The organism is Robiginitomaculum antarcticum DSM 21748 (assembly GCF_000365025.1).
Lineage (GTDB): Bacteria > Pseudomonadota > Alphaproteobacteria > Caulobacterales > Maricaulaceae > Robiginitomaculum > Robiginitomaculum antarcticum.
This window is the reverse complement of sequence record NZ_KB823013.1, coordinates 288358-401680: the sequence shown is the minus strand read 5'-3', so window position 1 is coordinate 401680 and position 113323 is coordinate 288358. Positions and strand designations below refer to the sequence as shown.

118 protein-coding genes and 1 tRNA gene (1 of these 119 cut by a window edge) are annotated in these 113323 nt (G+C 54.4%); 61 read left to right on the top strand and 58 right to left on the bottom strand.

Features of this window, described 5'->3' with window-relative positions:
• On the bottom strand, positions 1-202 hold the 5' end (the start) of the coding sequence (folE, locus tag H142_RS0111395; protein WP_017932268.1) for a GTP cyclohydrolase I FolE. It extends 416 nt beyond the left edge of the window; 202 of the gene's 618 nt are visible here — the first part of the coding sequence; it begins with the start codon at positions 200-202; the stop codon falls past the left edge of the window.
• Positions 203-358: 156 nt separating this feature from the next.
• Here folE and cysS point away from each other — a divergent pair, with 156 nt between their 5' ends.
• Together cysS and H142_RS16880 are read left to right on the top strand one after the other, a co-directional pair.
• Positions 359-1945, top strand: a complete 1587-nt coding sequence (gene cysS, locus H142_RS0111390) for a cysteine--tRNA ligase (protein ID WP_017932267.1) — start codon at positions 359-361, stop codon at positions 1943-1945.
• Positions 1946-2111: 166 nt separating this feature from the next.
• A complete protein-coding gene (locus H142_RS16880; RefSeq protein WP_017932266.1) occupies positions 2112-2258 on the top strand; it encodes a hypothetical protein in 147 nt (48 codons plus the stop codon).
• A 6-nt stretch (positions 2259-2264) separates the two neighbouring features.
• Here H142_RS16880 and H142_RS15570 read toward each other — a convergent pair whose 3' ends face one another.
• On the bottom strand, positions 2265-3698 hold the full coding sequence (locus H142_RS15570) for a sodium/proline symporter (RefSeq protein WP_017932265.1): 1434 nt from the start codon (positions 3696-3698) through the stop codon (positions 2265-2267).
• Positions 3699-3896: 198 nt separating this feature from the next.
• Between H142_RS15570 and H142_RS0111375 the strand changes: the two genes are divergently transcribed.
• Positions 3897-4607, top strand: coding sequence for a DUF4386 domain-containing protein (locus H142_RS0111375; protein WP_017932264.1), 711 nt, complete (start codon positions 3897-3899; stop codon positions 4605-4607).
• A gap of 80 nt (positions 4608-4687) precedes the next feature.
• On the opposite strand, the gene H142_RS15565 is transcribed toward H142_RS0111375, so the two are convergent.
• Positions 4688-5056 (bottom strand): hypothetical protein, encoded by a 369-nt coding sequence (locus H142_RS15565; protein ID WP_017932263.1) that lies wholly within the window; start codon positions 5054-5056, stop codon positions 4688-4690.
• A 268-nt stretch (positions 5057-5324) separates the two neighbouring features.
• Between H142_RS15565 and ctrA the strand changes: the two genes are divergently transcribed.
• On the top strand, positions 5325-6020 hold the full coding sequence (gene ctrA, locus H142_RS0111365; protein ID WP_017932262.1) for a response regulator transcription factor CtrA: 696 nt from the start codon (positions 5325-5327) through the stop codon (positions 6018-6020).
• 98 nt (positions 6021-6118) lie between these two features.
• Here ctrA and H142_RS0111360 read toward each other — a convergent pair whose 3' ends face one another.
• The gene (locus H142_RS0111360; protein ID WP_026148008.1) at positions 6119-7156 is read right to left on the bottom strand and encodes a glycosyltransferase; all 1038 of its coding nucleotides are present in this window, start codon (positions 7154-7156) and stop codon (positions 6119-6121) included.
• Positions 7157-7241: 85 nt separating this feature from the next.
• On the opposite strand from H142_RS0111360, the gene H142_RS0111355 reads away from it, so the two are divergent.
• Together H142_RS0111355 and H142_RS0111350 are read left to right on the top strand one after the other, a co-directional pair.
• A complete protein-coding gene (locus H142_RS0111355; RefSeq protein ID WP_026148007.1) occupies positions 7242-7628 on the top strand; it encodes a GFA family protein in 387 nt (128 codons plus the stop codon).
• A gap of 66 nt (positions 7629-7694) precedes the next feature.
• Positions 7695-8780, top strand: a complete 1086-nt coding sequence (locus tag H142_RS0111350; RefSeq protein WP_017932258.1) for an Mrp/NBP35 family ATP-binding protein — start codon at positions 7695-7697, stop codon at positions 8778-8780.
• Here H142_RS0111350 and H142_RS0111345 read toward each other — a convergent pair.
• The 6 genes from H142_RS0111345 to H142_RS0111320 all read right to left on the bottom strand — a co-directional run bounded on the left by H142_RS0111345 (position 8763) and on the right by H142_RS0111320 (position 14770).
• On the bottom strand, positions 8763-10580 hold the full coding sequence (locus H142_RS0111345; RefSeq protein ID WP_156812005.1) for an AsmA family protein: 1818 nt from the start codon (positions 10578-10580) through the stop codon (positions 8763-8765). The genes H142_RS0111350 and H142_RS0111345 overlap by 18 nt on opposite strands.
• Before the next feature lie 98 nt (positions 10581-10678).
• The gene (locus H142_RS0111340) at positions 10679-11062 is read right to left on the bottom strand and encodes a hypothetical protein (protein WP_017932256.1); all 384 of its coding nucleotides are present in this window, start codon (positions 11060-11062) and stop codon (positions 10679-10681) included.
• A 12-nt stretch (positions 11063-11074) separates the two neighbouring features.
• Positions 11075-11911: a WecB/TagA/CpsF family glycosyltransferase gene (locus H142_RS0111335; RefSeq protein ID WP_017932255.1), complete on the bottom strand. Its 837-nt coding sequence runs from the start codon at positions 11909-11911 to the stop codon at positions 11075-11077.
• Positions 11912-11970: 59 nt separating this feature from the next.
• Positions 11971-13362 (bottom strand): FAD-binding oxidoreductase, encoded by a 1392-nt coding sequence (locus H142_RS0111330; protein ID WP_017932254.1) that lies wholly within the window; start codon positions 13360-13362, stop codon positions 11971-11973.
• Complete coding sequence (locus H142_RS15560; RefSeq protein WP_017932253.1) at positions 13359-13997, bottom strand: L-threonylcarbamoyladenylate synthase; 639 nt, start codon at positions 13995-13997, stop codon at positions 13359-13361. The genes H142_RS0111330 and H142_RS15560 overlap by 4 nt, the downstream gene beginning before the upstream one ends.
• A gap of 29 nt (positions 13998-14026) precedes the next feature.
• The gene (locus tag H142_RS0111320; protein ID WP_017932252.1) at positions 14027-14770 is read right to left on the bottom strand and encodes a YceI family protein; all 744 of its coding nucleotides are present in this window, start codon (positions 14768-14770) and stop codon (positions 14027-14029) included.
• Between H142_RS0111320 and lepB the strand changes: the two genes are divergently transcribed.
• From lepB to H142_RS0111285, 7 genes are all read left to right on the top strand, one after another.
• The gene (gene lepB / locus H142_RS15555) at positions 14763-15548 is read left to right on the top strand and encodes a signal peptidase I (RefSeq protein ID WP_017932251.1); all 786 of its coding nucleotides are present in this window, start codon (positions 14763-14765) and stop codon (positions 15546-15548) included. The genes H142_RS0111320 and lepB overlap by 8 nt on opposite strands.
• A gap of 94 nt (positions 15549-15642) precedes the next feature.
• Positions 15643-16197 (top strand): tetratricopeptide repeat protein, encoded by a 555-nt coding sequence (locus H142_RS16420; protein WP_169331856.1) that lies wholly within the window; start codon positions 15643-15645, stop codon positions 16195-16197.
• 60 nt (positions 16198-16257) lie between these two features.
• Positions 16258-16872, top strand: a complete 615-nt coding sequence (locus tag H142_RS0111305) for a histidine phosphatase family protein (RefSeq protein WP_017932249.1) — start codon at positions 16258-16260, stop codon at positions 16870-16872.
• A gap of 15 nt (positions 16873-16887) precedes the next feature.
• Complete coding sequence (locus H142_RS0111300) at positions 16888-17124, top strand: exodeoxyribonuclease VII small subunit (protein WP_017932248.1); 237 nt, start codon at positions 16888-16890, stop codon at positions 17122-17124.
• A 24-nt stretch (positions 17125-17148) separates the two neighbouring features.
• Positions 17149-18036: a polyprenyl synthetase family protein gene (locus H142_RS0111295; RefSeq protein WP_017932247.1), complete on the top strand. Its 888-nt coding sequence runs from the start codon at positions 17149-17151 to the stop codon at positions 18034-18036.
• Positions 18037-18071: 35 nt separating this feature from the next.
• Positions 18072-20003 carry a 1-deoxy-D-xylulose-5-phosphate synthase gene (gene dxs, locus H142_RS0111290; RefSeq protein WP_017932246.1) on the top strand — a complete coding sequence of 644 codons (1932 nt, stop codon included), beginning with the start codon at positions 18072-18074 and terminating at the stop codon, positions 20001-20003.
• A complete protein-coding gene (locus tag H142_RS0111285) occupies positions 19996-20721 on the top strand; it encodes a TlyA family RNA methyltransferase (protein WP_017932245.1) in 726 nt (241 codons plus the stop codon). Before dxs ends, H142_RS0111285 begins: the two co-directional genes overlap by 8 nt.
• Here H142_RS0111285 and H142_RS16415 read toward each other — a convergent pair.
• The 3 genes from H142_RS16415 to H142_RS0111270 all read right to left on the bottom strand — a co-directional run bounded on the left by H142_RS16415 (position 20718) and on the right by H142_RS0111270 (position 23365).
• Positions 20718-21320 carry a glycine zipper 2TM domain-containing protein gene (locus H142_RS16415; protein WP_017932244.1) on the bottom strand — a complete coding sequence of 201 codons (603 nt, stop codon included), beginning with the start codon at positions 21318-21320 and terminating at the stop codon, positions 20718-20720. The genes H142_RS0111285 and H142_RS16415 overlap by 4 nt on opposite strands.
• A gap of 204 nt (positions 21321-21524) precedes the next feature.
• The gene (locus H142_RS0111275; RefSeq protein ID WP_017932243.1) at positions 21525-22421 is read right to left on the bottom strand and encodes a glycine zipper 2TM domain-containing protein; all 897 of its coding nucleotides are present in this window, start codon (positions 22419-22421) and stop codon (positions 21525-21527) included.
• Between the two features lie 233 nt (positions 22422-22654).
• Complete coding sequence (locus H142_RS0111270) at positions 22655-23365, bottom strand: glycine zipper 2TM domain-containing protein (protein WP_169331855.1); 711 nt, start codon at positions 23363-23365, stop codon at positions 22655-22657.
• Between the two features lie 211 nt (positions 23366-23576).
• Here H142_RS0111270 and H142_RS0111265 point away from each other — a divergent pair, with 211 nt between their 5' ends.
• Genes H142_RS0111265 through H142_RS0111250 form a run of 4 tightly spaced genes read left to right on the top strand, consistent with a single transcriptional unit; the run spans position 23577 to position 27012 of the window.
• The gene (locus tag H142_RS0111265) at positions 23577-24443 is read left to right on the top strand and encodes a phosphate ABC transporter substrate-binding protein (protein ID WP_169331854.1); all 867 of its coding nucleotides are present in this window, start codon (positions 23577-23579) and stop codon (positions 24441-24443) included.
• Positions 24440-25354: a phosphate ABC transporter permease subunit PstC gene (gene pstC, locus H142_RS0111260; protein WP_017932240.1), complete on the top strand. Its 915-nt coding sequence runs from the start codon at positions 24440-24442 to the stop codon at positions 25352-25354. Before H142_RS0111265 ends, pstC begins: the two co-directional genes overlap by 4 nt.
• Positions 25347-26198 (top strand): phosphate ABC transporter permease PstA, encoded by an 852-nt coding sequence (pstA, locus tag H142_RS0111255; protein WP_017932239.1) that lies wholly within the window; start codon positions 25347-25349, stop codon positions 26196-26198. Before pstC ends, pstA begins: the two co-directional genes overlap by 8 nt.
• 13 nt (positions 26199-26211) lie before the next feature.
• Positions 26212-27012, top strand: a complete 801-nt coding sequence (locus H142_RS0111250) for a phosphate ABC transporter ATP-binding protein (RefSeq protein WP_017932238.1) — start codon at positions 26212-26214, stop codon at positions 27010-27012.
• Between the two features lie 62 nt (positions 27013-27074).
• Here the strand turns inward: H142_RS0111250 and H142_RS0111245 are convergent, their stop codons facing one another.
• The 5 genes from H142_RS0111245 to radA form a co-directional block, all read right to left on the bottom strand.
• On the bottom strand, positions 27075-27395 hold the full coding sequence (locus H142_RS0111245) for a GIY-YIG nuclease family protein (protein WP_017932237.1): 321 nt from the start codon (positions 27393-27395) through the stop codon (positions 27075-27077).
• A gap of 126 nt (positions 27396-27521) precedes the next feature.
• Positions 27522-28235 carry an SDR family NAD(P)-dependent oxidoreductase gene (locus tag H142_RS0111240; protein WP_017932236.1) on the bottom strand — a complete coding sequence of 238 codons (714 nt, stop codon included), beginning with the start codon at positions 28233-28235 and terminating at the stop codon, positions 27522-27524.
• A 1-nt stretch (position 28236) separates the two neighbouring features.
• A complete protein-coding gene (gene purF / locus H142_RS0111235; protein WP_017932235.1) occupies positions 28237-29751 on the bottom strand; it encodes an amidophosphoribosyltransferase in 1515 nt (504 codons plus the stop codon).
• On the bottom strand, positions 29748-30320 hold the full coding sequence (locus H142_RS0111230) for a CvpA family protein (RefSeq protein WP_017932234.1): 573 nt from the start codon (positions 30318-30320) through the stop codon (positions 29748-29750). Before H142_RS0111230 ends, purF begins: the two co-directional genes overlap by 4 nt.
• Positions 30321-30387: 67 nt before the next feature.
• The gene (radA, locus tag H142_RS0111225; RefSeq protein WP_017932233.1) at positions 30388-31794 is read right to left on the bottom strand and encodes a DNA repair protein RadA; all 1407 of its coding nucleotides are present in this window, start codon (positions 31792-31794) and stop codon (positions 30388-30390) included.
• Positions 31795-32247: 453 nt separating this feature from the next.
• Here radA and arfB point away from each other — a divergent pair, with 453 nt between their 5' ends.
• Complete coding sequence (arfB, locus tag H142_RS0111220; RefSeq protein WP_017932232.1) at positions 32248-32661, top strand: alternative ribosome rescue aminoacyl-tRNA hydrolase ArfB; 414 nt, start codon at positions 32248-32250, stop codon at positions 32659-32661.
• Between the two features lie 24 nt (positions 32662-32685).
• Here arfB and H142_RS15535 read toward each other — a convergent pair whose 3' ends face one another.
• Positions 32686-34422: an alkaline phosphatase D family protein gene (locus tag H142_RS15535; protein ID WP_017932231.1), complete on the bottom strand. Its 1737-nt coding sequence runs from the start codon at positions 34420-34422 to the stop codon at positions 32686-32688.
• Positions 34415-34969, bottom strand: coding sequence for a ribosome maturation factor RimM (rimM, locus tag H142_RS0111210; protein WP_017932230.1), 555 nt, complete (start codon positions 34967-34969; stop codon positions 34415-34417). The genes H142_RS15535 and rimM overlap by 8 nt, the downstream gene beginning before the upstream one ends.
• A 109-nt stretch (positions 34970-35078) precedes the next feature.
• Here rimM and H142_RS0111205 point away from each other — a divergent pair, with 109 nt between their 5' ends.
• Positions 35079-35534 (top strand): hypothetical protein, encoded by a 456-nt coding sequence (locus H142_RS0111205; protein WP_017932229.1) that lies wholly within the window; start codon positions 35079-35081, stop codon positions 35532-35534.
• A gap of 7 nt (positions 35535-35541) precedes the next feature.
• On the opposite strand, the gene H142_RS0111200 is transcribed toward H142_RS0111205, so the two are convergent.
• Positions 35542-37062: a phosphomannomutase/phosphoglucomutase gene (locus H142_RS0111200; RefSeq protein WP_017932228.1), complete on the bottom strand. Its 1521-nt coding sequence runs from the start codon at positions 37060-37062 to the stop codon at positions 35542-35544.
• Positions 37063-37142: 80 nt separating this feature from the next.
• Positions 37143-37637 carry a CreA family protein gene (locus H142_RS0111195; RefSeq protein ID WP_017932227.1) on the bottom strand — a complete coding sequence of 165 codons (495 nt, stop codon included), beginning with the start codon at positions 37635-37637 and terminating at the stop codon, positions 37143-37145.
• A gap of 223 nt (positions 37638-37860) precedes the next feature.
• On the opposite strand from H142_RS0111195, the gene H142_RS0111190 reads away from it, so the two are divergent.
• Positions 37861-38907: a ribonucleotide-diphosphate reductase subunit beta gene (locus tag H142_RS0111190; RefSeq protein WP_033315275.1), complete on the top strand. Its 1047-nt coding sequence runs from the start codon at positions 37861-37863 to the stop codon at positions 38905-38907.
• A gap of 85 nt (positions 38908-38992) precedes the next feature.
• Positions 38993-39775 (top strand): tyrosine-protein phosphatase, encoded by a 783-nt coding sequence (locus H142_RS0111185; protein WP_017932225.1) that lies wholly within the window; start codon positions 38993-38995, stop codon positions 39773-39775.
• Positions 39776-39819: 44 nt separating this feature from the next.
• On the opposite strand, the gene H142_RS16410 is transcribed toward H142_RS0111185, so the two are convergent.
• The 3 genes from H142_RS16410 to H142_RS16400 all read right to left on the bottom strand — a co-directional run bounded on the left by H142_RS16410 (position 39820) and on the right by H142_RS16400 (position 41776).
• Entirely contained in the window at positions 39820-40524 is a 705-nt protein-coding gene (locus H142_RS16410) for a TadE/TadG family type IV pilus assembly protein (RefSeq protein ID WP_017932224.1), read from the bottom strand.
• A complete protein-coding gene (locus H142_RS16405; RefSeq protein ID WP_017932223.1) occupies positions 40515-41117 on the bottom strand; it encodes a TadE/TadG family type IV pilus assembly protein in 603 nt (200 codons plus the stop codon). The genes H142_RS16410 and H142_RS16405 overlap by 10 nt, the downstream gene beginning before the upstream one ends.
• Before the next feature lie 104 nt (positions 41118-41221).
• Entirely contained in the window at positions 41222-41776 is a 555-nt protein-coding gene (locus H142_RS16400; protein WP_017932222.1) for a pilus assembly protein N-terminal domain-containing protein, read from the bottom strand.
• A gap of 325 nt (positions 41777-42101) precedes the next feature.
• On the opposite strand from H142_RS16400, the gene H142_RS0111160 reads away from it, so the two are divergent.
• From H142_RS0111160 to H142_RS0111100, 13 genes are all read left to right on the top strand, one after another.
• Positions 42102-42293 carry a Flp family type IVb pilin gene (locus H142_RS0111160; RefSeq protein ID WP_017932220.1) on the top strand — a complete coding sequence of 64 codons (192 nt, stop codon included), beginning with the start codon at positions 42102-42104 and terminating at the stop codon, positions 42291-42293.
• A 161-nt stretch (positions 42294-42454) separates the two neighbouring features.
• A complete protein-coding gene (locus H142_RS0111155) occupies positions 42455-42958 on the top strand; it encodes an A24 family peptidase (protein ID WP_017932219.1) in 504 nt (167 codons plus the stop codon).
• A 151-nt stretch (positions 42959-43109) separates the two neighbouring features.
• Positions 43110-43937 carry a Flp pilus assembly protein CpaB gene (cpaB, locus tag H142_RS15515; RefSeq protein ID WP_017932218.1) on the top strand — a complete coding sequence of 276 codons (828 nt, stop codon included), beginning with the start codon at positions 43110-43112 and terminating at the stop codon, positions 43935-43937.
• Position 43938: 1 nt separating this feature from the next.
• Positions 43939-45393, top strand: a complete 1455-nt coding sequence (locus tag H142_RS0111145; protein WP_017932217.1) for a type II and III secretion system protein family protein — start codon at positions 43939-43941, stop codon at positions 45391-45393.
• Between the two features lie 15 nt (positions 45394-45408).
• A complete protein-coding gene (locus H142_RS0111140) occupies positions 45409-46071 on the top strand; it encodes a CpaD family pilus assembly lipoprotein (protein ID WP_017932216.1) in 663 nt (220 codons plus the stop codon).
• A 23-nt stretch (positions 46072-46094) separates the two neighbouring features.
• The gene (locus H142_RS15510; RefSeq protein ID WP_017932215.1) at positions 46095-47807 is read left to right on the top strand and encodes an AAA family ATPase; all 1713 of its coding nucleotides are present in this window, start codon (positions 46095-46097) and stop codon (positions 47805-47807) included.
• A 6-nt stretch (positions 47808-47813) separates the two neighbouring features.
• Positions 47814-49223, top strand: a complete 1410-nt coding sequence (locus H142_RS0111130; protein ID WP_017932214.1) for a CpaF family protein — start codon at positions 47814-47816, stop codon at positions 49221-49223.
• Between the two features lie 20 nt (positions 49224-49243).
• The gene (locus H142_RS0111125) at positions 49244-50224 is read left to right on the top strand and encodes a type II secretion system F family protein (RefSeq protein WP_169331853.1); all 981 of its coding nucleotides are present in this window, start codon (positions 49244-49246) and stop codon (positions 50222-50224) included.
• Positions 50225-50237: 13 nt separating this feature from the next.
• Complete coding sequence (locus H142_RS0111120) at positions 50238-51200, top strand: type II secretion system F family protein (RefSeq protein ID WP_017932212.1); 963 nt, start codon at positions 50238-50240, stop codon at positions 51198-51200.
• 66 nt (positions 51201-51266) lie between these two features.
• Positions 51267-52001 (top strand): tRNA (guanosine(37)-N1)-methyltransferase TrmD, encoded by a 735-nt coding sequence (gene trmD, locus H142_RS0111115; protein WP_017932211.1) that lies wholly within the window; start codon positions 51267-51269, stop codon positions 51999-52001.
• Positions 51998-52396: a 50S ribosomal protein L19 gene (gene rplS, locus H142_RS0111110; protein ID WP_017932210.1), complete on the top strand. Its 399-nt coding sequence runs from the start codon at positions 51998-52000 to the stop codon at positions 52394-52396. The genes trmD and rplS overlap by 4 nt, the downstream gene beginning before the upstream one ends.
• Positions 52397-52524: 128 nt before the next feature.
• Positions 52525-54018 carry a flavin-containing monooxygenase gene (locus tag H142_RS0111105; RefSeq protein WP_017932209.1) on the top strand — a complete coding sequence of 498 codons (1494 nt, stop codon included), beginning with the start codon at positions 52525-52527 and terminating at the stop codon, positions 54016-54018.
• Positions 54019-54056: 38 nt separating this feature from the next.
• Positions 54057-54761 (top strand): LON peptidase substrate-binding domain-containing protein, encoded by a 705-nt coding sequence (locus tag H142_RS0111100; RefSeq protein ID WP_026147998.1) that lies wholly within the window; start codon positions 54057-54059, stop codon positions 54759-54761.
• An 11-nt stretch (positions 54762-54772) separates the two neighbouring features.
• On the opposite strand, the gene H142_RS0111095 is transcribed toward H142_RS0111100, so the two are convergent.
• The 4 genes from H142_RS0111095 to H142_RS0111080 are packed head-to-tail and all read right to left on the bottom strand — an operon-like array spanning position 54773 to position 58343.
• Complete coding sequence (locus H142_RS0111095; protein WP_017932207.1) at positions 54773-55132, bottom strand: cupredoxin domain-containing protein; 360 nt, start codon at positions 55130-55132, stop codon at positions 54773-54775.
• The gene (locus H142_RS0111090; protein ID WP_026147997.1) at positions 55129-57003 is read right to left on the bottom strand and encodes a sensor histidine kinase; all 1875 of its coding nucleotides are present in this window, start codon (positions 57001-57003) and stop codon (positions 55129-55131) included. Before H142_RS0111090 ends, H142_RS0111095 begins: the two co-directional genes overlap by 4 nt.
• A gap of 18 nt (positions 57004-57021) precedes the next feature.
• Positions 57022-57468, bottom strand: a complete 447-nt coding sequence (locus H142_RS0111085) for a group I truncated hemoglobin (RefSeq protein ID WP_017932205.1) — start codon at positions 57466-57468, stop codon at positions 57022-57024.
• A complete protein-coding gene (locus tag H142_RS0111080; RefSeq protein ID WP_026147996.1) occupies positions 57468-58343 on the bottom strand; it encodes a DUF3034 family protein in 876 nt (291 codons plus the stop codon). Before H142_RS0111080 ends, H142_RS0111085 begins: the two co-directional genes overlap by 1 nt.
• A 110-nt stretch (positions 58344-58453) precedes the next feature.
• On the opposite strand from H142_RS0111080, the gene H142_RS15505 reads away from it, so the two are divergent.
• Positions 58454-60730, top strand: a complete 2277-nt coding sequence (locus H142_RS15505) for an exonuclease domain-containing protein (RefSeq protein WP_017932203.1) — start codon at positions 58454-58456, stop codon at positions 60728-60730.
• A gap of 17 nt (positions 60731-60747) precedes the next feature.
• Here the strand turns inward: H142_RS15505 and rpmE are convergent, their stop codons facing one another.
• The 6 genes from rpmE to H142_RS0111045 all read right to left on the bottom strand — a co-directional run bounded on the left by rpmE (position 60748) and on the right by H142_RS0111045 (position 67382).
• Complete coding sequence (gene rpmE / locus H142_RS0111070) at positions 60748-60969, bottom strand: 50S ribosomal protein L31 (RefSeq protein WP_026147995.1); 222 nt, start codon at positions 60967-60969, stop codon at positions 60748-60750.
• Between the two features lie 111 nt (positions 60970-61080).
• Entirely contained in the window at positions 61081-62049 is a 969-nt protein-coding gene (locus tag H142_RS0111065; protein WP_017932201.1) for a LysR family transcriptional regulator, read from the bottom strand.
• 76 nt (positions 62050-62125) lie between these two features.
• Positions 62126-64426: a CHASE2 domain-containing protein gene (locus H142_RS15500; RefSeq protein WP_083899021.1), complete on the bottom strand. Its 2301-nt coding sequence runs from the start codon at positions 64424-64426 to the stop codon at positions 62126-62128.
• 79 nt (positions 64427-64505) lie between these two features.
• Entirely contained in the window at positions 64506-65312 is an 807-nt protein-coding gene (locus H142_RS0111055) for a thioesterase family protein (protein ID WP_017932199.1), read from the bottom strand.
• Positions 65313-65386: 74 nt separating this feature from the next.
• Positions 65387-66400 carry a type I glyceraldehyde-3-phosphate dehydrogenase gene (gene gap / locus H142_RS0111050; protein ID WP_017932198.1) on the bottom strand — a complete coding sequence of 338 codons (1014 nt, stop codon included), beginning with the start codon at positions 66398-66400 and terminating at the stop codon, positions 65387-65389.
• Positions 66401-66410: 10 nt separating this feature from the next.
• On the bottom strand, positions 66411-67382 hold the full coding sequence (locus tag H142_RS0111045; RefSeq protein ID WP_017932197.1) for a glucokinase: 972 nt from the start codon (positions 67380-67382) through the stop codon (positions 66411-66413).
• A gap of 258 nt (positions 67383-67640) precedes the next feature.
• Here H142_RS0111045 and H142_RS0111040 point away from each other — a divergent pair, with 258 nt between their 5' ends.
• The 5 genes from H142_RS0111040 to H142_RS0111020 all read left to right on the top strand — a co-directional run bounded on the left by H142_RS0111040 (position 67641) and on the right by H142_RS0111020 (position 73893).
• Positions 67641-68660, top strand: a complete 1020-nt coding sequence (locus H142_RS0111040; protein ID WP_017932196.1) for a LacI family DNA-binding transcriptional regulator — start codon at positions 67641-67643, stop codon at positions 68658-68660.
• A gap of 75 nt (positions 68661-68735) precedes the next feature.
• Positions 68736-70325 carry a glucose-6-phosphate dehydrogenase gene (gene zwf, locus H142_RS0111035; protein WP_017932195.1) on the top strand — a complete coding sequence of 530 codons (1590 nt, stop codon included), beginning with the start codon at positions 68736-68738 and terminating at the stop codon, positions 70323-70325.
• A complete protein-coding gene (gene pgl / locus H142_RS0111030) occupies positions 70318-71043 on the top strand; it encodes a 6-phosphogluconolactonase (RefSeq protein WP_017932194.1) in 726 nt (241 codons plus the stop codon). The genes zwf and pgl overlap by 8 nt, the downstream gene beginning before the upstream one ends.
• Before the next feature lie 7 nt (positions 71044-71050).
• On the top strand, positions 71051-72919 hold the full coding sequence (gene edd, locus H142_RS0111025; RefSeq protein ID WP_017932193.1) for a phosphogluconate dehydratase: 1869 nt from the start codon (positions 71051-71053) through the stop codon (positions 72917-72919).
• Positions 72919-73893: a glucokinase gene (locus H142_RS0111020; RefSeq protein WP_017932192.1), complete on the top strand. Its 975-nt coding sequence runs from the start codon at positions 72919-72921 to the stop codon at positions 73891-73893. Before edd ends, H142_RS0111020 begins: the two co-directional genes overlap by 1 nt.
• Here H142_RS0111020 and H142_RS0111015 read toward each other — a convergent pair.
• The 7 genes from H142_RS0111015 to H142_RS0110985 all read right to left on the bottom strand — a co-directional run bounded on the left by H142_RS0111015 (position 73890) and on the right by H142_RS0110985 (position 78467).
• On the bottom strand, positions 73890-74177 hold the full coding sequence (locus H142_RS0111015; protein ID WP_017932191.1) for a type II toxin-antitoxin system RelE/ParE family toxin: 288 nt from the start codon (positions 74175-74177) through the stop codon (positions 73890-73892). The genes H142_RS0111020 and H142_RS0111015 overlap by 4 nt on opposite strands.
• Positions 74164-74427, bottom strand: coding sequence for a ribbon-helix-helix domain-containing protein (locus tag H142_RS0111010; protein ID WP_017932190.1), 264 nt, complete (start codon positions 74425-74427; stop codon positions 74164-74166). Before H142_RS0111010 ends, H142_RS0111015 begins: the two co-directional genes overlap by 14 nt.
• 76 nt (positions 74428-74503) lie before the next feature.
• Positions 74504-75379 (bottom strand): 5-oxoprolinase subunit C family protein, encoded by an 876-nt coding sequence (locus H142_RS0111005; protein ID WP_017932189.1) that lies wholly within the window; start codon positions 75377-75379, stop codon positions 74504-74506.
• Positions 75376-76032, bottom strand: coding sequence for a 5-oxoprolinase subunit B family protein (locus H142_RS0111000; RefSeq protein WP_017932188.1), 657 nt, complete (start codon positions 76030-76032; stop codon positions 75376-75378). Before H142_RS0111000 ends, H142_RS0111005 begins: the two co-directional genes overlap by 4 nt.
• On the bottom strand, positions 76029-76802 hold the full coding sequence (locus H142_RS0110995; protein ID WP_017932187.1) for a 5-oxoprolinase subunit PxpA: 774 nt from the start codon (positions 76800-76802) through the stop codon (positions 76029-76031). The genes H142_RS0111000 and H142_RS0110995 overlap by 4 nt, the downstream gene beginning before the upstream one ends.
• A 46-nt stretch (positions 76803-76848) precedes the next feature.
• On the bottom strand, positions 76849-78033 hold the full coding sequence (locus tag H142_RS0110990) for a BaiN/RdsA family NAD(P)/FAD-dependent oxidoreductase (RefSeq protein ID WP_017932186.1): 1185 nt from the start codon (positions 78031-78033) through the stop codon (positions 76849-76851).
• 86 nt (positions 78034-78119) lie between these two features.
• Positions 78120-78467: a glycine zipper domain-containing protein gene (locus tag H142_RS0110985; RefSeq protein WP_017932185.1), complete on the bottom strand. Its 348-nt coding sequence runs from the start codon at positions 78465-78467 to the stop codon at positions 78120-78122.
• Between the two features lie 232 nt (positions 78468-78699).
• Between H142_RS0110985 and H142_RS0110980 the strand changes: the two genes are divergently transcribed.
• The 9 genes from H142_RS0110980 to ispG all read left to right on the top strand — a co-directional run bounded on the left by H142_RS0110980 (position 78700) and on the right by ispG (position 87242).
• The gene (locus H142_RS0110980) at positions 78700-79791 is read left to right on the top strand and encodes a GumC domain-containing protein (RefSeq protein WP_017932184.1); all 1092 of its coding nucleotides are present in this window, start codon (positions 78700-78702) and stop codon (positions 79789-79791) included.
• A gap of 9 nt (positions 79792-79800) precedes the next feature.
• Positions 79801-80925 carry a hypothetical protein gene (locus H142_RS0110975; protein WP_017932183.1) on the top strand — a complete coding sequence of 375 codons (1125 nt, stop codon included), beginning with the start codon at positions 79801-79803 and terminating at the stop codon, positions 80923-80925.
• A gap of 21 nt (positions 80926-80946) precedes the next feature.
• Positions 80947-82893: an ATP-binding protein gene (locus H142_RS0110970; protein WP_026147990.1), complete on the top strand. Its 1947-nt coding sequence runs from the start codon at positions 80947-80949 to the stop codon at positions 82891-82893.
• 39 nt (positions 82894-82932) lie between these two features.
• Positions 82933-83334, top strand: a complete 402-nt coding sequence (locus H142_RS0110965; protein ID WP_017932181.1) for a hypothetical protein — start codon at positions 82933-82935, stop codon at positions 83332-83334.
• Positions 83331-84824, top strand: coding sequence for a DUF6638 family protein (locus H142_RS0110960; RefSeq protein WP_017932180.1), 1494 nt, complete (start codon positions 83331-83333; stop codon positions 84822-84824). The genes H142_RS0110965 and H142_RS0110960 overlap by 4 nt, the downstream gene beginning before the upstream one ends.
• 2 nt (positions 84825-84826) lie before the next feature.
• Positions 84827-85093 carry a hypothetical protein gene (locus H142_RS0110955; RefSeq protein ID WP_017932179.1) on the top strand — a complete coding sequence of 89 codons (267 nt, stop codon included), beginning with the start codon at positions 84827-84829 and terminating at the stop codon, positions 85091-85093.
• Between the two features lie 9 nt (positions 85094-85102).
• The gene (locus H142_RS0110950; protein WP_017932178.1) at positions 85103-85774 is read left to right on the top strand and encodes a DUF1523 family protein; all 672 of its coding nucleotides are present in this window, start codon (positions 85103-85105) and stop codon (positions 85772-85774) included.
• A gap of 203 nt (positions 85775-85977) precedes the next feature.
• A tRNA-Ser gene (locus H142_RS0110945) sits at positions 85978-86068 on the top strand.
• Positions 86069-86129: 61 nt separating this feature from the next.
• Complete coding sequence (gene ispG / locus H142_RS0110940) at positions 86130-87242, top strand: flavodoxin-dependent (E)-4-hydroxy-3-methylbut-2-enyl-diphosphate synthase (protein ID WP_017932177.1); 1113 nt, start codon at positions 86130-86132, stop codon at positions 87240-87242.
• Between the two features lie 16 nt (positions 87243-87258).
• Here the strand turns inward: ispG and H142_RS0110935 are convergent, their stop codons facing one another.
• The gene (locus H142_RS0110935; protein WP_033315207.1) at positions 87259-88899 is read right to left on the bottom strand and encodes a DUF6119 family protein; all 1641 of its coding nucleotides are present in this window, start codon (positions 88897-88899) and stop codon (positions 87259-87261) included.
• Between the two features lie 694 nt (positions 88900-89593).
• The gene (locus H142_RS16875; protein WP_156812003.1) at positions 89594-89932 is read right to left on the bottom strand and encodes a hypothetical protein; all 339 of its coding nucleotides are present in this window, start codon (positions 89930-89932) and stop codon (positions 89594-89596) included.
• 325 nt (positions 89933-90257) lie between these two features.
• Between H142_RS16875 and H142_RS0110930 the strand changes: the two genes are divergently transcribed.
• Positions 90258-90563 (top strand): hypothetical protein, encoded by a 306-nt coding sequence (locus tag H142_RS0110930; protein WP_017932175.1) that lies wholly within the window; start codon positions 90258-90260, stop codon positions 90561-90563.
• Entirely contained in the window at positions 90550-90870 is a 321-nt protein-coding gene (locus tag H142_RS0110925; RefSeq protein WP_017932174.1) for a hypothetical protein, read from the top strand. The genes H142_RS0110930 and H142_RS0110925 overlap by 14 nt, the downstream gene beginning before the upstream one ends.
• Positions 90871-90998: 128 nt before the next feature.
• Here H142_RS0110925 and H142_RS0110920 read toward each other — a convergent pair whose 3' ends face one another.
• The 3 genes from H142_RS0110920 to H142_RS0110910 are packed head-to-tail and all read right to left on the bottom strand — an operon-like array spanning position 90999 to position 94839.
• Positions 90999-91379: a YdbL family protein gene (locus H142_RS0110920; protein WP_017932173.1), complete on the bottom strand. Its 381-nt coding sequence runs from the start codon at positions 91377-91379 to the stop codon at positions 90999-91001.
• Positions 91380-91388: 9 nt separating this feature from the next.
• Positions 91389-91598 carry a YnbE family lipoprotein gene (locus H142_RS16695; protein WP_233341672.1) on the bottom strand — a complete coding sequence of 70 codons (210 nt, stop codon included), beginning with the start codon at positions 91596-91598 and terminating at the stop codon, positions 91389-91391.
• A 34-nt stretch (positions 91599-91632) separates the two neighbouring features.
• Entirely contained in the window at positions 91633-94839 is a 3207-nt protein-coding gene (locus H142_RS0110910; protein WP_017932171.1) for an intermembrane phospholipid transport protein YdbH family protein, read from the bottom strand.
• A 185-nt stretch (positions 94840-95024) separates the two neighbouring features.
• On the opposite strand from H142_RS0110910, the gene H142_RS15495 reads away from it, so the two are divergent.
• Together H142_RS15495 and H142_RS16395 are read left to right on the top strand one after the other, a co-directional pair.
• On the top strand, positions 95025-96410 hold the full coding sequence (locus H142_RS15495) for a M23 family metallopeptidase (RefSeq protein WP_156812002.1): 1386 nt from the start codon (positions 95025-95027) through the stop codon (positions 96408-96410).
• A 79-nt stretch (positions 96411-96489) separates the two neighbouring features.
• The gene (locus H142_RS16395) at positions 96490-97224 is read left to right on the top strand and encodes a DUF4282 domain-containing protein (RefSeq protein ID WP_017932169.1); all 735 of its coding nucleotides are present in this window, start codon (positions 96490-96492) and stop codon (positions 97222-97224) included.
• 68 nt (positions 97225-97292) lie between these two features.
• Here H142_RS16395 and H142_RS15485 read toward each other — a convergent pair whose 3' ends face one another.
• The 3 genes from H142_RS15485 to prfA all read right to left on the bottom strand — a co-directional run bounded on the left by H142_RS15485 (position 97293) and on the right by prfA (position 100044).
• On the bottom strand, positions 97293-97961 hold the full coding sequence (locus H142_RS15485; RefSeq protein ID WP_017932168.1) for a DUF4167 domain-containing protein: 669 nt from the start codon (positions 97959-97961) through the stop codon (positions 97293-97295).
• A gap of 158 nt (positions 97962-98119) precedes the next feature.
• Complete coding sequence (gene prmC / locus H142_RS0110890) at positions 98120-98980, bottom strand: peptide chain release factor N(5)-glutamine methyltransferase (protein WP_017932167.1); 861 nt, start codon at positions 98978-98980, stop codon at positions 98120-98122.
• Complete coding sequence (gene prfA / locus H142_RS0110885; RefSeq protein WP_017932166.1) at positions 98980-100044, bottom strand: peptide chain release factor 1; 1065 nt, start codon at positions 100042-100044, stop codon at positions 98980-98982. The genes prmC and prfA overlap by 1 nt, the downstream gene beginning before the upstream one ends.
• A gap of 142 nt (positions 100045-100186) precedes the next feature.
• Here prfA and H142_RS0110880 point away from each other — a divergent pair, with 142 nt between their 5' ends.
• Complete coding sequence (locus H142_RS0110880; protein ID WP_017932165.1) at positions 100187-100435, top strand: GIY-YIG nuclease family protein; 249 nt, start codon at positions 100187-100189, stop codon at positions 100433-100435.
• 1 nt (position 100436) lies between these two features.
• Here H142_RS0110880 and H142_RS16390 read toward each other — a convergent pair whose 3' ends face one another.
• The 5 genes from H142_RS16390 to sciP all read right to left on the bottom strand — a co-directional run bounded on the left by H142_RS16390 (position 100437) and on the right by sciP (position 103361).
• The gene (locus tag H142_RS16390) at positions 100437-100919 is read right to left on the bottom strand and encodes a hypothetical protein (protein WP_017932164.1); all 483 of its coding nucleotides are present in this window, start codon (positions 100917-100919) and stop codon (positions 100437-100439) included.
• Positions 100916-101500, bottom strand: a complete 585-nt coding sequence (locus H142_RS0110870) for a sigma-70 family RNA polymerase sigma factor (protein ID WP_017932163.1) — start codon at positions 101498-101500, stop codon at positions 100916-100918. Before H142_RS0110870 ends, H142_RS16390 begins: the two co-directional genes overlap by 4 nt.
• Before the next feature lie 5 nt (positions 101501-101505).
• Complete coding sequence (locus tag H142_RS15475) at positions 101506-102147, bottom strand: EF-hand domain-containing protein (RefSeq protein ID WP_017932162.1); 642 nt, start codon at positions 102145-102147, stop codon at positions 101506-101508.
• An 85-nt stretch (positions 102148-102232) separates the two neighbouring features.
• Positions 102233-102904 (bottom strand): MinD/ParA family ATP-binding protein, encoded by a 672-nt coding sequence (locus H142_RS0110860; protein WP_017932161.1) that lies wholly within the window; start codon positions 102902-102904, stop codon positions 102233-102235.
• A 187-nt stretch (positions 102905-103091) separates the two neighbouring features.
• Entirely contained in the window at positions 103092-103361 is a 270-nt protein-coding gene (gene sciP, locus H142_RS0110850; protein ID WP_017932159.1) for a CtrA inhibitor SciP, read from the bottom strand.
• Positions 103362-103635: 274 nt separating this feature from the next.
• Between sciP and mnmA the strand changes: the two genes are divergently transcribed.
• The 5 genes from mnmA to H142_RS0110825 all read left to right on the top strand — a co-directional run bounded on the left by mnmA (position 103636) and on the right by H142_RS0110825 (position 107037).
• A complete protein-coding gene (gene mnmA / locus H142_RS0110845) occupies positions 103636-104784 on the top strand; it encodes a tRNA 2-thiouridine(34) synthase MnmA (protein WP_017932158.1) in 1149 nt (382 codons plus the stop codon).
• Between the two features lie 89 nt (positions 104785-104873).
• Positions 104874-105077 (top strand): dodecin family protein, encoded by a 204-nt coding sequence (locus H142_RS0110840; protein WP_017932157.1) that lies wholly within the window; start codon positions 104874-104876, stop codon positions 105075-105077.
• Positions 105078-105170: 93 nt separating this feature from the next.
• The gene (locus tag H142_RS0110835) at positions 105171-105353 is read left to right on the top strand and encodes a hypothetical protein (protein ID WP_017932156.1); all 183 of its coding nucleotides are present in this window, start codon (positions 105171-105173) and stop codon (positions 105351-105353) included.
• Positions 105354-105372: 19 nt separating this feature from the next.
• Positions 105373-106566 (top strand): thiolase family protein, encoded by a 1194-nt coding sequence (locus tag H142_RS0110830; protein ID WP_017932155.1) that lies wholly within the window; start codon positions 105373-105375, stop codon positions 106564-106566.
• 3 nt (positions 106567-106569) lie between these two features.
• Positions 106570-107037 carry a hypothetical protein gene (locus tag H142_RS0110825; RefSeq protein ID WP_017932154.1) on the top strand — a complete coding sequence of 156 codons (468 nt, stop codon included), beginning with the start codon at positions 106570-106572 and terminating at the stop codon, positions 107035-107037.
• On the opposite strand, the gene H142_RS15470 is transcribed toward H142_RS0110825, so the two are convergent.
• The 3 genes from H142_RS15470 to H142_RS0110810 form a co-directional block, all read right to left on the bottom strand.
• Positions 107034-107840, bottom strand: a complete 807-nt coding sequence (locus H142_RS15470) for a class D beta-lactamase (RefSeq protein WP_169331851.1) — start codon at positions 107838-107840, stop codon at positions 107034-107036. The genes H142_RS0110825 and H142_RS15470 overlap by 4 nt on opposite strands.
• A 29-nt stretch (positions 107841-107869) precedes the next feature.
• On the bottom strand, positions 107870-108751 hold the full coding sequence (locus H142_RS0110815) for a dienelactone hydrolase family protein (protein WP_017932152.1): 882 nt from the start codon (positions 108749-108751) through the stop codon (positions 107870-107872).
• A 63-nt stretch (positions 108752-108814) separates the two neighbouring features.
• Positions 108815-110446 carry a SulP family inorganic anion transporter gene (locus H142_RS0110810; protein ID WP_017932151.1) on the bottom strand — a complete coding sequence of 544 codons (1632 nt, stop codon included), beginning with the start codon at positions 110444-110446 and terminating at the stop codon, positions 108815-108817.
• A 138-nt stretch (positions 110447-110584) separates the two neighbouring features.
• On the opposite strand from H142_RS0110810, the gene H142_RS0110805 reads away from it, so the two are divergent.
• Together H142_RS0110805 and H142_RS0110800 are read left to right on the top strand one after the other, a co-directional pair.
• On the top strand, positions 110585-112378 hold the full coding sequence (locus tag H142_RS0110805; RefSeq protein WP_017932150.1) for a L,D-transpeptidase family protein: 1794 nt from the start codon (positions 110585-110587) through the stop codon (positions 112376-112378).
• Positions 112379-112396: 18 nt separating this feature from the next.
• A complete protein-coding gene (locus H142_RS0110800) occupies positions 112397-113302 on the top strand; it encodes a D-Ala-D-Ala carboxypeptidase family metallohydrolase (protein WP_017932149.1) in 906 nt (301 codons plus the stop codon).
• Positions 113303-113323 lie beyond the last annotated feature (21 nt).

Genomic DNA, 113323 nt, shown 5'->3' with positions numbered 1-113323 from the left:
CCGGATCGGCGTCATATCCGGCAAACCATTCGGCGTAAGCATCAATTACGCGGCGCGGCGTATCGCGTAGGCCGACCCGCGACGGGTCTTCACCGATAAAGGAGAGCAGCGTCTGCACGGCCTCCATGGCCTGCGCGTGGCTCGGGCGGGCGGCATCGTTGACGGCTTTAAGCAGCGGCTTTGCGGCGGGATCTTGGCTCATAGGGGTCTCATTATCTTTCACGCGCCTTATATGGGAGGCGATAGGTAAAAAGCCAGTCCCAAAAACGCCTCGTCATTATGCACATCTTCGCGCGAACAGCTCGGATGCCGTAATACGGGCTTTTAAAACCGCGCAGTTCTGATTAATGCAGGACGCATGACCGATACGCCCACTTTAAAATTATATGATTCAATGACACGCGAGAAACGGGAGTTCGTCCCGATCGACCCTAATCGTGTGACGATGTATAATTGCGGGCCGACGGTTTATAGCTACGCCCATATCGGGAACGCCCGTGCCGCCGTGGTCGCCGATGTTCTGTTCCGCGTGCTGCGCCATGTTTATGGCGAAGATCACGTTTTTTATGCGCGCAATATTACCGATGTGGATGACAAGATTATCGCGGCCGCCAAAGAGCAAGGCGTCCCGATCTCCAAGATTACTGAAAAATACACGCGGATTTATCAGGACAATTTGCGGGCCTTAAATTGCCTCCCGCCTACCTATCAGCCCAAAGCGACGGATGCTATTGATGAAATGCAAGATATTATCGTTGAGCTATTAGAGCTGGATTTTGCATACATATCTGGAAATAACGTTTTGTTTGATGTTACGAAGATGGAAGATTATGGGAAGCTTTCGGGAAGAAAATTAGAAGATAACTTATCAGGGGCTAGAGTCGAAGTTGCTAGCTACAAACGCAATGCCGCTGACTTCTTACTTTGGAAATATGTCGAAGGGGAAAACGAAGAATACTCTTACGCCGTCCCAAAAATTCAAGCTTATGCAGACCTTAATTGGCGCAAATACTTCAATGCCCCTAAACAGCTTTCCCCTGGCAGACCAGGCTGGCATATCGAGTGTTCCGCCATGATCCGCCAGAAGCTTGGGGAGACAATTGATATTCATTGCGGCGGAATTGATCTGAAATTCCCGCATCATGAAAATGAAATTGCGCAAAGCGAATGTGCGAATAAGAAGCCATTGGCCAATTATTGGGTGCATAATGAGTTTTTAAACATGGGCAGTACGAAGATGTCCAAATCGCTCGGCAATGTCACACTGATCGACGACCTGCTCAAAGACTGGGACGGCGAGGTTATTCGCTTGGCACTGTTGAAGGCCCATTATCGCAGTGAACTGTCATGGTCTGAAGATTTGCTCAAGGAGAGTAAGGCGCAGTTGGATGGTTGGTATCGCGATAAAGAAATTATTTGGAAGGCGGCTCAAAAAGATGGCTTCAATCTATCTGAAATGAGCAAATCATTTGAAATCACAGTAAAAACTAAAATCCTTACTGATGACGATGGGAATGTTTTGAACCCTGACAATGTAGACGAAGTATATAAGCTGAATACTAGTACCTACATGTCTGACGATTTAAATACTATTCGAGCATTCGTTTTTATAGGAGAAAAAATTAATAGTTATAAGTTGTTTCATTCTAAAGTTCACAATTGGGTTTCAGCTAAGGAGGCTGATAATTTCTACACAACAGCTCAAGCTCAATTTAATTATATAAATGATCTCCTCGGCCTGCTCCAAAAAGACCCTGAAGAGTGGTTCAAAGGCGGGGCGAGTGAGGATGAGAGCGCTGGTTTTGACGCTATCACGAACAAACGCGCTGCGGCCCGTAAAGCCAAAGACTGGGCCGCTGCGGATGCCGCGCGCGACGAGGCCACGGCGCGCGGTATTGTTCTGGAAGATCAGCCCGACGGCACGACAACATGGCGTAAGACTTAAGTCTTCAAGCCCGTCATCCTCTGGCTTGACCAGAGGATCCACCTATCACAATAAATCTATGTCGCCTGTGTCGAGATGGATAGTCGGGTCAAGCCCGACTATGACGGTGTTTTCACGGAACTGCCCCTTCTCTCGCGCATTTAACTTCTAACCACAGGAGAACCACATGGCCGACCCGAAAAAAGAGATGGAAAAAGAAGCGAAGAAAACCCGCGATCACGCCAATAAGGCGGATATGTCCAGCAGCAAAGCGCTGCAGGATGACGCGCTGACCGGAAAGACTTCCGTAAAAGAAAAAAACGAAGAGGAATAGCGCCCGCTAGGCCGCGTCCTGTTTCAATCTCGCCATGCTTAGAATAAACAGGCCGATAAGCCAGCTGCCCCATTTTTCGATGAGGCTGAGCGCGGGCCGCATTTCGGTCGGCGCGATTTGCGCGGCATTATAAGCTATAACGGCGGTGAAAAACCCGGCGAGTATGGCCGCGAAAATTGCGCCGCCGCTAATCCGCCAGCCCAGACATTTGGTCAGGATGGACGGCCCGAAGGCGGCGCCCAGCGCGACCCAGCTAAATAAAACCCGCTTAAAAATATCCTGCGGCGCATAAAGCGTCAGCAAGACGGCTGTCACCGCGACGCCGATCATGGCGATACGGCCATACAGCACCGCTTTATCTGCGGGCACGGCATCGCCGCCCATATCATGGCTGACCGACGCGGCGGCGGAGAGCAGCAGGCTATCCACCGTCGACATTACCGCAGACAGCACGGCGGCAATGACAATGCCGGCAAAAACCGTCGGCAGGAACATTTGCGCGAGGGTGAAGAACAGCTCTTCTTTGGGCGTCTCGATGGACATAGACCGCGCCGCCATAGCCATCAGGATAAGTCCGGTATAGACGACAATGCCCCACCCGATTGTAATCGCCGCGCCCTGTTTGCGCATTTTCGGATCGCGCACAGCCATGATCCAGTTGAGCAGCTGCGGCTGCCCCAGTGCGCCCAGCCCTGTTCCAAGCAGGCCGAGTGCCAGCCCCGCGCCCGCAAACCCTGCGGCGCTCCCCGTAATGCTGAAATAGCGCGCGGCCTGCGTCTCACGTAACGCTTCTATCATCGGGCCGATACCACCCGCCGCCTGCACGGTAAGATATGGCACGATGATACAGGCCGCCATCATGACCAGCGCCTGCACGGCATTAGTGATACTGGCCGCGATGAACCCGCCGAGCAGGCAGTAGAGCAATATCGCTCCCGCCCCAATCAGGATTGCCCCTGCGCGCGACATGCCGAAAGTATTGATCAGAGCCTTGCCCGCAGCGTCGATCTGGCTGCTCATATAAAAGACAAAGCAAAACAGGATCATCAGCGCGCCGGCAATGGCGATGCGCCGTGCCCAGAGCGGGGCGATGTCTTGGCCTAAAAAATCCAAAATGGTGATATGGCTGTGTTTCGCGGCGTCCAGATTAAGACGCGGCCCGATGACCAGCCATGTCAGGACATATCCGGAAAAGACGCCCGGCACGAGCCATAGCGCCACCATGCCTTGGCTGTAGACCATGCCGGTAAAGCCCAGCAGCACCCAGGCTGAGCTGGTTGAGGCGGCATAGGACAGGCCCGCGCTGACCGCGCCCAGACCGCGTCCGGCCAAAAAGAAATCGCTCTCGCCTTTAATACGGCGTGAGCTCCATATCCCGATGCCGGCCAGGGCCGCCATATAGGCCAGCAATGTCATCAAAATGGCTGTGCTTTGCGTCATGACGTCCCCCGGATGAATTGCGCGGGTATAACCTGACTTTACGCGGCGGGGCAAAATTATAAAATTATCTTAGCGGCAAGACGGGCCGCAGCATGGCGCGCCGACCGCCCGTCGGGCCTCTTGACTTTCATCACGTCCCGACCTTAATTGGACTTGCACTGAAATAACGGAATAAGATTTGCCCTGAAAGGGATACTTATGACTGTTTTATCTGTGCCTCAACATCACCGTATTGCCCGTATTACCGGATTGACCCTCCTGCTGACGATAGTCATCGGGATCGTCTCATCAATGACCTTATCGCAAGGCATTGATGTCAATATGACCGCCGATATTTTCGGAACAGCAGAGTCGATGCAGACCGCAGAGATGCGTCTGCGCGGCCGGGCTTATCTGTCCCTTTTTATCTTCATGCTAGAGTTACTGTCCGCAGCGGGGTTGTCTCTTCTTCTGCGGCGTCACGGATCCTTATGCGCGGTATGGAGCCTGACGCTCAGTGTCGGAGCGTCAGTGCTTGGCGTTTTAGGCGCAATGTTTGCGTTAAATGTTGCCGGGATGATCTCCGACCCTCAATTTGCACGAACCGCCGGACAAGAGCCCTACATGGCGCTTATCGGGTTACAGGTTTTATCTGACTATACATCATTTCATTTGGCTTTGATCGGCGGATCGGCGGCGAATGCCGGATTCTTCTATCTGTTCTGGGCATCCGGACTTATTCCGAGACTGATTTCGGGATGGGGAATATTCGCATCCGGCTTTGTCGTCATTGCCATTGTGGCGCGCGACTTCATTCCGGCTCTCGGGTCAAATGGGATAACGATGGCGTTCATAATCTGCAATTTGATCGCCATAGTGTCGCTGGGAGTCTATTTGCTGATTAAAGGTGTGCGCGTCAGGGCCTCATAGCTCAAATCCGCATTGGATTTAAATTATGACCTGCCAATAGGGGCGGAGCATGGCCACAGGCCAAGCCCGCAATACTGTGCTTAGGCGCGCTTGAGCGCTTGTTCCGCTTTGTCCGCCATTTGCCGGGCGCGGACGCGTTCGAAACTGTCCAGCGCATCCAGCGCCATACGCAGCTCGTCGCCCAGACCGGAGGCTTGCGCCTCGATATCTGTGAGCGTCGCGCGCAGATTTTCTTTACGGGCGATGACGGACTGAGCGTAGGAGCCATAGGCGACATAACCTTCGCGCTCTGCAGTGGGATCAATCTCGTTTTCGGGAACGCTGGCGACAAGCTTGCTCATCTGGCGCGACAGGTCATCGCGCGTATCTTGCAGGACAGCGATACGTTTTTGAAGATCGGCAATCGCAAAGCGCGTATTGCGCACACTTCTATCCATGGAGTTTGTCATAATATTCACCTATTCACCGTGTCGTCGCCTATATTGGCGTTTGGCTTTTGCCATTGGAGATAAGGTTTAGCTCATCAAGCTTACAGTCTGGTAAACGTGATGAAGTTTTTTAAACGCCGGAATCAGCGGCACTGCGCCGGAATGGGGCAAATTAGCTTGAAAAAGAGTTAACAGCGTTAACATTTGATTTACGGGATTCACGTAGGCCTAAATTTCCATTAACCATGACTTGTGAATAACAAGAACTGATTCGCCTGGGAGGGCTGATATGCGGGTACTACTTATCGAAGATGATATGGCCACCGCGCAGAGTATCGAATTGATGCTCAAAAGCGAGGGTTTCAATATCTATACGACTGACTTAGGCGAAGAGGGTGTCGATCTGGGCAAGCTCTATGACTATGACATCATCCTTCTGGACTTAAACCTTCCGGACATGCCGGGCTTTGATGTGCTCAAAACCCTGCGTATGGCTAAGGTCAATACGCCGATCTTCATTCTCTCCGGGACATCCGACATCGACACGAAAGTGCGCGGTCTGGGCACGGGCGCTGATGATTACATGACCAAGCCGTTCCACAAGGATGAGCTGATTGCCCGCATTCATGCCGTTGTCCGCCGCTCTAAAGGTCACGCGCAAAGCATTATCACGACCGGCGACATTGCCGTAAATCTTGACGCTAAGACTGTTGAAGTCGCAGAGCACCGCGTTCATTTGACCGGCAAAGAATACCAAATGCTCGAGCTTTTGTCTTTGCGTAAGGGCACAACCCTGACCAAAGAAATGTTCCTCAACCATCTTTACGGCGGAATGGACGAGCCTGAGCTAAAAATCATCGATGTCTTTATCTGTAAGCTGCGCAAGAAACTCGCTGCGGCGACAGGCGGCGAACATCATATCGAAACCGTTTGGGGTCGCGGCTATGTCCTGCGCGATCCGGCGAAAGACCGCATGAGCGCGTAATCGCGATCATGCCACTGCGCCTTTGGCGTAAACTGCTCCCACAGTTAAACGCCCCGCTCCCGCAGCGGGGTTTTTTTTATGAGCTTCGCGTCTCTAAACTATTGTGAGGCGATGATGCGCGAATAAAACGCCAGGCTATCGCGCTGAAAGGCGGCTTTGGTGAAGGTCGCCTCATAGGTTTCCGTCCCCCCGGCGACGAGCTGTTCAGATAATCCCGGTTCTTCGATGACGCGGCGCAGAGCATCACGCAGCGCGCTGACATCATCTTTGGGAATCAACAGTCCGTTTACGCCGTCTTTGACATAGGCGGCGGGGCCAACGGCATCGGCGGCGACAATCGGGCGGGCGGCGGCCCAGCTATCCACGGTGACAGTGCCAAACGGCTCATAACGCGAGGGGAAAGCCACAACATCACAGGCGGCCAGAAGCGCGCCGCGATCATTACGCCAGCCAAGAAACCGCACCCGGTTATCTAGGCCCAGCGCGGTGCACTGCGCTTTTAGCTCAGACTCAATCGGCCCGTCACCGGCGATCCAGACATAAAGCCCGTCAATCTGCGCGGTGGCGTCCAGCAAGGTGTCGAGGCCTTTTTTCCAGTGCAGCCGCGCCAATGAGAGCGCCACGGGCGCATCTTCGGGCGTATCCAGAGAGGCCCGCGATACGGGCGCTGCGCCGTTAAAGTCCGCCATAGTGTGGACAAGGCCGACATGATCGTCAGCTACGCCTTGCGCGCGGATATGGCGGCATAAATCAATCGACAGGCCGATATGCCATTTGCAATTTTTGAACCGCTCTAATTTATAATATCCGCCATACCATCCGATAGAGATATCGCGGTGGGAGGCCGGCGCGAATTGTCCGGCGCGTCCCATCCAATATTCAATCACGTCCGGCTTAAACTCGGCGATCATTGCCTTGATGGTGTGGCGGGTCCGAAACGGCCAGTTTTTATTAAAGCTGGCCGTCGCGGTTTTAATACCGGCCTCTTCGAACTGCTCCAGACGAAAAGCATTATGAGGACGCGTGACAACGGCCTGCTCCACGTCGCGCCGTTCCTGCAGGGCCAGAACGGATTCCAGCATAATATTTTCGGCTCCGCCTTCTGCGGCTCCGGCCATGACGTGTAAAATGCGCAATGTCTGCTCCTGTTGATTTTAGCTGGCATAAGCGAGCCCGCCGCTTTTCGCAAGACAGCGGCGCGGCCCCGTCTTATAACGGGCTATGGACAAGACGGTACATAAGGGCAGCTGCCATTGCGGCGCGGTGGCATTTACTTTTAAGGCGCCCGCCAATGCCCCGGTCACGCACTGTAATTGCTCGGTCTGTCAGATGACGGGGTTTTTGCATGTCTTTGTGGATGAGGCCGATTTAACATTTATCTCGGGCGAAACCCATCTGGCGCAATACCGCTTCGGCACGGGCCGCGCCGTGCATATGTTTTGCAAAACATGCGGTATAAAGCCGCTTTACCGCCCTCGCAGTCACCCCGAAAGCTGGAGCGTCAATCTGCGCTGCGTTATATCCGGCACGCTTATTCCTGCTGAGACTATTGATTTTAACGGCCAGAATTGGGAGGCCTCAATTGCGGGGTTGAGAGAGAAAACTTAGCTCTTTTTTTTGAGGCAGCGCAGCGGCCGTCTTGCGCATAACACGCCCAGCGCTTAATGGCCGTTTATGGCTATCACCGAAGATCAGGCGCTGCGCGAGCTATCCACTATCCGCGTTCCCAACGGATCGCGCGATATTGTCGCTGCGGGGCGGCTGTCCGATCTGCAATTTGGTGACGGCTCAGTGACAGCCGTTCTGTCAATTGATCCATCCGAAGCGCAGATCTTCGCGGCGGTGCAAAAAGCGGCGCAGGCCGCGCTTGCTGCGCTGGATCCGGCGATAACGGCGCGCGTAGTCTTGACCGCGCACAAAGCGGCGCCATCACCGAAATCTGCGGCCCCCAAAAATGGACGAAACCCCCATCAAGCCCGCCGCCCCGAAGGCTATCAGGGGGACAGCCAAATTGATAAAATCATTGCTATATCCAGCGCCAAGGGCGGGGTGGGCAAAAGCACGGTTGCGGTTAATCTGGCCGCGGCTCTGGCCAAATCCGGCAAACGCGTCGGGATATTGGACGCCGATATTCACGGGCCCAGCATTGCGCGGCTTTTGGGGCTGTTTGGCGCGCGCGCGGGCACGGCTGAGGTGCAGGGTCGCCGCTTGATTGCGCCGCAAACCGCGCATGGTCTTAAAGCCATGTCGATTGCCTTTCTGACCGAAGATGACGGACCGATCGTTTGGCGCGGCCCGATGGTACAGGGGGCAATCTCGCGCATGTTATGGGACACAGATTGGGGCGAGCTGGATTATCTATTCATTGATATGCCGCCCGGCACAGGCGATGCGCAGCTCGGTCTGGCGCAGGATATTAAACCCGCCGCGGCCGTGATTGTGACGACGCCGCAGGATCTGGCCCTGGCCGATGCGCGCAAAGGCGCGGCTATGTTCGGCAAGGTCGATATAAGATTGGCCGGATTGATTGAAAATATGAATCAATTTGTCTGCAGCAATTGCGGAGCCGTTCATGACATTTTTGGCCAAAGCGCGGGCCAAGCCGAGGCGGCCGCGCTTGGCATTCCCTATCTGGGCAGCGCGCCGCTGTCTATTGATGTGCGCAAAAGCTGTGATTTTGGTGTACCGATTGCACTGGGCGAAAGCGCGGAAGCGAAGCTTTTCGCTGCGCTGGCCGAGGATCTAATCGCCCGTATCTAGCGCGCGTGCCAGAACAGCGGCGCACTGGCCCGTATCTTTGGCGTTACCGGATTCGATAAAGGGCAGAGCTGCCAGTGGTCCGGACACCGTACCCAGCAGGGCGGCAATCGTAATTTGTGCCACGGTTGAGCCATCCAGAACGCTTAGGCTGGGGTCGCGCAGTGAGCCGTTTATATCAATATCGCCGATAACGGACGGGAAGGAAAAATCCTTGGCGTCCGCACGAATGGTAATGTCCATGACCTCATCGGCGAGGTTTACCGTTCCGTCAGCAATTAATATACTATCGGTCGTATTGATGATGGCGGGGTTCATACGCAGCTGCCCTGTTTGTGCGGTCAGAACTGTGGCTGTGCAATCGGCGCTGACAAAAGCGCGTTCGCGCTCATCGGACAGATAGACCGCTAAGCCCTCGGTCAAATCCAGACCTGCAGCTTCGACCAGCAGCGTGGCAACTTGCGTGTCGCGGCTATAGAGCGCGATCCGCCCGTCAAGATTGGCCGCGGCCTCGCGAAAGCCGTTACCTTTGGTACGGATATCAAAATTACCCTGCACATTCCCGCGCATAAATTTGCCTAGGGCCAGACGGTCATAAGAAATATTTTCCGCCGTACCTTCGGCGGTGGTGACAGCAGGATTTTGCGTTCCGTCGAGCGTGATATATCCGTTTAGACGACCCTCACCAAATTGAAGCGCGGCCTCTGTCGCGCGGACAATGCGTCCGTCAATCTCGACATCAAGAAGAAGTCCGGTCATGTCAAACCGCCCATTTTGAATATCGGCCGCAGCGTATCTGACGCGGCCATCAATCATATCCAGACGAGAAAAATCGATCTCGGCATTGGGAATGAGGCGGTCAGAGGCTTTGAAGGCGGCGGCAGCGCGTTTCTGTTCTTCATTGACCGCCTCGCCCTCTTTCGTGCTGAGCGGTATGCCGAATATAATAGCGAGATCATCAAAATCAAGCGTGTCTGTTTTCAGATTGGCATCAATTACGGGTGTATCCGGCCCGACATCCAAAGTGATTTCGCCGCCAATATCGCTATCGCCGACCGTGCCGGACAGATTTGAAACCGAAAACAAATATCCGATTTGCCTAACGCTCATAGACAAATTATAAGGCGGGCTATCGGGCGCACCCACGCCCAGCAGGTCGCCAATATCTTTAACGTTATCGCCTGAGACCGCCAGCTGTCCGCCCAGCGCTGAACCCTTGGCGAGCTCTTTACGTCCATCAAATGTGATGCGCGTATTTGCGCCGCTGGCTTTTAAAATAAATGTACCGTCATATACGGAGCCTTCGGCGCTTTCGATAAGGACAACACGGCTGGCATCAGTGTCATCGAGATTGAGTGATATATTTTCAACATCAACCTCATTGACGATCTCTTTAAGGTTTTGGGAAAAGTCTGAAGATGTACCCTCATTACCTGCCAGCGCGTAGAGATTTATATCGCCGTCGCGGGCTTCAAGACGGGCTACCCAGGGCCGGCCGGGTAAAAATCCCAACAAAGCCGGACGCAATTTGGCTTGGTCAATCCGGCCGGTATCACCCAGATCGATCGCCTGGGCAGACAAGGTAAAGGGTGTGGACAGTCGCGTATGGGCCGACGCAACGGATGACCCATCCGGACCGAACCACGACAACATTTTATTCGTCACGGGCGTGCCAAAAAACCTGAAGGTCATCATGATAATAAACAGGAAGATGAGTCCGAATATTATAGCAAAAGCTACGCCGCCACAGCGCCATTTATAGAGACGTCCATCATTGCGGCGCAGTTTTATGAATTTGCTCATAAACAATAGAACGGACAAAACCGCAAAAAGTTCATTTTACGCTCTGCGAAACTTTATCTATGCGAGATTATTCGGGTAATATCTCGACAGGTAACGCCTCAGGGCTGTCGTCTGGTTTTTTCATCAGGCTTGACAATTTCGACCTGCGGACCGGATGACGGGACGATCTCAATATCAATTGGATTGGTCAGTTCGGGCCGCAAAATCCCCCATTGCGGGTCAGCAGCGGGTTTGGGTTTCATGCCCTTAGGGTCAAGTTTGCGGACTTCATCCGCGTAATTGAGGCTGTCCTCTTCACAGGTCGAAAAGCTTAAAGGGCCTCCGCCGCGGCTCTTGTCGAGTTCTTCGCCCAACGAGCCTGAACGGTCACGCTTCTGTGTATTGGAGAGGTCGTCTTTAAACTGGTCACATGCGCTTTGCGCAAAAACAGGCGGGGTAAATGAAAAAAGTAATGCGCCTGCGCTCGCCATTAAAATTTTCATCGCCTTATCCTCTTAATGGCGTTGGAGTGCGCTCTTTATAATCCATTTAAAGTAAATTATAAAGACGCTTGGCCCGTCGACTAAATAACGCCGCCACATACGCGTCGGTTCCTTATACAGGCGATAGAGCCATTCCAGCCGCGCGTTTTGCATGCCTTTTGGCGCGCGGCTTTGCACTCCGGCCAAGAAATCCAGTGAGGCCCCGACGCATAGCCCAAGCCCGGTGCAATCGCCGCGCTCCAATGCCGCTTTGGCAATCATTTCCTGTTGCGGGCTGCCCACGCAGATAAAGTGATAGCGCGCTGCGTGAGAGGCGATAAAATCTGCGCAGGCCGCTACAGCGTCCGGTTTATGGCGTAGTCCCATAGGCGGGACATGGACGGACATATTTGTCAGACCGTATTTTCCCGCCACGGTTTTGGCCACGGCCTCATTGCCGGCAATCACAGTGACGGGCGTATCAGTGTCCGCAATATCTTCGATAATGCCGCGGGTTAAATCAGAGCCCGGCACGGCATGAAGCGGAATTCCCGCAAAGCGGGCCAGCAATTCCAAAATACGGCTGTCACAGACCGACAGCCACGCCGCGCGGTAAAGCGGTTTGAACACGTCAGGTTCACGCGATAAGCGTACGATATGATCGACATTGGGCGTCACAATATAGCGAAAGCTATGCGCGGCCGTGATCCATGATGCACGCTGCAATGTTTGGTCAGCTGTAAGCGGCTGGAACTGCGTGCCCAAAAAGGCGTAGGTCTGCGTGTTTTTAGACAGCTCTCCGCGTTCCGGTTTGCGCAGCTTACGGCGGGTAGGATCATCGGGTGTAATAATTTCGCTATGTGTGTTCATAGCGCGTTGGTAACGCAAAGTGCTAAATATTGAGTTTATGCTTAAGCCTAAATCATCACTTAGATCATGATCCTGGGATTCATAATCCTGTCCGGATCCAGCGAGGCTTTCAGGGTTTTCATCAGTGCAATTTTGACCGGGTCGGCACGGGCCGCCAAATCGTCTTTTTTCATGATGCCAATGCCGTGCTCGGCGCTGATGGAGCCGCCCATATCGGTGACCAGATCATGGACGGCCGTTTGCACCCAGTCCCATTGCGCAAGAAAATCCTGCGGAGCCATGTCCTCGGGCCGCGCCACATTATAGTGGATATTGCCGTCGCCCATATGGCCGAAGCCGACAGGGCGGCATCCGGGTATCATCTGCGCCATCAGCGCGTCGGCGCGGGAGAAAAACGCCGGCACATCCGAGACGGCGACGCTGATATCATGTTTGATTGACCCGCCATCATGCTTTTGCGCCGCGCTCATATGCTCACGTAGGGCTAAAAGCTGGTCCGCTTGTGTCTCATTTTGTGAAATCACCACATCGCGGATAATACCCGCCTCAAGCGCGCGCGACAACATATCTGTAAATGGCTCGCGCGCGGCGGCGTCATGGTTTCGCAATTCCCAGTCAATCAGGACGTAATATGGATGCGCTTCCGAAAACGGGTCACGTTGATCCGGAATATATTTCAAAACCAGCTCTATTGCGCTGCGCGGCATGACTTCAAACAGTGTGAGCGCGCGGTCCTGAACGCGGCCGAGCAGGTCAAGCGCGGCGTCCGGCCCGTCCAGCGCAACCAGTGCGCGCATCAGCCCCGCAGGCGCGGGCACCATACGCAAGCTGGCCGCTGTAATAATCCCCAGTGTCCCTTCCGCGCCTAAAAACAGCCGCGATAAATCATATCCGGTATTATCTTTGCGCAGACGTGACAGGTCTGAATAAACCGACCCGTCGGCCATCACCGCTTCCACGCCAAGGCACAAAGATTTTGCGCTGCCATATTTTATCACATGCACGCCGCCCGCATTCGTCGACAGATTGCCACCAATCGTGCAGCTGCCTTCGGCGGCGAGGCTGAGCGGGAACATCATACCGGCTTTCGTGGCAACCTCCTGCACAGCTTGAAGGGTCATTCCGGCCTCCACGATCAAGAGCTGATCGGCGGCGCTGACGCTGCGAAGAGCGTTTAATTTGCGTAGCGACAGCAGCACTTCGCCCTGCGGCGTTGATCCGCCGACCAGGCCCGTATTGCCGCCCTGCGGCAGGAGAGGAAGTTTATATTCTGCGCAGATTTTAACGGCCTGAGCGACATCTTCCGTGCTGCGCGGCATAAGCATAAGGGGGGAAGTGCCGTGAAATTTATCGCGCCATTCGGACAGCCAGGGCGCAATTTGCGTCGCATCATCCGTCCAGATTTGCGCGGGCAGGCGGGTTTTTAATGCGTCAAGTCCAGCGGTGTTCATGCGTTTGCGTCAGTATAAGCGGCTTGGCGTAACGCCGCCTCGCAAATATCGCCCTCACGCAATATCGTCAGCTGACCGCCGTCTACTTTAACAATCGTCGAAGGCCGCGCGGGGGCCAGCATGCCGCCATCAATGATGAGCGGAACGCGGTCGCCCAGTGCGCGGTTCACCTCAATAGCGCTGTGGGTTTCCGGTTCGCCGGACATATTGGCGCTTGTGAGCGCTAATGGCAGATGAAAGGAGAGCGATGACAGCATGTCGATAAAGGGGGCTTTGGGGCGGCGCAAAGCCACCGTGCCATCGGGGCCATAGACCTGCGGCGCAAGGCGGAAAACGCTGAGCGCCGGAAGCACTATCGTCAGCGGGCCGGGCCAGAATGCGGCCATCAGACGGCGCACGGCCGGGCTGATCTCGGCATAACTGTCTGCGGCGTGCTCATGCGCCAGACACAGGGGCAAAGGCTTGTCTTCAGGGCGGTTTTTAAGCGCGTAGAGCCGGCTTAATGCGTCGGGATCGTCGGCGCGTGCAGCCAGTCCGTAAACTGTCTCAGTCGGAAAGGCGACAATATCGCCATGATGAAAGCTTTTAGCAGCCAAAGCCGCGCCTTGCGCATCCAGCGGAATGAATTTACTCACTCTCCCCTCCTTAATTTATGGGGCAAAGATTAGCGGGACGTCTTGCCCGCGTCTTCATTGAACTCTGTTTCAATTCTTACTTCAACCTCATTTCCTATACCAAATGCGATAAGATGAGTCAGCCCAAATTCACGCCTTTGAAGCGTGGCTGTCGCCGCAAACCCCAATGTCTTGCCCGGATGGCCAAAAGATGTCCCCGATCCGTAAAAAATGGCGTCCAAAATGACGGGCTTGGTCACGCCACGAAATGTCAAATCACCCGTGATTTTACCCGCGGTCTCTCCAGTCTGCGATATATGTGTCGTAACAAAAGTGATGTCAGGATAACGCCCGGCGTCGAAATATTTGGCGTCCATAGCGATCGTATCATCAAAATCCGGCAGTCCTGTGCTGACGCTGGCCGCGTCAATGCGGATATGAACATGGCTGCTCTCCGGCGCATCGGGATCAAAGTTAAGCGTTCCGGAGACCGTATCGAATCGCGCCGTATAGCGCGACAGTCCCGCATGACTGACCGTCCAGATGACAGACGTATGGGCGGGATCCAGTATATAATTGCCCGCAGGCGCGGCTGTGGGCGCAAGGTTCGGGGCGGCGGCACAGGCGGTTAGCAGAGTTCCAAGAAATGCAACCTGTATGGCGCGGCAGCAATATTGCGAGATTGACATGTGAAAACCCTTTTCATCTTCGCTGACCACAGTATAGGTCACAGCGGCGTGGTCGCCTATGAGGCAATGCGCGCGATAGACTAAGGACAGGTTTGTTATGGCCAAGACAAAGCCCGAAGACGGCACCCGTGCAAAGACGCCGAAGAAAAAGGCCACTCTTGCCTCTGAGCTGCGCTTTTACGGCCTGTTCCTACTGGCCTATCTACTGTTTGTGACTTTCGCTTACGGCCAATACCGTATCCCCTCTGAGTCCATGCAGCCGACTCTTGAAGTCGGCGACCGCCTTTATGTCTCGAAATTTGCCTATGGCTATAGCCGCCACGACATCCCCTTTGGCGGTAAAATGGATTTTCTCGGCGACGGCGTTATTAATGCTTCTCTACCTGAACGCGGCGATGTTGTAGTCTTTCGCAACCCGAAAACCAGTGTGGTTACAATTAAGCGCGTGGTTGGCCTTCCGGGCGACGAGATACAATACAAACGCGGGCGCCTTTATATTAACGGCGCACTGATCGAGCGTGAGGAAGTGGGCCAGCTTCTCTACCGCGAATATGATTCCCGCGATAAAAAATTTACTGATGTTGTGAATGTCACAAAATACCGTGAAAAATGGCCCGATGAAGACGGCGAGCATTTTATCTATGAGCGCGGCGACAAATACACAAATGACACGACGGATCCGTTTTTTGTGCCCGAAGACACATTGTTTTTCATCGGGGATAACCGCGATAATTCGACAGACAGCCGTGACAGCCGCGGCCCCGGATTTGTGCCGATATCCTACATTATCGGGCGGGCCGAAATGATGGTGCTGTCTTTCCGCCGCTGCAAATCCGAAGAGGGACTGTACTGCCCCAAAGGCCGCTGGTTCATCAAATTATAGCCGGACTCGATTTTTAGCGGGTTTTGTGCTATAATAAGTCATGGCTTGTTTTAAAAGACTCTCCTCCCTGTGCCTCATGACGGCCGGTCTTTCGTTGACCGCATTTCTCTTTGTTGTTCCGGCCTCGGCCAGTTCAGTTACGGTTTACGGTACGAATAATGACGCGCATAGCTGTTATAAGGCTGCACAATACGAGCGCGCCACGCGAAAAAATATACTGGCCTGTGACGATGCGCTGGAAAGCGCGGATTTATTTAAACGCGACCGCGCTGCCGTCTTGGTCAATCGCGGCATATTGCATAAAGTCAATGACGATATTGAGGCCGCATGGGATGACTATAAAGCGGCGCTTAAGATTAATCCAAAACTGCCGGAAGCCCGGGCCAATCGCGGCAATCTTTATTTCCTCGCTGGATATTTTGACAAAGCGATTGCTGATTATGACTCCGCTCTAGACTTCGGCATTAAAAATCAGGCTCCGGCCCGCCTTAATAAGGCGATGGCTCTGGGCTGGCTCGGCCGTCATAGTGAAGCGCGCGCAGGCTTTGAAGATGTAATCGTCCGCTATCCCGAATGGCCGCTCGCCAGAGATAATTACCAACGTTATCAAGAGCGGGTCGCGAAAAAGGCGCGGGAAATTTCCGGATAATGTTGTAGGTTTTAGCCGCAGGGACTTGCCCCGTCTGCCGCGCCTGAATAAGACCTGCATATGGGGATTAAATCCACACATAAGCCCGGCTTTGATGTTTTGATCATTGCGCGCCACGGCCGTCCGGCCCTGTCACGAAAGGTGCGCCTGACATGGCGTGAATATCGTGACTGGTGGCAAGCCTATGACGCGGGCGGTTTAGCCGATGATCAGATCGCTCCAAACGGTATCAGTACGCTTGCTCAGGAAGCTGACCTTGTTGTCTCCAGCACCTTACCGCGCGCCATGCAGACCGCGCATATCGCACGCAGCGCCGCGGCTGATTTGGTTGACGTCGTCTTTGTCGAAGCGCCTCTGCCTCCGCCCCATCTTCCGCTGTTAAAGCTACGTCCGAAAACATGGGGGACACTCGCCCGTATATGTTGGTTTTGGGGATTTCCGGATGGAATGGAAACCGTTGACGAGGCGCGCATTCGCGCCGGCGAGGCCGCAGAGATGCTTGAGCGTGAAGCGAGCGGCGGAAAATTGGTGCTGCTGACCGCCCATGGCTGGTTTAACCGCATGATCAGAACGCAGCTTGTGCGGCGCGGGTGGGTATGTACTGAGAATCAAGGGGATTTGCACTGGAAATACAGGCGATTTGAGCGCAAAACAGCGCAAATACATAACACGTAATTTTAGGCAGTCATTATGGCCGATACCCCGATTAAAGACCTGAGTTTCGAAGATGCCCTTCGCGAGCTCGAAGGGCTGGTACAGCGTCTTGAACGCGGCGACGCTCCGCTCGAAGACAGTATCAAAATTTATGAACGCGGCGCGGCGCTCAAAGCGCATTGCGAAGCCAAGCTGAAATCCGCTCAGCTCAAGGTCGATAAAATCGTGCTCGGGCCGGACGGCACGCCCGGCACAGAGCCGTTGGATAGCTAGTCCACGCCCGGCGGCGCTTTCATTATGAGCGATTTTAAATTTGAAATTACTGAATTTGCCCGCCGCTTTGAAGGCCGTTTTGACGGTTACTTACCCCGTTCTGAAGGATTGAATGCGCGCATCGCCGCCGCGATGCGCTATACCGCTTTGGGCGGCGGTAAACGTTTGCGACCCTATTTCGTCATCACTGTGGCTAAAATGCTGGGCTATGACGATGAACCGGCTTGGCGCGTCGCGGCCGCGCTGGAGTGCGTACATGTCTATTCGCTGGTTCATGACGACCTGCCCTGTATGGATAATGACGATGTGCGGCGTGGTAAACCCACCGTGCATAGACAATGGGATGAAGCGACAGCGGTTCTGACCGGTGATGCACTGCTGACCCATGCGTTTGAGCTGATGTGCACGCCGATGGACGGCGTTGATCCTGTCCTGCAACTGGCCCTGAGCGCAGAGCTGGCCATGCGCAGCGGTGAGGCCGGCATGATCGGCGGACAAATGATCGATCTGTCCATGGATGAATTGGATCAGACCGAGAAGACAATCACGACACTTCAAGATCTTAAAACCGGCGCGCTCATCCACTATGCCATCAGCGCGGGCGCGCGTCTGGGCGGGGCAAGCAAAGCGCAATATAACGCCCTGTCACGCTATGCGCGCCGTGTTGGCCTGCTGTTTCAAATCACGGATGACTTGCTGGATGTGGAAGGCAACGCCCATGTGATGGGCAAGGCCGCCGGTAAGGATAATGACCATGGGAAAGCCACATTCGTGACCATATTGGGATTGGACGGCGCAAAGGCGCGGGCGCGCGAAATCTCGAAGGCCGCGATAGCGGATATGGACATTTTTGGCGCTAACGCCGACCCGCTCAGGCATGCAGTGCAGTTCGTGCTGGAGCGGCGCGCATAGATATGCTTCTAAGGTTTATCGATTAGGAATTATGTATGACAACAGATTGCTCCCTGACCCGCAGCCGTGAGCTTCTTGACCGCGTTAACAGTCCCGCTGATATTCGGGATTTTAGCAGAGAGGAGCTTTTGCAACTTTGTGATGAGCTGCGCAGCGAGGTTGTGGATACGGTTTCTATCACGGGCGGCCATCTCGGCGCGGGACTAGGCGTGGTCGAGCTGACCGTCGCGCTGCATCATGTCTTCAATACACCCGATGACAAATTGATTTGGGACGTCTCCCATCAAACTTATCCGCACAAAGTCCTGACCGGCCGCCGCGACCGCATGGGGACAATCCGGCAGGGCGGCGGACTGTCCGGATTTACCAAGCGCGCGGAATCTGAATATGATCCGTTCGGCGCGGCCCATAGCTCGACATCTATCTCAGCCGGCTTGGGGTTTGCGGTCTCTCGCGATCTACAAGGTGAAAATAATAATGTTGTTGCTGTCATCGGTGACGGCGCGATTACGGGAGGCATGGCTTACGAGGCTATGAATAATGCCGGCGCTATGGATAGCCGCCTGATCGTTATCCTCAACGACAATGACATGTCGATCGCGCCGCCGACCGGGGCGATGAGCGCGACCCTGGCCCGCATGGTCTCGTCTTCCAGTTACCGCAAAGTGCGCAATATCGGCAAAGCCGCCGTCAGCGGCATGCCCAGCAGTATCCGCAATACAGCCCGCAAGACCGAAGAATATGCGCGCGGCATGGTCACGGGCGGGACATTATTTGAAGAGCTGGGCTTTTATTATGTAGGGCCGATTGACGGGCATGATCTGGACCATCTTTTGCCGATCCTGAAAAACTGCCGCGATATGAAAAACGGCCCGGTGCTGATTCATGTGGTGACCCAAAAAGGCAAAGGCTACGCACCGGCGGAAAACTCCGCTGATAAATATCACGGCGTCTCAAAATTTAATGTCGTGACCGGCGTGCAAAGTAAATCTACGCCGAATGCGAAAAGCTATACCCAGGTGTTTGGCGAGCAGCTGTCCAAACAGGCTGATATAGACGATAAAATTGTCGCTGTTACGGCCGCTATGCCGGGCGGTACGGGCCTGAATATTTTTTCAAAATCCCATCCTGAACGCACATTCGATGTTGGCATTGCCGAGCAGCATGGCGTGACTTTCGCAGCCGGATTGGCAGCGGACGGGATGAAGCCTTTCGCGGCGATCTACTCGACATTCTTGCAACGCGGTTATGATCAGGTCGTCCATGATGTCGCCATCCAGAAATTGCCGGTTCGCTTCGCGCTGGACCGTGCGGGACTTGTCGGCGCAGACGGGCCGACCCATGCTGGCAGTTTCGATATTGGCTATCTGGGCGCGCTGCCGGGCTTTATTTGCATGGCGGCGGCCGACGAGCTCGAACTGGCGCGTATGATCAAAACTTCCGTTGATCATAATGACGGTCCGATTTCCTTTCGCTATCCGCGCGGTGAAGCGACCGGCATTGAAATTCCTGACATTGTCGCCCCGCTTGAGATCGGCAAAGGCCGCATCATCAAAGAAGGCACAAAAATCGCGATCCTGTCATATGGAACGCGCCTGGGCGAAGCGGTTATGGCCGCAACGCAGCTTGACCATCTTGGTCTGTCGACCACCGTGGCCGATGCGCGCTTTGCCAAGCCTCTTGATAAGGACTTGATCGCGCGCCTGGCTGACGAGCACGAAGTTCTGCTGACCCTCGAAGAGGGCGCTATGGGCGGCTTTGGAGCATTTGTCGCGCGCGAATTGTCAGAGACGGGCCGGTTTGACCGCGGGCTTAAATTCCGCATCATGACGCTCCCCGATATATTTATCGATCAGGACACACCCGCGAAAATGTATCAGGCTGCTGGCCTGACCGCTGATCATATTGTCGAGAAAGTATTCTCAATCATTGGCCGCGACCTGCAAGGCGCGCAGATACTTGCCTAGGCTTGATCAAGCGCTGGTTCAGCGCGGGCTTTTAGAGACGCGTAGTGCGGCGCAGGCTGCGATTAAGTCCGGTGGCGTCACTGTTAACGGTAAACCCGTTCGCAAATCCGCACATAAGGTTAGCGATACAGATGTCATTAGCGCAAAGCCCGCTCACCCTTATGTCTCGCGCGCGGCGCTTAAACTTGAAAAAGCGCTGGACGTTTTCGGTGTCGACCCATCGGGACAAACCTGTCTGGATATTGGCAGCTCGACGGGCGGCTTTTCGCAGCTTCTCATTTTGCGCGGAGCGGCCAAGATATTCGCGATCGATGTCGGCACGGATCAACTTCACTACGCTTTGCGCGCTGAGCCTAAAATCGCTCTGTTAGAGCAACAGGACGCCCGAACCCTGACGGCGGCGCATATTCCGGCGCGCATTGATCTTGTGGTGTGTGATGCCAGTTTTATTTCCCTAACCAAAATCCTGCCTGTGCCGCTCACATTTTTAAAGCCGCGCGGCGAGGCGATTCTTTTGGTAAAGCCGCAATTTGAATTAGGCCCGGATGCGCTAAATAAAAACGGCGTCGTCAAAGATACTGAGCGGGCCGAAGACGCACCGCGCCTGATTGCGGCATGGATGACCGATCAGGGCTTTGTGGTAAAAGGCCAAACAAAAAGCCCGATCCGCGGGGGATCGGGCAATTCTGAGTTTTTAGTTTACGCCGTTAAGCTCTAATGGCCGCGGCGATGTGGCCGATCGCGGCGATAATTGCGTTGGCCATGGCCGTAATTACTGTGGCGATATACCGGGCGCCGGTAATTATTTGAATAACCCAGATTTATACTGATCGCCGGACGCTGCTGATAATATACAGGCTGCGGGCGCTGGTAATATTGCGGCTGCGGGGCGTAGTAAACGCCGTTATTATAATATCCGCCATTTTGATAGGTGTTGTTTTGGTACCCGCCTGAATAGCCATTATTATACCGGGTTTGTCCATAGACGGGCTGCTGGGTGTACCCGCCCTGCTGGTAATAGCCGCCATTATTATAATTGGAATTATAATTGGACCGGCCTGACTGCGCTGCGATTTGTGATCCGACCACGCCGCCAATCACTGCGCCAATCGCCGTGCCCTCATCCTGCACGCCTGTTCCGGCAACATTTGAGCCGATAGCGCCGCCAACAACAGCGCCGATTAAGCCGCCGACCAACTGGTTGCCCCCGCTACTTTGCTGATGCTGATGCGCATAGCCATTGTCATGCGCGCTCACGGGAGCCGCTATGGCCAAAGCCGCCGCGACTGAAAAAGATAAGGTGATGAAAGTTTTCATGAGATATTCCTAATTTGTATCTTTGCCCGCCTGACTCCCGATATCAGGGCGCAATTCCAATTTTATACTAATTAACCTTAGATGAACGTAGGCTGAAGCCCTGCGCTAGCGGCGCATAAAAAACGGGGCTCTACAGCCCCATTTTTAAAATTATATTATGTGAACAAAGCGCGGATATTTGCCGTGAGGCCAAATATCGATATATTAGTGGCGGCTATGGCCACCGTGATGGACCGGCGGGCAGGATGTATGGCTGGTGGTTACAGGCGTCGAACATACCGTCGGAGCTTGCAAACATGTGCCGTCTGATTGCGGCGTGGTGCCGGCCGGACATGGCGCAGTTTCCATGGGCGGCGCGCTATGGGTATATGTATGAGACGAGATGACCCTTTGAACCGGAGCGCGGTAGACGGGAGTCACCACGGGCACGCGCTGAACAACGGCCGGAGTCTGCGTCACCGTGCTATAGCTTTGGGTATAGACAGGGCCGGCGACATAGCCGCCCGGCGTGGTGTAAACGCCGCCGCATCCGAAATTTACGCCGCAGGGCGCGCCGGAATAGGCCGGGACGCTTGGCATAACAGTGTTGTATCCACCCGCCGCGTAACCGCCGTTCATATATCCGCCATTTGAATAGCTGACCGGCGCATAGCCGCCGGAGCTATACCCGGACTGGCTATAGCCATAGCGGCCTGCAGTTTCATATCCGCCAGCGGGCACGCCGACATTATAATTGCCATAGCGCGAGCTGCCGCCATAGCTATTGCCATATGACGCGCCGTAATTTGCGCCGTATCCGCCTTGGCTGCCATAACCATTTTCATATTGCGGGCCATAATAAGCGCGCGCGTCCTGGCGGGCTTGAATTTGGTTTCCAATATAGTTTCCGGCCAGTCCGCCAATAACGGCGCCAATGGCTGTGCCTTCATCCTGTACGCCGCCGCCGGCAACATTAGAGCCGATCACCCCGCCAATTACAGCGCCGCCGCCTGTATAGGCATAGTCGCTACCGCGATCAAAATTAATCTGAGCATTGGCGGCCGAGGCTGCGCCAAAACAAAGCGTCGCTGCAGCTACGCCGCGAAAAAGATAAGATATCATATCAGGCTCCTAAGATCACCGTTTAAACATCGAAACAGTCTTCGTAACCAGCCGGGAATGCGGCCAATACCGAGGCTCTTCGAAATAATCTCAAGCCGTTTAGCCCAAGAGTGTTTATTTAACTTAAATTACCATGCAATTTGTATGCCTGCAACAAAAACGGCGCATTGCTTAGCAATGCGCCGCGTCTTGAGACGGAAACTGGCTCGGGAAAATCAGAGCCCGTCAGAAGATTAGTGATGATCGTAGCAAATATATTTGCCGTGATAATGGGTTTGCGCCTGCCCTGTGTGGTAGCCTTTGCGGTACGCTTTGCGCTGTTGACGCTCGGCGCGTTGCGCGGCTTTAAGGCGCTCTTGACGCTGGGCCTCAAGCGCGTCCTGACGGCGCTGTTGACCGTATGTGTCATGACGATAAACAGGCTGCTGACGATAGACGGGCTGCGGGGTGCGATATGTGCCGGTCTGGTAAACCGGATATGTGCCTTGGTTATAAGTGCCTTGGTTATAGCCATCATTCTGGTAGCCACTATTTTGATAGCCGCCCTGACCGTAAACAACGCGCTGGCTGTTATACTGAGTGTTATAAGAGTCGTTATACCCATTGCCATAAGCGGGGTCGCAATCCACGCGTTTATCGGCAATTCCGGCTCCGGCCAGACCGCCAACTACGGCGCCAATGGCTGTGCCCTCATCCTGTACGCCGTCTCCGGCAACATTAGAGCCAACCACGCCGCCAATTACGGCGCCGATCAGGCCGCCGACTAATTTGTCGCGTTTCTCATCCTTTTTGCACTGCTCATGCGCGGCGTTATATTGATCACCGGCATAATAGCCGTAGTTCTGCGCGGAGGCGAGACCAGGCAGGGCAAATGAAGTTGCGGCCAAAGCTGCAGCGGCAAAACCGGCGCGGGAGAGGCCTTTTGTTAAATCTGTATAGGTCATAAATACCTCCATAATCGCGGTGCCGGGCTATCGGAATAACAGTCCTGTCCGCCGCATTAATATCTTTCTAACAGAACCTGTCTGAACGCTTGCCGAGCGCTATCGTCATAAAGCGTTCATCTGCGGCGGTGCGCGTTCACGATGACTTGATTTGAAGAAACGTCGGGGGGCTTCACTATCAATGAAGACAATTTATATTTCGGGATTTTCTATGCGTTATATATTCCGCTACGGCGTCCACGTCGCCGGGGTTAGCTTTGCTGCGGCCACAATATTAACCGCTTGCGGCGGGGATGGCGTGAAAACGGCTGGCGATACGGTCTCAATTTCCGGTTCGACAACCGTCCTTCCGGCCATCAGCCGCGCTGCCGATGACTATACGATGCAAACCGGCGCAAAAATTATTGTCAATGCAGGCGGCTCCGGCGGCGGCTTTAAACAGCTGGCCGAAGGGCAAACCGATATTGGCATGATGAGCCGCGATATAACCGCTGAGGAACGCGCCCGGTTCGCCCGTCACAGCTTTACCGTCACAGCCATTGGGCGCGACGCGGTTGCGCCTGCCGTTTCATCAGAAATTTATGACGCCGGAGTCACGCAGCTTTCCTTTGAACAAGTTACCGATATTTATATGGGGCGTGTCGATAATTGGAGCGCCTTTGGCGGTCCGGATAGAGCCATATTCGCGGTCGACAAAGAGGCCGGGCGCGGGACGAGGCAAGTCTTCGCCCGGATTGTGTTTGGCGATAAAAATATGCAAGCGCCGGGCGCGGATCTGGTTGTGGGCTCTAATAATGAAGAGCAAACCGCGCTGGCGCAAAGCGATAGCGCCATTGGTATGATTTCATTTGCATGGGCCAATGCTGATGTGCGGCCCTTATCAATTACGACGGCGAACGGCGCGGTGGCCCCGACGCTGGACAATGTGAATTCCGGCGCTTTTCCCATTACCCGCGACCTTTTAATTGTTACGCGCGAGGATGTTTCAGGGCAGGCCAAAGCCTTCATCGATTTTGTGCTCTCGCCCGAAGGCCAGACCCATGTGGTCGACGCCGGATATTTGCCGGTTAACAAGTGAGCGCTGCGGCCATGGATTTTACCCGCCCCGCCCCGCCATCAGGCCGGGCTTTACGCAGCTATTTTCTCATCAGCGCCCTCATCTGCGCCGCCATTTGCGCGGTTATCCTAATCACTTTGCTGGGCCAGACGGGCCCTGTGCTGTCCCATAATCCGGCATCGCTTTTCGGCACAGTCTGGAACCCGAACTTGGGTCAATACGGCATCATCCCTATGCTTTACGGCTCAATTGTTGTGATGGTGATTGCGATGGCGATTGCTTTGCCGCTGGGCGTGCTGACGGCCATTTATATTGCAGAGACGCGCTCGGCGCGGCTGCGCGGCATTATAAAATCGGCGCTCGAAGTGCTCGCCGGAATTCCCTCTATTGTCTACGGCCTGATCGGCGTCGCTTATATTAGCGTCTGGGTCGCCAAGGGTTTGGATTTGCAGACGGGCCGCCTGATTTTGACGGCGGGGCTAATATTGGCCGTTATGATATTGCCGACGATTTTGACGCTGACCGAAGACGCCATTTCCAATGTGCCGGTAATTCAGCGTGAAAATGCCCGCGCTTTGGGACTGTATCGACACGAAGTTATTCTGGATGTCGTCCTGCCCCATGCTCGCCGCGATATTCTAGCCGCAGGTCTACTCGCCTTAGGTCGCGCGCTGGGCGAGACCATGGCCGTTATGCTGGTCATTGGCTCTCTTGACCGCCTCCCCAGCCCAATTTTCAATGTGCTGTCATCCGGACAAACCATAACCTCTAAGCTTGGGCGCGAACTGGGCGAGAGCGCCTTTGGCTCCGCCCATTTTAGCGCGCTCGTTCTGATGGGGCTTATTCTGGTGCTTATTACTCTAACGCTGACAGGGGCCGCGCAATGGTTGATCAATCGCCGTCCCAACGGGGTGGAGGCAATTTATGATTAGCCGCGCCGCCAAAGAACATATCTTCGCAGCGGCGACGCGCGCGGCGCTGGGGCTTAGCGTCTGTATTTTGGCGTTTCTGCTGGGCGCCATCATTGTGCGCGGCGCGCAGGCTATATCGCTGGATTTCCTATTTATGCCGTCACGCGATTTCGGCAGTCGCGGCGGAATTTCCTATCAGATATTCGGCTCGCTGCTGATTGTGTTAACCGCCGGACTTATTGCTGCGCCGCTGGCGCTGGGCGCATCGGTCTATCGCAGTGAATATATCAAAAATACGGCCGCTCAACGCCTGTTCGATCTGGCGCTCTATGGTCTGAACGGCGTGCCCTCAATAATTTTTGGCCTGTTCGGGCTGATACTTTTTGTCAATATATTCGGCACAGGCCTGTCATGGTTTGTCGGCGCGGTTATCCTGGCCATTATGATGCTCCCGACGGCCTGTATGGCGACGATCTCCGCCATGCGGGGCATCGATACACCCTACCGTGAAAATGCCTATGCGCTGGGCCTAACCCGCGAGCAGACCGCCCTGCGCATTATCATTCCGCAAAGCCTGCACGGCCTGGTCACAGGGCTTTTGATCGGTCTGGCGCGGGCCATTGGTGAGACCGCCCCGATCATGTTTATTGCGACGGCCTTTTCCGGCGCCGGCGTCCCGAGCAGTCTGGCCGAGCCGGTGGCAACTCTGCCAACCCATATTCTGGCTTTAGCGCAGCAGGCCGCCGACCCCGCCGCGCTTCAAAATGCGTGGGGGGCAAGTTTCACCCTCATCGCTCTGGTGGCAATGTTCAGCCTGGCCGCCTTTTTCGCCCGCGCCCGCCTGTTACCCCTCTCGCAGCGTTAAATTAGGAGATATCATGCCGCAGTCCCAACATCTGAAACTCGTCAGTAGCGCGCCGCACCATGTCGCTATTTCGCTGGAGAATTTCGGCGTCTGGTTCGGCGATAGCTGCATTCTCTCCGGCGTCAACGCCCATCTGCCTAAGCGCGGCGTTACCGTGCTTGTCGGCCCGTCGGGGGCAGGGAAATCAACCCTGCTGCGCGCGCTAAACCGCATTAGCGACGATATGGCCGGCTTGTCGATACAGGGCCGCGCCTATTTTGAAGGCTGCGAAATTTACGCCAAGGATTGCGATGTCACAAAATTGCGCGCGCGGATCGGCATGGTCTTTCAAAAGCCCTGCGTCTTCCCGCGCTCGATTGCGCAAAATGTGCTGTTCGGGCTGCGCGGCGTGAAGCTCAGCCAAGCCCAAAAGCACGATATTGTCGAGCAGGCTCTGCGCGGCGCAGCGCTCTGGAACGATGTCCATGCCCGTCTGGGCGAACGCGCCGACACATTGTCTATGGGGCAGCAACAGCGCTTGTGCATTGCCCGCGCATTGGCGCTTAAACCCGATGTTCTTTTAATGGATGAACCGACAGCCTCCGTTGATCCGGTCAGTGCCCGCACGATAGAGGCGTTGATGCGCGATCTGGGCCGCACCATCCCCGTTCTGACGGTGACGCATAATCTGGCGCAGGCCAAACGCATTGCCGATCACGTCCTCTTTTTATGCGAAGGCCAATTGGTTGAGGCTGGAGACGCCGCGCATATGTTCTCAAACGCGGCGCTACCGAAAACGCAGACCTATCTCTGTGACGAATTTTGCGAGTGTTGAATCAAACCGCTTAACACGCGTTCTGTCATCCAGAGGCCTTGAAAAGGCCGAAGGATCCATGCCTAGATATTGCCACCGCGCATAAATTTCTCATATAATTCTATCCAATGCGGATTTTTCATTTCCAGCAGTTCAATTTTAAACTGCCGAGATTTTCCTTTTAGATATTTCTCTCGCCTGATTGCAGTATCTGGAGAGTCAAAAGTTTCAAAGTAAACTAAGCGGTGGATATGATATCGCGCAGTATAACTTTTAGGATTTTCGTTATTTTTATGTTCCCAAACTCTACGCTCTAGGTCGTTAGTCATGCCTAGATAAAGCGTACCGTTCTTCATACTCGCCATCATGTATACATAATAAGCCAATGAATCGGCGAAGTGCATGGATAGTCCTAGACTTGGATCCCTCGGCGCTTCGCGCCTCTGGATGACGAATTAAGGGTATATTTCCATGAATTTTATCACATCAAGTCGAAGCAATCGAGAGTTAAGAGGCGCACCGCGTAGGAACTAAGCTTGAGCAATCACCAATTGCCCATGCTGCACACATGACGGTGATAACATGCCCACAATCTGATCTGAAATGTCGCGCGGGTGTTTCAGGATTTGCGGATCTTCGCCCGGCATGGCTTTGGCGCGCATAGCGGTGCGGGTGCGCAGCGGATCAAACAGATTAACTTTGAGCGTGCTGTCTTCGACCTCTCCGGCATAGGATAAAACCAGCGCTTCCAAGGCGGCCTTACTGGCAGCGTAACTGCCCCAATAGGGCTTGAAACTGCGCGCAACACTGCTGGTCATAAACAGGGCGCGGCCCGACTTCGAGCTGCGCAGCAGCGGATCAAGCGAACGGATAAGACGCGCATTGGCGGTGACATTGACGGCGAGCACTTCGTCCCATTTTTTCGGATCAATATGCGGCGCGGGCGTAATGTCGCCCAAAATGGCGGCGTTACCGAGCAGCCCGTCAAGCCGTCCCCACCGCTGATGTATAATACCGCCCAGTTGGTCCAGCCCGTCCGGGCTTTTCAAATCCATCGGTACGAGCGTGGCTTCGCCGCCCGCTGCTTTTATCTCGTCATCAAGTTCTTCCAGAGCGCCGGATGTGCGCGCCAGTGCAATCACATGGCTCCCCGCTTTGGCGAGCGCAAGCGCCGCAAAATATCCAATACCGCGCGAGGCCCCCGTCACCAATGTGACGCGGCCGGCTAGAGCTTTATCTGTCATACTATGCGACTTCGACGAGGAAGGAGAGCTGCTTGGCTGATTTGCCGGCTTTCTCGCGCTCAACATCGGTCAGCGGCGTTGGATAATGCCCGGTAAAACAGTGATCAGTATATTGCGGCGCGGTATCAGAGCGGTACTGCTCGCCCATCGCCCAATATAGACCCTCAATAGACAGAAAGCCGAGGCTGTCCACTTCGAGCATCTGGCGCATGGCCTCGAGCCCGTAATTCGCCGCAATGAGTTTTTCCGTCGTCGGCATATCAATGCCGTAATGATCAGGGAATTTGATCGGCGGAGAGGCGCTGCGGAAATGCACTTCCTTGGCGCCGGCCGCTTTGATCATGCGCACGATTTTGGTCGATGTTGTGCCGCGCACAATAGAATCGTCCACTAAGAGAACGCGTTTGCCCTCAATCATAGCGCGGTTGGCGCTGTGCTTAAGACGCACGCCCATATCGCGGATCTGCTGCGTCGGCGCAATAAAGGTGCGTCCGACATAATGGTTACGGATAATGCCCAGCTCGAACGGAATGCCGGTTTCCTGGGCGTAGCCCAAAGCGGCCGGAACGCCGCTATCGGGAACAGGAATAATGACATCGACATCGGCGGGAGTTTCCTGCGCCAGTCTCTGCCCCATGCGTTTGCGCACTTCGTAAACCGACTTGCCGCCGACAACACTGTCAGGGCGGGCAAAATAGACAAATTCAAACACGCAGGGCCGCGCGGCAACCTCGGGATAGGCGCGGAAGGAGCGAATGCCGTCTGCGTTAATCACAACGACTTCGCCCGGATCAACTTCGCGGATAAATTCGGCGCTGATCATATCCAGCGCGCAGGTCTCCGATGCGAGAAGGTAATTCTCCCCCAGACGCCCGATCAGAAGCGGACGAATGCCGAGACGGTCCCGCGCGCCGATCAAGCTCTTTTTAGTCAGTCCGACAAAGGCGAACCCGCCGTCAATCTGGCGCAGGGCATCGATAAAGCGGTCAATAAATTTGCCGCCTTTAGCGCGCGCCGTCAGGTGGATGACCACTTCGGTATCGGATGTGGACTGGAAAATCGCGCCGTCTTCGACAAGCTGCTCGCGTATGGTGAAGGCGTTTGTGATATGGCCGTTATGGGCCAGCGCAAAGCCGCCCGTATTCAGCTCTGAATATAGCGGCTGGACATTACGCAGCACGGTTTCGCCCGCCGTTGAATAGCGCACATGACCGATGGCGGCATGGCCTTTTAAACGCTCGGACGGATCGTCGCCCGTAAAATTATCACCGACCAGACCCATATGGCGCTCGGCGTGAAAGCGAATGCCGTCAACCGAAGCAATGCCGCAGGCTTCCTGTCCGCGATGTTGCAAAGCATGAAGGCCCAGCGCCGTCAGTGACGCTGCATTATCCATGCCGAATATACCGAAAACGCCGCATTCCTCACGCAGCTTATCGTCGGCAGGATCAAAGAAATCTACCGTTTTGTCCGGGCTCCCGGCCTGATCTGTGATCCGTGATCGGTCTTGGCTCATGGCACATTGTCCTCATCCTGCTGTTCGGGGTCGGCCTCGCGGCCCCGCTCGACAGTGTCCTCGGCTGAATCTTTGATACGCGCAAAGGGCACGTTCATCATCACCTGCGTTATCGGTTTCAATATGGGGTAGAAGGTTGTCTGTTCAATCCATCCGGGTGTGGTATTATCGCGGCTGGCCATTGTCCATAAGATGACAAAGAGCGCCGAGATCAGCAGACCGCGAAATATGCCGAAGCCCAGCCCGAACAAGCGGTCAATAAAGCCCGGTTCTCGCCCGCGCAATTTCTTGACGCCGCCCCGTAAGATGAAGGTGACCAGCATATAGGCCAGCGCGAAACTCCCCAGACCCAGGGTGCCATTAGCCAGCCATAGCGGCTGGATCATATCCTGCACGGCATTCTGAAAGCGTCCGAAGAGAAAAAGTGCGGCCAGCAATCCGGCGACCAAAGCTGCGATAGAGACGATTTCGCGCAGGAATCCACGGCTCAGCGACATAAGGCCGGAAATGACCAAGAGCAGCAAGACAACAATGTCAAAGCCGCCAAAATCCCAGGGTCCAATACTCATAAATGAGCCGTAATTAGAGTTTCACCGCGCCGAAGCCGCTTCTCACATACGCGGATTTCGCCAAGGGCTAATCCTGCGGCGCTGTGAAATCGCGACCCCGTTCTGCGAGGCTCTCTACACGGTCTACAAGCTGGGGCAAAGTCTTGATTGCAATTAAGGGCAGGGCAATACTGCTTTTGGAATTGCCCGATTTGAGCGGCGCGGGCGCTATAGCGCGGCCAAAGCCCAGTTTAGCGGCCTCCTTCATGCGCGCATCGGCCCGCCCGACGGGGCGGACATCCCCTGACAGGCTGATCTCGCCAAAGACCACAGCATCAGACGGGAGCGCGACATCATAATGGGAGGATAATATCGCCGCCGCCACGGCCAGATCGGCGGCCGGTTCGTTGATTTTAAGTCCGCCGGCCACGTTGAGATAAATATCCTTGCCTGCAAAGCTGATCCCGCCGCGCGCCTCGATCACGGCCAGCACCATAGCCAACCGCCCGGTGTCCCAGCCGACAACGGCGCGGCGCGGCGTGCCGAAAGCCGATGGCGCGACGAGCGCCTGTATCTCGGTCAAAACGGGGCGGGAGCCTTCGATGCCCGCGAAAACAGCCGCTCCTGAGGCCGCATCTCCGCGCCCGTCCAGAAACAGAGCTGACGGGTTTAGCACTTCGGCCAGACCCTTTTCGCCCATTTCAAAGACGCCGATTTCATCCGTCGGACCGAAGCGGTTTTTATGGGCGCGCAAAATACGGAATTGATGGCTGCGCTCACCTTCGAAATACAGCACGGCATCGACCATATGCTCGACCACGCGCGGGCCTGCAATTTGTCCGTCCTTGGTCACATGACCCACCAAAATCACGCAGCAGCCGCGCTTCTTGGCAAAACGGGTCAGTTCCTGCGCGCAGGCGCGCACCTGCGCGACCGTGCCGGGCGCGGCCGACAATGCGTCGCTCCATAATGTCTGTATCGAATCGATAACGACAATGTCGGGCGTTTCCGCCATTAAGCCGTCAAGGATCGGGCCAAGTCCGGTTTCCGCTGCCAGCGCAACAGGGGCTTTGGACAGGCCTAAACGTTTGGCGCGGCGGCGCACTTGGTCGGTGGCCTCCTCGCCGGAGATATAGGCGACTTTGTGGCCTTTGCCCGCCAGCTTGGCGACGGCTTGGAGCAATAATGTGGATTTGCCAATGCCAGGATCGCCGCCGACGAGAATAGCGCTTCCGGGCACGAGCCCGCCGCCTGTCACGCGGTCAAATTCACCAATGCCAGAGACGCGGCGCGGCAGGGATTTGGCCTCGCCTTCAAGCGCCGTAAACTGCAGGGCCCGTCCGGATTTGCGCCGCTTGGTTGCGCTGGACGGATTTTGCGCTGTCACTTCTTCGACGAGCGTATTCCACTCACCGCAGGCGTCACAGCGCCCGCTCCATTTGGCATGGACGCCGCCGCACGATTGACAGACAAAGATATTGGAAATTTTGGCCATAGATTACATCCGAGTGTTCCCGTAATGTTCTATTCCATTTATGGGTGGTATGTCAAATAGGATATGCGCGGCGTAGACAATAAAAGGCCGCGATATCGGGAGTAATATCGCGGCCTGAATTGTCCGCCCGGCCTGTGGGAAAGTTGGCCGGACTAAAACCCCTATGGGGCTCACAAAAATGTCACGTGAATGGGAAGATTTACGCTAACAATTTTTATATAGGGGAAAGAGTTTAATGAAATGTAAAAACTGAGAAAAAAGTGAATAAAAACAAGAGCTTGAAAACACAAAAACTCATTGAACTTTCAAAGAGTTCATTTCAACTTCAATAAGTTTATGAGGTCTTAACGTAAAATTCAGCTTATCATGTGGCATTTCGGTACTCATGCAGGCAGATCACGGGTTTGCACCTCTCATCTGGACGCCAACATTTTCTCGGGTCATATATGGGCTATGCGAATTACGTCCACAATATCCATAGCCGAGAGTGAGATCGGCATCACGCCGATCCGCGCGTCCGGCCCGGGCGGACAGAACGTCAATAAAGTCTCCAGCGCTGTGCATTTACGCTTTGATATCGGCGCGTCGAGCCTGCCGGAGCGGGTGAAGCGCAAGCTGTCGGCGCTGTCTGATCAACGCGTGACCAATGACGGCGTCATCGTCATCAAAGCCAATGAGCACCGCACGCTGAGCGCTAATACGCGCGCGGCCAAAGCCCGGCTTAAAATCATGATTACCGAAGCGGCGGCGCGGCCCAAACGCCGTATCCCGACCCGTCCCAGCCGGGGGGCCATACGCCGGAGCGTTGAAGCTAAAAAGCAACGTTCTGTGATTAAGTCTGCGCGCCGCAAACCTACTCTTGATTAGGGTGGCGGGATTGACCCGGAAAGACTAACCCAGCCCTGCAAACAAAGCGCGTTGTTTTATGGACAGGCCGCGCGGACCGGAGAATTTAAGGCTGTCTTTGCGCTTACGAATGGAGAACTGCGCCGTGGTCTGCGCGCTATAATCCTGCGCTGTCACCGTATCGACAATAATCATCTCACAGACCGCTTTTTTCGGCGTCAGGGTCAGGGTCATATAGCCGTTATTAAGGGCATTATAATACCGCACGTCTTCATTGGCCTGCGTGACCAGTAAATTATAATCCGCCGTCGCGTCGCCGAAATAGGATTTTAGCGTCGGCGAGGTAACAGATGTTGTGACAAGCTCGACGCCCATTTTCACGCCGTTATCGCGGGTGAGATCATTGGCCCAAAATTCGTGAGCGTCACCCGTCAGCGTGACAATGTCGGTAATGCCCGCGTCTTGCAGCGCGCCGTAAAACTGTTCGCGCGCCCAAGGATAGCCGTCCCAGCTATCGGGATAGACGGGCAGGTTAAACCCGCTATTGCGGACAAAATCGCGTACGGCAGGCCAATCGGCTTCCAGCGCGCTAATCGCCTCTTCATTGACATAGGGACCCAGATCGGCGGTCAGGACGCGGCCCATCACGACTTGGTTGAGCAAAATCCGCCAAGGCTGCCCCGCCGCTTTAGACTGCGTCAAGGTCTGCACGACCTGCGCGGTCTGTTCATCGCCCATCATCGGGCGGTCAGGCGCGTTTAAGACATCGCGCTTAAACGCGGCTGCGTCTTCAGCGCCGTTCATATCCTTGGTATAATCGTCAATATTAATCGGCTCGGCGCGGGCGGTAAGGCGGGTCTCCACCGCGCAAAGTGTCGCTAAATCGCCATAGCTATAGGAGCGCACGCGTTTGTGACGGTCGGCAATATCAGCCGGTTCGCGAATAGGCATCCATTCATAATAGGCCTGCATGGCGGCGTTGCGGCGGGTGATCCACTCGCCTTCATCCTCCTGATGATTTTGCGCGCCGCCGGACCAGCTATCATTGCTGGTCTCATGATCATCCCAGACCGGAATCATGATGTGGCGGGCGGTCATCGCTTGCAGATTGGCATCGCCGCGATATTGCGCGTGACGTCCGCGGTAATCACTTAATGTGATCAACTCATGACGCGGTTCGTGAACGCGCTCATTGCTCTCGCCCCAACCGCCGCCCCATCCGTCAGGCCCGTATTCATAATAATAATCGCCCAGATGAAGGACAGCGTCGATGTCGTCGCGACGCGCAATATGGTCATAGACGTTAAAATATCCGGACTGGAAATTAGCGCAGGACACAACGGCGAATTGGGCTGAGGATATGTCGCCCGATGGCAGGGTTTTAGCCTGACCGGAAATTGTCTGTCCTGATGCAGCAAATCCAAATGTATAATTTTCGCCTGGCGATAGATCTGTGACCACCACTTTGAATGTGTAATCAGTTTCGGCGGTGGCGACGCCCTGTCCGGACTGAACGGAGACAGTCCCATTGACGGCGTTTTTGAGGTCAATAGTCCAAGCGACTTGTATCTGCTCGCCCGGCTGTTGGGGCGTGACGCGCGTCCAAATGACAAAGCCGTCTTGAGACGAGTCGCCGCTGGCCACGCCATGCTGAAACGGGCCGTCGGGCGCGCTTTCGTTTTTGCCGTTAAAGGCTTCGGGCTTAGGAGTTCCGCATGCGGCGGCGGCAGAGACGGCGGCGGAGAGCGCCAGAACATTTCGTCGTGAGACAGGTTTAGTCATCGGCGTTTTCCTTAGTCTTATCTTTAGCCTCGTCACCCTCGATGGTGTCCATTGGATCAATCACGATAAAGCGCTCCTCCATAGACACGCGCGGGACTTCGGCCAGCGTGAACGGCACGAAATAAGTTTGGCCGCGCGCGGGTTTCACTTCAATCAAATCATCACTGCCAAAGTTATGCACGGCGGCAATCACGCCGACGGCTTCGCCTAACACATCGCGCACAGACAGACCGACAAGATCATCAACGTAATATTCATCTTCATCCGTTTGCGGCAAGGCTGTGCGCGGCACATATAATTTGGTCGATTTCATCGCTTCGGCCTGCTCACGAACGGTGACTTCTTTGGCTTTCACGACCAATCCCTCTTTGACGACGCGCGAGCTCAAGACAGTCAAAACGGTCTTGCCGAACTCGTCTAAAAGCGGGCCGTAACTGACCGCGCCTTTGGGCGCGGCGGTAAAGCATTTAAGTTTCAGCTCGCCGCGTACGCCAAAGGCGCCGGCGATTGCGGCAACGAATATATAATGATTATGTGATGATCCCATGCGCGCCTGTTAGACGCGCAAAGGGATTTTGCCAAGGCGCTTGCAATGTCTTGTTCGGCTCCCGTTCAGCAACGCTCTGATAAGGAAAACTGAAAAATGGGAGAGTATTATGTTTCGCGCAACTTTATTAGCTACAGCTTTGATCGGATTTTCCTCAGCGGCAATGGCTCAGCCCGAGCCCAAAACGCCGTCTGAAGCGATGCGCGAGTTTAAAATGCCAAGCCCAGAAGATTTCGCAGAAATGCGAAAGCAGCTTCCGGATTTCAACGCCATATTTGATGATATGGGCGATATAATGGAAGATGTAGCGTTGCGCGAAGACATGGCGCGCTCTGTGGATATTATGCGTAGCCGCTTGGGCAGCATGGACGACATGCGCCGCCCTAATGGGAAGCCCGATCTTAACCGCATGTTCGATACGATGTTTAGCGTGATGGGAGATGAAGAATTTACGGGCGGATTATTCAGTGTCATGGCCTCGATGCAGGAGGTTTTAGAAAAACATGTCCCACCGAAGTCTGAGCAAGAGCGAATTACGCAAGAAGAGCGCAGATTGGTCGAGTAAGACCGGACTAAATCTTCTGATCAAATTCGCCAATTTCAGGATGGGTAGAGAGCCGCCTTTCAATCTCGCGGAACATAGCGATTTTATTGGCCTCGCTGACGGGGCTTTCAACAACAACCACAAGGTTGGGCGTATTGGAACTGGCGCGCACTAAACCCCACGTCCCGTCCTCCAGTGTGACCCGCACGCCATTGACGGTATTGAGATCGGTGATGGCCTGACCGTCAATGGTCTCGCCTGCGTTTTTCGACGCCTTAAAGCCCGCAATAATTTTATCGACGACCCCATATTTCGTCTCATCGCTGCAATAGGGACTCATAGTGGGGCTGCCGTAAGTGAGCGGCAAAGCGCGGCGCAGATCACTCATGGATTTATCCGGATTACGGTCGAGCATTTTGAGGATTTCAATGGCCGACAAAAGTCCGTCATCATAGCCGCGGCCCAGCGGCGCGCCGAAGAAATAATGTCCGGATTTCTCAAACCCGGCGAGCGCGCCAATCTCTTGCGTGCGCGCTTTGATATAGCTGTGACCGGTTTTCCAGTAATCCGTTGTCGCGCCCAGTGATTTTAGAACGGGGTCGGTGGCGTACAGTCCGGTTGATTTGACATCGGCAACAAAGACGGCGTTTTTAAAGTTTTTGGCTAGATCACGCGCCAGCATAACGCCGACTTTATCGGCAAAAATCTCTTCGCCTTCATTATCGACAATGCCGCAGCGATCGCCGTCACCGTCAAAGCCGACGGCAAGGTCTGCGCCGTGCGCGGCGACGGCCTTACTCATCGCGTGGAGCATTTTCATATCTTCGGGATTGGGATTATATTTCGGGAAGCGCCAATCGAGCTTACAATCCATTTCAATAACGTCCACCCCAATGGCTTTGAGGACATCCGGCGCAAAGGCCCCCGCCGTGCCATTTCCGCAAGCGGCAATGACTTTAATCTTGCGCGTGATGTGAACATCTTTGGCGAGATCAGCAATATAGGCCTCGCGCACGCCGTCGACATATTCATAGCCGCCGCCTGTGCGCGGCTTGGACAGTCCGCCCAGAACGATGTCTTTTAATCGGCTCATCTCGTCAGGGCCAAAGGTCAACGGACGATTCACGCCCATCTTTACGCCTGTCCAGCCATTACTATTATGACTGGCTGTGACCATGGCGACGCTCGCGCAGTCCAGATGAAATTGCGCGAAATAGGCCATAGGCGAGAGCGCCATGCCGATGTCTTTGACGTGGATGCCCGCGCTCATCAGCCCCGTCATAAGCGCTTGTTTTATAGAGAGGGAATAGTGGCGAAAATCATGGGCGGTCACAATTTCCGGCTGGCGGCCCAGCTCATGGATTAACTCACCCAGCCCTGCGCCCAGCGCCTGTACGCCGTAAAGGTTTAGCTCCGGCGCTTTTTCATGCTCCGGCCCGCCAAACCACCAGCGCGCATCATATTCGCGAAAGCCCGTCGGCTTGACCAGAGCGCGCGTTTCAAACGCAATGGAATTAGCGTCGATATGGGGGAGGGGGTGTTGCGTCATGGGTCAGGCCTTGTAAATTTGATCTGACCTAACGCGCGCGGGCTAAAATTTTATAAATACCTAATTAAATAACTGAGTATTTATTGCGGCATTTCAACACGATCCACCATCTGCGCGCCATGTAGCGAGACAGTGGCAATGCTCATCTTGGCGCTGCCGTCGACAATTTTCCGGCTGTAGACCAGATAGACGAGGGCGTTATTCTCTTCATCATAGACGCGGCGCACGGCCAGCTTTTTGAAAATGATGCTCTGGCGCTGACGGAACACTTCTTCGCCGCCTTTGCCGCGCTTGATATCGCCCATTGTAACGGGGCCGATAATGCCGCAATCAATGGAGCCATTGGACGGATTTTCAAACCATGATCCTTTGGACAGGCGGTCAATCACGCTCCGGTCGAAATGTGCCATATGACAAACGACGCCTTTGACTTTGTCGTCTTCGAAGCTTTCGATCTTGATCTCATTGCCCGTCCAGTCATTATTGATCTCGGCGACTTCGCGGTCACCGGGCCCCCCGCATGCGGTCAGAGCGATAGCTGTCAGGGCGGTGAGTGCGGCGGATAATTTGCTCATTATAGACTCCATGTTTTTCCAACTATATGACGTGTGAGGCCAATTGTTCCACAGCTTCCTGCGACATTCTGAAAATAGGCCACATTTAGTGTTGATTTTGGATGCCCCTACTAGATATAGATGATGGAGTCGCGAGATGGCGGATTTGTGCAGGGGCGCAACGCCGCGCATTGACGACAATCAGATGATGACGCGCAGCACGGCGCAATAAAAGGGTATGATCATGGGCAAAATTGATAAGATTATAGCGGCGGGAACGCCCGGGCTTTTAACACCGTCTGTGGGCTATAAGCCCTTTCGTTATCCTTGGGCGCATGACTTTTGGCGCAAGCAGCAACAGGTTCACTGGATGCCCGAAGAAGTGCCGCTGGGAGAAGATTGCAAAGATTGGGCGACCAATTTGACCGATAATGAGCGTAATTTGCTGACACAAATCTTCCGCTTCTTCACGCAGGGCGATATCGAAGTCCAAGACAATTATATGGAGCATTACGGGCAAATCTTTAAGCCGGTTGAGCTGAAGATGATGATGGCGGCGTTTTCCAATATGGAAACGGTTCACATTGCAGCTTATGCGCTTTTACTGGAAACTATCGGCATGCCAGAGAGCGAGTTTCAAGCCTTCCTCGAATATGAAGCTATGTCGGCCAAACATGATTATATGAAGCAATTTGGCACAGACACCCACGAAGACATAGCGCGCTCTATTGCGATGTTTGGCGGATTTACAGAAGGTCTGCAGCTCTTTGCCAGCTTTGCTATGCTGATGAACTTCCCGCGCAATAATAAAATGAAAGGCATGGGCCAGATTATAACATGGTCCATTCGTGATGAGAGTCTGCATTGCGAAGGCATGATCAAACTCTATCACGCCTTTGCCAAAGAAACGGGCTGCGTGACGAAATCCGTTCAGGACGATATTATTGATTGCTGCAAGACCGTTGTCGGTCTCGAAGACCGCTTTATCGATCTGGCCTTTGATATGGGCCCGGTCGAAGGCATGACGGCCGCCGATATTAAATCCTATATCCGCTACATCGCCGATTGGCGCTTGAAGCAGTTAGGCCTTCCGGTGGTTTATGGCGTGGACAAGCATCCTCTGCCGTGGCTGGTCGAAATCTTAAATGGCGTCGAGCACGCCAATTTCTTTGAGGCGCGCTCAACAGAATATTCCAAAGGCGCGACCCAAGGCGACTGGCATGGCGAGCAGGGCGTCTGGGAGATGTTTGATAATTTGCAGACGAAAAAACCGCAAATCCTTATCCCCTAAGTCGCTTTTTCGCTTTGCATCGTATATAGGCTGATAGAGAATGATAAGCTGCCAGGCGTCTCCGGCGGCTTATACAGGATTTTGTATGCCTTTAATGACCCAAAACCGTCTGTTAAAATTCGAGCAGGTTTTAAACATGCGCGATTTTGGCGGCTATGACGGCCGTTTTGGTCACGTCAATTCGGGCCTGCTGTTCCGGTCTGCCCACTTAAACAATGCGACGCCTGCGGATCTCGGCCGTCTGCGCGAGATTGATATTCGGCTGATTGTTGATCTGCGTTATTTGTCCGAACGTGAGCGGCAGCCGAATAAATGGCCCGCGGGCCACACCGCGCGCACGCTGGCATTTGATGCGTCTCGCACAGGTCAGGCCCCGCACGAAGCCTTTATCCAAAACGATCTGCGCGTGGCTGAGGATGCCCGGCAATATATGCTGAGTAATTATGCTGCCCGTCCCGGTAATGCTTCATTTCAGGATATTTTCCGTGACACGCTCACCCATATGTCGGGCAGCGGCGACGCGGTTCTTGTGCATTGCGCGGCGGGTAAAGACCGCACAGGCACGTTGGTGGCGCTCATCCAGTCACTGCTCGGCATGTCTGACGCAGATATCATGGATGATTATATGCTGACGATGACAGCCGTGGATGTAGACAGCTTTTTATCCCCTGCCGCGCTGATGATGGAGGAGCGGTTTGGCCGGTCTTACGCGCCGGAGGCCCTGCGCCCTATGTTCGGAGTGGAGCCGGGATATTTAAAAGCCGCGCTAGACAATATGGGGAATGCTGAGGATTATGCGCGGCAGACATTAGGCATTAACGAGGCGCAAATTGCTGCTATTCGCAACCGCTATACGGTACAGGCTTGATTACTCACCGCTTTATTAAATATCACAATAGTTTGTCTGGGCGGCTAAAGCGGCTGGCAATCCACTGTATTGGGATTGGTAGATGTCAGGGTGCAGCTAATTTCCCGGCGTGATTTATCTGTCCCGCCTAAATTGCCGTTTTCAAAGGTAACAGTGGCAGAACGGCGCGGTTTTAACAAAAATACTTCTCGCAGACGCGGCTCGCGCACGAAATAGCGATAGGGCGATTGATACTCGTATACGACCCGCGCGACAACAACCCCCCCGCCCGCAACAAGCAGACGCTCTTCAACATTATTACCGTCATAGCGGCCGTCTTCCGCACCGGCCGCGCCCGGTTCATAAGCCGGCCCGAAGGTGAGAAACCCAATCTCTTGAACGTCCCGTTCCTCGTCGCCATCGCCGTCCGTGTCGGCCATTACGGCTTCAAAGCTGTAAAGCTCGACCCCAATGCGGCTGCTTTGCTCGGGGTTTGTGCCCAGAACGGCGAGAACCGCGCCCATCAGGTCCTGCCCTGTGGCCAGGTCCAGCGTTGTATCTTGCGCGGCCAGATCGCCGATAAGTGACGCCGCATGTGAGGTTTTGCGGTCGGCGCTGATCAGAAGTGAAACTTCGGCCAGTCCAAAATAAAACAGGAGCATGACCGGCGCAATCAGAGCAAATTCAATCGCGGCAATACCGTCCGTATTGGCGACAAAGCGCCTGACTTTACGCCGGATTGTGACGACGATATGCGACGCTAAGGACATGACGACGCCTCTCCGAACGGTTCATTTCGAAAGGCCGTAACGGCGTAGATATCACGGGCATTACTGTCATCGACATTAGATAAACGGGTTAATTCACTCGGAATCGTCAAAGGGTGACGGTAGCGCACAGCGGCGAGAACGGTTTCCCCGCCATTTGTCGCGCTGTAATTGGGCGGGGGGGCCTCATAATCCGCCGGCAAAGGGTTAGGCACAGGTTCAGGAGTCCAATTCATATCGACTGAGGAACCAAAACCGGAGCCCATTTGGCGGATACGCACCTCTGTGCGCTGCTTGCAAACCGTTAAATCTGACTCCGGAACGCCAGGGTTCATGCCTTGGCAGACTGCAGTTTTAAAATCGTCCTCATCCCCGCAGAACTGGCCCGTCCGAATATCGCGGGCCGCTTCAAATGTTGAGGCTTCAAGGGATGAATTCAAAAAGAAGATAATGGCCAGTTCAATAATGCCGAACAGAAGCGCGAAAAAAGGCAATGCTATAATAGCAAATTCGACCGCAACCGCGCCATCGTCATTATGAACGCCGCGGCGCAATTTGCGCTCAAGATTTGTGAATGCACGCAGAGATATGCCCATTGCCCAGCCTACTTTCCTAATTCGAGACCGAAGAATATGCAAAGTCCGTTAAAAATCTCGTAAAATAAGGCCCTAACGGGCTATTAATCGGCCATTGCCATACGCTAGTTCATGGTTTCGGAAGAGGCGGAAGGCGGGGTTTGCGCCAGCGCGCCTTGCATTTGCATCGGGGGTGCGGCGGGCGTGCTCTGTGTTGCGACCGGGGACTGCGCCTGCGCGCCTTTCGGGCCGAACGCCGAGGCATAGCCCGGCTCATCACCCGCAATCGGGGACGGACGGCAATAAGGTTGACAGAAATAAGTGTTCCGTTTGCCATTGCCTGTAATCATCGTGACGCTTTGTGATGACGGGCGGCTCACAACGGTAATATCGGTGCGCAATATGACCTGTCCCTGCGCGTCCAGCACAAGCAAATCTGTGCTGCCAAACCCGCGGCCCATCAGGAAAAGCGTATCATCACTATAAACAGAGACATCTGCAATATCCGGATTGCCAAGCAATATAGCGCTAGCCGGGCGCGGCAATTTCAAAATATGTGTTTGATCCATGGTCACAACTTCGCCGGCGAGTGCGGCCGGGGCGATAAATGCGGCGGCGCTCAGCGCAATCAAGGCCGGGGCTAAAATACAGCCAGTGAGTCTGCTCAGCACGTTTTTCATGGTCAATCCTAACAGGAAAACGAATATCCAACCTCCGTGATAAGGCAATACGGTGAACGAATTGTTTACAAATTCGGCTCACGCCCCAGCAGGTCCGCCGAGTTTACGCGCGATGCACTCTTGATTGGATCATCTCAAAATATATTTTGATATTACCGATAACGCGGTCCAACCCGACTATATATATACAGCCAAAAACTCCGCCCCCAATCTTTACCAAATTTTGACCATGCTTGTTAGCGTCAGTGTAACCCGGCCCTCTTATGTTGAGCAGGACTGAGGGATGACCCTTCACTCTTTAAATCGCATACGTGGGAGTACTGTTATGCAAAACTTTATGAAATCTTTCGTCGCCGACGAGTCCGGTGCAACAGCAATTGAATACGGCCTGATCGCAGCGCTTATCGCTGTTGGTATCATCGCAGCCGGTGGCCTTCTTGGTAATACGCTGGCTGACCAGTTTAACAGTATTGCTGGTGAAGTTGAATCTGCGGGTTCAGGTAACTTTAGCGGCTAATCATTTTTGCGGCGCAGTTTTGCGCCCACTTGATTTAGTGAAAGCCATCTCCCCGCGGAGATGGCTTTTTCTGTGCTTAAAGCGCTTTTTAACTCTTGTCGTTTAAAGATGGCCCGAGGCGCAGGACTGCGCTGTGCAGATGACTTCGCAAAGAGCCGCTTATGACGATTATAATCCTTGCTGTATTCGGCGCCGCAATGTTGATGGCGGCTTATAAAGATTTGACCAGCTACACGATACCGAATTGGATCAGCCTGTATTTGATCGGCGGATTTGCCTTAATCGCGCCGTTTGTTGGATATGGTCTGCCGGATATTGGCTGGCATTTGGTCAGCGGGATCGGGGCGCTTGCGCTCATGATGGGGATGTTCGCTATGGGCTGGCTTGGCGGCGGTGACGCAAAATTATTCGCGGCGACCGCGCTATGGTGCCAGCCGGCCGACCTTCTTCTTATCTATACACCCAATGTTGCGATCTGGGGCGGTGCACTGACTTTACTGATTGTATTCACGCGCCACAGCCTGCCCCGGCGCGTGCGCACAACGGGCTGGGTACAACGCCTGCTGCGCGACGAGGATAAAATACCATATGGCATCGCGCTGGCTGCAGCCGGTCTGATGGCCCTGCCTAAATTCACAATTTTTCAGTCTGCGGCTTTGGGCTAGCCTATCGCTTCTCAGCAAAATTCAGATATTTTGGCGTGGATTGGTGCGCAAAACCGAAAAAAGCGGCGCATTAAGGCCTGCGTTAACCATGCCTTATCCAATAGGACGTTAACTATATCCGATAAACCGATTTTCCTTGGGGGATTCTAACATGGACGTAAAACGCGTAGCACTGCTTGGCGGGCTGGTTGTTATCGGCGGCTTTATGTTCTTCCAGATCAAAAAGATGGGCACGCCCGCGCCGCAGCCCGTGATACAAAATGTTGAGCCGCAGACTGTTATTCAAGAGGTCGAGATGGCGCATATTCTTGTGCCCGTGCAGCTTTTACCGCGCGGTACGCGCCTCAAACCTGAAATGCTCGAATGGCGCAAATGGCCTGCCGACGCCGTCGATCCGTCTTTCATCGATCAGGACGCTTCACCCACCGCGATTGAAGACTGGACCAATAGCGTCGTTTATATTGAAATCGCCGCCGGAGAGCCGATCACAGCGCGTAAATTGGTCAAACCCGGCGATAAATCCGTCATGTCGGCGTTTCTTGAACCGGGTTACCGCGCCGTATCTATCCGCATTACCACGGACGCGGCAGCCAGCGGGTTTATCAATCCCGGTGACAATGTCGATATTATGATTACCCGCCGCCTGACCGGTGAGAGTGGAAGTGGTTTTGTTACAGAGACAATTTTTGAAAATGTCACCGTTCTATCCATTGACCAGACATATGCCAAAGGCCCGGACGGCGCTCCTTTCGTTCTCGGCGGACAGGCGCTTTTAATGCTGAGCCGCGAAGATGCTGAAATGGTCACGATGAGCCAGCAAATGGGCGATCTCTCACTTGTGCTGCGTCCTCTGAACGGCGCGAACCGCCGCGGCGTGCGTAGCGCGGCTCTGGTGGACGCCAATAAAGAAAATGAAGTGCGCTCGCTGCAGGTTTACCGCGGCGGAGACGTCGAAGTCGTAACGCTGAAAGGTCAGTAAGATGATCAAACCCCTTTCCCATACCAGCGTATTCGGGCTTCTTGCCGCAGCGCTCCTCGCTGCGTCCGCGCCCCAAACTGCCACCGCGCAAACGGCCGGCGGACAAGGCTATGCCAATATCCAATCCCCGGGGCAAAGCGTGCGGTCGCGCCAGATTGTGCTGCCCTACGGAAAGTCGACCGTTGTCGAACTGCCCCGCGAAATGATGGATATCATCATTTCTGATCCGACGATTGTAGAAGGCATCGTGCATACATCTCACCGCGTTATGCTGGTGGGCCGCAAACCCGGTCAGGCCAATGCCTATATATATGGTCATGACGGCTCAGAAATCGTCAGTCTTGAAATCCGCGTAGAGCGTGATGTTGACGGTCTTGTCGATCTCATTTCCCGTCACTCCCCGGACAGTCAAATCGCCGTACAGGCCGTTAATAATAATATCATTTTATCCGGACCTGTGCCGAGCGCCGCTGAAGCCGATAAAATCAACCAGCTGGCTGAATTATGGCTCGATGAGACAACGGATGGCGGCACAAAGGGCAAAATTGTCAACCTTATGGCTATTCAGGGCCGCGATCAGGTCATGCTTAAAGTGCGCATTGTCGAGATGCAGCGCAGCGTCACCAAACAAATGGGCATTGATTTATCGACCGCCGCGCAAATCGGTGACGGCATGGTCGCCTTATCTTCCAATGCCGGTTTGGCGACCGGCGCGGGCTTGGCGAGCAGCTTTAGCTGGATTAATTCCGGCGGCGGCGCGATCACAAGTTTAACGGGCGCGTTTCAGGCCTTAGAGCGTGTCGGACTTGTCCGCACCAAAGCCGAGCCGACACTCGTCGCGATTTCCGGCGAGACGGCCAATTTCCAGTCAGGCGGAGAATTCCCACTTCTGTCTAATGTCTATACCGACCAGTTTGGACAGGTGCAGCGCAGTTTTACATTCAAGCCTTACGGTGTGTCGTTGGGCTTTACCCCTGTCGTGCTCTCTGAAGGTCGGATTTCACTCAATATTTCAACTGAAGTATCTGAACCGACGACAGAGAACAGTTTTGAAACCGGGGGCCAGTCTTCCGATATTTTAGGCGTGCGTACGCGCAAAGCCAATACGGTTGTTGAGCTGCCGGCGGGGAAATCACTGGTCATCGCCGGCCTTATCCGGGAAGAAGCGCGCCAATCTGTTGACGGAACGCCGGGTCTGAAAGATGTGCCGGGTGTCGGCGCGCTGTTTAGAAACCGTGACGAGTTGACCAGCCAGACAGAGCTGGTTGTGATTGTCACCCCCTATCTGGTCGACAGCACGCATCCTGACAATCTCTCGACCCCGCTGGACGGCTTTACGCCCCCCGGGGATCGCGAAACCGTGCTGTTAAACAGATTTAACAAAGTTTACGCCCGTCCCGGGGCCAATACCTCCGGACGGACATTGCGCGGGCCGTATGGCCACGTGGTTGAATAGGCAAAGGACGAGCCCATGAAAACAACATTGATCAGCCTATCGCTCACCGCCGCAATTCTGCTTCCGGCCTGCTCTACCTATCAAGCTTCGCTGCCGCCATATGATGAGCTGCACAAAGTACGTGTGGCGGAAACCATTGAGCGCATGGAGATCTATGTGCGCCCCGGCGGGATGATGCTATCCGCCCGTGACCGCGCGGCTTTGAGCAAATTTATTGACGGCTTTGCACAATCGGGCGGGGCCGGCGGTCTCTACATTAACATTCCAAACACAGCTCTTGGCACGCCTGCCGCAGGGCAGGCGCAGGCCGAAGTTCAAAATATGATGCTGGGCGCAGGCCTTGGCGGCGCGCCGGTTCAAACCGGACAATATCAGGCCCGCTCAGGCGGAGATGCACCGATCGTTCTATCTTACCGCCGTTTGACGACTATGCCGATGGATTGCACAGTCAGTACGGATCTGATGAAAACCTATAATAACCAAGCGCCGTATAATTTTGGCTGCTCGGCCCAATCCAATTTTGCTGTAATGGTCAATGATCCGACCCAAATACTTGATGGTTACGGTGAGGATCCGGCAATCGCTGCCCGCCGGACAGCCGGCGTGGAAGCTTATGTGACGGGCCAAAGCCCCGCATCGACTCAGCCTGCCCGTCAAGAAATTTCGTCCTCACAATAAACGTCGCTCAGGATAATCACGATATGAAAAGCTGGTTAAAAAAGAAGCCGGGTGGCACTGAAGAAGCTCCTCAGGGCGGCGAAATGTCTCCGCGGGTCATGCCTCAGGCTGTGACCGGACAGGGCTATGGACAGCAGCCCCAGCCGCATATGACGGCCCCGCCGCCCGCCGCGCCGTATCCCGGATCAGCACCAGCCATGTCAGCGCCGCAAGGCCGGCCCGCTATGGGTCGCCCCTCTCCCATGGGCGCGCCGGCGCAAATGCCGCGGCCGTCACCAATGGCGCCTCCTCCACACAGTGGCGGCCCCGCCCCGCAATCCGGATACGCGCCACAGCCGCCGCAAGGCTTGCCGCCCCGGCCTGATCAACAGTCCCCGCAAGGCTTGCCGCCCCGCCCGGCGCAACAGGCATTTTCTCCACAGCACAATAGCCCTGCATCAGGGCAGGCAAGCGATCATCCCGCGCCGGTTATGTCACAAGCGGGCGCGCCTGAACTGCGCCGCGAAGGCGGAGAACGCGCTCTGCCCGCCATTTCCATTCACGCCTTTTGCGAGCGCCCGGAAACCGCAGGAACGGTTCAGGCGACGACGCGCGACTGGCGCATGAACCGCACAAATTTAAAAGTCTATATGGGCGGCCTTCCGGCGGCTGTGGATTTTTATCATAATGAAAACACGCCAAGCCTGATCATGATTGAATCCGGTATGCGCGGCGAGGAGCTGTTCACCCAGCTCGAAAGCCTCGCCAGCGTTTGTGATGCAGGAACCAAAGTCGTCGTTATCGGCGCGGCTAATGATATCCGGCTTTACCGGGAACTCATGGATAAGGGCGTTTCCGAATATCTTGTCCCGCCTTTTCATCCCCTGACCCTTATCCGCTCTATGGCGGATCTCTATATTGACCCCGATAAGCCGTTTGCCGGGCGTGTTTGCGCCTTTTTCGGCGCAAAAGGCGGTGTTGGCAGCTCGACTTTGGCGCATAATATTGCCTGGATCATGTCCTCGGGCCATAATCAGGAAACTGCGCTGGTTGACCTGGATGCGAGCTGGGGCACAACGGGCCTGGATTTTAATTATGACAGCGTTCAGGGCCTCGAAGAAGCGCTGGCCTCTCCCGATCGTCTTGATGAGACTTTGCTGGACCGCATCATGCTGCGCCATTCTCCGACGCTGTCACTTTTGCCGGCCGCCGCTTCGCTGAATAATGCAGGTATGGACAGCTCCGAAGCCTATGAAGCCATTGTCGACGGCGTGCGTAAAATATCGCCTATGACTATTTTGGATATGCCGCATAACTGGACAACGTGGAGCTCTAATATACTTAAAGGCTCCGATGATGTGATTATCACGGCCGCGCCTGATTTGGCCAATTTACGCAATACGAAAAACCTGATCGAATATTTGCGTGCTGAACGGCCCAATGACCCGGATCCGATTATTATTCTGAACAAGACGGGCGTGCCGAAAACACCGGAAATTCCGGTTAAAGATTTCGCGTCCGCTTTGGGTATCGAGCCGGCGCTGGTTCTGCCTTATGAGCCTGTTTTGTATGCAACCGCATCCAATGACGGCAAAATGCTGTCCGAAATGAAATCCGACAGCAAAGCCGTTGAAGGTCTGTCTATTCTCGCCCACCGTCTGCGCACCGGACATGCCGGCGGCGCCGCCATGAAGAGCGGTGCAAAAATGAAATCCAGCGGCGGTTCGCTGCTCTCTAGACTCTTCAAGCGGGGTTGAGGGTAAATGTTCGGAAAACGCTCAGAAGACAGCGCCGCAATCCAGCAGCCCGCCGCCGCGCCCGCCGCGCCCAAAACATCTCCTGTGAGTGCAGTTGAGTTGCCGCAGGCCACGATGTCACCGCGCGGACCGGAGAATACAAGCGAAACCTATTACGAAACCAAGGCCACAATATTTAACGCCTTATTCGAGACGATTGATGTCTCGGCATTGGCGAGTATGGAGCCCGCCCGCGCGCGCGAGGAAATCCGCACAATCGTGGATGAGATTATTGCCATTCGCAATGTGCGGCTCTCGGTCGCCGAACAAAATCAGCTGATTACGGAAATCTGTGATGACATTTTAGGCTATGGCCCGCTCGAGCCGTTGCTGGCGCGCGATGACATTGCCGACATTATGGTCAATGGCGCGAAACATGTCTTCATCGAAGTCGACGGGAAAATGGAGAAAACGAGCATTCGTTTTCGCGACAACCAACAGCTTATGAATATCTGTCAGCGTATTGTCTCCCAAGTGGGCCGCCGCGTTGACGAAGCCAGCCCGATTTGTGACGCGCGCCTGCTTGACGGCTCGCGGGTCAACGTCATTGCGCCGCCTCTGGCCATTGACGGGCCAACGCTGACTATTCGGAAGTTTAAACGTGACAAGCTGACCCTGAACAATCTGGTCGAATTTAATTCCATCAGTCCTGCAGGCGCAAAAGTCCTATCCATTATTGGGGCCTGCCGCTGTAATGTTCTGATCTCCGGCGGTACGGGTTCCGGTAAAACGACATTGCTCAACTGTTTGACCGCCTTCATCCATCCTGACGAGCGGATCATTACCTGTGAAGACTCCGCCGAACTTCAATTGCAGCAACCCCACGTCGTCCGCCTTGAAACCCGCCCGCCCAATCTTGAGGGCAAGGGTAAAGTCACGATGACGGATTTGGTCAAAAACTGTCTGCGGATGCGTCCTGAACGTATTATCGTAGGTGAGGTGCGGGGGCCCGAGGCCTTTGACCTGTTGCAGGCGATGAATACGGGCCATGACGGCTCGATGGGAACACTCCATGCCAATTCGCCGCGTGAAGCGCTCTCCCGTATGGAATCCATGATTACAATGGGCGGCTTTAACCTGCCGATGAAAACGATCCGCGAGATGATTACCGGCTCTGTTGACGTTATTGTACAGGCCGCGCGTCTGCGGGACGGTTCGCGCCGTATTACAAAAATTACCGAAGTTATCGGTATGGAGGGCGATGTTGTCGTCACCCAGGATCTGATTTCCTATGAGATTGAGGGTGAAGACGCGGATGGAAAAATTATCGGATCTCATAAATCGACCGGTATTGCGCGTCCGAATTTCTGGGATCGCGCCCGCTACTTTAACCTTGAAAAGGATCTGGCCGAAGCGCTTGATGCGGCGGGAAGCTAGGCCGCGCAATGGATCAACAAATGCTCATGATAATAGCTGGCTTAGGGATGATGGCCCTGATCGCTATGTTGATCATGGGCGGCAAAAGCGGTGTGTCCAAAAAGCGTCAGGCCATGGTCGCGGCTAAGCCGGGTGAAAAAAGCTCCGGCGGAATTTTTAGTTTTATGAAGAGTGGCGACGAAAACTCGCTGCGCCGCAAACAGGTCGAAGCCAGTCTGGGCGATATTGAGGCGAAAACGAAAAATCGCGAAAAAGCCCGCAAATCCCTGAAATCCAAACTTATTCAAGCCAATTGGTCGACTAAGCCGCGTACATTCACCCTGATTTCTGCCGCTATAGGTCTTGTGTGCGGTGCCATTGCGTTCTTCTTCGGTCTGGCCTTCTGGCAGGTTGTGGGCGTGGCTGTGATTGTCGGCTTTGGATTGCCGCGCTGGTTTTTGAATATGGTGATTAAGCGCCGTCAGGCTAAATTTACGTCTCATTTTGCCGACGCGATGGAAATTATTGTGCGCGGCGTGCGCACAGGACTACCGCTGGGCGACTGCCTTAAAATTATTGCGCATGAGTCCCCTGAGCCGGTGCGCGAAGAATTTGCCCGCGTCGTCGAAGCCGAAGCTGTCGGCGTCCCGATCGAAACCTGCCTGGACCGCATGTATGACCGCATGCCGCTTTCGGAGGTGAAATTCTTCTCAACTGTGCTCAACATTCAGCGCTCCACCGGGGGTAATTTAGGCGAGGCACTGGCCAATCTGGCCCATGTTTTGCGCGGGCGTAAATTGCTGCGCGAAAAGATTAAAGCGCTGGCCGCTGAGGCAAAAGCCTCTGCCGTCATTATTGGGGCTCTACCGCCGGGCGTCATGATTCTCGTTACCGTTGTGTCTCCGGATTATATGGTTGAGCTATATACGACCAGTACCGGTCACAGAAATCTCATGATTGGCGCGGGTATGATGCTCGCCGGTATTGCCGTCATGCGCAAAATGATCAATTTCAAATTCTAGAAAGGCTGCGATTATGAATCCCGAAAGTGCAGCCATGTTTGCCAATATCCTTGCCGGAGGCATTGCGCTTCTGATTGTTGCGACGCTCTATACTGTCATCTCGCCCATGCTCGCCGGGGATAAACAGAAAAAGCGTATGAAGGCGGTAACCTCCGAGCGCGATACCTTAAAACGCGCGCGCCTTGAGGATCTAAAAACAAATACCAAATTGCGCGCGGATAATAAGGGTTTGGTCAACAAAATCGTGGCCGGATTGTCGCTGGAACGCCTGCTCGCCGCGCCGGATTTGCGGGATAAATTAATGCAGGGCGGCTTTCGCGGACAGCGTCCTGTCCAGATGTTTTATTTCTTCCGCATGTCCTTGCCGATCATCTTTTTCCTGCTTGCCTTTACCTATGCCATTTTGATCAACCCCAAAGACTGGCCGATGACAAAGGGTGCATTTATAACAATGGGCATGACCCTGTTTGGCTATTACCTGCCGGGTATTTATTTGAAAAACGCCGCAAAAAAGCGCCAAGACAAAATCATGCCGGCCTTTCCTGATGCACTGGATTTGCTCCTCATCTGCGTGGAATCCGGTATGTCGGTCGAGCTTGCCTTTAACCGCGTTGCGTCAGAAATGGCGGGCACGTCCATTGAGCTTGCCGAAGAGTTCTCGCTGACCACCGCCGAGCTGTCCTATTTACAGCAGCGCCGGCAGGCTTACGAGAATTTAGCCCGCCGTAACAATCATCCGGGCATTCGCGCCGTGGCCACCGCGCTTGTGCAATCGGAACGTTACGGCACGCCGCTGGGCTCAACGCTTCGCACTATGGCCAATGAGAACCGGGAATTGCGTGTTTTGCTGGCTGAGAAAAAAGCCGCCGCGCTCCCCGCAAAATTGACTGTGCCGATGATTATCTTCTTCCTGCCGGTTCTGTTCATTGTGATCCTGACCCCTGCGGCTATGCGTCTGGGATCCGCGTTCGGGTAAACCCTGTAAAGTTTCACGCTTACATCCCCCTTTGACTCATCATCCATCTCACGCTTAAAGCCCGCCATGAGTGACACTTCGCCAAAACCATGGGCCGCGACGGCGCTGACCCTGTTTCCGGAGGCCTTTCCGGGGGTTTTGAGCGCGTCGGTTATTGGCGGCGCGGAGAAATCGCAGATTTGGTCGCTAGAGACTGTAGACATCAGAAATTTTTCGTCTAATAAGCACCGCACTGTTGACGGCACTCCCGCAGGCGGCGGCGCAGGCATGGTCCTGCGACCCGATATTGCGGCAGCAGCGATTGACAGCGTCCCTAAAAACGGACGCGCATTAATATATTTGACCCCGCGCGGGACGCCTCTGACGCAACACCGCGTTAAAGAGCTGGCGGCCGGCCCGGGGGTTATTGTGTTTTGCGCCCGCTTTGAAGGTCTGGACGAGCGGGTCATTGAGGCCCGGCAGATGGAGGAAATCTCTATCGGCGACTATGTTCTGGCGGGGGGCGAAGTGGCGGCGCAAGTGCTGATTGAGGCCTGCGTGCGGCTGATACCCGGCGTTCTCGGCAAGGCCGAGAGCACTGTGGAGGAGAGTTTTGAAGAGGGTTTGTTAGAGTATCCACTCTACACCAAGCCCAGAGAATTTGAAGGCCGGGCTATCCCGGATGTGTTATTGTCCGGCAATCACCAAAAGGTGGAGGACTGGCGTAAGGCAAAAATGATCGAAGCAACGCAGGCCCGGCGGCCTGATTTGTTTGACGCTTACACTGCTCGTCAAGAGCGGACAAAAGGAGACGCGACATGAACGTGATCGAAAAACTAAATAAGGCCGAACAAGAGCGCCTATTGTCATCCGGCAAAGAGATTCCGGCCTTTGACCCGGGCGATACTGTGGTGGTGCAAGTTCGCATTACCGAAGGGACTCGCACCCGTCTGCAGGCTTTTGAAGGCGTCTGTATCGCCCGTAGCGGCGCAGGCCTCAATGAGAGCTTCACAGTTCGCAAAATCTCTTATGGCGAAGGCGTCGAGCGCGTTTTCCCGCTGTTCAGCCCCCTGGTTGAAGAGATTGAAGTTAAGCGCCGTGGCCGCGTCCGTCGCGCCAAGCTTTACTATCTTCGCGAACGCCGTGGTAAATCTGCGCGGATCAAAGAGCGCACAACCGGCCATGGCATGACCGATGGCCGCGCCGACAAGAAATAGGCTTTTAAGCTTTTAAGATTGAAAACCCTGCCTTGCGGCGGGGTTTTTTGTTATGAATACGGCCTATTCGCGACGCCCGCTTGCGCGTCTTTCATCTACCCTGCATATTTTCAAAAAATAAGGGACATATGATGCGCGATCACACAGACATATTGATTATCGGTGCGGGCCTCGCGGGTATTGGCACAGCCTGCCACATGGTGACCAAGCTGCCCGGATTGTCTTTGCAAATCGTCGAGATGCGCGAGCATATGGGCGGGACATGGGATCTGTTTCGCTATCCCGGCATTCGCAGCGACAGTAATATGCATGTCTACGGCTATGAATTTCGGCCTTGGGTGGATGATAAATCCATCTCACCGGGAGAGCATATTCTGGACTATATCAAGGCGACCGCGCGCGATTATAATCTGACCGATAAAACCAGCTTCGGTCAACGCGTTATGAGCGCCGATTTTTCGACGCAGACGGCCCTCTGGACGGTTACGCTAAGAGGCGCGGGAGGCGAAGACAGGCGGGTCACCTGCCGCTGGCTACAAAGCTGCACGGGCTATTACAATTACGGCGCGGGATACCGCCCCGACTTTGCGCATGAAGAAGACTTTGGCGGACAGATTATTCATCCTCAGGACTGGCCGCAGGATCTGGATTATCAAGGCAAGCGGGTGGTCGTCATTGGCTCCGGCGCAACGGCGGTGACGCTTGTCCCGTCCCTAGCCGAGCAGGGCGCAGGGCATGTAACCATGTTGCAGCGTAGCCAGAGCTATATCTTCCCGGATAAGGATTATGACCCGCTCGCGCAAAAGCTAATGAAGATTTTGCCAGAGAAATGGGCTTATGCATTGATCCGCAAAAAGAACATTTTCCTCGAACGGTACAAGATTGGCCGCGCGCTGAAATATCCCGTCCAAACCCGTGCATTATTCGAGGCAAAAGCGGCTGAACGGCTGCCCGACGACTTCGACATCGTAAAGCATTTACGCCCGTCATATCCACCCGCGACGCAGCGTATATGTTTTTCGCCAAACGGAGATTTGTTCACGCAGATCACAGCGGGCAGGGCGAGCATAGAAACCGGCCATATTAAGCGGTTTACCCAAACGGGTATTGTGCTGACAGACGGCACCGTGCTTAAAGCCGATATCATTGTCACGGCCACGGGGCTCAACATTGTCATGCTGGGCGAGGCGACGCTTAGCGTAGACGGCAAAACTGTAAATTTACCGGATCATTATATTTATAAAGGCTGTATGCTCTCCAATGTGCCCAATATGGCGTTGTCATCAGGCACGCTGACCGCCAGCTATACGCTGCGGGTTGAATTGCAGGCCCGGTATGTCTGTAATGTTTTAAAGACGATGTTGAAATCCGGCGCGGATTACGCCGTTCCGGCTCTGTCCGCCGCGGCGCAGGCGGGCATGCCGCGACTCCCTTTTATGGGGGAGTTTAATTCCGGCTATATTTTACGCGCTATTGATACATCCCCGCGGCAAGGCGATAAAGACCCCTGGATTAACCACCAGACTTATATCGAAAACAAAGTCCAATTGCTTGGCCCGGTCAGCGATGATGTTCTGTCATTTAAAAGCGTAGTACCGCGCAGCGAACATAATGCAGTATAAAGCTTGAACCTTCCTCCCCTGCTATGCGTAATTATCATATGAGCACACATATGAAATCCATGGCCCGCCGCCTGTCTCCCGAGCAAATTCCTGTATTTCCGCTGGGCGGAACGGTGCTTTTGCCGGGCTGTGAACTGCCTCTGAATATTTTCGAGCCGCGTTATCTCAACATGATTGACGATATGCTCAAAGGTGACCGCGTTATTGGATTGATACAGCCGCAATATGCGCTGGACGGCGCGGGCGCGAAAACGGCGCGCCCTGATCTGGCCCGGATCGGGACATTAGGACGGCTGCGCCAGTTTAGCGAAACCGATGACGGGCGCTATCTCATCTCTCTGGCCGGCTTAAAGCGCTTTACCTTTATCGACGAGGCGGATGTCACAACACCGTACCGACAAGCGCAGGTGTCTTATGACGCCTTTAGCGCCGATATCGATGTCCATGATAAACGGATTATGCCCACATCACTCGAAGATAATGCCGCCGAACGGGCGCGGTTAACGGCGGGTATGAAAAGCTTTGCGCGTTCACTCGGCGTGGATGTGGATTGGGGCGGGCTGAACGCAATATCTATGGACCGGCTGGTCGACCAGACCGCTATGATCAGTCCATTTAGCGCGCAGGATAAGCAAAGCCTGCTAGAGGCCAGCAGTCATGCAGAACGGCGCTCGCTTTTAATTGGTCTAATGAAGATTTATAGCCAACAGGCCACCCCGCCGGATAAAAGCGATATGCAATAAGCGGGTCGGTTTTATTGAACCGTGACGTCAAGTTTCATCTTAGGATGAATATCGCATTTGATCAGATAGTTTCCGGCTTCATCAAAAGTGATATTGCGTATCTCGCCTTGCTCCATACCGCCTGAATCATAGCTCATACCGCCGCTGTCAATATAGGTGTGGTGCAGGAAAATATCGTCATTGACGATCTTCAATGTATCGCCTTTGTTGATTGTAATTTGGCCGGGCGCGTAGCTGCGGTTTTTTTGTGAAATTATATGCGACGTGCCGGCCTGAGCCCACACTCCGATCGGATAGGCAATAGCCCCCGCCAGTAAGAGCTTTGGCCAAATTGAGGCGTTCATACGAAAATATCGGGCTGTATCAATCATGATTCAATTATATGCGCGTTAGATTGAGAGGCGGTTAAAGCTGTAAGGTAAAGGCTGACAGCTGTACCTTTGCCCAGCTTTGATTGGATGCGCAATTTGCCGCCGTGCAGATCTATGATTTTCCTGGCCAGAGACAGACCTAATCCGGTCCCGTCATATGTACGGGTATAGCCGGATTCGACCTGCGAAAAGGGCTCAAAAATAGTGTTGAGGTTTTCCGGAGAAATTCCGATACCATTATCAATGACATCAACGCGAACTTCCCCTTTATCTGTCATCTGAGCGGTGACTTTTATCACGCCGCCCTCGCGGCCAAATTTGATGGCATTGGATAAAAGGTGGAAGAGAGCCTGTTGCAGACGCGGTGTATCACCCCTGACCTGAAGCGGGGTGTCCGGGATATGCTGTATCAGTTTAATATGCTTCTGACCGATATCCATCAGTGTCGCGGCGCAGGTAAATTCAATTATATCCACCATATCAACAGGCGAAAATTCGACTGTCATTTCTGTGGCGTCGCGGCCGTCGGCCATACTGAGAACGTCTTTGACAATACCCAGCAGATGCGCTCCGCTCTGGGAAATAAGATCCGCGAGCTTGGCGTGATTTTCATTTCCGCCCTGACGCAGCTGCTCAGACTTAATAATATCCGAAAAGCCGATCACGGCGTTGAGCGGCGTTCGCAATTCATGGCTCATCGCCGCCAGGAACATAGATTTGGCTTTATCCGCGTCTTCAGCGGCGTCTTTGGCCTCGCGCAGACGTTGGGCGCGGATCTTGGAGTCCGTTATATCCGTCCAGATGAACAGCCGGCCGGCCTCTTGCGTTTTCGAGGCGCTAACCCGCACCCAGCGCCCGTCAGACAGAGCTATTTCCTGACGCGCCCCGTCAAAGGTTTCGCCGCCCACCAACGGGACGCCATCGCGGCTAAAATGATCTAAATAGCGTGTGTTGATCAGGTTTAGCCCGCACAAAGCGGAAAACAAGGTTTGCGTTTGCGGGTTGCACACAATGATACGGTCATTCTCGTCCGTCAGTAAAATGGCATCCTGTGAATTTTTCAGCGAATCCGCGAGCCTGTCCTGTGCCAAGGCGCGCAGACTTTTTTCCCGCCCCATGCGCTGTGAAATATTGGCCTGCATCACAGCCATGGTTTTCAAAAGCGCTCCGGTCTCATCATCGCCGCCTTTTGGAATTTTGGCTGTAAAGTCGCCGGCAGAGATTTTGCGCGCCGCCACGGCCGCCGTTTTTAGCGGATTGATAATCGTGAGCGCAACCCACGCGGACAAAAGCAGGGTCAGCGCGACAGCTATGCCGATGGACCACAACAGATATGTACTAAACTTTGAGATTTGACTCAGCGTTGCTTCACGTTCGCGGTAGCTTTGATTTGTTTGTAGCTCGACGATTATATCGAGATTGCTTGCTATATCCTGCGCGATGAGGCGCTTATCTTCCTGCGTGCCCGGCGACAGGGGCAAGGCGGCCAGCGCCTCCCAGCGGGCCAGATCAATGTCGACCTGTTTGAAAAAAGACTCTGCCTGCGGCGCAATAGAGCGCTCTTTGGCGACGGCGAGATCCCCGCGAAACTTTGAAACGCCTACAGCGAGAAGGTCAGGGTCGTAGACTGTCCACGCCTCGGTTTGACGGAATTCTTCGATTTGAAGTTCGGAAAAAACCTGACTGGAAGAGCGGGCGAAATTCACGGCCATAAGCGGTCGGTCAAATGTCTTTTTAACAGATTGGCCTGCGCTTGATAATGAGAAGAAGGCTTCGGCGCCCAATAGGGTGATAATCAGAGTCATGGCCAGAAAGCCAAAGAATAATTTGGCTTTGACCGATATCAGAATTCTCAATAAATTCCTGATCATATTGCGCCCAGACCCCAATTATTTCTGCGACGGCATAACGATGTCGCGGTGCATTGGCGCGAGAATAGCAAGAAGTTGGTTCTGCGCGCGGTAAGGCACGCCGCTATCGTCCATGGCCAGTTGCATATTTTCGACCAAAGCGTTGAAATGCATAGAATTGAGATCCAGTCCGCGATGGGTATTGACCATAGTCTGCCCGCTATAGGTGCAGGGTCCGCCGGTCAGCTCGCAGATCTGTTGGATCAACAGCCGCTCAACGCGGTCAACATTGGAGTTTTCAAAGGTCTGGGCAATGCGCGGATCAGCCAGCGTATAGACCAATGTGCCTTTAACAATTTGCGAGACGCCCGCTTCACCGCCCAGACGGTCATATAGAGTGGTCTCGCCGCGGTTTGCCGTCGCGCATGCGCTCAGAAATAAAAAGAGTGCGGCTAAGGCCGGAAGAGAAAAAGATAGACGTGTCATTAGAAGCCTAGTTGCAGTGAAAGATAGGCGCCGTCTTGTTTCCCGCGCAGCGCAATATCGCCCAGATCGACATAGGCGCCTGTGATGGAGATATGTTTGTTCGGGAAATAAGCGGCGTAAATCGCGGCGGCGTCCTGTTCTTCGGCAAAGCCAAGATTATCAGGTTTTGTACGGTAATCCGCGCCGATAACGAGCTTGCGCGATACGAGATAGGCAATGGAGCCTTCAAACTCGACCTTATAATCATCATTTTTATCGCCGCCAAATCCTAAAAGCCCGAATTGATTGGCTTTGGTGGCACGCAATGTTCCGCCGATGAGCAGGCTTTTATCGAGAAAGATTTTTGTCGTTGAAATGTAATAATCCATGCCTTCATCATCAGCCGCGCCCAAAGCGGTCAATAGCGGCGCATCATTGGCCTTTTTATAATTCACGCCAAGCGAGACCTGGGGTTTCCAGCTGTCTTGGTCATAGACGGCGTCGCCCATAATGCGGACTTTCGCGCCGAATATATCCTGCTCAAATGTATAGCCTTGGGGCAGGCCCAGCGCAGGGCCGGTATCGCCTGTGTCAAATTGCTGATTAGCATAAGACAGCTCGACGCGGTCGGCAATGCCCAGGGAGCCGCCTATCGCGCGAAACTCGAAATCCGGCAGGTTGGACTGGGTATAAAACGCATTTGCGCCAAATGAATTATCACTGCCATAGCCGCTAATGAGCGCCCAAGTGGTCAACCCAGCGCCGCCGGCGCCTTCAATCTGACTGACGCCGCCTGTCGCGAGTAATTTCCCGCGGTCAGGAGCATGCGCGCCGATAGCGCTGCAGCCGCTGACCATGACGGACAGTCCCGCAATCATAATGTTCTGAAATCTCAATGTATTTCCCTGGGTAATATAATAATTACTATTAAAGGCTGTGCTTTAAGATTTGGTTTAGCGTAAATCGCTTGACGCACTTCCGCGCGTTCATTATTCGTTCCGGCTCTATGACAGGTCAAACCGCTATCCCGCCCGCCGTGATTAAAGCCCCCGAAATCAAAGCAGGCGTGGGCGCCCGGCGCGTGCGCTCCGCGCGGGCCGTGCCCGACCTGCCGGTCTATTATTACCTGACCCATTTCGAAGACATGCTGGCGCAGATAGAAGCGCGTTGCGCGCCGTGTCTGGACGGCCCGGAAACGGACTTTATTGCCCGCTTTGCGGCGCTTTCTTCTCATGCGCGCTGCCTCTATGTGCGCATTGCGGGGCGTAAGGGCCGTATTTTTGATATGCGCCGCCTGCAATATCCTGAAATATCCAATCTGGAAGCACAGGCACAGTCTCTGCGCGGGGCTGGTTTTATCCGCGCGCTCGAGCCGCAGGATTTTCAAGGTTATCTGCAAGGCCTGATCAAGCCGGATCTGATTGCGCTGATGACGGAAAACATGCCGGAGACGGCGTTTAAAAAAAGCTGGAAGAAGGCTTTGCTGGTCGATACCGCGCGCGATTATCTGTGTTTTGAGGATGTTTATATTGCGCCGGACTGGATCGCGCAGGCGCGCCTTGCGCCGCTCGATTATATGCTGTTTTTATTTTTCGGGACAATCACGCCGAATTTACAGCCCTTTACTTTGCGCGATCTCGGCCTGATGCGTGCGCCCGATTGGGGGCAGGATTACGGCGCGCGCTTCGAGGATTGCGAGAGTGCGCGCAGCGCCTATTTTTACGCCCGCGCGCTGTATGATTTTAAACATGGCGACGCCGCGCAGACGGCGGCGCTGATCGATAGCGTCGGGGACTGGCCTGCCCCGCTTGAGGCCGGCGCGGAGGCGGGACGTGATAAAATTTTGCAAAAGCTGGGCGGCTTATCAGAGCAGTTAAAAGACATTCCAATGGCGCTGTCGCTATATGTGCGCTCCGGCGCGCCGCTTTGTAATGAACGGGTTATTCGCCTGCGTTACGGGCGCAATGACGAGGCAGAGGCAGACCGTGACTGGGTCAAAGCGCGGCTGGAATCGCTCATCGATAATCCGGGCAGTGATGACGAGCTGATGTTTGCTAGCGACTTCTACGCCCGTAAATATGACGGTAAACGCACCTCAATGATGACCGATATTCTGCGCGGCGCGCAAATGCTGTCGCTGGATGAAGCGTTTCGCAATACGCCGGAACGCGCCGCTGCCCATCATTACCGTCAAGTCGGATATGATGTTGTGCGGGCGGAAAACACGCCGTGGCGCGCCCTGTTTGGCCTGACCTTCTGGCCACTGCTCTTTGGCGACGCCGCGACCGGATTGCATAGCGCATTTGACCGTATTCCGGCGGATTTGCGTCTGGGGACTTTTTACGAGACGCATAGCGCCGCGATAGAAGCGCGGCTGGAGCGATTGTCCGATCCGGCGCGCGCCATGTCCATGCTACTGCGCGAGCTGACTGCCCATTACGGGCGCGGCAATACGATATTTCGCTGGAGCCCGAAGCTGCTTGAGGGTCTGCGCCCGATGATAGAACTGGCGGGGCCGGCTTGCGCAGAGATGCTTCGCGCTATGGCCAAAGACTGGAGCGGCGCGCGCGACGGCTTCCCGGATCTGATGCTGCATCGCGGCGATGATTTGCGGTTTATCGAGATTAAGGCCGAAGGGGACGTGCTGCGCCGCAATCAACTCACGCGCCTGCAGCAAATGCGCCGCGCGGGACTGACCGTCGATGTCGCGCGCGTTGCTTGGATCGTTGATCCGGATCAGGATTATGTCGTGATCGATATTGAAACCACAGGCGGGCGTCCCGGCGCGCACAGAATTACCGAAATTGGCGCGGTCAAATTACGCGGCGGCGAAGTGGTCGATGAATGGTCGAGCCTGATTAATCCCGAACGCCCCATCCCGCCCTTCATCACAAAACTGACTGGCATTCACGAGAATATGGTGGCAGGCGCGCCGCTCTTTTCTCAGATCGCGGAGGACTTTGCCGCCTTTATGGACGGGGCGATATTCGCCGCGCATAATGTCAATTTTGATTATGGCTTCATCACCATGGAATATGAACGCCTCGGCCAATATTTCCAGTTTCCCAAGATTTGCACCGTCGCCTCCATGCGCCGCTTCTATCCCGGTCACCGCAGCTATAGCCTTAAAAACCTCTGCATTGCTTATGAAATCGACCTGACGTCGCACCACCGCGCCCTCTGCGACGCCAAAGCGGCAGCGGAATTATTGCTGTTGGTGAACGCGAAACGGATGGCGGGATTCCCCAATAAAAAACCCGCCTCGAAGGGCGGGTTTTCGTAAAGTAATGCGTCGGGCGCTTAAACGCCGAAGCCTGCAAATTTGTCTTTAAAGCGGGACACGCGGCCGCCGCGGTCAAGAAGCTTGGCGTCGCCGCCGATCCAGGCCGGATGCGTCTTGCTGTCAATGTCCAGTTTGAGCGTATCGCCCTCTTTGCCATATGTGCTGCGGGTTTTATATTCTGTGCCGTCAACCATGACGACGGTAATTTCGTGGTATTCGGGGTGTGTATCGGCTTTCATGCCTGTCTCCATATTGTCCACGGGTTTGCGTTAGAGGGTCGCCCGCGTTTGAGCGCGCCCTATAGCGGGGCGGGCGCGGGGATGCAAGCGCGTCATATGTAAAGCTTTGCGCTACTCCGCGGCGCTGGGTACGGCGTGCAGGGAATTGACGTGGGAATAGCCGTGTTCGGGAAAGACGGACGGACTGCCCGTCGCAAAATGCGCCTCGTCACGGCGCAGCGCCTCGACCAGATAATCAAAACAGGCGCGCATGCGTTTGCTCTTGCGCAGATCCTCATGGGCGACGACCCAGAGATCGGCGCTGTGACTGTAATCGGGCAGGACGGGGACAAGGCCGGGAACTTCGCTAATGGCGCCATGGGCCAACACGCCGATGCCATAGCCGCTGGCAATGGCGGTGATATGCGCGCCAATACTGTCGCTTTGAATGACGGGGCGCATGGGCGAGGTGTCCCCGTCAAATGTGCTGTATTTCCACATGATCTCTTCGCCGTCAGTCATCACGCGGCATCCATCATGAGAGGATAAATCGGCAAAACTTTTCGGCATGCCGCGCCGCGCAATATATTCTTTCGCCGCGTAAAAGCCGAAGCCGAACGAGACCACTTTGCGGCCAATCACGCTGTTCTGCGTGCCCGGCGAGAGCCAGCGCAGTGCAATATCGGCCTCACGCTGCGCCAGATTTACGGCGCGGAAGTCGACATTAATATCGATCAAAATGTCCGGATATTTAAGGGAAAATTCGCGCATAGCGATCGGCAGCCAGAAATCACCCAGTCCTTGGGACGCGCTGATGCGCACCGGCCCCGACAGATTGTCTTCATGGGTTACGCTGCGCCGCGAAATTGCCGCCGCTTCGTCATTCATGCGGTTGACATGCTTTAAAACATCGGCGCCAAACTCTGTCGGGACGAGCGCGCCGCCGGATTTACGCACCAAAGCGCCGCCTAGCGATTCTTCGAGCGCGCGCAGACGGCGGCCGGCCGTGGGCTGGCTAATGCCCAGCTTTGCGCCTGCCGCAGTGAGACTGCCGCTCTCGGCAATAGCGAGGAAAATCGGATAATCGGACCATACGCTCATGCGTATTTGTATAGTTTATTTCTCCGCTATGCGAAAGCGTATTCTTCGGCGCGCCCTTGCGGTCGATCAGCGCTGATTATTTCTGCGTGGCAATATGAACGCCGTCCCAATCATTTGGCGGCGGAGACACTTTATAATGGGCGGCGCGGCCCGCCATGATGGCGTAATATTTAGACAGGCCAAAAGCGCTTGCGCTTTGCTCTAATGATAGCGCCAGCCCTGTGGCCTCATCCCAGCTTTGCGCGCGGTAAGCGGCGAGAAAGGCGTCGTGGCTGTCTTTTAGACGTATAAAAGCCTCGTCCTGCGCCGTGTCCGATAGGCCGGCCAGCGTAAAAATACGCTCCGGCGCGCTGCGGCCGACAACTTTGATCTTGTCCATTTCCAGGATTGCCAGATCAGGCAAGGCCTTTGCAGTCTCATAGCCGAGCAGAATTTCAAGGCCGTATTGTTTAGTCAGGCCTTCAATACGGCTGGATAGATTGGCTGCATCGCCGATCATGGAATAGTTAAACCGTTGCGCCGACCCCAGATTGCCAACCGTGCAGGTTCCGGTATTCAGCCCGATGCCCATAGCCACATTGTCAGGCCATTTAATATCTTCGCTCTCACGGTACTTATCATTCAGCGTAATGAGCGCAGCGTGCATATCAAGAACGGCGCGTGCGGCGTTCATTTCATGCTGCGGATCATCCAGCGGTGCATTCCAGAACGCGACAATAGCGTCGCCGATATATTTATCGATGGTGGCGTGATTTTTCTGTAAAATCTCCGTCATCGGCGTTAGGAATAAATTGAGAAATGTCGTGATTTCTGACGGCTCAAGCATTTCAGATATTTTTGAAAAGCTCCGAACGTCGAGAAATAATATTGTGATGCGGCGGTCTTCCCCGCCCAGCTTTAACAGCTCCGGTTCTTCGCTGACACGCTTAACCATAGCGGGGGAAAGATACATGGAAAATGCCCCGCGAATGCGCGAGCGTTCCGTTTCTGTCATGTAAAGCGAGGCCAGCGTCATCAAAATATACGCGGTCAGTAAAGTCATCATCGGATAGACAGGACTGAGCAAATACAGGTTTTGTGAAAAAGCGAACCAACTGGTGAAGGCTGCGCCCGCGCCCAATCCTAATGTGAGAAACGCGCCCTTGGCCGCGCCAAGATGCGGAAGTATGAAAGACAAAAGCAGACCAAAGCCGAGTATAGCCAGGCTTTCTGTGATAATGACCGTATAGGGCCTGCGCAGAAACACGCCCGCAATGGCCTGCTCTGCGACCTGGGCATGGACGACAACGCCGGCCTCTGCGGCGTTCACAGGCGTGGCGCGGATATCTTTCAGGCCTTCCGCGCTTGTTCCGACAAAGATCAAACGCCCGGCGGCCTGCTCGCGCCAGTCTTGATCCTCAGCCGCGTCGGAGAGGATTTTCCACGCCGGAATAAACCTCCGCGGTTCGGGCGAGCTGGTGTAATACACATTAAATGCTCCATCTTGGGTCAGGTCTAATTCAAATTCACCGACGCGGACTTTGGCAATATCGACAAATTCGCTATTATTAGCCATGCCGTCTTCGAACGAAGAGCCGGAGCTGGTGATGATGTAATATTTGGCGTCCTGCGCCACGCGCAACGCCTCTAAGGACAGGCTTGGCAATATCGTCTCGCCTATACGGTAGAGCATGGTCGGCTTGCGCACGATGAAGTCGGAATCCGGCGCGATCGTAATAAAGCCTTCGCCCAGCATCTGGCTTTGCAGTACGGCACGCGATGTCGTGGCAGAGCTAAAATTGAGGATGGCAGAGCGTGCTTCTGTGCCCGACCAGTTCATAGTGGGGGTGGTCACAGGCCGGCCTTCGCCTTCTGCCGCATTTAAAAAATACCCGCCGACAACATAACTTTGGGCAAAGCTTTGCGCAAAAATTTCATCATGCGGGGTGAGCGCTGACAGATCGAACGCGGCGCCGCTTGCTCCGGGATTAGCGTCCAGAACCCGGGCTATATTTTCGGGCGAAGTCCGGTCGGGCTCTGAAAACACAACGTCATATGCGATGACGATGGCGCCCGCTTCGGCGAGACGGTCATTCATGAGCGCTAATGTCGTGCGCGGCCACGGCCACTGCCCGATTTTTTCCAAACTTGTCTGATCAATATCAACAACGCGCACAGGCGTTTCGGGGTCATATTCGCGCGGCTTGGCTTTCTGGTATTCGTCAAACAGCAGGTTTGAGACCTGCTCAATCGGCGCGGGTTGCCGTCCATGGGCGAAGAAATAGACGCCCGTGATGAACAGCCCTAATAATGTCAAAAAGACCCAGCGCCCCCGCCCCGCGCGCATACGCAGTTTCGGTAATGCCGGTAATTTCCGTGCTATTTCTGCTGGCCCCATGACGCGTTCTAGAAAGTTTAGCGAGTAGAGGGAAGGGTAAAGAGGCCCGTTAAACGCGCGAGAGAAGAAAAGGGCGGCTCTATAGGAATAAGGCCACGCTTTGCATGGCGTCTATGACGGGCCGTCCGCCAGCGTCCCACAGCGTCATGGTTTGGCTACTATAGCCTTGGCCCGCATCATTTAGCCGGGTGTCAATCAGCCACCAGCCGTCATCCGTCGAAATATCCTCAGTAAGAATATTGATCATCCAATTAACGGAGCTGACCGGCCCCATCGTTTTGGACATCGGCAGAGCGGCGGGGGGCAGGACATCGGCTATGGCCAGTAGCGCAGCCATCCCCGCGCGCGAGCGCACGTCCTTATGACGTGAGGCGGTGAAGATATGGCCGTCATCCGCGCCGCTCATCGGGCGGTGACCCTCAATCAGCCGGGTATCGAAATGCAGAAAGAAATTCGGCACAAAAGGCTCCATCGCTTTAGGCGTAAATAACTCATATTCGCTCAGCGGCGTGGCCGGCGCGCCGCGGTTTTGCGTTTTAGAAATTGTGCTGTCACGGCCGTGGCCAAATGAAAAGGTGATGCGCGCGCCAAGCTGTCCTTCGCTCATGACGTCAACGCCGACAGTGCTCATATTGCGCCCGCGGCGCAGTAAGGTCGGCGCAAAGTCAGGGGCTTCCCCGACAGGGCCGGTAAAATTGACAACCACGCTGCGTAGCGGCGGGAGATCGGGGAATTCTGATGTCGCAGCGGCGTAGGCCAGACCTGTCGTCAGCCCGCCAAAGCAGGTGCGGCCCTGCCGCCAGCTTTGCGGCACGCGTGCGCGCCAAGCCTCATCATGACGGGACAGCCCTTCACACATATCTGCAAAACTCACTGAATAATCCATAAGGCCTCGCCGCTCATTTTATGGTCACGTAACGCAGCTTTGCGGGCGGCGGCAGAGTAAATACGGCTTAACGCCTATTCAGAAATGAAACTGCCCATGACGGCGGCTGTGTCCAGCATACGGTTGGAGAATCCCCATTCATTATCATACCAGCCCATCACGCGGACCAGCCGGCTTTGATTGACATAGGTCTGATTGAGCATAGCGGTGGAGCTGTGCGGGTCATGGTTGAGATCAATACTGACCATATCCTCATCGCTCACAGCCAGAACGCCCGATAGCGGGCCGTTGGCTGCTTTTGAAAGCGCGGAATTGACGCTCTCGACCGTAACGTCTTGGGATAAATTGACGACCAAATCCACACAGGAGACATTAGGCGTTGGCACGCGCATGGCGACGCCGTCAATCTTGCCCTTGAGGCGGGGCAGGACGAGCGATAGAGCTTTGGCTGCGCCTGTCGTTGTCGGAACCATTGATAGCGCGGCGGCGCGGCCGCGATAGGGGTCTTTGTGGACGGCGTCCAGCGTCGGTTGATCGCCGGTATAGGAATGAATGGTCGTCATAAACCCGCTCTCAATACCAAAGGCCTCGTCGAGAACCATGGCCAGAGGAGCCAGACAATTGGTTGTGCAACTGGCGTTGGACAACACATTATCATCGCTGTTTATCGTGTTATGATTGACGCCGTAGACAATGGTTTTCACGCCGCTTTTGCCGGGCGCAGAAATCAGGACTTTTTTGGCACCGGCGGTAATATGCTTACCGGCCGAGTCCGCATCGGTAAAAAATCCGGTGCATTCTAAAACGATATCAATCTTCTCTTCCGCCCAGGGCAGATTGGCCGGATCGCGCTCTGCCGTGACGCGGATCGGGCCTTGGCCATAATCAATCGTATCGTCGGTAGCGGTAATTTTACCGGGGAAGCGGCCATGCACACTATCAAATTTTAGCAAATGGGCGAGTGATTGTGCGGGAGCCAGATCGTTAATGGCCACAATCTGCATGTCGCCGCGCGGGTTTTCATTCAGGGCGCGCAAAATATTACGTCCGATACGGCCAAATCCGTTAATGGCAAGTCTTAGGGTCATACATACTCACTTAAATTAGATCAGGGTCAAAAATAGCCGCGCCGATCAGCGGTGCGCGGTTATCAATTAGAAGCGATAGCGGGACGCTTTTCATGCGGCGTGTCATCGCGCCTTTCGTATAAAACTGTGACAGGGCTTCGGGTGTTCCCAAATAATCGCGTAAATGCTGCGAGACGCCGCCGGCCAGAACCGCTCCGCTCCATGCGCCTGCCGCTAATACAGCATCACCAATAAAGCCCATTAAGGCATGGGCTGCAATGTGGCAGCACTGTTGCGCGCGCGCGTCTCCGGCCTGCGCACTGTCCGTAATCGTTTTGGCGTCCATCGCGTCCATATATTGCCCGTCTTCGATCTCGGCCAGCGCGCCGTATATACGGGGCAGGCCCCGACCGGAACAGATCAGCTCCGCCGAGACGTGTCCATAACGCTTTTGTAGCGCCAGCGCGATTTCGCATTGCAGCGGCGTTTGCGGAGCGTAGCTCTGATGCCCGCCTTCGCCCGGAAACACGTCCCAGCGTCCGTTTTTATTATAGGTCAACATGGCCTGTCCCAAACCCGTGCCGGCTCCGGCGACGGCAATCGGATGGCCGGCGTCCGGATCCCCGGCTTGCAATATATGAAATGCGCTGCCGGGAAGGGCGGGAACACTGCGCGCCATGGCGGCAAAATCATTCATCAAATGCAGATGCTCAAAGCCGAAATGCTCGCGCAGGGCCTGACGTCTTATAACCCAGTGATTATTGGTGAGCGCGATCGTGTCGCCGCTGACCGGACCTGCGAGCGCGAAGACGGCTGAGCTTGGGCCGTGATTTGTGCGTGACAAATCCTCAGATAGAAACGTGTCCAGCGCGTCGGAGAATTCCGGGAAATCTGCTGCGGGCGCGCGCCATATATCAGAGAGCGCGGGAAGCGCGCCCTTTCCGGGGCTGGCCATGGCCAAACGGACATTGGTTCCGCCAATGTCGCCGACAAGAATGCTCATGCCCCCTCCGCCGTATCAGGTGCCCGGCGCAAACGCGCGATATTCATATCACCGTGCTGCATGTTCTCGTCTCCCCCGTTGGCCGCTTCGGTTTATTTTATCCTCCGGCTTTAATCCTGTTATGTAGACATGACAGCGCTGTCAATCATAGCTATTGAAGCGGAGGCGATATTTTTTAGCTATTGTCCATTTATTGTCCGCCCGCGCCGCGCTACTAGTCGATAGTATTGGGGGCGCGCAGAACCGCGAAATAGAACTATGACAGCAACAATTACAGACGTCGCACGGCTGGCGGGCGTTTCGATGAAGACCGTCTCGCGGGTTTTAAACGAAGAGCCCAATGTTACGGATAAAACCCGAAAGCGCGTCCAGGCTGCTGCGGCGGAACTGCGTTACCGTCCAAACCTGTCGGCTCGCGGTTTGGCGAGTTCGCGGCGATATTTGCTGGCGCTGTTATATGACAATCCGTCTGCGGAATATATTGCAAAGATACAGGCCGGCGCGACGGAGGCCTGCCGCAAGCGCGGCTTCCATCTGGTGGTCGAGCCTGTCCGCGTGCCCAATGGCGAAATCAGCACAGAACTTGAAGTTCTGCTGCAGCGCCTTCCGGTTGACGGCGTCATATTGACGCCGCCTCTAACGGAGATGCCCGCGCTGATGGATGTCTTTGACGTGGTTAATATTCCTTACGTTCCGATCGCGCCGTCAGAGCAAACGATGAAGCGCGGCCCCTCTGTGGCGATGGATGATACAGCGGCGGCGCAAGAGATGACGCAATATCTGATCTCTATCGGACATAAAGATATCGGATTTATCATTGGCGCGACAAATCATGCGGCGAGCGCCCTGCGAAAGCAGGGATTTGTCTCTGCTATGGCGGCGGCTGGGCTGCCGGTTGCGCAGGGCCGGATGTTACAGGGGGACTTTTCTTTTGCGTCCGGCAAGGCCTGCGCGCAGAAAATGCTGGACGGCCCGTCGCGCCCCAGCGCGATCTTCGCCTCTAATGATGATATGGCGGCGGGGGTCATTGCTGTTGCGGGTAAGATGAAGATTTCCGTGCCGGGCGATCTGTCTGTCGCCGGTTTTGACGATACGGCGCTGGCCGCTGTGCTCTGGCCGCCGCTGACGACGATCCGGCAACCCATTCACGAAATGGGGGCCCGCGCCGCGCGCCTTTTGATCAATGGCGTGACCAAGCTGGACGAAGATATCCCGACGCTGATGCTGGATCACAATATTATCGTTCGCGCTTCGACTGCGCCGCCGCATGCCGCATGACCACACTGTGTTTGACAGCGCTGTCAATTTACGGTTAGGTCAGCGCTTATTGTTCTACATAATCGGGGCCATATTATGAGCAAAAGCCGCTCGACACCACACACACAGACCGGGGCGCCCGCACGCGGGCCCGCAGATATGTCTGTCAAATCTGAGCAGGATCAGTCAGAATTTGTCCCCGTAGCGCCATTTGAGATGGTGATTTTCGGCGGCACGGGTGATCTGGCCCGCCGCAAACTCATTCCCAGCCTGTATCACCGTTTTCTGGACCGCCAATTTGACAGCAAAAGCCGCATTATCGCTGTCAGCCGTTCTGACTATAGCCGCGATGACTATATTAAAAAAATCACCGAGGCCTTTCAGAGCTTCCACCCCAATGAGCCGTTTGATCAAAAGACATGGGCTGATTTTTGCAAATTGGTCGATTATGTCGCTATTGATGTCATGAATGATGACAGTGACTGGACGGCGCTGGGCGACAAGCTGGACTGCAGCGCCTGTATTCGTATTTTTTACCTGGCCATGCCGCCGCGCATGTATGCCCCCATTGCGGACGGGTTAAACGCTGCCGGTCTCGCGACGCCGCAATCGCGCGTCGTGTTAGAAAAACCAATCGGCAAAGATTACGAGTCCGCCGAGATTATCAATAACGGTGTCGGCCGGGTTTTTGATGAAAACCGGATTTACCGGATTGATCATTATTTAGGGAAAGAAACCGTTCAGAATTTGATGGTTCTGCGCTTTGCCAATATCCTGTTCGAGCCGCTTTGGACGCGCGAGTCTATCGACCACATCCAGATTACGGCAGCGGAGAGCATTGGCGTAGCAGGGCGCGAAGCTTATTATGATAAATCCGGCGCGCTGCGTGATATGGTGCAAAACCATTTGCTGCAGCTTTTATGCCTGACCTGTATGGAGCCGCCGGACAGTCTGGACGGTGACGCCATCCGTACTGAAAAGATCAAAGTGCTAAAGGCGCTGCGTCCGATCACACCGGATAATGTTGCGAGCTTTACGGTGCGCGGTCAATATGCACCCGGGCAGGTCGATGGCGAGACAGTTGAGGGCTATATCGATGAGCTGATCGGAGACGACAACTCCGACATTAAAGACGGCGAGCAATCACTGACGGAAACTTTTGTCGCGATCAAGACCGAGGTTGAAAACTGGCGCTGGGCGGGCGTGCCGATCTATCTGCGCACAGGCAAGCGCATGTCGGGTCGGTTTTCCGAAATCGTGGTGCAGTTCAAACCGGTGCCGCACAGCGTCTTCGGCGCGGGCACGAAGCTAAACCCTAACCGCCTCGTCATCCGGCTACAGCCTGATGAGAGCGTGAATTTATGGGTTGAGATCAAAGAGCCGGGCGCGGGGGGGCTGCGGGTGAAAAGCTGGCCGCTGGATTTGACCTATGACGAGGCATTTACCACGCGCTATCCGGACGCTTATGAACGCTTGTTGATGGATGTTGTGCGCGGACGGCTTGCGCTGTTTATGCGCCGCGACGAAGTCGAAGCGGCCTGGACATGGGTGGATCAAATTCAGGACGCCTGGTCGCAAACACAGCAAAATGTACAGCCTTATCCGGCAGGCGCAGACGGGCCGGGAGACGCTCAGCATCTGCTCGAGTTGGACAAGCGCACATGGTGGAGCCGCCCTGATGTCTGACATCAATGCCAATGGCGCGCGCCTGCTCAATCTGTCGTCCAAAGACGAGGCGGTGAGCGTCGCCAGCGAGATCATTACCGCAGAGCTGGATTTGGCTGTGGCCAAACGCGCTAAGGCCAGCTTTATGGTCTCCGGCGGATCAAGTCCCAAACCGCTCTATCAGGCTTTGTCTAAACAGGATCTGCTCTGGGAGGCAATCTTTGTCGGACTTGTGGATGAACGCTGGGTCAAAGAGGGCGAGCCGGGATCAAACGCGACATTTATCCGTGAGACCCTTTTGCAAAATGAGGCGGCAGGCGCGCATCTTTTGCCTATGGTGACGGATCACGAGTCCGCGCAAATAGGCGCGCCCATTATCTCGCGGTTTTATATGGAGCTGGGGCAGCCCTTTGACGTCGCCGTAATGGGCATGGGGACAGACGGCCATACGGCCAGCTGGTTTCCCGCAAGCGGCGATCTGGCGGCGGCATTGGATAAAAATGCGGCGGATCTGGCCATGGCGGTCGATGCTACAGGATGCTCCGGCGCCGGCGATTTCCCCTCACGCATGACCCTGACACGTCCGGCCGTGGTCAGTACGCGCAATGTCATTTTATTTATTCCCGGCGCCGCCAAACGCGACGTCTTTATGGCTGCGCTGGACAAAGACGAGATGGACGCTCCCGTTCGCGCCTTGCTTGATAGCGGCGCGCGCCTTACCGTTCTGATGTGTGATTAGGAGTCCTATGACTATCAATGCCACCCTCAAAGATGTCACCGCGCGCATCATTAAGCGCTCAACTCAGACGCGCGCCGCTTATCTGGCCGCTGTCGAGTCGCAAATGCGCGAGGGGCCGCGCCGTATGCGCCTGACCGAAGGCAATCTGGCCCATGCCAGCGCGGCCTGCCCTCTTCATGACAAGACGCAGCTTTTCGGCGCGAAATGGCCCAATATCGGCATTATCACGGCTTATAATGATATGCTCTCCGCGCATCAGCCGTTCGAGAAATACCCTGAAATTATCCGCAAAGCAGCGCGCAAATCCGGCGCGGTAGCGCAGGTTGCGGGCGGCGTTCCCGCCATGTGTGACGGCGTCACCCAAGGCCAGGACGGTATGGAGCTATCGCTGTTTTCGCGCGACGTGATCGCAATGAGCGCCGCTGTCGGTCTATCCCATGATATGTTCGATGCCGCATTATATCTGGGCGTTTGTGATAAAATTGTGCCCGGCTTGATTATGGCGGCTTTGCGTTTCGGATGGGTTCCCGCCGTCTTTATTCCGGCCGGTCCCATGCCGTCGGGACTTCCCAATAGTGAAAAAGCGCGCATCCGTCAGGAGTTCGCGCAAGGCAAGGTCGGGCGCGCGGCGCTGCTCAAGGCCGAGGCCGAGAGCTATCACAGCCCGGGTACTTGCACATTTTACGGCACAGCCAATTCCAATCAAATGCTGATGGAAATTATGGGTCTGCAACTGCCGGGCAGCTCATTCATCAATCCCAACACGCCACTGCGTGATGCTATGACCGAAGCGGGCGTGGCCCGCGCCGCGCAGATCACGTCTATGGGCAATGAGTATACACCGCCCGCTTATGTGGTAGACGAAAAAGCGATTGTGAACGGCATGGCCGGCCTTATGGCGACGGGCGGGTCAACCAATTTGGCGATCCATATTATCGCCATTGCGCGCGCGGCGGGCATCATCATCAACTGGGATGACCTGTCTGATATTTCAAAAGCCGTACCGCTTATTTGCAAGATTTATCCTAACGGTCTGGCCGATGTTAATCACTTCCATGCGGCCGGCGGTATGGGCTATTTGATTGCGGAAATGCTGTCATCAGGGCTGTTACATGACGATGTTAAAACCATTGCCGGAGAGGGCGGCATAGCGCGTTATACGCAGGAGCCGGTTCTGGATGGCGATTCAATGGTCTACCGCGCCGCGCCTTCGCAAAGTCTGGATCCCGAAATTCTCTCCCACGTCGATAAGCCGTTTCGCCATGATGGCGGCCTGTCGCTGATCAAGGGTAATCTGGGCCGCGCCGTCTCGAAAGTTTCTGCGGTCAGCGCGGAGCATCAAAAAGTCAGCGCGCCCGCTATGGTGTTTGATAATCAAAACGCGCTGATGGAGGCGTTTAAGGCCGGGCAGTGCGAGCGTGATTTTATTGCCGTCATCCGCTTTCAGGGCCCGGCGGCCAATGGCATGCCGGAGCTGCACAAGCTCACCCCTGTGTTGGGCGCCCTGCAGGATAAAGGGTTTCAGATTGCGCTGGTCACGGATGGACGCATGTCCGGCGCGTCGGGCAAGGTGCCTTCTGCTATTCACATGTGCCCCGAAGCCTTGCATGGCGGACCGATTGGCCGCGTGCGCGATGGTGATATGATGCATCTGGACTGCGAGGCCGGAACCCTGCACGTTGATGTTGCGCCGGCAGAATTTGAGGCCCGCCCTCTGGCGGAGGCTCCAAAATATCGAAGCCGCGCCGCGCTGGGCATGAATATGTTTGGCGCAATGCGCCGCGTAGTCTCGTCCGCCGAAGAAGGCGCGACTATACTCGGCACACTCGAAGACGCGCCGCTACACACCCGGGACTTGACGAAAGCGCCGGTCTGATGGCGGTGAAAGACCCCGTACTTGTCGGGGATATTGGCGGTACAAATGTACGTTTCGCTTTGGCCGAGCGCACAGATGCGGGCGCGATTGCGCTGCATAAATCAGAACGGCATCCCGTCCGTAATTTCCCGAATTTCGATGCGGCTGTGTCGGCCTATCTGGACAGTATTTCTGAGACGCCGACGCGCGCCAGCTTTGCTTTTGCCGGACCGAAATTTGATGATGAGATCCGCATGACCAATACGGAATGGATCGTGAGCGAGCGTAAGCTCCGTGATAATTTCGGCTTTAATGAGGCCATTGTCATGAATGACTTTGTCGCCTTGGCGCGCGGCGCCATGGTTATCCCTGATGAAGGATTCCAGTCTGTTATTCCTGGCGAATTTGACCGTAGCAAAAACATTGCCGTGCTTGGCCCCGGCACGGGTTTGGGCCTGTCCTGCGTCTTGCCGCCTCTGCCCGGACAGTCGCTCAGAGACCGCCAGATCGTCGCGACGGAAGGCGGACATATCGGTTTTGCGCCGCAAACTCCGATCCAGCGCCAAGTGCTCGACCGCCTGTCGCGCGACATAATTTATGTCAGTTTCGAAACCATTCTATCCGGCCCGGGCTTTCTGCGGCTTTATCTGGCGCTTTGCGATATTTGGGATGAAAGTCCGGTCTGTCAGAAAGAGACGGAAATTATTGATGCCGGGCTCGCTGACGAAACGGGCGTCGCGCGCAAATGCATTGACGTGTTTTGCAATATTCTGGGCGGCTATGGCGGTAATGTCGCGCTCGGCCTCGGCGCGGCGGGCGGCGTATGTATTGGCGGCGGGGTGTCACGCCATATCGCGCCCTTTATCAATGATAGCGATTTTAAATCCCATTTCCGCAGCCGCGGCTCCGGCAGCTGGTTTGTCCAGGACATCCCCGTCAAAATCATCATGGCGCATTTCACCGCGCTTTACGGCGCAGCCAGCGCCGCGATTTAAAACCGCAGTGACGTGTCCTGACGGCCAATAACTCCCACGATTAAAATGCCATAATCACTGATGCGATAATAAACCATTTCATTCTCACATAGTGACCTTCGATAGCCTAAACGCACATGGTCAACCGTCGGATAAAGCAAAGGGTCATTAGCCAAAATTCTAAAATGTTGATAAAGTTCACTATAGTATTTATCTGCCGCATCTACGCCCCAATTTTGAACGCCATACCGATATATTCGTGTGATATCGTCTTCCGCATCCGGAGTGAGCTTAAAGCGAGCCATCTTGTATAACTTTGGCTTTAATCTTTTTTAATAAGTCCACTTCTGAAATTTCGATAGCCCCATGCTTTTCTAAAGACTGCTCTGATGCGATGAGTTTGGCTCTGATAAATGCGAGGTCATCATTGTCTTTGCGGGCTTTGCGAAGAATATCATTTATCAGATCACTCCGGCTCGAATATTCTTTGCTGTCAATCTGCGTCTGAATCCATTCATCATTTGGCTCTGTGAGAGATATGCTGGCGCGGGTCATACTATATCCTATAGCGATGCAGTTATGCTGCATTATAGCATCAATACTGTTAAATTAGAAGATATTTCACCGCGCTTTAAAGATCAGCCTCAGTCGCCCAGCGAAACCAGATCGGCGCGCCGGGACGGATTTGCCCAGTGAGCGGCAGGTCGCGCGTGATCACCCGCGCGGCGCGGACATATCCGCCGGTGCAGTGACTATCGACAAGTGACAGCACGATTTGCCCGCCTGCAGGGAGCTGTAAAGTGCCGGGCAGAAGCGCGCTGCTGATCATATGCTGGCGTAATCTCAAGCCCAGTTTCGGCCCGATCAGACGCGCGCCCATGCGGTCGGTTTGCGGGCTGGCGCTAAAGCGCGCCATGGTAAGAAGCGTTTTGGCTTTATCCGTCAGGCGGTCATATTCCGGCCCGGGTAAAATCCGCAGTACGTGCGGCGTAGTGATGCGCAAAGGCTCGGCGCTGCTTATGGCCGCGCCGCTGCGCGGGCCGAGCGCAATCCCGTCACCTTTGATCAGAGCGCGGCCTTCATGTCCGCCCAGCGCCGAATAAATATGGGTGGATTTAGATCCGCCAAAAGCGCGGCACATGATCTCCCGGTCAAAGCTGATATAGCCGCGTGCGCCATGCATGACCGCGCCGACCTCCAATACGCTACCCGCTTTCGCGACATGGCCCTGATAGGGCGCGACCCTGCGGCCATCCAGCATGATATCACAAACCGCTCCGGTGACGGCAAAGGCTGTATCGCCGCTAAACCGGATATGCGGCCCGGTCAGGGTGAATTCCAGCGCCGCAGCTCCGGCCTGATTACCCATGCAGTCATTGGCGCGCATCAAGGCGCGAGGGTCAGCGGCGCCGCCGGCCGGAACGCCCATATGGCGCAGGCCCGCGCGGCCCGGGTCCTGCACGGTGGTTTGCACACCGCCCGATATAATTTTAAGAGCGGCGCTCATTCATCATGCTCCGACAACGCGCCATATTCGGACTTGGTAATCGGCGTGAAGGCCAAACGGTCTCCCGCGCGAAAGCGGAACGGTTCAGACGCCTCAGGGCGGAACAAACGCCAGGGCGTGCGGCCTAAAATCTGCCATCCGCCCGGACTGGGCAGGGCGTAAATCCCGGTCTGATCCCCCGCAATACCGACACTGCCCGCGCCGACGCGGATGCGCGGCGTATCATGACGGGGCAGCGATAGCGCGCGCGGCAGGCCTGATAGAAATGTAAAGCCGGGCAGAAAGCCTAAAAAGGCCACGTCATAAACGGGCGCGCTATGGGCTTTGATCAAGGCCTGGCGCGACAGACCGAGCATTTTAGCGGCGGCCGTTAAATCCGGCCCGCTATAATAGACCGGCACTTTAATGATCGGGCCTGCTGTGACATTTACGGGATGGGCCAGCGCTGCCGTAATGGCCGCGCGTACATCAGTCTCGCGCGATATTTTAGGGTCAAATTGAACCGTGATCGAGCGGTAGGCGGGGATGACGTCGGAGAACAATCCGCAGGCGCGCAGGCTTTGCACATACCCTGTCAGCGACCCGCTCTGATCGTCTTGAAATTCGATTAAGAGGGCGTCATCGCCATAGCTTTGCAAACTATAGGCGCTCACGCGGCAGGCGCTATAGTGACGCCGCGCGCGATCAGCCTGACATGCGCCGCTTTGGCGGTGTGAAGCGCGCCCGCGCTGTCGCCATGCAGGCAGAGCGAAGCGGCGTCTATAGCGATGATTTGCCCGTCTTTGGCGCGCACGGCGCGGTCAAAGACGAGACTTTCCATCTGAGCCATACGCGCGTCTTGCGCGCTGAGCACCGCGCCGTCCTGGCTGCGCGGCACGAGCGTTCCATCGGGCATATAGGCGCGGTCAATAAAGGCCTCGCCGATAAAGCGCAGGCCTGATTTAGCCGCCGCCTCTTCCATATGGCCGCCGGGAAATCCCATCACGGCGAGCTTAGGATCAATTGACGCGACGGTCTCGCAAATCAGCCGGGCGAGCGCAGGCTGGCTGGCCGTATCATTATAGAGCGCGCCATGCGGTTTGACATGCCGGACGGGATGACCGGCGGTAAAGGCAATCTCGCACAATGTTACAATCTGCGTTGTTAGGGCGCGGCGCAGCTCATCAGGACTAATATCGCGGCCCAGAACCATTGAGCGCCGCCCAAAATTCTCGCGGTCAGGATAGGCCGGATGCGCGCCGATGGTGACGCCGCGCGCCTTGGCGAATGCGCACATCTGCGCCATGATCTCGGGAGTTCCGGCATGGCCGCCGCAGGCCAGATTGGCGCTGCTGACATAAGACAGAATTTCGCGCTCAAAGGCGCGTCCCTGCGCGTCCTCGGCCTCGCCCAGATCGGCGTTAAGGTCTATTTGCCTGCTCATAATTTACGCTACTCTTTGCCACCGATTGCGGCAAGGGGGGCTTTATTTACAGACTTTGCGCACACGCATAGGCGCTGGCCCAGGCCCATTGGAAATTATGCCCGCCCAAATGCCCCGTCACGTCAACGACTTCGCCGATGAAATAGAGGCCTGTGACGTCATTGGCCATCATGGTTTTTGAATTAAGCGCGTGCGTATCGACGCCGCCTAATGTGACCTCAGCCTTGCGGTAACCCTCGCTACCTGCGGGGCGCAGCGCCCAGTCTCCGACCGTGGAAGCGATATCGCGAAGCGCCTCATCCGTCATATCGGCCAGCCGCGTCTCGGTGACATGTGCCGTAAAATACTCGGCCAGACGTTTGGGGATATGCTCGGCGAGCACGGTTGCGGCCGCCGATTTAGGACGCCGCGTCTTTGCATCCAGCAGCACAGCTTCAATCTGCGCGCCGTCCATGAGCGCGATTTGCATCGCCTCGCCCGGTTCCAGATAACTGCTGATTTGCAAGATGGCCGGGCCGCTCATCCCGCGATGGGTCAGCAGGATCGCCTCGTCAAAACTCGCGCCCTCACAGGAGACCCGCGCCGGGGCCGCCGTTCCGGCCAGCGCTTTGAGGCCTTCGTCCTGCGCGCCGGTAAAGGTCAGCGGCACAAGTCCGGCCCGTCTTGGCGTCACGGTCACGCCGAATTGCGCCGCGATTTTATAACCAAAATTTGTCGCGCCCATTTTTGGAATAGACAGCCCGCCCGTGGCAATGACCAGTGCAGCGGCGGTGAACGTCCCCGCCGACGTCTCGACGCTATATCGGCCATCATGTGATACACAATTGACCGTCGTGGAGAGCTTCACTTCAACTCCGCCGATTTTACATTCCGTCAGCAGCAGATCGATGATCTGCTGGCTGCTCTCATCGCAAAAGAGCTGGCCGAGCTGCATCCCGGTTTGATGTTTTTCATGCCAGCTTATGCCGTATTGCTCGACCAGCGCGATAAAATCATGGGGGCTATATCGCGACAGCGCGCTTTTAGCAAAATGCGGATTGGCCGAGATGAAATTATCCGGCCCGCAATACAGATTGGTGAAATTACACCGCCCGCCGCCGCTAATGCGCACTTTCTCGGCCGGTTTCGCGCTGTGATCGAGCAGCAGAACGCGCCGGCCCCGTTTGCCAGCTTGCCCCGCGCAAAACAATCCCGCTGCGCCCGCGCCGATAATAATAACGTCGTAATTCATAGACGCCGCTTAGACCGTTGCGGCCCATAAAAAAAGAGCCCCTGACGGTGGTCAGGGGCTCTTCTGTATTGAGGCGTTACGACAGACTAGCTGCGGAACTGGCCATTTTCCCAATATGTCTTGCCGGTGCGCTGATCTACGGTGAAGTAGCGGCCTGCGGCTTGATCATAATAAGTCGGTGTACCGTTAGTTTGTGTACGGGTTTGGTCTTGCTTGTAGCCGGCATATGCACCGCCTGCGCCGCCAACAACTGCGCCGATAGCTGCGCCTGTTTTGGCATCGCCGTCGCCGACATTATTGCCGATAACCGCGCCTGTGACAGCGCCTACGCCTGCGCCGATAGCGGCGTTGCGTTCCATATTACCTGTAGTACTACACGCTGTGCCGAGCAATGTTGCCGCAGCGACAGCCGAGATAAGAATTAATTTAGTCATAGTAATCTCCTTGTTACGCTCAATAAACGTTGCGCTGACGAAGCTGTTCCATAGATCCGGTCACAAATGTGTGAAATTTTGCTCATATAGCAGATGGCCCTTGGCCAAAATTCCTCCTCCACTATGAGGCTAAAAGCCCGTAATAGCGTGGTTTTCTTATTAAATCGACCAAATCTCGATTGAATATTGCCCAAAAATCCTTATGTGTAAAATAACACAAAAAGGGGAATATATGTCCAGTTTCGAGACCCAAATCGAAGAATCCAGAAAACAGGTTGCGCAGTCACAGTCCAAAGTCGCCGAGCTGTCGACGCGTATTAATACGGCGCGGGCCAAAATGGCGCAGGGCACGGATATTTCGGTCGATATAGAGAACGCCTCGCTGGACGATGTCCATAAACATGCGGAGGCCATGAATGCCAATATCGCAGAGCTGATTTTAGGCCTAGATGATGTCACGACGGGCTTTTCCAAAGATTTCGACGCCATGCGGTCCAAAACCGGATGGGAGTCCTTTGTCGGCGTGTTCTCGAAAAAACGCTCCGAGATGATGCGCCAGGAACGCATTCGCGTCGCCTCGATCGAAGACAAACTCCAAGATTTGATCGGCAAATCCAATATTATCAGCCAGATGCTGACTGATCAGCTAAACTCGCTGCAAGGCCATAAAGAGCAAGTGCAGGCCAATTTGGCGACGACGCTGACCGACCGTGAAGCGGCGGTGAATATGCTGGAAACCATCAAGGCTGACCTGCTCGCGCTCGACCCGCGTATTATTGAACTGGAAGGCAAGCTGGCCGCAGAGACCAATCCGAAACTGCGCGCGCAGCTTGAGTCAGAACTCGCTGCTGTGAACTCGCAGTATAATGAGCTGGCGCAAGCCGAGCAGGTTCAACTGGCGAAGAGTCAAACATTAGAGCGCTATATTGAAAAAGGCAAAACATGGCTGGACAGTCTGCAAAACCAGGCCGCCACGCAAATGGTGCTGATTAACAAGCTGCAGACTGACACCAAACAGCGCGTCGTGCTCTATGACGCTCTGTCAAAATCGCTGAAAACCGCGCAGCAACAGGAAGTCGCCCACCAGATTAACGAGATCGGCGTGGCCACAGATAAAGAAGCGCAGGTCGCTATGGCGGCGATTGGCGCGGCCACCAATACGCGTATGGCGGAAATGATGGAATCCCACGAAGATCACATCGTCTTTGCCCGCAAGGTGTTAGAGGAGAAGGTCAAAGCCGATGAGCGCTTTGCCCGCCGATTTGAGAAGATCGTCGAAATGCATGATAAAAATGCATATGGGCAGACGCCGGATCAAGGTTAGGCCGCATAGGTGGACCTGACATTTGATCACGAGGTTTTAAGCACCGCGGCAGCAACGCGGCGCTATTTCGCAAAATTTGAACGTATTATCGCCCATTTGGGCGAGGTTGCGGACTTGTCCCAGACCGAGCGCCAGATTACCTCGCCTGAAGTCAAAATGCTCAAAGGCTATCTGGGGCATTTGTCCAATACCTTTACCGCCCTGTCTTATAAATATCTAATGGCGGACCGCGCGGGCATAGCCTCGGCGGCGCAGTTTACAATCGATAAAACCGAAAGCGGATTTCCGGTTCACCGCGAGCTGATGCAAATGGCGGCGGACGCGACGCAGGCGAAAAAACACCTTAAATCCCTGCCGTCCCAAGAGCGTCTGAAAAAAGATATGGTGCAGCATATATTGTCTGACCGAAGCGCCCCGACGCAGCTGCAATATGCGCTCAGCCAGCGGATTTATTATGAATATCTCTCGCAAAAAGAGCTGTTCTTAACGCAGAACCATCCACAAATTATCTGGGTCGGAAAAGACCTCAAGGCCGGACGGCGCACCTACCTGATCCATTGGGCGGCCTATGACAGCCAGAGCAATCTGCCGGTGCTGTATTTGATGGAAGTGGACGACACATCATACCGTCCGCTCCCCCATGACGAGCGCCGCTGGCCGCGCGTACAAAGTCACCTTATGGCGCAGGCCGTATCAGGGCTAAAGCTGCTGACGATTGCGCGCGGCTTTGATCAGGATTTCGATACGCTGCATCCGAAAATGCTGCGCCGTTTTCACCTTGGCCCGATGTATAGCCATAATTTCACGCAGCAGCATGGCCCGCTGCGTGACGTGCTGGCCAATGCGCGCAGCGAACCGGGCAAAGACTGGGCGCTGGCCTGGACGGTGGAGAGCCTTGTGTCCAAATCCACAACTCAGGAAAAAGTCGGGCTGTTTAAACAGGCCGAGCGGCAGGTCTACGCGCTTGATAAAACGGATTTTGAAAGCACAGAGGCCGGCGTCACCGATATTCGCCGCGCGCTCATTTTGCCCCACGGCGCCTACCAAGTGCTGGAAGAACAGGCCAAAGCCGACTTTGCCGATGTGCGCAAATATGTGGTGGGCCAAAAGTCCAAGATTTTAAGTTATAATTAAGTCCAGATATTAGAGAGATTTATGTCCGCAACGTCCGACCTGATGCAAATAAAAGAAGAGCTGATCCGCGCCAAATACACCGCCGCGCAAAGCCTGCTGGACGGCTTTGACCATACGCCGCGTCTGGCCAAACAAAAAGAGGCCGCGCCGGCCAATGGACGCTCATCGGGTATAGCGGCGCGCCGCCGGTTTCGCTCCACTACGCCCGGCCTTGTCACCCAAAATACGGCCCGCCCCGAGGGCGTGCATCTGATCGACCGCATCGAGGGCGCAGATGATGGCGATACGCTAACCAGCCCGACTCAGGCCCACGTTTTGCGCAGCCTGCGCCGCGCGCTCGCTACATCCATGGTCGTGGCTGACCAATATGCCGAGCAGACGGGACTGGCCGGGCTACTCAAATCCAATCTTCAAGGCGCGCTCCCCGATAGCCGCAAAACAGAGTTCTCCGAGCTGCTCGCGGGCAGCGCGCTGATCTCTCTGCATGTTTTTGCCAATATGACGGCCTTCCTACTCTCAGCGCTGCAAAGCGACGGCGGGGAGATTAATGTCGAAATCGGACAGGTCCAGGAAGTGCTGACCGATAACGCTCATACAGCGCTGTCCGGCGCGTTGTGGGAACTGGATCAGGATCTGGCGGTCTTCGCTGATGATGAGTCCAAACTCGTCCCGACGGTCAAAGCCTTCCTTGAGCAATTAATGGACAAAGTTGCCCTACGCGCCAGCAATATGCCACGATTGGAGCCGTTTACCTCGGTCAATTACCGCGTCGAAGACGATGACTTCCAAATTAGCGGCTTTACGCCCTATGCGCGCTCGGTCGGCACAAAGCTGACCATGACATTTAAAAAGCCCAATGAGGTCGTCGGCAATCATATCGCAAAATACCAAGCCATGAAGCTGTCTAAAATGCTGATGGCCTATGATTTTGACCGCAAGCTCAATCCCTTTGCCGATTTAGGCGGATTTATTTTCACCTTTATGGGCGACGGCGCGCCGGGCACGGGCAAAACCACATTGATCCAAATGATGGCGGGGCTCATCTCCGGCTATTGCGAAAATGCCGGCTATCCGTTTCGCTATCAAAACCTGTCCACGGACAGCATTGACAGCTATCAAGGCAAATCAGCGCAAAACGCCAAGGCCTTTTTCAATACTATTATCGATCCGGCGGTCATCGGCTTTGGCACGATTGACGATATTGACCAACTCGCCGGCAAACGCGGCGACCGCCAATCAAGCGCCGGTCAATTAGAGATTACCGCCGTTTTAATGGAGAGCTTTGCAGGGGCGAATACCGTCGTGCGCGGCAATTGCACATTCGGTATGTTCTCCAACTATCCGGAAAATGTCGATGACGCCCTGCGCCAACGCGCGGGCGCGCGCTTCCTCGTCGACGGGCCGCAAAGCCGCGACGACTACATTGATATCCTGCATTTATTAATGGGAAAAAACCACAACATCCCGACTGGAAAGCATGATCTGTTCGCTGCGCAGCACATTAAAAAAGCCGTCGCCGAGAGCTATCAGAGCTATTCCCGGCCCAAAGAAGAGGGGCTGATCGAAGTCTTTGACGCTGTGTCCAAAAAGATCGGTAAACTCGACACCATCGCCAAACTCGGCACCTATCTCAAAGGCATTCAAGACGCCGACGAGCGCTTCACCGGACGGGCCATTAAAAACATCACCGACGCCGTCAAAGTCCGCGCGATGGATTTTGAACTCCCCGACGAATGGATGGAAAATCCCGAACTGTTCCTGTTCAAAGACTATGACACCAAACGCAAAATGATCGCCGATATGTCGCGGCCCATAACCGTCGACATGCTTATTCAGGAAATTAACCGCTACGCCGATAGCGAATTTCGCTACGCCGACAAAAGCGACGAAATCGCGATTGATAATATGGTGCGCGACTTCGGCCGCCAAGCCGAAGCGAAGTCGCGTTATTTGGGGGGTGAGGGGTGATCTTTATGTTTTTTACATTAACAGACTTGGGTTAGATTCGTGATCTCCAAAGCTATTAAGTATAATAAGGCTGTTGGGCCTTTAGCGCATGTCTATTTAGAAGATTCCTATGTGCTTGATATTATAACAACCTCTGCTGATGTCTCTTTTATAATGGAGTTTGTTCTGTGTGAGGGGCATGAATTTTATCAGTCACCTAAACGCGATGAACAACATTGTTACTTAAAAGGTGTATTGAAGTTTTCATCGTGCTCCTCAATTCAAGATGATCGCTCAAATTCGCATAGATCAATTGATGCAAATTACGAAGAAGATATGGGAAATATTGACTCTTTTATTGTATCCGAAGGCGCTTGCTATTTGGCAGGTGATTGGGGTCGAATTTCAGTAAAATGCGAAGACGTTTCAGTAAATTTTCATGATGTTGAGAGCGACCTATGATGCGTCTCGTCAAAAACGGCCTGATGTTCGGCAATCTTTATGAGGTCAATTCCGCTGCTCTCGTCGAGCGGTATAACCGCGCGCTGGAGCATTTGATTGGGCGCAGAATGGCGCTGACTGAATTTCATATTGATATTAGCGGATATTCGCCTGAGATCGGGCATGAATTTGGCGATGATCTCTATTTGAATCCGCAAGGGTGTAACCGCATGTTCATCCTGCTGTCGACGGACCAGAAAACCGCGCCGCTGCTGGGTTCGCAATTCTCTACCTCGCGCTCTATTTTGCGCCAGTATATTGATGAAAATGAAGATCAGCTATTCGCGTTGACCGCGCGCGAAGCGGTGGCGGGCGAGCTGCTCAACTCCGTGTTTTCGATTGAAAATCCGGCAGACCTTCTCAATATAAACCGCATCGATGTCGAGGCCGATACGGTGCAATCCCATCTCGCAGAGGCGGGCCAATTGCGCGGCCAGATCGAGACATTTTTGAATACCGGCGATGCGTGGTGGGATGATGTTTTAATCGCGAACATGATCGAGCTGGCCAAACGCACGGGCGATATACAGCGCAATCCTGTCGAGCTGAAAACCAAGAGCTTCACGCAGGGTAATTATTTCACCGGCCATTTTGGCGGCGTCTACGTCTTTCGCGATGCGGCCAAGCCGACAATCATTGCGCGCGATAATATTGACGGTCTGCATGATCTGCCGATTAAAAATATCCTGACCTTTGAAGACCGTGACGGCATTGCCAATTTCCTGCGTGATGAAGGGCTGTCCGAGCTTATCGTGCAGCGCAAAAATGACAAAAGCGCGGCGATCATAAAACAGAAGATTGATTTTATTGCCATTTCCCGCGCGGCGGAATTAGGCGATGATCTGTCGGGGATTACGCGGCGCAATATCCGCAGGCTGGAGCGTAAATACGGCCAAGACATGCCCAAGGAATTTTACGGCCTGATGGACTATTGGCGCTGGGCCAGCATGGGCGGGGCCGTGCCGAGAATGGGGCCGGATCATCCGGCGTTTTTCTACGCGCTTCGGGGCAGCGCGCATGCGGACCGCGATCTGGTCAATATGCTGCTCTCGGATCTGTCGCGTATGGATTTCCGGCAGCTGTTCATCTGTCACAAGCCGCTCTTTTATGAGGCCTATCGCGGCTGGCCGGACGCGAAAAAAGACTATGTCTCCAAATTCCTCGCCGCTGAATATGCCGTCGATAAAGCGGGCGCGCGCGAAGCTCTGTTCGGGCCGGAGCCGTCTATGGCTGAGCCTATGCCGGAGCCTATGGCGCCGGTCAAAAACCGCGCCAAGCTGGGCAAAGATGGCCTGCCGCGCATGAGTAATCCATGGGGCACGCCCACTGTTCAGGACGGCGTTGTCGTGGTTAAACCGTTTGGCAAAAAGCGGGGCGGCATGCGCGAAGAGCTGGGCTGGGACAAAGGGCATTATCGCGGCCCAAATAAGGGAAAAAATAGAGGGAAATAATTATGATCATCTGGGTGCGCAATATCGTTATTATTCTGCTGATCCTGACGGCGATCTATATCGCGTTGTCGACCCTGTCGCGCTATCGCAAGCGCCAGAAACTGCGAAATGATGTCAAAGCCGGACAGACCGATTTGCCCGAAGACGATTATATCGCCCGGGGCATGCGCGATTATGAGCGCGGATTAAAACCGAAACTGTTTATCTTTGTCTATCTGTTCCCGCTCGCCGTGATGGCGCTGCTCGGCTATCTGGCGCAGTATTCCTAGGGGTTTATTATGAAATTCATCAAACGATTTATCCTGTTTACCGTCCTGCTCATCACCGCCATCGGGCTGCATTATTACATGCCGCAGCGCGACATCGTCAAAATCGTTGATACTGATGTGAAGCGAATGGATATTCGCAAAGGCTCGCCGTTTTGGGACAGCCCGGATGTCGGCACAAATGCCGAAGCGACGCGCGATGTACGCTTTATATCGACCGTACGCGCCAATGGCAAATCGCGCGTATACCGTAATGAGGATACGGGCTGGGCCTTCCCGTTTTACTTGAAATTTGACAGTAGTGAATTATCCGCCAAAGCCGCCGATATGAGCGCGAAAGACGGGCAATGGGTGGCCGTGACCCATTATGGCTGGCGCATCCGGCTGTTCTCGATCTGGCCCAATGCGACCAAGATCAAGCCGGTGGACGGGCCCAATGTGTTTCTGATCCCGTGGTTTAATATCGCCTTTCTGACCATCCTCGCCGTGATTATCTTTATCATCTGGCGGGCCGTCCGCAAATGGACGAAGACCAATGTCGACCCGGTGACGGACCGCATTGACGCAGAAATCGACGACATGTCTGACACGGTCAGCCGCCATGCGGGCAAGGTTAAGCGCGAAGCACAAGAGCGCCACTCCGCCTATCGCCGCTTCATGCGCCGCTGGTTTGGATCGTCTTGATTTAGACGTATGCAAAACACACGGCGTAAGGCTTGACCTTGCGCGGCTTTGAAATATAAGCCGCGCTTGCTCTTGGATATCTGGTGAGGTGGCCGAGCGGTTTAAGGCGCACAGTTTCAATCGCTTGACGATTGAAACATTAAAAGATTAAGCGTGCGCTTATATAAAACCTCTCGGGTTAACCACCGAGATGGATCTGGTAGGGTGAGGTGGCCGAGCGGTTTAAGGCGCACGCTTGGAAAGCGTGTTTAGGTTTGTAGCCTAACGTGGGTTCGAATCCCATCCTCACCTCCAGAGCCTGTCCTTACAGCATAATCTCCTTCAATCCGCCGCAAATCCATGGCAGACAGCTCTTATGGGACAAGACATCAATTCAATCCGTCCGTGGCGCACTGTTGTTCGCCGCAAATGCCGCCAAATCCGCGTCGGCTCCGTGCGGGTCGGGGGCGACGCGCCGATAGCGGTGCAGTCCATGACCAATACGCTCACCCATGACGTCGATGCGACGGTGGCGCAGATCACCGCGCTGGAGCAGGCCGGGGCCGATATTGTTCGCGTCTCCTGCCCCGATCCCGAGAGCAGCCTCGCCCTGCGCGCGATTACCGACCGGGTCAATGTCCCGCTCGTGGCGGATATCCATTTTCATTATAAACGCGGGATTGAAGCCGCCGAAAACGGCGCGGCCTGCCTGCGCATTAATCCGGGCAATATTGGCGGCAAAGCGCGGGTCAAAGAAGTCGTCGCCGCCGCGCGCGCCAATGGCTGCTCCATCCGTATCGGGGTCAATGGCGGCTCTCTGGAACGCGAGCTACTCGAGAAATACGGAGAGCCCTGCCCCGACGCCATGGTCGAGAGCGCGCTCATGCATGCCCGCATGTTAGAAGATGAGGGCTTTGATGAGTATAAAATATCCGTCAAAGCGTCGGATATGTTCCTGACCGCCGCGGCCTATCAAATGCTCGCCGATCAAACCGACGCGCCCTTGCATTTGGGCGTGACAGAGGCAGGCGGCGCGCGCATCGGCACGGTTAAATCCTCTATCGGCATGGGCAATCTGCTCTGGGCCGGGATCGGCGACACCATCCGCGTGTCATTATCCGCTGACCCGGTCGAAGAAATCAAAGTCGGCTTTGATATGCTCAAATCTTTGGGGCTGCGCACGCGCGGCGTCAATATTATTTCCTGCCCGTCCTGCGCCCGCCAAGGCTTTGACGTGATTAAAACCGTGCAGACATTAGAAGAACGCCTCGCCCATATCTCAGAGCCGATCACGCTGTCCATTATCGGCTGCGTCGTCAACGGCCCCGGCGAGGCCATGTTCACCGATGTCGGCTTCACCGGCGGCAGCGCGGGTTATGGCATGATGTACCATGCGGGGAAGAAAACGGGGAAGACGGATAATGACGATATGGTGGACGATATTGTCGCGGCGGTTGAGGCGAAAGCGGAATTGGTTCGGGTGGGGTGAGAAGTGTTACGGCAAATTAATTCCCGGGATTCGACATTCGTATAAAGGATATTTTTACGTCCTTGAAACCTCTAGCAATTATTTCGCGCCTAACTTCTTCAAAAGTTACTCTTGAGAAAAAGGGTATTGTGTAATCCCCATTTTTTTTGGGCCTGTCACCAAACTTAAACTCTACAGTCCAACCATCAGGGAACTCATTTTCAATTGCCTTAAAAGTAGTTGGGTCAACTTTTTTTTCTAAATCTTCAAGAAAATCTTGCTTTATTTTAGGAAAAGATTTTAAAAGTTTAGCCGAGTTCAGGCCTTGGTTCAAAAAATGACTTATCACACTTGATTTCCGGCCACTTTTTTTAACGTGAATTAATGTCCTACTAGTTATATCAAAAAGGTCGCAAACCTCTATGCCCGGGCCTGGGTTGTTTGGTATACTAAAAAGGTTTCTATCATAAAATAGGTATTGTGCAGGGGCACTCGATGCAACTCTTTGATTATATTCTACTTCTGGCTCATAAATCATAACTTTCTGACCACCATTTTTGGTTTTCTCAACGAGTGGCCAAGGTGTAAAATTGATATCAAGTCCTGAAGATGAATTCTGAAAAGCATTGTCAGAAGCAGTCTTTAATGCATTTTCTATTGAATACCATTTCCCTTCATTCAAAGCCCAGCATCGACCATTATACATTAAGGATCCGACAAGCCCTTTATATATGCTCCAGCGACCGCGTTTTGCTACTTCATCTAAATCATGCGTTACTACCATGTGATTGTGTAGATCATCTATAGATGATGGTGCTCCTGAAACTTTTAAATAAGTTTCTAAAGAGATGTCAGCGAACTTCTTATTTGTTCTTAATCCCGAAATGGTTAAATAACTAAATGGTTCAGTGTCTATTTCGGGCATCCCCAATTCGAAATTTGGCGATAACGACTGCAGGTCTTTTAGGAGTTCATCGTTCAATTTCTTCTCTATATCGACATCAAGTACAGGTTTTATTTTTTCGATAATAGAAAAACTGGACTTTTGATAATCCTTTGAATTATATAGTTGCAACAGGCTGTCGGCAACTTCATCTATTCTCGCAAGGTCTTTTTCTGAAGTGAGACTAATTGATGTTCCCCCTTGGAGTGTTCCATTTCCATTTTTATGTGAACCGCTTAGTTTCTTTATTAGACTTAATGCACCGTCCACATCAAAATCTCGTAGATTTGTTATTCCTGCGGCTTGAGTGTAATCCCTCAAAACTGTGCCGAGATTTGCTTTTTCTACGACTCTGATGCCTTTGTCAGATAGTGAGTTAGCTGCAACAATTAGCCCAAAGTCATTTTCTCTAAGGTCATTATTTAGAAAAGTGTGACCAAATCCAAATGTACAGGCAAATATTCGTCCGCTAGCTTCGAAAAGCATCGCTGCAGCCGCTGAGCGTGAACTAATTTTTTTATCTACTTCAAATATCAAATCTAAATTTTTTGCCCAACCGGGCACATTTGTGTGGGTTTGTTTATAATACAGAGTGCACTTAAATTTCAGAGGCCCTCTAAGCTTTATTTTTGTACATTGCGTTTTTGCTTTCGCTGTCAAAAATTCTTCAAAATTCTTTAAATTTGAAGATCCTAAATGGAGAGAGTATTTAAATTTTGTAAGCGTGCTTGCCATACCTCACATTTTATTCGTTAGTTATAGGTGTCAAGTACTATATTATATTATAAGTTGTTATTCTTTGCGCGCGGCCATCCATTATTTCCTTATTTGCGTCATCCTCGGGCTTGACCCGAGGATCCATCGCGCAATAATGAGCCATGCAGCCCTGTGTTTACATGATGGCCTCCAAGCGCCGCGGCACAATTTAAAACCACTTTCACGATTATCGGCCTTCTCACGCGGGGAGAACCGGGCCGCCGGAGCGGGTGGCCGACAGGCCGGATGAGGGGAGATAATGCGCCTAAGCAATCGGTGTCGGGTGACCTTAATGGGGTGAAGAACGGCTCTTCTATTTTTATAAATTTCGTAACGCACGATTTGGGTTATCTTCCCCTCACCCGCCCTCCGGGCACCCTCTCCCGGTGGGGAGAGGGCAGATGGTCGCGAGGTTGTGAATTGTACGTACCATTGAGATAACCACCGCCTCGTCCTTCGACCGGGCCGCCGGAGCGGTCCCGCCTTCGCTACCGCGAAGCCGCCTCAGGATGAGGCTTCCTTTTGGATTTTACCACTAAAATGCCCAAACTCACAGAACACCTCATCCTGAGGACGCGCCGTAGGCGCGTGGACTCGAAGGGCGAGGTGTAGGAGTGCGAACCTGCCGCTATCCCTACCTCCCCTCCCCCGAAACCTCCATAAAACCGCACTTTCAGATAAATCCATCCCCGCCTCCCAAATCTGCCCTATCTTTAAACTGTCTCTTGTGGCGGGCCGGGTGTCGACGTTCGGTAACTTTCAGGAGATCGGTATTGGATCCGGGCGATGTGGGGTTACGGCCTACATCAAACGGGTTTGGGTCTGTGACCTCGCGTGGGACGCAGCTCTTAGTGTGATGCTCATGCCCCGACAGGGGAGGGCCGCGAGATATCGCCGCGAAGCTAACTCTTTGCGAAACACTTACCCTTACGGTCTCCGGCAAGGAGACGGCTTCGCGGATGCGTCCGCACATTTTTAGCGGCGCGCCGCCGCCGACCAACCCGGCGCGCATGTGGTCACCCGATGGGCCATCGCAGGATGGCGCGTGTAGGCTTGGGCACACACTATTATTTCCCGGCTCGCCCTACGGGCGAGACTCGCCTCTTGTTTTCGTGACGACCCGATGCGTCATCGCACGGTGGCGCTTGAGTAACACCCCCTCCGCCTCACTGCGTTCGGCACCTCCCCCGCAAGCAGGGGAGGAAAGCTAAGCGGCTCTCAATCTTTTGCTCCCCTGCTGTGCGGGGGACGGGGCCGCCCGGCGGCTGTCCGGCGACCAACGGTCGATGGGCTGAGGGGGTGACCCAAACATAAAGCAAAATCCATAAAGGAAAAATATGAGCCGAGGACAGTATAAAAACCCGCCGACAGAGCCGCCCGTACATTGCCCTGATTGCGGGCGGGCTTCCCTATCTCCGTCCGATGAGCTGGCGCAGGTTAAAGCTTTGGTGGAAGAGGCGCGCGCCGCGAAACTGGCGGCGGACGGACAGGATTGGCCGCCAAAGGGAATCGCCTATGAAGACCTGCCGCCGCTCCATCCCGACGACGCGGACATGCTGCGTGAAAAATTGCTGGCAATATTGGATAGAGCCGCGGGGCATCATGCGGGCGAGATATCCGGGGGTGATGATGAGCCGGCGTAAAATGTCCGCTCCGAGCGCGCTATGCCCGACATGCAGGCGCGGGGCGCTGTCGCCGGCGCAGAAATTAATACGGGTCAAAGTGGCCGCACAGCGGGCGCTGCTGGCCAAAATTATATCCGAGACGCGGGTCTGGCCGCCCCGATATATGCGCTATGAAGAGGTTCCGCCGCCAACGGCCCAGGAACGCGAGCGGTTCAGACTGCGTCTATTAGATTTGGTGGACAGGATTGAGGCGGGGGAGGACGTGCCTGATCATTGTGACGTGGCGGCTGCGCGCGAGCGGATGCGCGGGGAGGGGACAGCGTAAAACCCGCCGCGTTAGCGACGGGCTTAAAAATCGTAGTCGTTACGGTGAGCGACTAACCGAGAGAGCGCTGAAATCCCCGATTGATCGCCTGCGCGATCAACGGGCCCACTATCGCGGAATTTCAGCGGTTAAGGCTTAGGCACCCAAGCGCCGAATCCGTCGCGGATCATATGACCGGACGGGGCTTTGGCGACGAGCTTTTCCGCCGTCAATTTGGCGACATCGCTAACCGAGACGCCCTGTTCGCGCGCCAGACGGGTATAGACCGTTTTGCGCTTGGCGTTGATCTCGTCCATAGCGGCCTGCTCGCTCGAGGTGAGCGTAGTAACCGCGGCCAGATAGCCTTCGGCGGTTTCGCCGATTTTGCCTTGGTCTTTCAAATCGTCAGCGGTTTGCGCTTGGGCGCTCGCCACCAACATATCCGGCAGCAGTGTCGTGCCGGCCACAACGCCGCCGATCAGGGCTGCGCCGCCCAGAACGGACATAATAAGTGTTTTCATCTGTGCCATATCGGCCTCCTAGAAAATATCAGGGTTGTCTGAAATCAGGTCTTCGACATCTTTGTCGAGGCGAACCCGAATCTCCTGATCAATTTTGATGTTTAAGTTAATCTCGATCGGTTTGTCAGGGGCCTGTATGCGGATGGGCAATTCGCACGCGCTTGCGCCCATAAGTACAGTTAAACCCGCCAGACCTGTCAAAGCAGACCTCATTGAGCACGTAAACATAGTCTCTCCTAACTGATCGTAGCTGAACTTGGCATTAACGGTCTCCGGTGACAATAAGATCGATAACATTGTTGGAATTGAAATATTTTATAAGGTTGCGGGTGATGTTGACCAGTTCGCCTTCAATGCGGGTGCGTATCTTAAACTGCGTCCCGCCAAGAACCTCGGGATTGCCCCCGGTAAAGTCGATGCCGAATTTCATATCTCCGTCCAGCGGCCCGTTGACCTCGATAAACATGCGCTCATATTCAAAGCGGCGGATAATGTCCTGGACAATTTTTTTGCTGCCTTCGGCGTCTTTAAATGCGTCCAAATCCTCGGTTATGATCTCAATCACGCCGCCATCAGCGATTTCGAGGCGGCCATTTTCGACCCGCACATCGACGCCGTCTACAGCGATAGGAAGCGTGCCCGTGACAATGCCCGTGGCCTTGATACGGCCGTCACTGGCCTGTCCCAATATGGTGCCCAGCGAGACGTCCTGCACGCGCACGGTGACATTGTTCTTGCGCTCATCCGTGCGCCACAAAGTCGGATCAAGGCTGATAAAGCCGTCCTGCAGCGGGAAGCGCCCGTCGCGCAAATCAAAGCCGTTCTCGACCACGGCAAAGCGCACCACGCCTTCGCCCAGCGGGATGCCCGGGTCAAATGAGCCGATATACAGGGTCTGCTCGCCATCCGTGCGTAGCGGCATAAGTGAGGAGAACGTCAGCTCGGATTTCACGCCTGTAAACGGGCCGACCAATGTGCCGAAATCCAGCCCTTGCAGATTGGCGGTGGCAGAGGATTTGAGCGGCTCGCCCGCGATATATTCGATACGCGCTTTGGCGCTCGCCAAACCCTGCACGCCGGTGATTTTACCCTTCAAAGCCGGGACCAGATCGGCGGGCTGCAAACCGCGCTCGGTAAAGACGAAACGCGGCACGTCAATATTCACTTCACCGCGGCCGTCATGATAGCGGTAGGCGGCATTGATCGGATAGGCTGTGGCGCGCGGCAGAACGGTGCTCGCCTCGCCCGTAATGACGCCGTCTTTAATGCGGGCCTGACCCGTCAGCGGGACGGCGGGCAGGTTTGAGTCGTCCAGCGCGACTTTGCCACCGTCATAATCGAGGGTCATATCGCCGCCGGTGCCCTTTATGGAGAGCGGCAATTGCGTGACGGTGACGGGTTTAAGCCGAACCGACAGGGCGGGGCTATCGACAGCGTATTGCCATGGCGCGGCTGCGGATTTCGACAGTGTTGCCGTCAATGTGGCGGCTTTGGCGCGGGTGTCCGCAGCGGGAAGAGTGTCAGAGCTGACCGCCAATTGCTCCAGCGCGGCGCTCCAGTTTTGGTTTGCGCCCGCCATTTTGCCGTCCAGTTGCAAAGCGGCGGCTGTGACCTCGGCTTGCTGATCGGTCTTGGTATTAACGACCTGCGCAGAGAGATCGGTAGCCGCAATCGAAACCGTCCTCACGTTGCCCCGCTGTGATGTGATGCGCTGCGCTCCGGGCAGGGTCAGACGGATATCGCGCAGCTGCCAATCCAGCGATGTGGTCAGGCGCTCCGCCGTAACCGGCGTGCTGGGCGACAAGATAATGGCGCCGTCATTTATCGACAGCCCGCCCTTATAGTGCAGGCCGCGCACGTCGACGCCGTCCACAAGCGGGCCGTCATATTCGAGCTGACCGCCAACGCGCAATTGCCCGCCATTTTCGGCGCTGTATTCAATTGTTGTGCTCAGCGGCGACAGCCGTCCAAGCGCGCCCTGCCATTCACTGCCCGTCCGCAAAGCCGCGCTGACGCTGCGCACATTATCCCACAGCCAGCCGTCCGTTGCAGGGCCTTTAATGATAAGCTTGTCCAAGTTAAGCGGCCGCGCTCCGCGCAGGGTCAGAGCAACCGCCAGAGTCAATTCACTGTCTTGGCGCAAATAGGCCGGATGATCGTTAAGCGCGCTAACCGTGAGCGATTTAGCGCCGCGTTTCAGGGTCAGCGGCTGCACAATGTCCAAGCGCCGCATCTCTCCGGTCAGGGCGATGTCGACGCGCATTTTTGCCGCGCTGCCTTGCAACAGCGTGGCCACATCGTCGGTCAAAGCACCGCTGAACTGCTGCGTCACAGGGACGGCGGACAAAGTCGCGGAGAGCGTCATAGTTTCGGCCAGAGCGCGGGCTCGCGCCGGATCGGTGAGGCCGCTCTCTACGCTGTCAAAATCAAGCTGTCCGTGCAGGATCAGGCCGGCGACCTCGTCAAATTGCGCGATGCCGTCATAACTCAATGCCCCCCCTTTTACGGTGAATTCCGGATGGGTCAGGCTGGCCAGCGCGGCACTGCCGCGGCCCTCGAAATCAAGGCCGCCGCTTTCGTCCATATCTATCCGCCCGTTAACTGTGGCGCTGACATTTTCGATATCCGCTCCGCCCAATTGCAAGCGGGCTGCATCAAATCCCGCTTCTCCTGTAAATTGCGGCGTCGCGGCACCGGTTTCATTGGGCAGCCGCAGCGCGCCTGTGGCTGTGACATTGACGTCGCGGCCTTCGCTCTCGTGATACTTTATCGTGTCAAAACGCAGGCGGGCAGCGTTGATCTTAACATTACCCTTATCGATGACGAGATCTACGCCGCCTGCGACCGTGGCCTGAAAACCCGGCAAAAGCTGCGCGCCTGTAATATCGGTTTTGGCCAAGTCAAGATCGGCTGCGATTGTGCCGTTTTTGAGCAGCTCTGCGTTACCGGACAGGGGCAGACGGCCATAAGGCGAGGCGATGTTGATTTTAGATTTTGTGAGGACGGCGCTTCCAACAGGAAGGCCGGTCGAATTTGGATTAGGCGGGGGCAGCCAGCGACTGATAATTTTGCCGGCTTCGTCAATTTCAAGTTCTATTACGGCTCCTTTCAGCTCTATACGCTCGACGCGCCCGGCCTGAAGCTCTGTGAAATCAAATTCGGCGCGCAGATGATCTGCCGTAAAAAAGACTTCGCCGTCTTGTGACAACCGGATATTTTTAATCACCGCATGCTTGCCGGAATAGGATTCCAATTGCAGCGAACTGTCATAACCCCGCCCCGACAATGTTCGGGTAATCAAGCTTTCGACCACGGCCCTGCGGTTCAGGATCAGCACAACAATACCGATAAACAGGATGACAATCAGGATGAGCAGCGCCGCGCCAATACGACGCGCCCATCGGCGCCGGGTCTGTTTCCGCCGCAAATCGCGTTGTGTCTGGGACAAATCGGCAGATGCGGCTGTCATAAAAATTGCTTAACACGGCGCGCTAAGGTAAGTCAGCTATTAGGTGACGCCCAATACTAAATAATAATACACTATGGGGCGGCGTTAACCATTGGTAAGCTATATTTTTGTCATGTTGCGCGAAATGATATGGCCTAATATATGCATTGCGTAGACAAGGCGTGACTATAATCCGGGGAGACACAGTGAATTCCACACCTGATATGAATATTGAGACGCAGCCTTTATCAGAAAAACTGAAAAACAAACGTCCTGTTATCATCGGTGCAATCTGCGCCGCGGCCCTATTCGCAGGCCTGCTGATCTTTAAGCCTGACGCGGTGACGTCCCTGGCGGAGATTGTGCCGCTTGAACTGCCCGCGCTGAGCGAAGACGTGGTCTTCGCCTCTCTCAGTGATAATGAGTCCCTAGCCGGAGATATTAAATCCATAAAATTAAAGCCCGGCGACAGTTTGGGTCCGGTTCTCATGCGTAATGGTGTGGCGCCAAATGAAGCCTATAATGCGATGGAGGCTTTTGCGACGGCTTATAATCCGCGCGATCTTCGCGCCGGACAATTGGTTACGCTGTATTTTGATAAAAGCGCAGAGCCGCAACTGACAGAGGTGACGTTAAAACCCAGTTTTGACCGCACCGTATTTGTCAGCCGTGATAATCAAGGCGAGTACCGCACACGCGATTTGACTGTGAATTTCCCCAAAGAGATTGTTCAGGTTTCGGGGACGGTTGAAAACTCACTTTACCTAGATGCAGGACGTATGGGCGTTCCTGACAAAGTCACCGGCCAATTTTCTCATATTTATGAGCACAGCGTTGATTTCCAGCGTGACATTCGCAAAGGCGACGCCTTTATTATGGCGTTTGAACTATACCGCGACGCACAGGGCAACCCGCTTAAAGCCGGTGATCTGCTCTATGCCAGCTTTAGCCCGCGCGGTAAAACCAGCAGTTATTACCTTTATACCACCCAAGACGGCTCCGAGAACTTCTTCGATGCGGACGGCAAAAGCGCGAAACGCAAACTCATGCGTACCCCCGTTAATGGCGCGCGCCTCTCATCGGGTTATGGCCGCCGGAAACATCCTGTTCTGGGCTATGTTAAAACCCATAAAGGTGTTGACTTTGCCGCGCCGCGCGGCACGCCTATCATGGCGGCGGGTATCGGAACCGTCGAGCGCGCCAACCGCTATGGCAGCTTTGGAAATTATGTCCGCATTCGTCATTCTGACGGCTATAAAACGGCCTATGCCCATATGAAAAGCTTTGCCCGTGGCATCCGATCCGGCTCGCGCGTGCGTCAGGGACAGACCATTGGCTATGTTGGAACAACAGGCCGATCAACGGGCCCTCATTTGCATTATGAAGTCCATAAAGGCGGCAAAGCGATTAATCCGCGCAGCCTGTCAACATTGTCCGGCAAACCTCTACCTTCTGCTGAAAAAGCCGCATTTGACGCCCGCCGCAAAGAGATTGACGATATTCGTTTGAAGGCCGGCCCGGTTTTTGCGGGTCAGGAGCCCGCCTTGCGCGGACGGGTCGCCAGCATTACGCCTGCGGATTCACTCCCTTAAGTCAAGGCTCCGGGCTTAGCGCTTGCGCCGCGTCAGACGCGCGCCTATCATCACGTAAGTGTAAGATCTGGAGGCGCATATGAAATCGATTATTGATAACGTTTTAACGTTTAAAGAGATGATATCCGAACGGATTATCAAGCTCTTATATTATATCGGCCTAGCCGCGATCATCGTCTCATTTGTGATAAATTTTCTACGCGATATTGCGCGCTTTCATATTGGCGATATTCTGATTGCGATCGTCGCATTCCTCGTTTCCCTATTGCTGTGGCGCGTCTTCTGCGAATTGATTATTATTATTTTCCGCATTTACGGGCGGCTTGGTGATATCAATACAGCGCTGGGCGGACTTAACAGCGAAGCGCCTATTCCGGGAGATGAGGCAATCAAAGAAATGCGCGAAGCGGCGCTGCGGGCGCGCCAAAGCATGGCGGAACGTACAAGTTCGAGCTTCTCCTCAGCGAAATCAGCGGCCAATAAAGCCAAAGACAGTGTGTCTGAAAAAGCGACAGATATTCGCGAGGATATGAACGATTTTGGCGACCGGGCATCCAACCAGCTGGCCGAAGCGCGTGCCAAAATGAAAAAAAATCCTGCGCCTCAGCCTGAAGTTAATGTTGCGGATATTGAGGTAAAGCCGGTGCCAGTGCCCAGAGCGGCCGCGCCGAAAAAAGCCCCGGCGCGGAAGAGCGCTCCCAAAAAAGCGTCAACCACAGCGGCGAAAAAGCCTGCCGCCAAGACTACGGCAGCTAAAAAGAAACCGGCGGCGAAAAAGAAACCTGCCACAAAGAAAAACCCCCCTACGGCTTAACGGTTAAACACAATAAGAAAAAAGGCGCCGTTTTCACGGCGCCTTTTTATATGCATATTTTTAGTGATTTAAGAGGCTGATTCAGTCTCGCCGTCGGCAGTGGTTTTGCGACGCGGCGCGCGGCGGCGGCGCGGATTAGGGGTCTCTTCACCCGGGGTGACAATTTCCAGACCGTCAGCAACAGGCTCATCTTTGGATTTTTTAGCTTTGGGCTTTACGGCCTTCTTCTTTTTAGGGCTTTCTTCAGACGGGTCAGAGGAGGTGTCCTTAGACTTTTTCATATCCTCTTGATCATTATTGCGGGTGTTATCATTTCGATTATCGTCGCGGGCGCTTTGGCGGCGGGACGTATTTCTGCGGCGAGACGTATTATCGTCGTCGTCACTGTCATTATCATCATTGGAAGTGTCCCCGCCATTGCGGGATTCGCGCTCTGCACGCTGCGCCTCTTTGGCGGCTTCACGCTCAAGACGCTGCGTTTCAAGCTTGGCATTCATCTCGTTCATGGTGCGCAGATAATGCTCAGCATGTTGCAGATAGTTTTCTGCTTTGAGGCGGTTTCCGCTGGTTTTGGCATCGCGGGCCATCGTCGTATATTTCTCAAAGATCGTACTGGCCGAGCCGCGGACTTTAACATCCGGTCCGTTACTATCCATTGAGCGGTTCGGATTGACGTTACCACTATTATTATGTCTACGATTATTATTGTTATTATTGCGTCCGCGTTGGCGTTTCATGCCTGATCCTTTTGGCGAATATCTTTAAAAACGGCGCTGTGCGCCCAAATCGGAACCTTGTCCGATTATCCTTATTCTTTTCCGAATAGTGCTCAGGCTCTTCGCGCCTGTTAAGCAATACAAACCTAGCGTCACTTTGACATATGTCTAGCGTTTTTTTATCGCTTTGCAGTGACAATACGGTCATGTCCCGCCAGATCAGCGTGGATCGCGATATTATCAAATCCCTCGTGGTGTAAGATATCGCGAATATGTGCCGCTTGACGATTGCCAATTTCGAGTATCACGCTTCCGCTTTGGGTTAGATACGCTCCCGCCTGAGCAGCGATAATACGGTAAGGACCCAATCCATCTTCGCCGCCATACAGGGCACGGCGCGGATCGTGCAGCGCCACTTCGGAAGGCAACGCCGCCATGTCCGCACCGGAAATATATGGCGGGTTGGACACAATTAGATCAAACTGACCCTCAACATTCTCAAACCAATCGCTTTTGATGAAGTCGCAATTCAGATTTAAAATCCGCCCATTTTCGCGGGCCACTGATAGGGCGGCCGCTGAAATATCCACGGCGAGCGCTTTGGCTTGCGCATACTCACGCAAAAGCGACAGGATGAGCGCGCCGCTGCCGACGCCCAGTTCTAAGATTGAGAGGGCCGGATTATCGACGGGAGGATGCAGGCGCAAGGCCGCCTCTATTACGCCCTCGGTTTCGGGGCGCGGCGAGAGTACATCTGCGGTAATGATAAAGCGGTCTAGCCAAAAATCGCGATAACCCAGTATCAGATCAATGGGTTTGCCGGAGAGGCGCGCATGCACAGCTAACCGGAGGTCCTCAATTTGCGTTTCGGTTAAATGATCGCCGCTTTGAGCGATCATGTCTGCATCGCTTAAGCCGGTGACATGTCCGACCAAACGGCGCGCATCGAGAGCGCTGTCATTATTATCTGCAGTCTTAAACCGCGCGGCTAATATAGTCCGCGCGGTGCGGATCGTGACGCCGTCGCGCAGACCCTCCATTAGCCCGCTTCGAGATCAGCCAGTTTATTGGCCTGATCTTCGGCCAGAAGGCTGTTAATGACATCGCCTAATTCGTCACCGGCTACGATTTTATCCAGCTTATATAGAGTCAGGCCGATCCGGTGATCTGTAACGCGGCCTTGCGGGTAATTATAAGTGCGAATGCGCTCGGAGCGGTCACCGCTGCCGACTTTGGACTTACGCTCGTCGGCGCGCTCGGCATCCATACGTTCGCGCTCCATATCATAGAGCCGTAATTTTAAAATCTTTTCAGCATTGGCGCGGTTCTGATGTTGCGATTTTGCGTCACAGACGACGACAATGCCCGAAGGTTCATGCGTCATCCGCACGGCGGAATCGGTTTTATTTACGTGCTGTCCGCCCGCGCCGGAGGCCCGCATAGTGTCGACGCGCACATCATTCATTGAAAAATTGATATCGATATCTTCAGCTTCGGGCAGCACTGCGACTGTGGCGGCGCTGGTATGGATGCGGCCTTGTGTTTCGGTCACCGGTACGCGCTGGACGCGGTGAACGCCGCTCTCAAATTTCATATTGCCGAAAACGCCATTACCGGAGACAGACGCGATAATTTCTTTATAACCGCCCATATCGGCTTCGCTTTCGGATTCGACTTCGACTTTCCAGCCCTGAAGCTGCGCGTAGCGGCTATACATGCGAAACAAATCGCCGGCAAAAATTGCGGCCTCGTCACCGCCCGTTCCCGCGCGGATTTCCAACACAACCGAGGCATTATCGTCCTTATCCTTGGGCAGAAGCAGCACGGCCACGGCTTTTTGTAAATCGGGCAGAGCGTCTTTGAGCGTTTGTAATTCATCCTTGGCCATCGCGCCCATTTCAGGATCAGAGGCCAGCTCTTCCAGATCGGCCATTTCCGCCATATGGGCTTGCAACTTGGCTACGCCCTCGGCCACAGGGCGCAATTCAGCGTGTTCTTTGGACAGGGAGACGATTTCGTCAGGTTCTCTGACCACGGCCATACGCGCTTCGATTTGTTCGAAACGGTCAAGAACCTGGGCGAGTGTATCTTCTGGGATTTGCATGAGGCGTATTTAGCGGGTTTTAGGGCTGTGTCGAGTGGGCATGACGGCGTGATCTATATGGCTATCGCTTAGAGAGGCAAATGATGCGAATAATACTGATAATCCTAACCTCACGCTCATACATTTGCCCCTATTAAATGGGATGGACTGGACAATATATATTCTGCGCTGCGCGGACGGGACACTCTATTGCGGCGTGACCAATAATCTTGCGCGCCGCCTGACGCAGCATAATGCGGGCCGGGGGGCGAAATATACAATGCGGCGCGGCCCTGTGACTGTGGTTTATACGGAAGATGCTCCTGATCGCAGCGCGGCGCAAAAGCGCGAAGCGGCGATAAAAAAACTGACGCGGCCGGAAAAACTCAGCCTGATAAAATGGGCCGCTTAAGCTAAATACCATCCCATAGATCATCAAGCTGCGCGTTTATAAATTCACCGGCATCGGCATATTCGACGCTCACCTCTTCAGTCTGCGCTGTCAGAATTTCAATCTCCGCATCGGTAAAGCCTTTACTGCTAGGTTGCTGCATAAACAGCAGTCCGGCAATGCCGGCAAACAGGATGACGGCGGCAATGCGATAAAAAGCGGGACGGGATTTCACAGATTTCGCTGTTAGCTGAGCGGCATTGGTCCGTTTGAGTATCCGCGTTTTCAACAAATCTGTCGGCGCGGGCGCGCGGCGGCGATGCAGAAGAGCGTCGATCTGCCCGGCGCGGTTTAAAACCTGCGCGGCGCTGTCATGACGGGCTGCAAAATCCTGAGCAACGGCGCGCTCGTCTTCGGGCCAGCGTATCGGGTCAGCGCCATAAGCCTCAACAATCTGCACAAAGCGCAGAGCATTCATTTTGATATTTTTAGCTGTATCCATCATTGTCCCAATCCCTCCATCAGGCTGTCTTTTTGCGGAAGTAAAATATCCCGCAAAGCCCGCCTCGCACGGGCCAGAAGCGACTCATAAGCCACCTCGGTAATCTCTAATATTTTCGCGCCTTCGGACTGGCTGACATAGTCGTAATGACTGAGCGTCAGGGCTGCACGCTGCCGGTCCGGCAGGCTGGCTAGGGCCGCGCCAATAGTCGCGCTGGTCTGCTCCGTGGCCATTTGCGTTTCTGCAGATGCGGCGTTGTCGACCGGTTCCGGCAGTGTGTCACTGAGAATTTCTCGGTGCTTACGCAGACGGTCCAGACAGGTATTGGTCGCCACGCGGCGCATCCATGTCAGAAACATCGCATTGCCAAATTCCCACTCTGAAGACTTCAGCCACGCCTTCAGAAAGACATCCTGGGCTACATCTTCGGCGGCCATCTGATCGCCGAGCATATGATAGGCCAGCGCGGTCACGCGCTTAAGATTTGCGTCCATAAGGCCGGACAAGCCGCGGGCATCGCCCGCGGCCATAGCCAGAATAAACCCCTTATCGGGATCCGTCTTTATGCCGTCAGTGTTACGCAAAGGGCTTAGCGCTGACCGCGGCGGCCTTTGTGCATGCCCTTGTGGCCTTTTTGATGGCCGCGAAGGTTCATCTCGTCTGCGGCCAAAACGCCATCACCGTTTTTATCAGAGCGATCGAAACGGGCAGTGACACGCGCCATATATTCATCACGGCTGATAAAACCGTCATCATTGGCGTCCGGGTTGACGCGGGCAGGGCGATCGGCGCGGGCAGGGTGATCGGCGCGGGCCTCTTGACGCATGGCTTTACGCTCTGCGCGCTTGGCTTTCATAGCGGCGCGGGCGGTTTCACGCTCAGCATCGCTGATCGTGCCATCACCATTGGTGTCGACTTTGGCCATCATGCGGGCTTTGCGATCAAACATCTTCTCGCGGCGCTTGTCGTGGGGGGCTTTGCGGGCGGCCGTACGCTCAGCTTCGTCAAGCATCCCGTCACCATTAATATCATTTTCGTCGAAGCGGATCATGGCAGGGGCGGCAAATTCAGCCGCGCTGATAAAGCCGTCAGCATTGGTGTCGACCTTGGCCATCATCGCCGCTGGGCGCTCCATGCGGTCCGGCCGCTGATCAGGTGTTTGTGCGTTCGCAGCGCCTGCAACAAGCAGGGTGCTTCCCATAAGGGCAGATGTGATAAGTAAACGTTTCATGTTTTTAGCTCCATTAGTGGCTCTCTCATAACCATAAACGGGCCGGACATGAAAATCCGTCGTGAAAACTGCAAAAATTATGGCATTAGGCGGAACGGCGTGCGGGCTCTGCTATATCCAAATGGTCCAACAGGCCGTCTGCAGCGTCGCTCGTCATGCCGTCGCGCGTAATAATTGCGGCGAGCGGCGGCGGCGCGCCTAAAAATTCGCGTATGGTATCGGTCAGCATCTTATGGGCTTCGCGGGCCTCATCTTCAGGGCCGCAGGCTATGAGCAGTGGATCAAGGCGCGGGCATCGCGTCCGCAGCGCGTCGAGCATCCAATAGCCGCGCATAAACCGGTCACTTTGGCTGTGATAATGCAGCAGACTGACATCCGCGGCGGTAGCCAATCGCACAATAGCCGGCGTACATCCGAAAGGCGTGGTAACAATAACATTGTCATAGGTCAGCGATAAAGCGGCCAATATACCTAAAATATCATATAATGGTGCGTCGCCGGCCTGGACCTCAATAAGTCCGCTGTGCGGGCATATCTGTTTGGCGTCGCATAGCTGAGCCTCACCGCGCAGGACATCTGAAAGCGTGGCCGGTTCTGAATTTATGCTATCGGCGCAGTCAACCAGCAGGACGCTGTCACCCCTGCGGCGCGCGGCATGCGCTAGAGCGCGGGCCGAGTTTGCAGATGGCAGTCCATCCTCTGCAGCCATAATACAAAACAGCCGCGCGCGGGTTTCGCGCTTTACATTGTGAGGCATTGACACCCTTCCATTTCACCAATTTGCGCAGAATATCTACGCGCGCCTGATTGTTCAGGTCTGTGACAGCGAATAGCAATTCAGGGTTAAAAAGACCTAAAAATTATAAATTAAATCAGATGTTTAGGCAAAAAAATACCGCCCGAAATGAACCGGACGGTATATTATTTTTTAATATGAATACCGCTTAGCGATATTGCTGCGTGCGTGTTGTGCGAAGTCCGGCAATGCCGTGAGCTTCAATACTGCGCTGCCATGTGAGAAATTCTTCAGACGACAAGCCGTAGCGCTCACACGCGCCTTCCAAGGTCAATAGGCCGCCACGTACAGCCGCGACAACTTCGGCTTTGCGCCGGATAACCCAGCGTACTGTACTGGGCTTAGGTAAATCTGCCATCGTAAGCGGCGTGCCTTCCGGCCCAATGACAACATGTTCTCTTTTGAGTTTGCGATCCATTCTTCGCGTCCCTTATTGTTTCTCTCTTTAGTCAGACTGTTATTAAACGCTTGATATTAAAAAGGTCTGAATCAATGCAAAAATGCTCCAAAAAAAGTGAATAAAAACAAATGTTTACGATGGTTAACGCGGTAACCTTGGTAAACAAATTATGACTCGCCGGGCTAACGAATTGATTCTATTACGAATCTTTCATGTCATATGAGTCCCGTTTTGGTACTGGCGACTGGCGAGCAGGCTCGACATTAACGACTCTCCTCACTATTTAACGGTCATGAGCGTAAAACAGGATATAAATTCGTTAGGATTTGCGAAACCTCCATCGCAAACCCGCGTCGTCGTCGCCATGAGCGGCGGCGTAGACAGTTCTGTCTGCGCGGCTTTGCTAAAACGTGAGGGCTATGAGGTCATTGGCGTAACCCTGCAGCTATATGATCATGGCGCGGCGATTAAGAGCGCTAAAGCCTGCTGCGCGGGTCAGGATATATATGACGCGCGCCGCGTCGCGGAAATGATGGATTTTCCGCATTATGTTTTGGATTACGAAAGCAATTTCAAAGAGCAGGTCATTGAGAACTTCGCGGATAGCTATCTGATGGGCGCGACGCCTATTCCTTGCGTGCGCTGTAACCAGACGGTTAAATTCAAAGATCTGCTGCAAACCGCGCGCGATTTGGGCGCGGACTGTATGGCGACGGGGCACTATATCAAGCGCGTACAGGGTCAAGACGGGCCGGAGCTTCACCGCGCCTATGATCACGGCAAAGACCAAAGCTATTTCCTGTTCGCCACAACGCGCGAGCAGCTGGACTTTTTGCGCTTCCCGCTGGGCGCAATGGACAAATCGGAGACCCGCAAGCTGGCCACCGAGATGGGGTTAAATGTCGCCGCCAAGCCGGACAGCCAGGATATTTGTTTTGTGCCGACCGGAAAATATACGGACGTCATTGAGAAGCTGCGTCCCAATGCGGCTGTGGCGGGCGACATCGTGCATCAGGACGGCCGCATATTGGGACAGCATCGCGGCATTATGTATTACACAATCGGGCAGCGGCGCGGTCTTGGCCTGCCGGATGGCTCTGGCGCGGATCCGCTCTATGTTGTCAGCATTGACGCGGAGACAAACCGCGTTGTGGTCGGGGCGCATGAGGCGCTTCTGCGCAGCCATATCTATGTCGAAGAGGTCAATTGGCTGGGCGACGGCGATATCGGCGCGGCGCTGGACGGGCTTGCCGTGCGGGTCAAAAACCGCTCGACCCGTCCGCCTGTACCGGCGACTTTGCGCTATGAGGGCGGTAAGCTTGCCGTTGAACTGGCTGAGCCTGAGGCAGGCATATCCCCCGGACAAGCCTGTGTGTTTTACGAGGATCGCGGCGACGCGCAGCGTACGCTCGGCGGGGGCTGGATCACCGCAACGGCCTAATAAAGAATCGCCCATTTTGGAACTTTTAGGTTCGCCCTGCGCTCCTTAAGTAAGCTGCACCACCGCAGCATCACAACAAGGAGTATCCCATGGCTATTATGAAGTCCGTCGAAATTATGAGCGAAAGCGAAAAATCTTTCGAAGATGCTATCCAAAAAGCGATTACCCGCACTTCTAAAACTGTCGACAATATCCGGTCGGCCTATGTGCGCGATCAGACTACGACAATTAAGAACAATAAAATCGACATGTTTCGCGTGACGTTGAAAATCACATTTGAGGTCGGCGCTTAAGCTAAGCATGCCTGCCTGCACAGTATTGTGCATTGAAAACAAGACCCCGCGCATTATCTAATGTGCGGGGTTTTTATTTTAGGAGTGTCTCTTATGGAAAGTATTCTTACAACACCGGTATTCTGGATTTCCGCCATTTTCGCCGCAGGTGTTCTGGCTTGGCTTTATTACGACACGCGTAAACATAAAAGCTGGAAAGAGTCCCGCCAAGAGCGTATGGCTCGCCTGAAAAAGGACGCCATTGAAAAACTTCGTGCCGAAAAAGAGGCCGAATAAAAGAATAAAGAGTTATTATATGACTACATCTTCTCACGACCCTATTGTTATTGTCGGCATGGCCCGCACGCCTCTAGGTGCGTTTCAGGGCGCATTTTCCAGCGTTACGGCCGCCCAGCTTGGCGCGGCTGCAATTAAAGCGGCGCTGGCTGAGTCCGGCGTAAAAGAAGACGATGTTGATCAGGCCGTAATGGGCTGCGTGCTGCCTGCCGGGCAGGGCCAAGCGCCTGCGCGCCAGGCTGCGCTCGGCGCCGGACTTCCAATGAGCACAGAGGCGGTCACTGTCAACAAGATGTGCGGCAGCGGCATGCAGGCCGCGATGCAGGCCCATGACGCGATCAAAGCGGGAAGCGCGAATATCGTTGTTGCCGGCGGTATGGAGAGCATGACCAATGCGCCATACCTGCTGCCTAAAGCGCGCGGCGGCATGCGCATGGGTGATCAGCAAGTCATTGACAGCATGATGCATGACGGCCTGACCGATGCTTATGCCGGCGGTGCAATGGGCGTTTTTGCCGATATGATTGCGGGCGAGTATCAATTCACGCGTGAACAGCAGGATGCTTATTCCATAGAATCTGTCCGCCGGGCCAAAGCCGCGCAGGATAATGGCGGATTTGACCGCGAGATTACGCCCGTCACCGTTAAAGGCCGCAAAGGCGACACGGTGGTCAGCGTCGATGAAGGTCCAGTTAACGCGCGGCCTGAGAAAATACCGACCTTGCGCCCTGTCTTTACCAAAGACGGCACAGTTACGGCGGCCAATGCCAGCTCGATTAATGACGGCGCGGCGGCGCTGGTCATGATGAAAAAATCAGATGCCGAAAAGGGCGGTCATAAAATCCTGGCCGAGATTGTCAGTCACGCGGCCTATGCCCATGAACCGGCTTATTTCACCACTGCCCCCGTCCATGCCATTAAAAAGGCGTTGGATAAAGCGGGCTGGACTGCATCCGAGGTTGATCTGTGGGAGATTAACGAGGCTTTTGCCGTGGTTCCCATGATTGCGATGCAAGAATTGGGACTGGATCATGACAAGGTCAACGTCAATGGAGGCGGCGTTGTGCTCGGCCACCCGATCGGCGCGTCCGGCGCGCGCATTATTGCCACGCTCATCGCGGCCATGGAGCAGCGCGGCGTTACCAAAGGCGTGGCCAGTCTGTGTATTGGCGGCGGCGAAGCGACAGCAATTGCCCTGCAGCGCGCGGCATAGATAATGAAATTTCTTTACTCCGGGGACCGCGGCCAAACGGGCCACAAAGAACGCGTCGATATTATTGGCACGCCCGCGCAGCTTCGCGCGATCGGGACATTTCTCACGACTGTGACGAAGAACACCGCGTTTAAAGGTCATACCGGCGTTACGGGCAGCTACCCCATTAATCTTGCCGCTTTGAAAATTATGCTGGCGAACTCGCCTGACGCGAAGCTTGAAATGACGGTGCCGAAAGACGCGTTAACGCTCACAGCGGGCAAAGATGTTTTCCGTCTTCTGGGCGAAAGCATTCTGGCCAGTTTTAAAACGGGTGATGTGTCGGATTATGAGATTGTCGTGACAGGGATCAAAAACTCGCCCATCATGGATAACCCGCGCCGCGATCTATATTTTCGCAGCGAAATGGCTCAATCGACAACGATAAGCGAGGATTTCTCCGGCAATAATTCTGGGCGCGCATACCGCTAGGGTAATTCGCCGAACGCGCCGATTGACGTAAGCGCAGCTTTGACAACTGTCTTTCGCTTTTCACGGCCTTCGCCGTCCGGCATGTCCATGTTGAAAGCGAAGACATATGTGTCGGACGTCCCGGAATGGACAGTTTCAATCCAGCCGACATACCAGCCAATATCCATGTTTTCACCATCAGAGCGCCAACCCGTTTTGGCATATAGAGTATAGTCTGCCGCGCTCTGCTCAATCATGAGCGGAAAGCTGATATCATATGTCGATGTCGAAAATGGCAATTTACGTCCGGACAAACGCGTCAAAAAATCGATCTGCTCATCAACAGAAATTTCCAGCGGCCCGAGCAACCAATAGGTCGTCAGATCATCCTCATCGCCTATATTGGCATTGCCGTAGTTCAGGCGTGCCATCCACGCCGACATGGCGTCATGACCTTGCTGCGCGGCTAAGAATTGATAAACCCAAACGGCAGAATATTGAAAAGCCGAAGCCAATGTGTGATCGCGGTTCCATATATCGAAAGTCCGCTGTGTCCCGTCCCATTCAAAGATCGTTTCAGGAGATGCAAAACCGTCCTCTATCATAATTAAGGTGTGCGGGATTTTGGATGTTGAAGCAGGCGGGTAGCGCTGCGCCAGCCGCGCGCCTCCGCTTTGCCAAATTTGACCGTCAGACAGGCGAATGACTTTCAGCGCAGAGTGATCCGGCGCTACGCCGTTTTCCATGACTATCGCAGAGACATTGATGGGGTTTTGCTGTTTAACGGCTTCGCCGCAGGCCATCAAAATAATGCAGGCGTACACACATAAGATGTATCTTAGCATTGTGCGGTCTAACCCAATGCCCCCTCAAACAAGGCCAGCATACGCGCCCACGCTTTGTCGGCGGCGGCTTCATTATAGACAGCAGAGTCGGGCGGGCACCAGCCATGCTGCGTTCCGGCGTAAACTTCGATCTCGGCGGAGTTATCCGTGGCGGCGAAGGCTTCGCGCAATGTCTCTTTGGACTGCGGATCACGCTCGTCGTCATTTTCCGCAATCGCAATCAGGTAATCCGCGTTCATTTGCGGGATGAGCAGATGCGGGCTATCCGGCTGATCAGTGGTCAGGCCACCGCCGTGAAAGCTTGCGCCTGCGCCAATACGCGATGCCATAGTTGCCGCTGTAATCATCGTCATCGGCCCGCCCATGCAATAGCCTGTCGTGCCGATTTTGCGGCCCTTATCAACCGCCTCTTGGGCGTCCAACCAGTTAACGAAGGCCGCCGCGTCAGTTCTGGTCGTGTCCTGCGTCAGTGCGCGGGCATAAGGGACGATCTTTTCGCGCACAGCAGGGTCTTTGAACGTTTGGCCGACCTCGACCAGCGGCGCTTTGACCTGTCGGTAATAGGGATTGATGACCAGCGCGGCATAACCGTCACCGGCGAGGCGCTTGGCCATCATTTTAAAGGCCGGACGCAGACCGACAATATCCGGCCAGATGAGAACGGCGGCATGCGCGCCATCGCTCGGATGCGCGAAATAAGCATCGGCCTGTCCGTCCGGCGTATTAATGACGACATCATTTTCGGTAATGCCTGCGGCAGCTTCTCCCGGGGCGCAGCCGGCAAAAGCCATGGATATGCCGGCTCCGCCCGCAAGCAGCGAGAACGTCCTGCGGGTTATGTGCTTTTCGTAAAAGCCCTGATTTTCGGCTTCGGTAATATTATCGCACATAGCCGGCTCCTATAATGGTGAGCGTGAAAACTAGTGCGAAAACGGCTGCGGGTAAAGCCGCCTTTAGTGACCGCTGCCTAACCGTCCCAGACGGACATTATAATCCACGGCCAGTTCGTAATCCGGATCATCATCACTATCGACGATAAGCTGTCCAGCTTTGTTGAGGAGTTGATGGCAATCATGAGTTAGGTGGCGCAGTTGCAGCGTTTTTCCTGCCGCCTCATATTTGGCGGCCAAAGCTTCAATCGCCTGTAAGGCAGATTGGTCAACAACGCGCGAATTATCGAAATCGACAATCACATTTTGCGGGTCATCGTTGACCGTAAACAGTTCCGAGAACCCTTCGGCAGAGCCGAAGAAAAGCGGGCCTTCTAATTTATAAACTTTGGTATCGCCCTCGGTTTTCGTATGCGCGTCAATGCGGCGCGACGCGTTCCAGGCATAGGCCAGCGCGCTCACAATGACGCCCACAACCACGGCGACTGCCAGGTCGTGCCACACTGTAACGACTGTGACTAAAATAATGACAAATGCATCCGTCAGCGGAATTCGGCGCATGATCGAGAACGACTGCCACGCAAAGGTACCGATCACGACCATAAACATAACGCCGATCAGCGCGGCCAGCGGGATCATCTCAATATATTGGCTCGCGAATAAAATGAAGGCCAGCAGGAACAGCGCTGCGGAGAGGCCTGACAGGCGGGTGCGTCCGCCGGATTTCACATTAATCATAGACTGCCCAATCATGGCGCAGCCGCCCATGCCGCCAAAAAATCCCGTGACCGTATTAGCAACGCCTTGGGCCACGCATTCCTGTGACGCTCCGCCGCGTTCTTCTTTGATCTCACCGACCAGATTAAGCGTCAGCAGGCTTTCGATCAGGCCAATGGCGGCGAGGATGACGGAATAGGGCAAAATAATTTGCAGCGTTTCAAGATCAAAGGGAACGTTTGGTATATGGATTTGCGGCAGACCGCCTTTGACGCTGGCCAGATCGCCAACGGTCGAGACGTCGAGGCCAAAGCCGATAACAATCCCGGCGACAATTCCGATCCCGGCGAGCGGCGCAGGAATGATTTTCGTCAGCTTGGGAAAGCCCCAGATAATGACCATAGTCAAAACGGTCAGCCCGATCATCAACGCCATATCCATGCCGGCCAGCCACTGCCCGTTCGGTAAAAAGCTGTGACTGTCGACTGTGGCGGTGCCCGGAATTTGAAATTGTCCTAATTGCGCCAGACCGATGACAATGGCGAGGCCGTTAACAAAGCCCAGCATGACGGGATGGGGGACAAGACGGATAAATTTACCCAGACGGAATAGTCCGGCTAGAATTTGTAATATCCCCATCAAGACGACTGTCGCGAATAAATACTCAACACCGTGATCGGCGACTAACGCGACCATGACAACAGCCAGCGCGCCAGTTGCGCCGGAGATCATGCCCGGGCGCCCGCCAATCAAGGCTGTAATCAGGCCCACGATAAAGGCGGCGTAAAGCCCGACCAGCGGCTCAACCCCTGCGACAAAGGCAAAGGCAACGGCTTCGGGCACGAGCGCTAAGGCCACGGTTAAACCGGCAAGAAGCTCTATTTTTGTGCGCGAAATTGTAAATTTCACTGGGCCTTCGCGGCGGCGCGCGGGAATGGAAATGCGGTCGGCAAAGGCGGATAGGCTGGAACGGATCATAGCATACTCGAATGATGTGGGATTGCGCCGCTCCGTAAGGGGCTTTCACCGCTGCGGCAAGGGTCAATGGCGGCAAACTCCCTTACAGTTGGGAACCATCGGCGGTGTTACCCATTATTTTAGCAACTGGAGACGAAGATGACTAACTTTACAAAACTGCCTTATAAGACTTTCGCCGCGACGCTTCTTGCCGCAAGCTATATGGCCGCGCCAGCCGCATTTGCCGGTAGCGAACTCAGCATGCATATGCAGGCGGCGCCGATTAATGCAGAGCTTTTTGTCGGTGAAGCCGACGGCAAGCTGGCCAAGGTTATCGAAGCCCGCGTGATTGACGGCCAATATGATAGACTGATCAAAAACGAATTTGGTGATCCGACGCTGCAGCTTGTCCGCCGGGCCTATGCGAGACGTAATTATAAGCCTGTATGGACGTTAAAAGGCGCAGACAGCCTGCGCGAATATTCTGCCTCTATGTTTGACCAAGGCATTATCTCTGAGACAATTTTCAAAAATGACTTGGACCGTTTGATAAAAGCGCGTTTTTCATCCCGTACTGATAAAGCACGTGCAAATGCTGATATAAAACTAACATTGGCTTGGTTCCGTGCTGCGAAAGCCGTTAGCGGCGGTCTTTATGATGAAGGCGGCGCCGAAAAATCCCGTATGGATGGTCCTGTGCGTATTTCACTCGTCGACGATCTGATCAGTTCGGGTGAAGGCAGCACGTTCAAACAAATGAAAGAGCTTGAGCCGACACATCCGCAATATCTTATGCTCAAAGACTCGCTCAAAACATATCGTGACTATAAAGAAAATGGCGGTTGGTTAGCTATCCGTGATGGTGACGCCATAGAGATGGGCGACCGCGATCCCCGTATTCCTGCCTTACGCGCTCGTCTTGAGACGGAAGGATATAAAACGACCGCAGAAGCACTCTACATCCCACTTGTCAGCAGCAACTCTGACAAAGAGGACATTGATCTCTATGATGAGAATCTGGAGCGTGCTGTAAAGCTGTACCAAGAGCGTCATGGCCTGGAACAGGACGGCGTTATTGGCGGGAATACGCTTAAAGCGCTTAACGAATCCGTTGAGTCCAAAATTGACCGTATTGCCGATTCAATGCATCGCTGGCGTTATCAAGGCGATATGGGCTCACGGTATATATGGGCCAATATTCCCTCTTACACCGCTGAAGGCTGGGATAAGGGCGAGCGCAAAATTGAAATGAAGACAATCGTAGGCAAGCCCCGTCACGCCACACCTGAATTCTCCGACAATATTGAATATATGGTCGCGAACCCAAAATGGTATTTGCCGATTAGCATTGTGAAACGCTCAAAGCTTCCGAAGCTGAAAAAAGACCCCGGCTATGCCGCACGTAATAACTACAATATTTATGACCGCGCAACAGGCGCTAAAATCAGCGCTTATAATGTCGATTGGAGCGAGCCGGGTGTGGCCCGTAAATACCGCTTCGTGCAAAGCGCCGGCGATAATAATGCTCTGGGCGAGATGAAAATCATCTTTCCTAATCAATATTCTGTTTACTTACACGGCACGCCGGGCGAGCATTTATTTGAAAAAGCCCAGCGGGCCTTTTCGTCCGGTTGTGTCCGCCTCGAAGATCCGGCTAAAATGGCCAAATGGATTGCAAAAGGTGACGAGACAGTTGACCGTACAGCTATTACGGAGGCTTTGGATGAGGACTCGCGCGTTCGGTTTGAACTGGATGAGCAAATTCCTGTTCATATCACTTATTTCCTCGTAACTGCTGACGAAGACGGACAGCCCACATTCTGGCGCGATATTTATAAACGCGATGACGGCATTAAATATGTCAAACGCTATGCCAAGCCTTATGTCCAGACGTCACAAAGCGTTGATCTGAATGTGAATGCTGACAAGAATTTAATGCAAACACCGGGCTAGTCTGTATTAAACGCCCTTATGATCAAACCTAAGTCGCCTGTTTTCGCAATCACAGCCCTCGTGGCTGTGATTTCATGTTCACTCTCCGCTCCGGCTCTAGCTGAAAGCCCGCAAAATAGAGAGTTCAAGCTTGCCGGAAAGGTGGTTGAGTATTCGGTGTGGCACAAAATGGTTATGCCTGGCCAAGTGCTGCCTATCTCTCTTCGTAAGGGTCAATCTGCGAACGTGGATGGCGATACAGTAACGGACGGCTGGACCGCGCCAAAAGCAGCCGGAACACATTATTTGACAGTCACAGGCCGTGGCGGAAAAGTTGTATCCAAAGTGACCTTATTTGTGCTCGAGCCCAGTTCTAATATTGATGACCGCGGCTATCTGGGTACTTACCGGATTGGTCAGTATCCCAAAGATACGCCGCGCGGATTTATCAAGCTGAATAAAGAAGATGGCAACATCGCGGTTTCGCCGTCATTTAAGGTCGGCCAATTTTTATGCAAGCAACAGCCTAAGGTCTGGCCGAAATATGTGCTTGTGTCCGAGCCTAATCTGGACCGGTTGGAAACGCTGCTGAATGATTTAAATGCTAAAGGCCTGACTGACGCCAAGACATTGTTCGTGATGAGCGGGTACCGAACGCCATTCTACAACTACGCTATCGGGTCAGCGAAAATGTCCCGGCATATGTATGGTGACGCCGCCGATGTCTATATCGACACCAAGCCGCGAGACGGCGTGATGGATGATATTAACGGTGATGGCGCGGTCACGAAGGCCGACGCCAATTTCCTCTATGACCATGCTCAAACGCTCTTTGGTATAGCCAACGTCAATAAAGGCGGCCTTGGCAGTTACAAAGCCAATGCCGTTCACGGACCATTTGTTCACGTCGACGGGCGAGGGCGTCCCGCACGGTGGGGCCGATAGTTAATATTTACACTAGTTTTA

What these genes read in the sequence shown, in the direction of transcription:
- cysS (WP_017932267.1), top strand. Translation starts at nt 359, where the DNA reads ATGACCGATACGCCCACTTTAAAATTATATGATTCAATGACACGCGAG.
- H142_RS16880 (WP_017932266.1), top strand. Translation starts at nt 2,112, where the DNA reads ATGGCCGACCCGAAAAAAGAGATGGAAAAAGAAGCGAAGAAAACCCGC.
- H142_RS15570 (WP_017932265.1), bottom strand. Translation starts at nt 3,698, where the DNA reads ATGACGCAAAGCACAGCCATTTTGATGACATTGCTGGCCTATATGGCG.
- H142_RS0111375 (WP_017932264.1), top strand. Translation starts at nt 3,897, where the DNA reads ATGACTGTTTTATCTGTGCCTCAACATCACCGTATTGCCCGTATTACC.
- H142_RS15565 (WP_017932263.1), bottom strand. Translation starts at nt 5,056, where the DNA reads ATGACAAACTCCATGGATAGAAGTGTGCGCAATACGCGCTTTGCGATT.
- ctrA (WP_017932262.1), top strand. Translation starts at nt 5,325, where the DNA reads ATGCGGGTACTACTTATCGAAGATGATATGGCCACCGCGCAGAGTATC.
- H142_RS0111355 (WP_026148007.1), top strand. Translation starts at nt 7,242, where the DNA reads ATGGACAAGACGGTACATAAGGGCAGCTGCCATTGCGGCGCGGTGGCA.
- H142_RS0111350 (WP_017932258.1), top strand. Translation starts at nt 7,695, where the DNA reads ATGGCTATCACCGAAGATCAGGCGCTGCGCGAGCTATCCACTATCCGC.
- H142_RS0111345 (WP_156812005.1), bottom strand. Translation starts at nt 10,580, where the DNA reads ATGAGCAAATTCATAAAACTGCGCCGCAATGATGGACGTCTCTATAAA.
- H142_RS0111340 (WP_017932256.1), bottom strand. Translation starts at nt 11,062, where the DNA reads ATGAAAATTTTAATGGCGAGCGCAGGCGCATTACTTTTTTCATTTACC.
- H142_RS0111335 (WP_017932255.1), bottom strand. Translation starts at nt 11,911, where the DNA reads ATGAACACACATAGCGAAATTATTACACCCGATGATCCTACCCGCCGT.
- H142_RS0111330 (WP_017932254.1), bottom strand. Translation starts at nt 13,362, where the DNA reads ATGAACACCGCTGGACTTGACGCATTAAAAACCCGCCTGCCCGCGCAA.
- lepB (WP_017932251.1), top strand. Translation starts at nt 14,763, where the DNA reads ATGGCCAAGACAAAGCCCGAAGACGGCACCCGTGCAAAGACGCCGAAG.
- H142_RS0111305 (WP_017932249.1), top strand. Translation starts at nt 16,258, where the DNA reads ATGGGGATTAAATCCACACATAAGCCCGGCTTTGATGTTTTGATCATT.
- H142_RS0111300 (WP_017932248.1), top strand. Translation starts at nt 16,888, where the DNA reads ATGGCCGATACCCCGATTAAAGACCTGAGTTTCGAAGATGCCCTTCGC.
- H142_RS0111295 (WP_017932247.1), top strand. Translation starts at nt 17,149, where the DNA reads ATGAGCGATTTTAAATTTGAAATTACTGAATTTGCCCGCCGCTTTGAA.
- dxs (WP_017932246.1), top strand. Translation starts at nt 18,072, where the DNA reads ATGACAACAGATTGCTCCCTGACCCGCAGCCGTGAGCTTCTTGACCGC.
- H142_RS16415 (WP_017932244.1), bottom strand. Translation starts at nt 21,320, where the DNA reads ATGAAAACTTTCATCACCTTATCTTTTTCAGTCGCGGCGGCTTTGGCC.
- H142_RS0111275 (WP_017932243.1), bottom strand. Translation starts at nt 22,421, where the DNA reads ATGATATCTTATCTTTTTCGCGGCGTAGCTGCAGCGACGCTTTGTTTT.
- H142_RS0111270 (WP_169331855.1), bottom strand. Translation starts at nt 23,365, where the DNA reads ATGACCTATACAGATTTAACAAAAGGCCTCTCCCGCGCCGGTTTTGCC.
- H142_RS0111265 (WP_169331854.1), top strand. Translation starts at nt 23,577, where the DNA reads ATGCGTTATATATTCCGCTACGGCGTCCACGTCGCCGGGGTTAGCTTT.
- pstA (WP_017932239.1), top strand. Translation starts at nt 25,347, where the DNA reads ATGATTAGCCGCGCCGCCAAAGAACATATCTTCGCAGCGGCGACGCGC.
- H142_RS0111250 (WP_017932238.1), top strand. Translation starts at nt 26,212, where the DNA reads ATGCCGCAGTCCCAACATCTGAAACTCGTCAGTAGCGCGCCGCACCAT.
- H142_RS0111245 (WP_017932237.1), bottom strand. Translation starts at nt 27,395, where the DNA reads ATGCACTTCGCCGATTCATTGGCTTATTATGTATACATGATGGCGAGT.
- H142_RS0111240 (WP_017932236.1), bottom strand. Translation starts at nt 28,235, where the DNA reads ATGACAGATAAAGCTCTAGCCGGCCGCGTCACATTGGTGACGGGGGCC.
- purF (WP_017932235.1), bottom strand. Translation starts at nt 29,751, where the DNA reads ATGAGCCAAGACCGATCACGGATCACAGATCAGGCCGGGAGCCCGGAC.
- H142_RS0111230 (WP_017932234.1), bottom strand. Translation starts at nt 30,320, where the DNA reads ATGAGTATTGGACCCTGGGATTTTGGCGGCTTTGACATTGTTGTCTTG.
- radA (WP_017932233.1), bottom strand. Translation starts at nt 31,794, where the DNA reads ATGGCCAAAATTTCCAATATCTTTGTCTGTCAATCGTGCGGCGGCGTC.
- arfB (WP_017932232.1), top strand. Translation starts at nt 32,248, where the DNA reads ATGCGAATTACGTCCACAATATCCATAGCCGAGAGTGAGATCGGCATC.
- H142_RS15535 (WP_017932231.1), bottom strand. Translation starts at nt 34,422, where the DNA reads ATGACTAAACCTGTCTCACGACGAAATGTTCTGGCGCTCTCCGCCGCC.
- rimM (WP_017932230.1), bottom strand. Translation starts at nt 34,969, where the DNA reads ATGGGATCATCACATAATCATTATATATTCGTTGCCGCAATCGCCGGC.
- H142_RS0111205 (WP_017932229.1), top strand. Translation starts at nt 35,079, where the DNA reads ATGTTTCGCGCAACTTTATTAGCTACAGCTTTGATCGGATTTTCCTCA.
- H142_RS0111200 (WP_017932228.1), bottom strand. Translation starts at nt 37,062, where the DNA reads ATGACGCAACACCCCCTCCCCCATATCGACGCTAATTCCATTGCGTTT.
- H142_RS0111195 (WP_017932227.1), bottom strand. Translation starts at nt 37,637, where the DNA reads ATGAGCAAATTATCCGCCGCACTCACCGCCCTGACAGCTATCGCTCTG.
- H142_RS0111190 (WP_033315275.1), top strand. Translation starts at nt 37,861, where the DNA reads ATGGGCAAAATTGATAAGATTATAGCGGCGGGAACGCCCGGGCTTTTA.
- H142_RS0111185 (WP_017932225.1), top strand. Translation starts at nt 38,993, where the DNA reads ATGCCTTTAATGACCCAAAACCGTCTGTTAAAATTCGAGCAGGTTTTA.
- H142_RS16410 (WP_017932224.1), bottom strand. Translation starts at nt 40,524, where the DNA reads ATGTCCTTAGCGTCGCATATCGTCGTCACAATCCGGCGTAAAGTCAGG.
- H142_RS16405 (WP_017932223.1), bottom strand. Translation starts at nt 41,117, where the DNA reads ATGGGCATATCTCTGCGTGCATTCACAAATCTTGAGCGCAAATTGCGC.
- H142_RS16400 (WP_017932222.1), bottom strand. Translation starts at nt 41,776, where the DNA reads ATGAAAAACGTGCTGAGCAGACTCACTGGCTGTATTTTAGCCCCGGCC.
- H142_RS0111160 (WP_017932220.1), top strand. Translation starts at nt 42,102, where the DNA reads ATGCAAAACTTTATGAAATCTTTCGTCGCCGACGAGTCCGGTGCAACA.
- H142_RS0111155 (WP_017932219.1), top strand. Translation starts at nt 42,455, where the DNA reads ATGACGATTATAATCCTTGCTGTATTCGGCGCCGCAATGTTGATGGCG.
- cpaB (WP_017932218.1), top strand. Translation starts at nt 43,110, where the DNA reads ATGGACGTAAAACGCGTAGCACTGCTTGGCGGGCTGGTTGTTATCGGC.
- H142_RS0111145 (WP_017932217.1), top strand. Translation starts at nt 43,939, where the DNA reads ATGATCAAACCCCTTTCCCATACCAGCGTATTCGGGCTTCTTGCCGCA.
- H142_RS0111140 (WP_017932216.1), top strand. Translation starts at nt 45,409, where the DNA reads ATGAAAACAACATTGATCAGCCTATCGCTCACCGCCGCAATTCTGCTT.
- H142_RS15510 (WP_017932215.1), top strand. Translation starts at nt 46,095, where the DNA reads ATGAAAAGCTGGTTAAAAAAGAAGCCGGGTGGCACTGAAGAAGCTCCT.
- H142_RS0111130 (WP_017932214.1), top strand. Translation starts at nt 47,814, where the DNA reads ATGTTCGGAAAACGCTCAGAAGACAGCGCCGCAATCCAGCAGCCCGCC.
- H142_RS0111125 (WP_169331853.1), top strand. Translation starts at nt 49,244, where the DNA reads ATGCTCATGATAATAGCTGGCTTAGGGATGATGGCCCTGATCGCTATG.
- H142_RS0111120 (WP_017932212.1), top strand. Translation starts at nt 50,238, where the DNA reads ATGAATCCCGAAAGTGCAGCCATGTTTGCCAATATCCTTGCCGGAGGC.
- trmD (WP_017932211.1), top strand. Translation starts at nt 51,267, where the DNA reads ATGAGTGACACTTCGCCAAAACCATGGGCCGCGACGGCGCTGACCCTG.
- rplS (WP_017932210.1), top strand. Translation starts at nt 51,998, where the DNA reads ATGAACGTGATCGAAAAACTAAATAAGGCCGAACAAGAGCGCCTATTG.
- H142_RS0111105 (WP_017932209.1), top strand. Translation starts at nt 52,525, where the DNA reads ATGATGCGCGATCACACAGACATATTGATTATCGGTGCGGGCCTCGCG.
- H142_RS0111100 (WP_026147998.1), top strand. Translation starts at nt 54,057, where the DNA reads ATGAGCACACATATGAAATCCATGGCCCGCCGCCTGTCTCCCGAGCAA.
- H142_RS0111095 (WP_017932207.1), bottom strand. Translation starts at nt 55,132, where the DNA reads ATGATTGATACAGCCCGATATTTTCGTATGAACGCCTCAATTTGGCCA.
- H142_RS0111090 (WP_026147997.1), bottom strand. Translation starts at nt 57,003, where the DNA reads ATGATCAGGAATTTATTGAGAATTCTGATATCGGTCAAAGCCAAATTA.
- H142_RS0111085 (WP_017932205.1), bottom strand. Translation starts at nt 57,468, where the DNA reads ATGACACGTCTATCTTTTTCTCTTCCGGCCTTAGCCGCACTCTTTTTA.
- H142_RS15505 (WP_017932203.1), top strand. Translation starts at nt 58,454, where the DNA reads ATGACAGGTCAAACCGCTATCCCGCCCGCCGTGATTAAAGCCCCCGAA.
- rpmE (WP_026147995.1), bottom strand. Translation starts at nt 60,969, where the DNA reads ATGAAAGCCGATACACACCCCGAATACCACGAAATTACCGTCGTCATG.
- H142_RS0111065 (WP_017932201.1), bottom strand. Translation starts at nt 62,049, where the DNA reads ATGAGCGTATGGTCCGATTATCCGATTTTCCTCGCTATTGCCGAGAGC.
- H142_RS15500 (WP_083899021.1), bottom strand. Translation starts at nt 64,426, where the DNA reads ATGGGGCCAGCAGAAATAGCACGGAAATTACCGGCATTACCGAAACTG.
- H142_RS0111055 (WP_017932199.1), bottom strand. Translation starts at nt 65,312, where the DNA reads ATGGATTATTCAGTGAGTTTTGCAGATATGTGTGAAGGGCTGTCCCGT.
- gap (WP_017932198.1), bottom strand. Translation starts at nt 66,400, where the DNA reads ATGACCCTAAGACTTGCCATTAACGGATTTGGCCGTATCGGACGTAAT.
- H142_RS0111045 (WP_017932197.1), bottom strand. Translation starts at nt 67,382, where the DNA reads ATGAGCATTCTTGTCGGCGACATTGGCGGAACCAATGTCCGTTTGGCC.
- H142_RS0111040 (WP_017932196.1), top strand. Translation starts at nt 67,641, where the DNA reads ATGACAGCAACAATTACAGACGTCGCACGGCTGGCGGGCGTTTCGATG.
- zwf (WP_017932195.1), top strand. Translation starts at nt 68,736, where the DNA reads ATGAGCAAAAGCCGCTCGACACCACACACACAGACCGGGGCGCCCGCA.
- pgl (WP_017932194.1), top strand. Translation starts at nt 70,318, where the DNA reads ATGTCTGACATCAATGCCAATGGCGCGCGCCTGCTCAATCTGTCGTCC.
- edd (WP_017932193.1), top strand. Translation starts at nt 71,051, where the DNA reads ATGACTATCAATGCCACCCTCAAAGATGTCACCGCGCGCATCATTAAG.
- H142_RS0111020 (WP_017932192.1), top strand. Translation starts at nt 72,919, where the DNA reads ATGGCGGTGAAAGACCCCGTACTTGTCGGGGATATTGGCGGTACAAAT.
- H142_RS0111015 (WP_017932191.1), bottom strand. Translation starts at nt 74,177, where the DNA reads ATGGCTCGCTTTAAGCTCACTCCGGATGCGGAAGACGATATCACACGA.
- H142_RS0111010 (WP_017932190.1), bottom strand. Translation starts at nt 74,427, where the DNA reads ATGACCCGCGCCAGCATATCTCTCACAGAGCCAAATGATGAATGGATT.
- H142_RS0111005 (WP_017932189.1), bottom strand. Translation starts at nt 75,379, where the DNA reads ATGAGCGCCGCTCTTAAAATTATATCGGGCGGTGTGCAAACCACCGTG.
- H142_RS0110995 (WP_017932187.1), bottom strand. Translation starts at nt 76,802, where the DNA reads ATGAGCAGGCAAATAGACCTTAACGCCGATCTGGGCGAGGCCGAGGAC.
- H142_RS0110990 (WP_017932186.1), bottom strand. Translation starts at nt 78,033, where the DNA reads ATGAATTACGACGTTATTATTATCGGCGCGGGCGCAGCGGGATTGTTT.
- H142_RS0110985 (WP_017932185.1), bottom strand. Translation starts at nt 78,467, where the DNA reads ATGACTAAATTAATTCTTATCTCGGCTGTCGCTGCGGCAACATTGCTC.
- H142_RS0110980 (WP_017932184.1), top strand. Translation starts at nt 78,700, where the DNA reads ATGTCCAGTTTCGAGACCCAAATCGAAGAATCCAGAAAACAGGTTGCG.
- H142_RS0110970 (WP_026147990.1), top strand. Translation starts at nt 80,947, where the DNA reads ATGTCCGCAACGTCCGACCTGATGCAAATAAAAGAAGAGCTGATCCGC.
- H142_RS0110960 (WP_017932180.1), top strand. Translation starts at nt 83,331, where the DNA reads ATGATGCGTCTCGTCAAAAACGGCCTGATGTTCGGCAATCTTTATGAG.
- H142_RS0110955 (WP_017932179.1), top strand. Translation starts at nt 84,827, where the DNA reads ATGATCATCTGGGTGCGCAATATCGTTATTATTCTGCTGATCCTGACG.
- H142_RS0110950 (WP_017932178.1), top strand. Translation starts at nt 85,103, where the DNA reads ATGAAATTCATCAAACGATTTATCCTGTTTACCGTCCTGCTCATCACC.
- ispG (WP_017932177.1), top strand. Translation starts at nt 86,130, where the DNA reads ATGGGACAAGACATCAATTCAATCCGTCCGTGGCGCACTGTTGTTCGC.
- H142_RS0110935 (WP_033315207.1), bottom strand. Translation starts at nt 88,899, where the DNA reads ATGGCAAGCACGCTTACAAAATTTAAATACTCTCTCCATTTAGGATCT.
- H142_RS16875 (WP_156812003.1), bottom strand. Translation starts at nt 89,932, where the DNA reads ATGCGCGCCGGGTTGGTCGGCGGCGGCGCGCCGCTAAAAATGTGCGGA.
- H142_RS0110930 (WP_017932175.1), top strand. Translation starts at nt 90,258, where the DNA reads ATGAGCCGAGGACAGTATAAAAACCCGCCGACAGAGCCGCCCGTACAT.
- H142_RS0110925 (WP_017932174.1), top strand. Translation starts at nt 90,550, where the DNA reads ATGAGCCGGCGTAAAATGTCCGCTCCGAGCGCGCTATGCCCGACATGC.
- H142_RS0110920 (WP_017932173.1), bottom strand. Translation starts at nt 91,379, where the DNA reads ATGGCACAGATGAAAACACTTATTATGTCCGTTCTGGGCGGCGCAGCC.
- H142_RS16695 (WP_233341672.1), bottom strand. Translation starts at nt 91,598, where the DNA reads ATGTTTACGTGCTCAATGAGGTCTGCTTTGACAGGTCTGGCGGGTTTA.
- H142_RS0110910 (WP_017932171.1), bottom strand. Translation starts at nt 94,839, where the DNA reads ATGACAGCCGCATCTGCCGATTTGTCCCAGACACAACGCGATTTGCGG.
- H142_RS16395 (WP_017932169.1), top strand. Translation starts at nt 96,490, where the DNA reads ATGAAATCGATTATTGATAACGTTTTAACGTTTAAAGAGATGATATCC.
- H142_RS15485 (WP_017932168.1), bottom strand. Translation starts at nt 97,961, where the DNA reads ATGAAACGCCAACGCGGACGCAATAATAACAATAATAATCGTAGACAT.
- prmC (WP_017932167.1), bottom strand. Translation starts at nt 98,980, where the DNA reads ATGGAGGGTCTGCGCGACGGCGTCACGATCCGCACCGCGCGGACTATA.
- prfA (WP_017932166.1), bottom strand. Translation starts at nt 100,044, where the DNA reads ATGCAAATCCCAGAAGATACACTCGCCCAGGTTCTTGACCGTTTCGAA.
- H142_RS0110880 (WP_017932165.1), top strand. Translation starts at nt 100,187, where the DNA reads ATGGACTGGACAATATATATTCTGCGCTGCGCGGACGGGACACTCTAT.
- H142_RS16390 (WP_017932164.1), bottom strand. Translation starts at nt 100,919, where the DNA reads ATGATGGATACAGCTAAAAATATCAAAATGAATGCTCTGCGCTTTGTG.
- H142_RS15475 (WP_017932162.1), bottom strand. Translation starts at nt 102,147, where the DNA reads ATGAAACGTTTACTTATCACATCTGCCCTTATGGGAAGCACCCTGCTT.
- H142_RS0110860 (WP_017932161.1), bottom strand. Translation starts at nt 102,904, where the DNA reads ATGCCTCACAATGTAAAGCGCGAAACCCGCGCGCGGCTGTTTTGTATT.
- sciP (WP_017932159.1), bottom strand. Translation starts at nt 103,361, where the DNA reads ATGGATCGCAAACTCAAAAGAGAACATGTTGTCATTGGGCCGGAAGGC.
- mnmA (WP_017932158.1), top strand. Translation starts at nt 103,636, where the DNA reads ATGAGCGTAAAACAGGATATAAATTCGTTAGGATTTGCGAAACCTCCA.
- H142_RS0110840 (WP_017932157.1), top strand. Translation starts at nt 104,874, where the DNA reads ATGGCTATTATGAAGTCCGTCGAAATTATGAGCGAAAGCGAAAAATCT.
- H142_RS0110835 (WP_017932156.1), top strand. Translation starts at nt 105,171, where the DNA reads ATGGAAAGTATTCTTACAACACCGGTATTCTGGATTTCCGCCATTTTC.
- H142_RS0110830 (WP_017932155.1), top strand. Translation starts at nt 105,373, where the DNA reads ATGACTACATCTTCTCACGACCCTATTGTTATTGTCGGCATGGCCCGC.
- H142_RS0110825 (WP_017932154.1), top strand. Translation starts at nt 106,570, where the DNA reads ATGAAATTTCTTTACTCCGGGGACCGCGGCCAAACGGGCCACAAAGAA.
- H142_RS0110815 (WP_017932152.1), bottom strand. Translation starts at nt 108,751, where the DNA reads ATGTGCGATAATATTACCGAAGCCGAAAATCAGGGCTTTTACGAAAAG.
- H142_RS0110810 (WP_017932151.1), bottom strand. Translation starts at nt 110,446, where the DNA reads ATGATCCGTTCCAGCCTATCCGCCTTTGCCGACCGCATTTCCATTCCC.
- H142_RS0110805 (WP_017932150.1), top strand. Translation starts at nt 110,585, where the DNA reads ATGACTAACTTTACAAAACTGCCTTATAAGACTTTCGCCGCGACGCTT.
- H142_RS0110800 (WP_017932149.1), top strand. Translation starts at nt 112,397, where the DNA reads ATGATCAAACCTAAGTCGCCTGTTTTCGCAATCACAGCCCTCGTGGCT.